This is a genomic window from Streptomyces sp. NPDC047515 (assembly GCF_040643055.1).
Classification (GTDB): domain Bacteria; phylum Actinomycetota; class Actinomycetes; order Streptomycetales; family Streptomycetaceae; genus Streptomyces.
In genome coordinates, this window is the sequence record NZ_JBEYTM010000012.1 from 55,847 (window position 1) to 166,188 (window position 110,342).

At 70.4% G+C, this 110,342-nt stretch carries 111 protein-coding genes and 6 pseudogenes; 53 read left to right on the forward strand and 64 right to left on the reverse strand.

Translation table 11 applies throughout. The features are described 5' to 3' along the window. Nucleotides 1-97: 97 nt before the first annotated feature. The 4 genes from ABZ826_RS12995 to ABZ826_RS13010 form a co-directional block, all read right to left on the reverse strand. Complete coding sequence (locus ABZ826_RS12995) at nucleotides 98-502, reverse strand: PPOX class F420-dependent oxidoreductase (RefSeq protein ID WP_361446428.1); 405 nt, start codon at nucleotides 500-502, stop codon at nucleotides 98-100. A 233-nt stretch (nucleotides 503-735) separates the two neighbouring features. Next, on the reverse strand, nucleotides 736-1,257 hold the full coding sequence (gene ispF, locus ABZ826_RS13000) for a 2-C-methyl-D-erythritol 2,4-cyclodiphosphate synthase (protein WP_361446430.1): 522 nt from the start codon (nucleotides 1,255-1,257) through the stop codon (nucleotides 736-738). Beyond that, complete coding sequence (gene ispD / locus ABZ826_RS13005) at nucleotides 1,247-1,993, reverse strand: 2-C-methyl-D-erythritol 4-phosphate cytidylyltransferase (RefSeq protein WP_361446432.1); 747 nt, start codon at nucleotides 1,991-1,993, stop codon at nucleotides 1,247-1,249. The genes ispF and ispD overlap by 11 nt, the downstream gene beginning before the upstream one ends. A 333-nt stretch (nucleotides 1,994-2,326) precedes the next feature. Next, nucleotides 2,327-2,809 (reverse strand): CarD family transcriptional regulator, encoded by a 483-nt coding sequence (locus tag ABZ826_RS13010; RefSeq protein ID WP_006380568.1) that lies wholly within the window; start codon nucleotides 2,807-2,809, stop codon nucleotides 2,327-2,329. 626 nt (nucleotides 2,810-3,435) lie between these two features. Between ABZ826_RS13010 and ABZ826_RS13015 the strand changes: the two genes are divergently transcribed. Beyond that, nucleotides 3,436-4,083: a DUF461 domain-containing protein gene (locus ABZ826_RS13015; RefSeq protein WP_361446434.1), complete on the forward strand. Its 648-nt coding sequence runs from the start codon at nucleotides 3,436-3,438 to the stop codon at nucleotides 4,081-4,083. An 84-nt stretch (nucleotides 4,084-4,167) separates the two neighbouring features. Here ABZ826_RS13015 and ABZ826_RS13020 read toward each other — a convergent pair whose 3' ends face one another. Both ABZ826_RS13020 and ABZ826_RS13025 read right to left on the reverse strand, forming a co-directional pair. After that, nucleotides 4,168-4,848, reverse strand: coding sequence for a response regulator transcription factor (locus tag ABZ826_RS13020; RefSeq protein ID WP_072487966.1), 681 nt, complete (start codon nucleotides 4,846-4,848; stop codon nucleotides 4,168-4,170). Further along, a complete protein-coding gene (locus ABZ826_RS13025) occupies nucleotides 4,845-6,119 on the reverse strand; it encodes an ATP-binding protein (RefSeq protein ID WP_361446437.1) in 1,275 nt (424 codons plus the stop codon). The genes ABZ826_RS13020 and ABZ826_RS13025 overlap by 4 nt, the downstream gene beginning before the upstream one ends. Nucleotides 6,120-6,317: 198 nt before the next feature. Here ABZ826_RS13025 and phoU point away from each other — a divergent pair, with 198 nt between their 5' ends. After that, nucleotides 6,318-6,995, forward strand: a complete 678-nt coding sequence (phoU, locus tag ABZ826_RS13030; RefSeq protein ID WP_361446439.1) for a phosphate signaling complex protein PhoU — start codon at nucleotides 6,318-6,320, stop codon at nucleotides 6,993-6,995. A gap of 265 nt (nucleotides 6,996-7,260) precedes the next feature. After that, nucleotides 7,261-7,410 carry a hypothetical protein gene (locus tag ABZ826_RS13035; protein WP_351075307.1) on the forward strand — a complete coding sequence of 50 codons (150 nt, stop codon included), beginning with the start codon at nucleotides 7,261-7,263 and terminating at the stop codon, nucleotides 7,408-7,410. A 107-nt stretch (nucleotides 7,411-7,517) separates the two neighbouring features. On the opposite strand, the gene ABZ826_RS13040 is transcribed toward ABZ826_RS13035, so the two are convergent. The 5 genes from ABZ826_RS13040 to ABZ826_RS13060 form a co-directional block, all read right to left on the reverse strand. Further along, on the reverse strand, nucleotides 7,518-9,035 hold the full coding sequence (locus ABZ826_RS13040; protein WP_361446441.1) for an APC family permease: 1,518 nt from the start codon (nucleotides 9,033-9,035) through the stop codon (nucleotides 7,518-7,520). Between the two features lie 287 nt (nucleotides 9,036-9,322). After that, nucleotides 9,323-10,672: an aspartate aminotransferase family protein gene (locus ABZ826_RS13045; RefSeq protein ID WP_361446443.1), complete on the reverse strand. Its 1,350-nt coding sequence runs from the start codon at nucleotides 10,670-10,672 to the stop codon at nucleotides 9,323-9,325. 14 nt (nucleotides 10,673-10,686) lie between these two features. Then, complete coding sequence (locus ABZ826_RS13050) at nucleotides 10,687-12,024, reverse strand: ArgE/DapE family deacylase (RefSeq protein WP_361446445.1); 1,338 nt, start codon at nucleotides 12,022-12,024, stop codon at nucleotides 10,687-10,689. Beyond that, nucleotides 12,021-13,493: an aldehyde dehydrogenase gene (locus ABZ826_RS13055; protein ID WP_361446447.1), complete on the reverse strand. Its 1,473-nt coding sequence runs from the start codon at nucleotides 13,491-13,493 to the stop codon at nucleotides 12,021-12,023. Before ABZ826_RS13055 ends, ABZ826_RS13050 begins: the two co-directional genes overlap by 4 nt. Continuing rightward, nucleotides 13,490-14,944, reverse strand: a complete 1,455-nt coding sequence (locus ABZ826_RS13060) for a cytosine permease (RefSeq protein WP_361446448.1) — start codon at nucleotides 14,942-14,944, stop codon at nucleotides 13,490-13,492. Before ABZ826_RS13060 ends, ABZ826_RS13055 begins: the two co-directional genes overlap by 4 nt. A 117-nt stretch (nucleotides 14,945-15,061) precedes the next feature. Between ABZ826_RS13060 and ABZ826_RS13065 the strand changes: the two genes are divergently transcribed. Continuing rightward, nucleotides 15,062-15,664, forward strand: coding sequence for a TetR family transcriptional regulator (locus tag ABZ826_RS13065; RefSeq protein WP_361446449.1), 603 nt, complete (start codon nucleotides 15,062-15,064; stop codon nucleotides 15,662-15,664). A gap of 96 nt (nucleotides 15,665-15,760) precedes the next feature. Here ABZ826_RS13065 and ABZ826_RS13070 read toward each other — a convergent pair whose 3' ends face one another. The 6 genes from ABZ826_RS13070 to ABZ826_RS13095 form a co-directional block, all read right to left on the reverse strand. Continuing rightward, nucleotides 15,761-16,909, reverse strand: coding sequence for a M20 family metallopeptidase (locus ABZ826_RS13070; RefSeq protein ID WP_361446451.1), 1,149 nt, complete (start codon nucleotides 16,907-16,909; stop codon nucleotides 15,761-15,763). Further along, nucleotides 16,906-17,583: a DUF1028 domain-containing protein gene (locus tag ABZ826_RS13075; protein ID WP_361446453.1), complete on the reverse strand. Its 678-nt coding sequence runs from the start codon at nucleotides 17,581-17,583 to the stop codon at nucleotides 16,906-16,908. Before ABZ826_RS13075 ends, ABZ826_RS13070 begins: the two co-directional genes overlap by 4 nt. Then, entirely contained in the window at nucleotides 17,580-18,038 is a 459-nt protein-coding gene (locus ABZ826_RS13080) for a RidA family protein (RefSeq protein ID WP_361446455.1), read from the reverse strand. The genes ABZ826_RS13075 and ABZ826_RS13080 overlap by 4 nt, the downstream gene beginning before the upstream one ends. Next, nucleotides 18,035-19,504, reverse strand: coding sequence for a 4-hydroxyphenylacetate 3-hydroxylase family protein (locus ABZ826_RS13085; RefSeq protein WP_361446457.1), 1,470 nt, complete (start codon nucleotides 19,502-19,504; stop codon nucleotides 18,035-18,037). The genes ABZ826_RS13080 and ABZ826_RS13085 overlap by 4 nt, the downstream gene beginning before the upstream one ends. A gap of 28 nt (nucleotides 19,505-19,532) precedes the next feature. Beyond that, nucleotides 19,533-20,108: a flavin reductase family protein gene (locus ABZ826_RS13090; RefSeq protein ID WP_361446459.1), complete on the reverse strand. Its 576-nt coding sequence runs from the start codon at nucleotides 20,106-20,108 to the stop codon at nucleotides 19,533-19,535. A 140-nt stretch (nucleotides 20,109-20,248) separates the two neighbouring features. Then, nucleotides 20,249-21,157 (reverse strand): LysR family transcriptional regulator, encoded by a 909-nt coding sequence (locus ABZ826_RS13095; RefSeq protein ID WP_361446461.1) that lies wholly within the window; start codon nucleotides 21,155-21,157, stop codon nucleotides 20,249-20,251. Between the two features lie 161 nt (nucleotides 21,158-21,318). Here ABZ826_RS13095 and ABZ826_RS13100 point away from each other — a divergent pair, with 161 nt between their 5' ends. Next, nucleotides 21,319-22,809, forward strand: coding sequence for a cytosine permease (locus ABZ826_RS13100; RefSeq protein ID WP_361446463.1), 1,491 nt, complete (start codon nucleotides 21,319-21,321; stop codon nucleotides 22,807-22,809). A 106-nt stretch (nucleotides 22,810-22,915) separates the two neighbouring features. Here ABZ826_RS13100 and ABZ826_RS13105 read toward each other — a convergent pair whose 3' ends face one another. Continuing rightward, on the reverse strand, nucleotides 22,916-24,235 hold the full coding sequence (locus ABZ826_RS13105; protein ID WP_361446465.1) for an MFS transporter: 1,320 nt from the start codon (nucleotides 24,233-24,235) through the stop codon (nucleotides 22,916-22,918). 230 nt (nucleotides 24,236-24,465) lie between these two features. Here ABZ826_RS13105 and ABZ826_RS13110 point away from each other — a divergent pair, with 230 nt between their 5' ends. The 4 genes and pseudogenes from ABZ826_RS13110 (at nucleotide 24,466) to ABZ826_RS13125 (ending at nucleotide 27,063) form a co-directional block, all read left to right on the forward strand. Then, nucleotides 24,466-25,227 carry a phosphoglyceromutase gene (locus ABZ826_RS13110; RefSeq protein ID WP_361446467.1) on the forward strand — a complete coding sequence of 254 codons (762 nt, stop codon included), beginning with the start codon at nucleotides 24,466-24,468 and terminating at the stop codon, nucleotides 25,225-25,227. Nucleotides 25,228-25,446: 219 nt separating this feature from the next. Then, a pseudogene (locus ABZ826_RS13115) lies at nucleotides 25,447-25,767 on the forward strand (helix-turn-helix domain-containing protein); the annotation flags it as partial. Between the two features lie 334 nt (nucleotides 25,768-26,101). After that, on the forward strand, nucleotides 26,102-26,530 hold the full coding sequence (locus ABZ826_RS13120) for a hypothetical protein (protein ID WP_361446469.1): 429 nt from the start codon (nucleotides 26,102-26,104) through the stop codon (nucleotides 26,528-26,530). A 143-nt stretch (nucleotides 26,531-26,673) separates the two neighbouring features. Next, nucleotides 26,674-27,063 carry a hypothetical protein gene (locus ABZ826_RS13125; protein ID WP_361446471.1) on the forward strand — a complete coding sequence of 130 codons (390 nt, stop codon included), beginning with the start codon at nucleotides 26,674-26,676 and terminating at the stop codon, nucleotides 27,061-27,063. A gap of 129 nt (nucleotides 27,064-27,192) precedes the next feature. Here ABZ826_RS13125 and ABZ826_RS13130 read toward each other — a convergent pair whose 3' ends face one another. Next, a complete protein-coding gene (locus tag ABZ826_RS13130; RefSeq protein WP_361446473.1) occupies nucleotides 27,193-27,864 on the reverse strand; it encodes a hypothetical protein in 672 nt (223 codons plus the stop codon). Nucleotides 27,865-27,997: 133 nt separating this feature from the next. Here ABZ826_RS13130 and ABZ826_RS13135 point away from each other — a divergent pair, with 133 nt between their 5' ends. Continuing rightward, on the forward strand, nucleotides 27,998-28,246 hold the full coding sequence (locus ABZ826_RS13135; RefSeq protein WP_361446475.1) for a hypothetical protein: 249 nt from the start codon (nucleotides 27,998-28,000) through the stop codon (nucleotides 28,244-28,246). Further along, the gene (locus ABZ826_RS13140) at nucleotides 28,243-28,485 is read left to right on the forward strand and encodes a hypothetical protein (protein ID WP_361446477.1); all 243 of its coding nucleotides are present in this window, start codon (nucleotides 28,243-28,245) and stop codon (nucleotides 28,483-28,485) included. Before ABZ826_RS13135 ends, ABZ826_RS13140 begins: the two co-directional genes overlap by 4 nt. Before the next feature lie 159 nt (nucleotides 28,486-28,644). Here ABZ826_RS13140 and ABZ826_RS13145 read toward each other — a convergent pair whose 3' ends face one another. Both ABZ826_RS13145 and ABZ826_RS13150 read right to left on the reverse strand, forming a co-directional pair. Then, nucleotides 28,645-28,992, reverse strand: a complete 348-nt coding sequence (locus tag ABZ826_RS13145; RefSeq protein ID WP_361446479.1) for a hypothetical protein — start codon at nucleotides 28,990-28,992, stop codon at nucleotides 28,645-28,647. Nucleotides 28,993-29,121: 129 nt separating this feature from the next. Further along, nucleotides 29,122-29,910, reverse strand: coding sequence for a hypothetical protein (locus ABZ826_RS13150; protein ID WP_361446481.1), 789 nt, complete (start codon nucleotides 29,908-29,910; stop codon nucleotides 29,122-29,124). Between the two features lie 185 nt (nucleotides 29,911-30,095). Here ABZ826_RS13150 and ABZ826_RS13155 point away from each other — a divergent pair, with 185 nt between their 5' ends. Then, nucleotides 30,096-31,106 carry an aminoglycoside phosphotransferase family protein gene (locus ABZ826_RS13155; protein WP_361446483.1) on the forward strand — a complete coding sequence of 337 codons (1,011 nt, stop codon included), beginning with the start codon at nucleotides 30,096-30,098 and terminating at the stop codon, nucleotides 31,104-31,106. A 27-nt stretch (nucleotides 31,107-31,133) separates the two neighbouring features. Here the strand turns inward: ABZ826_RS13155 and ABZ826_RS13160 are convergent, their stop codons facing one another. From ABZ826_RS13160 to mshA, 3 genes are all read right to left on the reverse strand, one after another. Then, nucleotides 31,134-32,879 carry a glycosyl hydrolase family 28-related protein gene (locus ABZ826_RS13160; protein ID WP_361446485.1) on the reverse strand — a complete coding sequence of 582 codons (1,746 nt, stop codon included), beginning with the start codon at nucleotides 32,877-32,879 and terminating at the stop codon, nucleotides 31,134-31,136. Between the two features lie 166 nt (nucleotides 32,880-33,045). Next, nucleotides 33,046-33,573: a YbjN domain-containing protein gene (locus tag ABZ826_RS13165; protein WP_361446487.1), complete on the reverse strand. Its 528-nt coding sequence runs from the start codon at nucleotides 33,571-33,573 to the stop codon at nucleotides 33,046-33,048. Continuing rightward, nucleotides 33,566-34,918: a D-inositol-3-phosphate glycosyltransferase gene (gene mshA / locus ABZ826_RS13170; RefSeq protein ID WP_361446489.1), complete on the reverse strand. Its 1,353-nt coding sequence runs from the start codon at nucleotides 34,916-34,918 to the stop codon at nucleotides 33,566-33,568. Before mshA ends, ABZ826_RS13165 begins: the two co-directional genes overlap by 8 nt. A gap of 193 nt (nucleotides 34,919-35,111) precedes the next feature. On the opposite strand from mshA, the gene ABZ826_RS13175 reads away from it, so the two are divergent. The 3 genes from ABZ826_RS13175 to ABZ826_RS13185 all read left to right on the forward strand — a co-directional run bounded on the left by ABZ826_RS13175 (nucleotide 35,112) and on the right by ABZ826_RS13185 (nucleotide 39,125). Beyond that, complete coding sequence (locus ABZ826_RS13175; protein ID WP_361446491.1) at nucleotides 35,112-35,903, forward strand: class I SAM-dependent methyltransferase; 792 nt, start codon at nucleotides 35,112-35,114, stop codon at nucleotides 35,901-35,903. 235 nt (nucleotides 35,904-36,138) lie between these two features. Next, nucleotides 36,139-37,215, forward strand: a complete 1,077-nt coding sequence (locus ABZ826_RS13180) for an NlpC/P60 family protein (protein ID WP_361446493.1) — start codon at nucleotides 36,139-36,141, stop codon at nucleotides 37,213-37,215. Between the two features lie 512 nt (nucleotides 37,216-37,727). Continuing rightward, entirely contained in the window at nucleotides 37,728-39,125 is a 1,398-nt protein-coding gene (locus ABZ826_RS13185) for a SpoIIE family protein phosphatase (RefSeq protein WP_361446495.1), read from the forward strand. Here the strand turns inward: ABZ826_RS13185 and ABZ826_RS13190 are convergent. The 4 genes from ABZ826_RS13190 to ABZ826_RS13205 form a co-directional block, all read right to left on the reverse strand. Next, nucleotides 39,107-39,439: a DUF2516 family protein gene (locus tag ABZ826_RS13190; RefSeq protein WP_361446497.1), complete on the reverse strand. Its 333-nt coding sequence runs from the start codon at nucleotides 39,437-39,439 to the stop codon at nucleotides 39,107-39,109. The genes ABZ826_RS13185 and ABZ826_RS13190 overlap by 19 nt on opposite strands. Before the next feature lie 122 nt (nucleotides 39,440-39,561). Continuing rightward, on the reverse strand, nucleotides 39,562-40,230 hold the full coding sequence (locus ABZ826_RS13195) for a hypothetical protein (RefSeq protein ID WP_361446499.1): 669 nt from the start codon (nucleotides 40,228-40,230) through the stop codon (nucleotides 39,562-39,564). A 27-nt stretch (nucleotides 40,231-40,257) separates the two neighbouring features. Then, nucleotides 40,258-40,761 (reverse strand): helix-turn-helix transcriptional regulator, encoded by a 504-nt coding sequence (locus tag ABZ826_RS13200; protein WP_361446501.1) that lies wholly within the window; start codon nucleotides 40,759-40,761, stop codon nucleotides 40,258-40,260. Between the two features lie 356 nt (nucleotides 40,762-41,117). Continuing rightward, nucleotides 41,118-42,236, reverse strand: a complete 1,119-nt coding sequence (locus ABZ826_RS13205) for an NAD(P)/FAD-dependent oxidoreductase (RefSeq protein WP_361446503.1) — start codon at nucleotides 42,234-42,236, stop codon at nucleotides 41,118-41,120. Between the two features lie 53 nt (nucleotides 42,237-42,289). Between ABZ826_RS13205 and ABZ826_RS13210 the strand changes: the two genes are divergently transcribed. The 4 genes and pseudogenes from ABZ826_RS13210 to ABZ826_RS13225 form a co-directional block, all read left to right on the forward strand. Continuing rightward, nucleotides 42,290-42,982, forward strand: coding sequence for a TetR/AcrR family transcriptional regulator C-terminal domain-containing protein (locus tag ABZ826_RS13210; protein ID WP_361446505.1), 693 nt, complete (start codon nucleotides 42,290-42,292; stop codon nucleotides 42,980-42,982). Nucleotides 42,983-43,061: 79 nt separating this feature from the next. Continuing rightward, the gene (locus ABZ826_RS13215; protein ID WP_361446507.1) at nucleotides 43,062-43,958 is read left to right on the forward strand and encodes a TnsA-like heteromeric transposase endonuclease subunit; all 897 of its coding nucleotides are present in this window, start codon (nucleotides 43,062-43,064) and stop codon (nucleotides 43,956-43,958) included. Between the two features lie 95 nt (nucleotides 43,959-44,053). Then, nucleotides 44,054-45,085, forward strand: coding sequence for a hypothetical protein (locus ABZ826_RS13220; protein ID WP_361446509.1), 1,032 nt, complete (start codon nucleotides 44,054-44,056; stop codon nucleotides 45,083-45,085). A gap of 300 nt (nucleotides 45,086-45,385) precedes the next feature. Continuing rightward, nucleotides 45,386-45,655 (forward strand): annotated as a pseudogene (locus ABZ826_RS13225) (Mu transposase C-terminal domain-containing protein); the annotation flags it as partial. 320 nt (nucleotides 45,656-45,975) lie between these two features. On the opposite strand, the pseudogene ABZ826_RS13230 reads toward ABZ826_RS13225, so the two are convergent. After that, nucleotides 45,976-46,455: pseudogene (locus tag ABZ826_RS13230) on the reverse strand (class I SAM-dependent methyltransferase); the annotation flags it as partial. Between the two features lie 107 nt (nucleotides 46,456-46,562). Between ABZ826_RS13230 and ABZ826_RS13235 the strand changes: the two are divergent. From ABZ826_RS13235 to ABZ826_RS13250, 4 genes are all read left to right on the forward strand, one after another. Further along, nucleotides 46,563-46,940 carry a hypothetical protein gene (locus ABZ826_RS13235; protein ID WP_361446511.1) on the forward strand — a complete coding sequence of 126 codons (378 nt, stop codon included), beginning with the start codon at nucleotides 46,563-46,565 and terminating at the stop codon, nucleotides 46,938-46,940. Nucleotides 46,941-47,137: 197 nt separating this feature from the next. Continuing rightward, nucleotides 47,138-47,653 carry a helix-turn-helix transcriptional regulator gene (locus ABZ826_RS13240; RefSeq protein WP_361446513.1) on the forward strand — a complete coding sequence of 172 codons (516 nt, stop codon included), beginning with the start codon at nucleotides 47,138-47,140 and terminating at the stop codon, nucleotides 47,651-47,653. A 10-nt stretch (nucleotides 47,654-47,663) separates the two neighbouring features. Then, nucleotides 47,664-48,080 carry a VOC family protein gene (locus ABZ826_RS13245; protein WP_361446515.1) on the forward strand — a complete coding sequence of 139 codons (417 nt, stop codon included), beginning with the start codon at nucleotides 47,664-47,666 and terminating at the stop codon, nucleotides 48,078-48,080. Between the two features lie 163 nt (nucleotides 48,081-48,243). Next, nucleotides 48,244-50,634: an excinuclease ABC subunit UvrA gene (locus tag ABZ826_RS13250; protein ID WP_361446517.1), complete on the forward strand. Its 2,391-nt coding sequence runs from the start codon at nucleotides 48,244-48,246 to the stop codon at nucleotides 50,632-50,634. On the opposite strand, the gene ABZ826_RS13255 is transcribed toward ABZ826_RS13250, so the two are convergent. Together ABZ826_RS13255 and ABZ826_RS13260 are read right to left on the reverse strand one after the other, a co-directional pair. Continuing rightward, on the reverse strand, nucleotides 50,597-51,487 hold the full coding sequence (locus tag ABZ826_RS13255) for an ankyrin repeat domain-containing protein (protein WP_361446519.1): 891 nt from the start codon (nucleotides 51,485-51,487) through the stop codon (nucleotides 50,597-50,599). The two genes, ABZ826_RS13250 and ABZ826_RS13255, sit on opposite strands and share 38 nt — an antisense overlap. Before the next feature lie 228 nt (nucleotides 51,488-51,715). Next, on the reverse strand, nucleotides 51,716-52,288 hold the full coding sequence (locus ABZ826_RS13260) for a class I SAM-dependent methyltransferase (protein ID WP_361446521.1): 573 nt from the start codon (nucleotides 52,286-52,288) through the stop codon (nucleotides 51,716-51,718). Between the two features lie 221 nt (nucleotides 52,289-52,509). On the opposite strand from ABZ826_RS13260, the gene ABZ826_RS13265 reads away from it, so the two are divergent. The 6 genes and pseudogenes from ABZ826_RS13265 to ABZ826_RS13290 all read left to right on the forward strand — a co-directional run. Further along, a complete protein-coding gene (locus ABZ826_RS13265; RefSeq protein WP_361446523.1) occupies nucleotides 52,510-53,214 on the forward strand; it encodes an alpha/beta hydrolase in 705 nt (234 codons plus the stop codon). A gap of 66 nt (nucleotides 53,215-53,280) precedes the next feature. Further along, the gene (locus ABZ826_RS13270) at nucleotides 53,281-54,195 is read left to right on the forward strand and encodes an oxidoreductase (protein WP_361446525.1); all 915 of its coding nucleotides are present in this window, start codon (nucleotides 53,281-53,283) and stop codon (nucleotides 54,193-54,195) included. A 142-nt stretch (nucleotides 54,196-54,337) separates the two neighbouring features. Further along, entirely contained in the window at nucleotides 54,338-54,826 is a 489-nt protein-coding gene (locus tag ABZ826_RS13275; RefSeq protein ID WP_361446527.1) for a MarR family transcriptional regulator, read from the forward strand. A 206-nt stretch (nucleotides 54,827-55,032) separates the two neighbouring features. Further along, a complete protein-coding gene (locus ABZ826_RS13280; protein WP_361446529.1) occupies nucleotides 55,033-56,505 on the forward strand; it encodes an MFS transporter in 1,473 nt (490 codons plus the stop codon). 108 nt (nucleotides 56,506-56,613) lie between these two features. Continuing rightward, nucleotides 56,614-56,727, forward strand: a pseudogene (locus ABZ826_RS13285) (PPOX class F420-dependent oxidoreductase); the annotation flags it as partial. Nucleotides 56,728-56,929: 202 nt separating this feature from the next. Then, a pseudogene (locus tag ABZ826_RS13290) lies at nucleotides 56,930-57,055 on the forward strand (DUF2199 domain-containing protein); the annotation flags it as partial. Between the two features lie 56 nt (nucleotides 57,056-57,111). Here the strand turns inward: ABZ826_RS13290 and ABZ826_RS13295 are convergent. The 4 genes from ABZ826_RS13295 to ABZ826_RS13310 all read right to left on the reverse strand — a co-directional run bounded on the left by ABZ826_RS13295 (nucleotide 57,112) and on the right by ABZ826_RS13310 (nucleotide 60,866). Beyond that, nucleotides 57,112-57,780: a TetR family transcriptional regulator gene (locus tag ABZ826_RS13295; RefSeq protein WP_361446531.1), complete on the reverse strand. Its 669-nt coding sequence runs from the start codon at nucleotides 57,778-57,780 to the stop codon at nucleotides 57,112-57,114. A 123-nt stretch (nucleotides 57,781-57,903) separates the two neighbouring features. Then, nucleotides 57,904-59,154, reverse strand: coding sequence for a GNAT family N-acetyltransferase (locus tag ABZ826_RS13300; protein ID WP_361446533.1), 1,251 nt, complete (start codon nucleotides 59,152-59,154; stop codon nucleotides 57,904-57,906). A gap of 64 nt (nucleotides 59,155-59,218) precedes the next feature. Continuing rightward, nucleotides 59,219-60,205, reverse strand: a complete 987-nt coding sequence (locus ABZ826_RS13305; protein WP_361446535.1) for an asparaginase — start codon at nucleotides 60,203-60,205, stop codon at nucleotides 59,219-59,221. A 46-nt stretch (nucleotides 60,206-60,251) separates the two neighbouring features. Further along, nucleotides 60,252-60,866 carry an ABC transporter substrate-binding protein gene (locus tag ABZ826_RS13310; RefSeq protein WP_361446537.1) on the reverse strand — a complete coding sequence of 205 codons (615 nt, stop codon included), beginning with the start codon at nucleotides 60,864-60,866 and terminating at the stop codon, nucleotides 60,252-60,254. 116 nt (nucleotides 60,867-60,982) lie between these two features. Here ABZ826_RS13310 and dtd point away from each other — a divergent pair, with 116 nt between their 5' ends. Next, the gene (dtd, locus tag ABZ826_RS13315; protein WP_361446539.1) at nucleotides 60,983-61,432 is read left to right on the forward strand and encodes a D-aminoacyl-tRNA deacylase; all 450 of its coding nucleotides are present in this window, start codon (nucleotides 60,983-60,985) and stop codon (nucleotides 61,430-61,432) included. A 97-nt stretch (nucleotides 61,433-61,529) separates the two neighbouring features. Here the strand turns inward: dtd and ABZ826_RS13320 are convergent, their stop codons facing one another. From ABZ826_RS13320 to ABZ826_RS13345, 6 genes are all read right to left on the reverse strand, one after another. Then, nucleotides 61,530-62,495, reverse strand: a complete 966-nt coding sequence (locus ABZ826_RS13320; RefSeq protein WP_361446541.1) for a folate-binding protein — start codon at nucleotides 62,493-62,495, stop codon at nucleotides 61,530-61,532. Nucleotides 62,496-62,516: 21 nt separating this feature from the next. Further along, nucleotides 62,517-62,987, reverse strand: a complete 471-nt coding sequence (locus tag ABZ826_RS13325; protein ID WP_361446543.1) for a Fur family transcriptional regulator — start codon at nucleotides 62,985-62,987, stop codon at nucleotides 62,517-62,519. 133 nt (nucleotides 62,988-63,120) lie between these two features. Continuing rightward, entirely contained in the window at nucleotides 63,121-63,693 is a 573-nt protein-coding gene (locus ABZ826_RS13330) for an FABP family protein (RefSeq protein WP_351075359.1), read from the reverse strand. Between the two features lie 321 nt (nucleotides 63,694-64,014). Then, nucleotides 64,015-64,896 carry a hypothetical protein gene (locus ABZ826_RS13335; protein ID WP_361446545.1) on the reverse strand — a complete coding sequence of 294 codons (882 nt, stop codon included), beginning with the start codon at nucleotides 64,894-64,896 and terminating at the stop codon, nucleotides 64,015-64,017. Beyond that, on the reverse strand, nucleotides 64,893-65,729 hold the full coding sequence (locus ABZ826_RS13340; protein ID WP_361446547.1) for a hypothetical protein: 837 nt from the start codon (nucleotides 65,727-65,729) through the stop codon (nucleotides 64,893-64,895). Before ABZ826_RS13340 ends, ABZ826_RS13335 begins: the two co-directional genes overlap by 4 nt. Continuing rightward, nucleotides 65,726-66,487, reverse strand: a complete 762-nt coding sequence (locus ABZ826_RS13345; protein WP_361446549.1) for a hypothetical protein — start codon at nucleotides 66,485-66,487, stop codon at nucleotides 65,726-65,728. Before ABZ826_RS13345 ends, ABZ826_RS13340 begins: the two co-directional genes overlap by 4 nt. Nucleotides 66,488-66,642: 155 nt before the next feature. Here ABZ826_RS13345 and ABZ826_RS13350 point away from each other — a divergent pair, with 155 nt between their 5' ends. Then, on the forward strand, nucleotides 66,643-67,005 hold the full coding sequence (locus ABZ826_RS13350; RefSeq protein WP_361446551.1) for a DsrE family protein: 363 nt from the start codon (nucleotides 66,643-66,645) through the stop codon (nucleotides 67,003-67,005). 34 nt (nucleotides 67,006-67,039) lie between these two features. Here ABZ826_RS13350 and ABZ826_RS13355 read toward each other — a convergent pair whose 3' ends face one another. From ABZ826_RS13355 to ABZ826_RS13390, 8 genes are all read right to left on the reverse strand, one after another. Beyond that, on the reverse strand, nucleotides 67,040-67,297 hold the full coding sequence (locus ABZ826_RS13355) for a DUF3099 domain-containing protein (protein ID WP_361446553.1): 258 nt from the start codon (nucleotides 67,295-67,297) through the stop codon (nucleotides 67,040-67,042). A gap of 152 nt (nucleotides 67,298-67,449) precedes the next feature. Next, complete coding sequence (locus ABZ826_RS13360) at nucleotides 67,450-67,737, reverse strand: DUF1416 domain-containing protein (RefSeq protein WP_361446555.1); 288 nt, start codon at nucleotides 67,735-67,737, stop codon at nucleotides 67,450-67,452. A 51-nt stretch (nucleotides 67,738-67,788) separates the two neighbouring features. Then, nucleotides 67,789-68,634, reverse strand: a complete 846-nt coding sequence (locus ABZ826_RS13365; protein WP_361446557.1) for a sulfurtransferase — start codon at nucleotides 68,632-68,634, stop codon at nucleotides 67,789-67,791. Between the two features lie 164 nt (nucleotides 68,635-68,798). After that, a complete protein-coding gene (locus tag ABZ826_RS13370; RefSeq protein ID WP_350983699.1) occupies nucleotides 68,799-68,906 on the reverse strand; it encodes a putative leader peptide in 108 nt (35 codons plus the stop codon). A gap of 252 nt (nucleotides 68,907-69,158) precedes the next feature. Beyond that, nucleotides 69,159-69,848 carry a DUF2993 domain-containing protein gene (locus tag ABZ826_RS13375; RefSeq protein ID WP_361446559.1) on the reverse strand — a complete coding sequence of 230 codons (690 nt, stop codon included), beginning with the start codon at nucleotides 69,846-69,848 and terminating at the stop codon, nucleotides 69,159-69,161. A 138-nt stretch (nucleotides 69,849-69,986) separates the two neighbouring features. Further along, on the reverse strand, nucleotides 69,987-71,513 hold the full coding sequence (locus tag ABZ826_RS13380; RefSeq protein ID WP_361446561.1) for a hypothetical protein: 1,527 nt from the start codon (nucleotides 71,511-71,513) through the stop codon (nucleotides 69,987-69,989). A 10-nt stretch (nucleotides 71,514-71,523) separates the two neighbouring features. After that, a complete protein-coding gene (locus ABZ826_RS13385; RefSeq protein ID WP_361446563.1) occupies nucleotides 71,524-71,778 on the reverse strand; it encodes a MoaD/ThiS family protein in 255 nt (84 codons plus the stop codon). 41 nt (nucleotides 71,779-71,819) lie between these two features. Further along, on the reverse strand, nucleotides 71,820-72,716 hold the full coding sequence (locus ABZ826_RS13390; RefSeq protein WP_361446565.1) for an alpha/beta hydrolase: 897 nt from the start codon (nucleotides 72,714-72,716) through the stop codon (nucleotides 71,820-71,822). A 314-nt stretch (nucleotides 72,717-73,030) separates the two neighbouring features. Here ABZ826_RS13390 and ABZ826_RS13395 point away from each other — a divergent pair, with 314 nt between their 5' ends. Next, nucleotides 73,031-73,834 carry a response regulator transcription factor gene (locus ABZ826_RS13395; protein WP_361446567.1) on the forward strand — a complete coding sequence of 268 codons (804 nt, stop codon included), beginning with the start codon at nucleotides 73,031-73,033 and terminating at the stop codon, nucleotides 73,832-73,834. A gap of 208 nt (nucleotides 73,835-74,042) precedes the next feature. Continuing rightward, on the forward strand, nucleotides 74,043-75,083 hold the full coding sequence (locus ABZ826_RS13400) for a LacI family DNA-binding transcriptional regulator (RefSeq protein ID WP_361446569.1): 1,041 nt from the start codon (nucleotides 74,043-74,045) through the stop codon (nucleotides 75,081-75,083). A gap of 78 nt (nucleotides 75,084-75,161) precedes the next feature. On the opposite strand, the gene ABZ826_RS13405 is transcribed toward ABZ826_RS13400, so the two are convergent. Further along, nucleotides 75,162-75,623: a hypothetical protein gene (locus ABZ826_RS13405; protein WP_361446571.1), complete on the reverse strand. Its 462-nt coding sequence runs from the start codon at nucleotides 75,621-75,623 to the stop codon at nucleotides 75,162-75,164. A 230-nt stretch (nucleotides 75,624-75,853) separates the two neighbouring features. On the opposite strand from ABZ826_RS13405, the gene ABZ826_RS13410 reads away from it, so the two are divergent. The 5 genes from ABZ826_RS13410 (at nucleotide 75,854) to ABZ826_RS13430 (ending at nucleotide 79,695) form a co-directional block, all read left to right on the forward strand. Then, entirely contained in the window at nucleotides 75,854-76,981 is a 1,128-nt protein-coding gene (locus tag ABZ826_RS13410; protein ID WP_361446573.1) for a trypsin-like peptidase domain-containing protein, read from the forward strand. A gap of 10 nt (nucleotides 76,982-76,991) precedes the next feature. Beyond that, complete coding sequence (locus ABZ826_RS13415) at nucleotides 76,992-77,168, forward strand: hypothetical protein (RefSeq protein WP_361446575.1); 177 nt, start codon at nucleotides 76,992-76,994, stop codon at nucleotides 77,166-77,168. Between the two features lie 42 nt (nucleotides 77,169-77,210). Further along, on the forward strand, nucleotides 77,211-77,942 hold the full coding sequence (locus ABZ826_RS13420; protein WP_361446577.1) for a response regulator transcription factor: 732 nt from the start codon (nucleotides 77,211-77,213) through the stop codon (nucleotides 77,940-77,942). Next, nucleotides 77,939-79,366 (forward strand): HAMP domain-containing sensor histidine kinase, encoded by a 1,428-nt coding sequence (locus tag ABZ826_RS13425; RefSeq protein ID WP_361446579.1) that lies wholly within the window; start codon nucleotides 77,939-77,941, stop codon nucleotides 79,364-79,366. The genes ABZ826_RS13420 and ABZ826_RS13425 overlap by 4 nt, the downstream gene beginning before the upstream one ends. 104 nt (nucleotides 79,367-79,470) lie before the next feature. Continuing rightward, nucleotides 79,471-79,695 (forward strand): hypothetical protein, encoded by a 225-nt coding sequence (locus ABZ826_RS13430; protein ID WP_361446581.1) that lies wholly within the window; start codon nucleotides 79,471-79,473, stop codon nucleotides 79,693-79,695. Between the two features lie 189 nt (nucleotides 79,696-79,884). Here the strand turns inward: ABZ826_RS13430 and ABZ826_RS13435 are convergent, their stop codons facing one another. Continuing rightward, nucleotides 79,885-80,781 carry a phosphatidylinositol-specific phospholipase C gene (locus ABZ826_RS13435; RefSeq protein ID WP_361446583.1) on the reverse strand — a complete coding sequence of 299 codons (897 nt, stop codon included), beginning with the start codon at nucleotides 80,779-80,781 and terminating at the stop codon, nucleotides 79,885-79,887. 279 nt (nucleotides 80,782-81,060) lie between these two features. Here ABZ826_RS13435 and ABZ826_RS13440 point away from each other — a divergent pair, with 279 nt between their 5' ends. After that, nucleotides 81,061-81,273, forward strand: a complete 213-nt coding sequence (locus ABZ826_RS13440; protein ID WP_361446585.1) for a hypothetical protein — start codon at nucleotides 81,061-81,063, stop codon at nucleotides 81,271-81,273. 148 nt (nucleotides 81,274-81,421) lie between these two features. Here ABZ826_RS13440 and ABZ826_RS13445 read toward each other — a convergent pair whose 3' ends face one another. Continuing rightward, nucleotides 81,422-83,257 (reverse strand): bifunctional metallophosphatase/5'-nucleotidase, encoded by a 1,836-nt coding sequence (locus tag ABZ826_RS13445; RefSeq protein ID WP_361446587.1) that lies wholly within the window; start codon nucleotides 83,255-83,257, stop codon nucleotides 81,422-81,424. A gap of 540 nt (nucleotides 83,258-83,797) precedes the next feature. On the opposite strand from ABZ826_RS13445, the gene mshD reads away from it, so the two are divergent. From mshD to pstB, 11 genes and pseudogenes are all read left to right on the forward strand, one after another. Then, entirely contained in the window at nucleotides 83,798-84,721 is a 924-nt protein-coding gene (gene mshD / locus ABZ826_RS13450; protein ID WP_361446589.1) for a mycothiol synthase, read from the forward strand. 112 nt (nucleotides 84,722-84,833) lie between these two features. After that, nucleotides 84,834-85,244 carry a GntR family transcriptional regulator gene (locus ABZ826_RS13455; protein ID WP_361446591.1) on the forward strand — a complete coding sequence of 137 codons (411 nt, stop codon included), beginning with the start codon at nucleotides 84,834-84,836 and terminating at the stop codon, nucleotides 85,242-85,244. A gap of 28 nt (nucleotides 85,245-85,272) precedes the next feature. Then, nucleotides 85,273-85,837: pseudogene (locus ABZ826_RS13460) on the forward strand (ATP-binding cassette domain-containing protein); the annotation flags it as partial. Between the two features lie 547 nt (nucleotides 85,838-86,384). Beyond that, a complete protein-coding gene (locus ABZ826_RS13465; protein ID WP_361446593.1) occupies nucleotides 86,385-86,594 on the forward strand; it encodes a hypothetical protein in 210 nt (69 codons plus the stop codon). 270 nt (nucleotides 86,595-86,864) lie between these two features. Continuing rightward, entirely contained in the window at nucleotides 86,865-89,120 is a 2,256-nt protein-coding gene (locus tag ABZ826_RS13470; protein WP_361446595.1) for an RNA degradosome polyphosphate kinase, read from the forward strand. Then, nucleotides 89,107-90,102, forward strand: coding sequence for a CHAD domain-containing protein (locus ABZ826_RS13475; RefSeq protein WP_361446597.1), 996 nt, complete (start codon nucleotides 89,107-89,109; stop codon nucleotides 90,100-90,102). The genes ABZ826_RS13470 and ABZ826_RS13475 overlap by 14 nt, the downstream gene beginning before the upstream one ends. Further along, on the forward strand, nucleotides 90,099-90,512 hold the full coding sequence (locus tag ABZ826_RS13480; protein ID WP_361446599.1) for an NUDIX hydrolase: 414 nt from the start codon (nucleotides 90,099-90,101) through the stop codon (nucleotides 90,510-90,512). The genes ABZ826_RS13475 and ABZ826_RS13480 overlap by 4 nt, the downstream gene beginning before the upstream one ends. 189 nt (nucleotides 90,513-90,701) lie before the next feature. Further along, nucleotides 90,702-91,832, forward strand: a complete 1,131-nt coding sequence (gene pstS / locus ABZ826_RS13485) for a phosphate ABC transporter substrate-binding protein PstS (protein WP_361446601.1) — start codon at nucleotides 90,702-90,704, stop codon at nucleotides 91,830-91,832. A 153-nt stretch (nucleotides 91,833-91,985) separates the two neighbouring features. Continuing rightward, nucleotides 91,986-92,984, forward strand: coding sequence for a phosphate ABC transporter permease subunit PstC (gene pstC, locus ABZ826_RS13490; protein WP_361446603.1), 999 nt, complete (start codon nucleotides 91,986-91,988; stop codon nucleotides 92,982-92,984). Further along, on the forward strand, nucleotides 92,981-94,066 hold the full coding sequence (gene pstA, locus ABZ826_RS13495) for a phosphate ABC transporter permease PstA (protein WP_361446605.1): 1,086 nt from the start codon (nucleotides 92,981-92,983) through the stop codon (nucleotides 94,064-94,066). Before pstC ends, pstA begins: the two co-directional genes overlap by 4 nt. Before the next feature lie 28 nt (nucleotides 94,067-94,094). Next, nucleotides 94,095-94,871, forward strand: coding sequence for a phosphate ABC transporter ATP-binding protein PstB (pstB, locus tag ABZ826_RS13500; protein ID WP_361446608.1), 777 nt, complete (start codon nucleotides 94,095-94,097; stop codon nucleotides 94,869-94,871). A gap of 280 nt (nucleotides 94,872-95,151) precedes the next feature. On the opposite strand, the gene ABZ826_RS13505 is transcribed toward pstB, so the two are convergent. Together ABZ826_RS13505 and ABZ826_RS13510 are read right to left on the reverse strand one after the other, a co-directional pair. Next, nucleotides 95,152-96,150: an inorganic phosphate transporter gene (locus ABZ826_RS13505; protein ID WP_361446610.1), complete on the reverse strand. Its 999-nt coding sequence runs from the start codon at nucleotides 96,148-96,150 to the stop codon at nucleotides 95,152-95,154. 5 nt (nucleotides 96,151-96,155) lie between these two features. Continuing rightward, a complete protein-coding gene (locus ABZ826_RS13510; RefSeq protein ID WP_114245730.1) occupies nucleotides 96,156-96,776 on the reverse strand; it encodes a DUF47 family protein in 621 nt (206 codons plus the stop codon). Between the two features lie 198 nt (nucleotides 96,777-96,974). Here ABZ826_RS13510 and ABZ826_RS13515 point away from each other — a divergent pair, with 198 nt between their 5' ends. After that, entirely contained in the window at nucleotides 96,975-97,343 is a 369-nt protein-coding gene (locus ABZ826_RS13515; RefSeq protein ID WP_361446613.1) for a metal-sensitive transcriptional regulator, read from the forward strand. Nucleotides 97,344-97,358: 15 nt separating this feature from the next. On the opposite strand, the gene ABZ826_RS13520 is transcribed toward ABZ826_RS13515, so the two are convergent. Beyond that, nucleotides 97,359-97,553, reverse strand: coding sequence for a hypothetical protein (locus ABZ826_RS13520; protein WP_361446615.1), 195 nt, complete (start codon nucleotides 97,551-97,553; stop codon nucleotides 97,359-97,361). A 99-nt stretch (nucleotides 97,554-97,652) separates the two neighbouring features. Continuing rightward, complete coding sequence (locus ABZ826_RS13525; protein WP_361446617.1) at nucleotides 97,653-98,618, reverse strand: hypothetical protein; 966 nt, start codon at nucleotides 98,616-98,618, stop codon at nucleotides 97,653-97,655. 131 nt (nucleotides 98,619-98,749) lie between these two features. On the opposite strand from ABZ826_RS13525, the gene ABZ826_RS13530 reads away from it, so the two are divergent. Both ABZ826_RS13530 and ABZ826_RS13535 read left to right on the forward strand, forming a co-directional pair. After that, nucleotides 98,750-98,938 (forward strand): hypothetical protein, encoded by a 189-nt coding sequence (locus ABZ826_RS13530; protein WP_361446619.1) that lies wholly within the window; start codon nucleotides 98,750-98,752, stop codon nucleotides 98,936-98,938. 151 nt (nucleotides 98,939-99,089) lie between these two features. Further along, nucleotides 99,090-100,721 (forward strand): FAD-binding oxidoreductase, encoded by a 1,632-nt coding sequence (locus ABZ826_RS13535; protein ID WP_361446622.1) that lies wholly within the window; start codon nucleotides 99,090-99,092, stop codon nucleotides 100,719-100,721. Between the two features lie 54 nt (nucleotides 100,722-100,775). Here ABZ826_RS13535 and ABZ826_RS13540 read toward each other — a convergent pair whose 3' ends face one another. The 8 genes from ABZ826_RS13540 to ABZ826_RS13575 all read right to left on the reverse strand — a co-directional run bounded on the left by ABZ826_RS13540 (nucleotide 100,776) and on the right by ABZ826_RS13575 (nucleotide 110,266). Further along, on the reverse strand, nucleotides 100,776-101,507 hold the full coding sequence (locus tag ABZ826_RS13540) for a phosphatase PAP2 family protein (RefSeq protein WP_361446624.1): 732 nt from the start codon (nucleotides 101,505-101,507) through the stop codon (nucleotides 100,776-100,778). Between the two features lie 329 nt (nucleotides 101,508-101,836). Then, the gene (locus tag ABZ826_RS13545; protein ID WP_361446681.1) at nucleotides 101,837-102,844 is read right to left on the reverse strand and encodes a bifunctional lytic transglycosylase/C40 family peptidase; all 1,008 of its coding nucleotides are present in this window, start codon (nucleotides 102,842-102,844) and stop codon (nucleotides 101,837-101,839) included. Between the two features lie 126 nt (nucleotides 102,845-102,970). After that, the gene (locus tag ABZ826_RS13550; RefSeq protein WP_361446626.1) at nucleotides 102,971-103,567 is read right to left on the reverse strand and encodes a hypothetical protein; all 597 of its coding nucleotides are present in this window, start codon (nucleotides 103,565-103,567) and stop codon (nucleotides 102,971-102,973) included. Further along, on the reverse strand, nucleotides 103,564-105,915 hold the full coding sequence (locus tag ABZ826_RS13555) for an alpha/beta hydrolase (protein WP_361446628.1): 2,352 nt from the start codon (nucleotides 105,913-105,915) through the stop codon (nucleotides 103,564-103,566). Before ABZ826_RS13555 ends, ABZ826_RS13550 begins: the two co-directional genes overlap by 4 nt. 843 nt (nucleotides 105,916-106,758) lie before the next feature. Next, on the reverse strand, nucleotides 106,759-108,510 hold the full coding sequence (locus tag ABZ826_RS13560; RefSeq protein WP_361446630.1) for an alpha/beta hydrolase: 1,752 nt from the start codon (nucleotides 108,508-108,510) through the stop codon (nucleotides 106,759-106,761). 116 nt (nucleotides 108,511-108,626) lie between these two features. Continuing rightward, a complete protein-coding gene (locus ABZ826_RS13565; protein WP_361446632.1) occupies nucleotides 108,627-109,019 on the reverse strand; it encodes a hypothetical protein in 393 nt (130 codons plus the stop codon). A 178-nt stretch (nucleotides 109,020-109,197) separates the two neighbouring features. Further along, entirely contained in the window at nucleotides 109,198-109,821 is a 624-nt protein-coding gene (locus ABZ826_RS13570) for a GNAT family protein (protein WP_361446634.1), read from the reverse strand. Between the two features lie 73 nt (nucleotides 109,822-109,894). Next, the gene (locus tag ABZ826_RS13575) at nucleotides 109,895-110,266 is read right to left on the reverse strand and encodes a DUF1801 domain-containing protein (protein WP_361446636.1); all 372 of its coding nucleotides are present in this window, start codon (nucleotides 110,264-110,266) and stop codon (nucleotides 109,895-109,897) included. Nucleotides 110,267-110,342 lie beyond the last annotated feature (76 nt).

Genomic DNA, 110,342 nt, shown 5'->3' on the forward strand with positions numbered 1-110,342 from the left:
GGGATCGCGGGGAAAAGTTTGTCGCGGCGGGGTGTCTCCCCGCGATGTGCCGCTCGCGGGCGTCGCCGACCGCTCGTGGTCGGCGCACCGGGAGGCCTCAGATCCGGCCGACGACCTTTCGCGGGGTGATCCGGACGACCACGCGCTCGGCGTCGTCGGCGGCCGAGGGGTTGAACTCCGCGTACTTCTTGCCGGTGTACTTCGCGGACAGCTCGTCGATGAGCTCCTGACCGCCCTCGGTGCTGAGTTCGGCGGTGCCGCGCACCTCGGCGTACGTGTACGGAGCGGCGAAGGGCTGCACGACGACGGAGACCCGCGGGTCCCGGCGCAGGTTCCGCTCCTTGCGGCGGCCGACGGTCGTCGAGAAGAGCAGGTCGTCGCCGTCGCGCTTCACCCAGACCGGGGAGACCTGAGGGCTGCCGTCGGGCTGGACGGTGGCGACGGTGACGAAGACGGGGGTGTCGAGAAGCGCCTTGAGTTCTGCGGAGAGTGCGGCGGTCATGGCGTACGTCCTCCCAGGGGGATCGGTGTGCTCCTACCCGTATCCCAACCCCGTTCCAGCGCTCCCGCTTCCCGTTCCCGCCCGCCGGAGGGGTGGTCGTACGCGAGGAAGGGGCCGTTGCCGAAGACCTCGCGCACGGAGCCGCGGGAGTCGGCCGTCCGGGTGACGGGAGCCCGGCGCGGCGCCAGCCGGGCGTGTCCGGCGAGGACGACGGGGCGGGGCCGCGCGGTGGATCAGCCCGTGCGGTGGACCAGCGCCGTCGCGATCCCGGCGAGGCCTTCGGCCCGACCGGTGAAGCCGAGCCCGTCGGACGTGGCGGCGGAGAGCGAGACGGGCGCCCCCACGGCCGCCGACAGCACCCGCTGCGCCTCGTCGCGCCGCTTGCCGATCTTCGGCCGTACGCCGACGACCTGTACGGCGACGTTGCCGATCTCGAAGCCCGCGGCCCGCACGATCCGCGCCGCCTCGGTCAGCAGGGTGACCCCGGCGGCGCCGGACCACTCGGGCCGCCCGGTGCCGAAGTGCTGCCCGAGGTCGCCGAGCCCGGCGGCCGAGAAGAGCGCGTTGCACGCGGCGTGCGCGACGACATCGGCGTCGGAGTGCCCGGCCAGACCGGGCCCCTCGCCCTCCCACAGCAGCCCCGCGCACCACAGTTCACGGCCCTCTTCGAAGGCGTGGATGTCGGTACCGATCCCGACCAGCGGGATCACCGGCCCGGTCCGTTCCCCGGAGGGCATCGTTTCTTCAGAAGCCATCGTTCGCCCTCCTGCGCGCCAGTACCGCCTCGGCCAGCACCAGGTCCAGCGGCCGGGTCACCTTGAACGCCTCCTCGTGCCCGGGGACGACCACGACGGGCGCCCCGAGCCGCTCCACCATGCCCGCATCGTCCGTGGCACCCTCGCCGCTGACGGCGACGGTCTCATGGGCGCGCACGAGCGTGCCGCGGTCGAAGCCCTGCGGGGTCTGCACGGCGCGCAGCCGGGCCCGCACGGGCGTGCCGAGCACCGGCTCCGGCTCCCCCGGCGCTCCGGGCTCGACCTCCTTGACGGTGTCGGCGAGCGGCAGCGCGGGGACGACGGCGGGCGCGCCGTCCCGTACCGCCTCGATCACCGCGTCCACCGTGTCGACCGGCACCAGCGGGCGGGCCGCGTCGTGGACGAGGACGACGGAGACGTCCTCGGGCAGGGCGTCCAGGCCCAGGCGCACCGACTCCTGGCGGGTGTCGCCGCCCGGCACGACGAGGTAGTCGGTGCGCTCGGGCAGGGCGTGCTCGTCGAGCAGGTTCTTGACCTCGGGGGCGCCGTCCGGCGGCGCGACGACGACGACCAGGGAGACGGAACGGGAGGCCGCCATGGCCCGTACCGCGTGGATGAGCATGGGCGTGCCACCCAGCGCGCGGAGCGCCTTGGGGGCCCCCGGGCCGAGCCGTACGCCGCGGCCGGCCGCGGGAATCACGGCGGCCGTGCGGTACGGACGCGACAGATCAGACATCGGTTGTACTCCGAAGCTTCGGCATGTTTGTTTCCACGGCCGACATGGGTATGGCCACAAGCGAGCCGGGCGCCACGCCCCGACTCGACCGGGCCCTTCCGTGACATCCGGTCGAGTCGGACCAGCCGCACCGGCCGTTCGGGATCGACTGCACAAGATCGCGAGCAACGTATCCGGGGGATTGGCGATGAAGCCAACGCATCGGTGAGTCGGGACGAAATCCGGACACACCATGGCTGAATCCAGACATGCCGCAGCGCCCGACGACATACCGTGAAATACGGCTGTCAGCGGGCACCGCGGCACATTTTTTCGAGGCCGGCGAGTGCCGGTTCAGGACGCGAGTACCTCGTCGAGCAGAGCCTCGGCCTTGTCTTCGTTCGTGTTCTCCGCGAGCGCGAGCTCACTCACCAGAATCTGGCGAGCCTTGGCGAGCATCCGCTTCTCACCTGCGGAGAGTCCACGCTCGCGCTCACGACGCCACAGGTCGCGAACCACTTCGGCGACCTTGATGACATCGCCGGATGCGAGCTTCTCCAGATTTGCCTTGTAGCGCCGGGACCAGTTCGTCGGCTCTTCGGCATACGGTGCGCGCAGCACCTCGAAAACCCGGTCCAGCCCCTCCTGCCCGACCACGTCGCGTACGCCCACGAACTCCGCATTGTCCGCCGGCACCCGAACCGTCAAGTCGCCCTGGGCGACCTTGAGCACCAAGTAGGTCTTGTCCACGCCTTTGATCTGGCGAGTTTCGATAGCCTCGATCAGCGCGGCCCCGTGATGGGGATAGACCACGGTGTCGCCAACCTTGAACGTCATGTGACAGGTACCCCTTCCGTGGCTATCAAGGGTAACACGAGAACAGCTTCTCCTGAATGGCGTTTTCGCAGGTCAGGGCATATCTCGGGGCTTGACAACAGCAACACGTACGTGCTGCGGAAGGTTCCCGGGAGACGGTATTCGCAGGTCGGAGCGGCTGTACGGGCGAGGTGAAACACGCACGTCACACACCCTGGAACCCCCCTCCGAAGTGGTCTAACGTCCCGGTTTGCCGGATTCTGGATGATGAACTTTACGTAGTCCGTTCGAGCATCGATCACCCGCACGGACGTAAGTGTGGTTGATCAATGGATATTGATCAGCGCCTCGCCGTGATCGGTTATGCGCAAGGAATGCGCCACGCTCCACGAATTGATCACGGGCGATATGTGAACGGTGCATGTCGACGGGTTTCGGCACGCGCTTCGTCCGCAAACCCCGGCCGGGTGCGGGACCGGCCAAGGGCACCCGCCCCGGTAACCGCCGGAGCACGAAGGGGCGCGTAGGGGCGGGTCGGGTGCGGGGCGGAAGGGACGGCTCGGTAGCCTAAGGCCGCTGACACATCCTTAGGGCGGCTTTACGTCGCTCGCCCCACCCCTCCGCAGATTCAAGGAGTTGCCGCCGCCGTGAGCCGCAGCCTTCGACACGGCGCTCTCGCCGCCACCGCCATCGTGTTCTCGATCGCCTCACTCGCCGCGTGCGGTGCGGGCAATGACGCAGCGTCGCTCAAGGTCAGGCCGGACTCTGCTGCCACCACCTCCGGTGACATCAGCATCCAGAACGCGAACGTCATCACCCAGCCCGAGCGCGGCGCCGAGGGCCCGGCCGTCGTCTCCGCGACGCTGTTCAACAACGGCACCAAGCAGCAGACCCTGGACGCCGTCACCCTGCCGGGCACGAGCGTCGCGGTGCAGCTGCACGCCGCCAAGGGTTCCGGACCCATCGTGGTCCCGGCCGGCGGCAAGGTAGTGCTCGGCGGCAAGGGCAACGCGTCCGCCGTGATCGAGAACAGCCACGAGGCCGCGCAGGCCGGCAACGTCCAGCCCGTCGTCTTCAAGTTCAGCTCGACCGGCGAGATCCCGCTCGGCGCGTTCGTCGTCCCGGCGACCAGCTACTTCACGGGCTTCGGTCCCAGCTCGCTGCCGGCGCTGCCGTCGAAGTCGCCCGCGACGCCGACCGGCTCCTCCTCCGCGCACCCGGGTGCGCCGGGCGCGTCCGACTCCACGGACGACACGGTCGCCCCGACCGACGCCGCGTCCGCCTCGGCGGGCTGACCGCGCCCCGGTACGCACACGCGTGAACGGCGGAGGGCGCCCTCCCTTTCGGGGGGCGCCCTCCGCCGTGGTGCACCGGCCGGTCTACGGCTCGAACTTGTAGCCCAGACCGCGCACCGTCACCAGGAAGCGCGGCGCTCCGGGGTCGGGCTCGATCTTGGCGCGCAGGCGCTTGACGTGGACGTCGAGGGTCTTGGTGTCGCCCACGTAGTCCGCGCCCCAGACCCGGTCGATCAGCTGCATGCGGGTCAGCACCCGGCCCGCGTTGCGCAGCAGCATCTCCAGCAGGTCGAACTCCTTGAGCGGGAGGTCGACCTTGCCGCCGGCGACCGTGACGACGTGGCGGTCCACGTCCATCCGGACCGGGCCCGCCTCCAGGGCGGCCGGTGTGACCTCCTCGGGCTCACCGCGGCGGCGCAGCACCGCGCGGATGCGGGCGACGAGCTCCCGCGAGGAGAACGGCTTGGTGACGTAGTCGTCGGCTCCTATTTCCAGGCCGACCACCTTGTCGATCTCGCTGTCCTTGGCCGTGACCATGATCACGGGGACGTTGGACCGGCTGCGCAGCTGACGGCAGACCTCCGTGCCGGGCAGGCCCGGCAGCATCAGGTCGAGCAGGACGAGGTCGGCGCCGTTGCGCTCGAACTCGTCAAGCCCGTCCGGGCCCGTGGCCGCGATGGCGACCTCGAAACCCTCCTTGCGGAGCATGTAGGACAGGGCGTCGCTGAAGGATTCCTCATCCTCGACGACGAGCACTCGGGTCACGGAAGGACCTCCGGGGCTGGGAATGGTTCACGGGTATCGGGGTGAGCGGGTCCGTAGGGACCCTCGTCGCCGTTGACGATGAGCGGTCCGCCGGATCGGCGGTCCCGTTCCCGTACGGAGCCCGCTTCGGGCAGCCGCAAGGTGAAGGTGGAGCCCTGGCCCTCCGAGCTCCAGACCGTGACCTCCCCGCCGTGCGAGGCGGCCACGTGCTTGACGATGGCGAGGCCGAGGCCGGTGCCACCGGTGGCCCGGGAGCGGGCCGGGTCGACGCGGTAGAAGCGTTCGAAGACCCGCTCGCGCTCCTTCTCCGAGATGCCGATGCCCTGGTCGGTCACGGCTATCTCGATCTGGTCCCCGCCGGGTACGGACAGCCGCCTGGCGGCGATGCCCACTCGGGTCCGGGCGGGGCTGTAGTTGACGGCGTTCTCGACGAGGTTGCCGAGTGCCGCGGCGAGCTGACCGCGGTTGCCCCAGATGCGGAGCTCCGCGGTGCCGCCCGCTGCCATGGTGATCTGTTTCGAGCCGGCCTGCTGGCGGCAGCGGTCGATGGCCTCGGCCACCAGCTCGTCGACCCGGACCGGCTCGGCGTCCTCCAGCGGGTCGTCGTTCTGCACCCGGGAGAGGTCGATGATCTCCTGCACGAGGTTGGTCAGCCGGGTCGCCTCGATCTGCATCCGCCCCGCGAACCGCTCCACCGCCTCCGGGTCGTCGGACGCGTCCATCACGGCCTCGGAGAGCAGTGAGAGCGCGCCGACCGGGGTCTTGAGCTCATGGCTGACGTTGGCGACGAAGTCGCGTCGTACCGCTTCTATGCGGCGGGCCTCGGTGAGGTCCTCGACCAGCAGGAGCACCAGCCGGGAGCCCAGCGGGGCGACCCGGGCGGAGACCGCGAGGGCCTCGCCGCGGCCGGTACCGCGCCGGGGCAGGTCCAGTTCGACCTGCCGTATCTCACCGTCGCGCCGGGTGTCCCTGGCCATGCTCAGCATCGCCTCGACGGCGAGCCGCCCGCCCCTGACCAGTCCCAGCGCATAGGCGGCGGAGCTGGCCTTGACCACGCTGTCGCTCTCGTCGAGGACGACCGCGGAGGAACTGAGCACGGACAGGACCGTGTCCACCCCGGGGGGCAGGGGCGCGTTGCTGTCGGGCCGCAGGGAGGTCCGCGTCGGCTTCTTCAGGTCGCGCTCGCTCCAGCGGAACGCCAGCATGGCGATCACGCCGGTACAAGCACCGCCGATCGCCGCAGCTGCGGCGACTGCCGCGTTCACGTCCATACGTCAAGGTTATGCGGGTACCGGAGGACTCTCCCAGCCATCCGAGTGCGTATCCGAACACTCGTCGCCCAGAGTTCACCGAGAGGCAAGGGTTGGTTCACTTGGTCGGCCGGAAGGCGACGCGTACGCCACCCAGGGTGGCAGCGTGGGGCTCACAGCCTGCCCCGGCATTGCACACAGGACTGGAGAGGGACTTCCATGCGTGACGCCTACCACGAGGAACTCGACTCGATCGGCGAGGGACTGGTCGAGATGGCCCGGCTCGTCGGGTCGGCGATCGGCCGGGCGACGACGTCCATGCTCGATGCCGATCTCAAGCTCGCGGAGAGCGTGATCGCCGCGGACCAGAAGGTCGACGACCTCCAGCACGACCTGGAGGCACGGGCCATCGCCCTGCTCGCCCGCCAGCAGCCCGTGGCGACGGATCTGCGGATCGTGGTCACCTCGCTGCGGATGAGCGCCGACCTGGAGCGCTCGGGCGACCTCGCCCAGCACGTCGCCAAGCTGGCCCGGCTGCGGTTCCCGGAATCGGCGGTGCCGCACGACCTGCACGCCACCATTCTGGAGATGGGCCAGCTGGCACAGCGCCTGATGGCCAAGGCCGCCGAGGTGATCATCACCAAGGACGTCGATCTGGCGCTCCAGCTGGAGCAGGACGACGACGAGATGGACCTGCTGCACCGCACGCTGTTCCAGCACCTGATGGACGACCGCTGGAAGCACGGCATCGAGACGGCTGTCGACGTGACGCTGCTCGGCCGCTACTACGAGCGCTTCGCCGACCACGCGGTGTCGGTCGCCAAGCGTGTGGTCTACCTGGTGACGGGCGAGCACGCCGACGAGATCCAGCAGCCGACGCCGGTGGAGGGCGCGTAGCCGGAAGGCCGGAGGCGACGGACCGGGGGCCAGGCGTCACGGGCCAGGGGTTCACGGGCCGGGGGTCACGGGCCAGGGGGCCTCGGGCACGTGAGGGCGTGCGCGGTCGCACAGGGTCGCACATGTATCTCTGCGCGTGTGCGCTGTTGATGCGCCCGCCCGGGTGGGCATGCAATGGGGTGGGGCGGCACGACTTGTCCGTACGCCCCGGTCGTGCGCGCGTCGCAGTGGCGTACGGCCCTGACGTACGTCCTGAGGAGGAACCATGGCCGATTCCCCCACGACCGATCCCCAGCAGGAGGCGCCCGCCGACGTGGTGCACCTGACCGTCCTCGGCGCCTGCGGCTGCGGCTCCGGCTGCGGGTGCGGGTGCCAGTCCGGGGCCCCGTGCCAGTGCGGTGGCTGCTGCGGCTGACCGGTCGGCCGGTACGGAGCCGGAAGGGCGCCCCGCGCGGGACGGACTGCTCTCCGTTTCGCGCGGGGCGCCCTCGTGTGCGGACGCGGTGCCGGGGGCGGCCCGTTTCAGACCGTGAGCGGTTTTGGGGCCCGGCGTCTGCGGGCCACCGCGTGACCCGCCGTACCGATCAGCAGCAGGGCCACCACCGTGCCCAGCGTGAAGCCCTCGAACGTGAGCCGGGAGACGCCCCAGAGGGCGTGGAAGTCGTAGCCGATGCCGAGCACCGACTCCAGCGTCCCGGGAAACAGCGCCGACCACGACCCCACCAGGATCCAGCCGTAGACGAGCGCCGCGCAGCACATGAACCCCGCGGTGCCGAACGGCACCCGGTACGGGCGGGCCACGTCGCCGTGCCGCACCCGCAGCGCCACCAGCGCCGGGATGATCGCCAGGTAGGACAGCAGCAGCGTGGTCACGGCGACCGTGAGGACGACGCCGAAGACCGCCGCCGCATCCCCGGCCGCCAGCCGCATCGCGGCGAGCATGAAGAGCGTCGCGATCACTCCGGAGAGCAGATTGGTGCGGACCGGGGTACCGAGCGTGGGGTGGAAGGCGCCCAGCGAACGGCTGAAGAAGCCGCCGTCGGCCGCGGCCATCGCCTGCATCCGGTCGCTGACGATCATCCAGGCGCTGCCCTGGGTGAGCAGGGCGAAGACGAACATCACGGCGACCGTGGTCAGGACCGCGCCGCTCGCCGGCCCGTACACCCCGAAGACCATCCTGGCGCCCTCCATGAAGCCGCCGATGCCGGTGACCTGCCCGGCGGGGACGACGGCCAGGATCGCGAAGACGGGGAGCAGGTAGCAGGCCGCGGCGATCAGCGCGGAGCGGCCGAGCGCCACGGGTACGTCGCGTTGCGGGTCATGCATCTCCTCCCCCGCCGCGTTGGGCGCCTCGAAGCCGACGTACGCGAAGAGCAGTACGGGGACGAGCGCCAGGAAACCCGCGGTGGTGGGCGAGAAGGAGGCGCTGTCCAGGCCACGGAAGCCGTGCCCGATGCCGTAGGCGACCGCGGTCGCCGTGAACAGGACGAGGGCGAGGACCTTCACCGCGGCCCCCGCCGTGGTGATCCACTTGCCGCGGCGCAGTGAGACGACGGCCGTCAGGATCGCGATCCAGATGAAGAGCAGCTTGAACGCGTAGTCGGCGAAGGTGCCCTGCCCGAGGTGGAAGACGAAGCCGTCCCAGGTCTCGGCGGCGAGGAAGACCAGGGAGCCGCCGAGCCAGATCGGGTTGGTGACCCAGTAGAAGAGCGTGGTGACGGCGGCGGGCAGCCGGCCGAAGGCCCGCTTCACCCACACGTACGGGCCGCCCTCCTGCGGAAACGCGGCACCGGTCTCGGCGAACAGCAGCGCGTACGGGATCAGGAAGAAGACGGCGATCGCGGCGGTCCAGGTGACCGCCTCGCCCCCGCCGGTGGCGATCTGCCCGACGGTGTCGAACGAGATGACGGCGGCCACGCCCATCGCCATGATGTCGAACCTGCGGAGGCTGCGGTGGAGATGGGGGGTGGAGGCGGAGACGGAAGTGGCGGTGGGGGCGGGGGCGGGGGACGCCGGGGCGGGTGGCGGGTTGTCGGGCACGGTCGGTCCTCGGGGGTGGGACGGGCAGGGACGTACGTACGCGTGCGGAGGCAAGTGGGGGCGCGGATGGGTGCGGGCGCCGTCACGGGTAGGGGACGCCCCTGCCCATGACGGCCCGTGACGGGGCGCCGGGCCGGGCCCCGCACCTCAGAGCCTGTCGGGCGTCGGCGAGGCCGAACGGGGCTCGGCCGGGATGGGGCCGGGGTCCTTCGTTCCGGATAGGGCCGGGTCGGTGCCGGGCCCCCAGGACACGGCCTGGAGCCTGGCACCGACCCGGACGAGAAACCCTAGGCCCTGATCTCGCCCGAGGGGGACGTCCGCTCCAGGACCGAGCGCAGTGCCGCCGCCACCTCCTTCGTCTCCTCCTCCGTGATGATCAGCGGCGGGGAGAGCACCAGACTGTGCGCGGAGTCGCGGACGATGACACCGCTCTCGCGACGGATCACGTCATGCGGCATCCGGGCCGGGTCCAGCGGCAGCGGGGTGCGGGAGTCCCGGTCGGTGACCAGCTCGACGGCGAGCATCATGCCGACGGAGCGGATCTCACCGACGATCGGCAGATCGCCCAGCTGGGCCTGCAGTTCGGCGTGGAGGTGGGCGCCCATGGTGACGGCGCGGCCGAGCAGCCCCTCGCGTTCGATGATGTCGAGGTTGGCCAGGGCGACCGCGGCGGCGACCGGGTGGCCGTTGTACGTGTAGCCCATCGGGAAGCCGTGGTCGAGGAGCAGGGCCTCGGCGACCTTGTCCGCGACCAGGAGCGCGCCGAGCGGGGTGTAGCCGGAGGTGATGCCCTTGGCGGTGGTGATGATGTCGGGGACGACACCGAAGTGCTTGGCGGCGAACCACTCGCCGACCCGTCCGTACGCGGTGACGACCTCGTCGAAGATCAGCAGGATACCGCGGCGGTCCAGGACCTCGCGGACGCGCGGCCAGTAGTCGGCCGGGGGCACGAGCATGCCGCCGACGCCCATGATGGGTTCGCCGATCATCGCCGCGATGTTCTCCGGGCCGATCTCGGCGATGCGCTCCTCCAGTTCGCGGATCAGGAAGTCCGTCGGGTCCTCGCCGCCGTACAGCTCGGTGCGGTACGGCCACGGCGGGGTGAGGTGGGAGACGTGCGGCATCATCGGGGCGAACCCCTCGTGGTAGACGGGGAATCCGGTGGCGGAGCCGCCGCCGTAGCCGATGCCGTGGTACGCCTTGTCGCGCGCCAGGATCCAGGTGCGGGACGACTCGCCGCGCCGGTGGTGGTAGTAGCGGGCCATCTTGATGGCCGCCTCGTTGCCCTCGGAGCCGCCCGAGGTGAAGTAGACGTGGTTCAGGCCCTCGGGGGCGAGGGACGCGAGCCGGGCGGCCAGCGCGATGGCCTTGTCGTTGGAGAACTCCCAGAAGCTGGTGAAGTACTCCAGCTGCTTCATCTGGTCGAAGGCGACCTGGGCGATCTCCTCGCGGCCGTGGCCGATCTGGGCCAGCCAGAGGCCGCCCGTGGCGTCGAGGTAGGAACGGCCCTCGGCGTCGGTGAGACGGCAGCCGGTGCCCTCGGTCATGATGACGCGCTCCTCGGCCGTGCCGGGGAGGTAGGGGTGGATGATGTGCGCCCGGTCGGTGGCGGCGAGTGCTGCGTGGCTGGTGGTCATCGTCGTACGTCCTCTCAGACGGCGGGTGCGGGTGCCGGGGTGGTCAGGGTCAGGGCCGCCAGGGCCAGTGCCTTGGCGGTGTCCACCAGGTCGGTGACCTCGATGTACTCGTCGATGGTGTGAAGGGTCGGCGAGCCGTCCGGGCGGGTGGCCGTGGGGCCGAGGCAGACGGCCGGGGTGTTGCCGAGCCGGGTCAGGGTCGCCGCGTCGGTCCAGGAGGGTTCGCCGAGCAGCCTCGGGGTGCGGCCCAGTGCGGTGGCCGACGCGGTGAGGGCGCCGACGAGCGGATGCGCGGAGTCGACCTCGGCGGGCGGGAGTTCGGTGTCCCAGACGAACCGGGGCGGGTGGGCGGTCAGCCAGCCGTCGGCGGCGCAGGCCTCCCGTACCGCCTGTTCGACGTCGTGGCGGACCCTGCTCGCCCAGCCTCCGGCGTCCGCCTGCACGGGCAGGTACGTGATGTCCAGGCCGACTTCGCAGGACGCCGGGTAGGTCACCCACCATTCGCCGCCGTGGATCGTGGTCGGTACGAGGGAGGGCGGGGGCAGCAGGGGGTGGACGTGCGCGGGGTCGTCCGCCCAGCGTTCGCGCAGGCGTTGCAGGGCCACGAGCACGGGAAGCGTCTTCTCGATGGCGTTGACCGCCCCGCCGGTCCGCCAGTCGCCCGGCGGGTACTCGGCGTGCCCGGGGCGGCCGGCGACGGTCAGCGTGCCGCCGAGGATGCCGCGCTGGGCGGTGACCACGTCGAGGTCGGTGGGTTCGGGGACGACCGCGGAGTCGGCCCGTACCCCGTACCCGACCGAGGCGAGGGTCCCCGCGCCGTTCCACTCCTCGTCGGTGGCGGTGTTGATCAGCAGGTCGCCGGGGAGCCGGATGCCGAGAGCGGCCAGCGTCTCCGCGGCGATCACGGCGGCGGCGATACCGCCCTTCATGTCGCAGGTGCCGCGCCCGTACAGCCGTCCGTCGCGCACCTCGGCCCGGAACGGGTCGCTGCTCCACTCCCGGCGGGGCTCCGCCGAGACCACGTCGATGTGGCCGTTGAGGAGCAGCGACCGGCCGCCCCCGGTGCCGGGGAAACGGGCGACGAGCTGCGGACGGCCGTCGAAGCCGAGGCCGGGCGGGGTCTGCGGGGACTCCGGCAGGTCGCCGGGTTTCGGGGTGAAGACGTCCACGGTGGCCCCGGCCGCGCGCAACCGGGCCGCCAGGTAATCCTGGAGGTCGGCCTCGTCGCGGGCGGGTTCGTGGGCGTCGCCGCGCACGGTGGTGTCGAAGCCCACCAGGTCGGCTGTGAGACGGATCAGGTCGTCGGTGCGCCGGTCGATCTCGGCCAGGACATCCGGAGTGGTGGTCGTCATGCGTACACGATCCAGGTCGTCTTGAGGCCGGTGTACTTGTCGAAGGAGTGCGGCGAGAGGTCCCGTCCGAAGCCGGACTGCTTGAACCCTCCGAACGGGGTCGCCGTGCTCAGTGCGTCGACGGTGTTGACGGAGACCGTCCCGGCGTGGAGCGCGTCCGCGACCCGGTGGGCACGGGCCAGATCGCGGGTCCAGACGGAGGCCGCGAGCCCGTACGGGGAGTCGTTGGCGATCCGTACCGCCTGCTCCTCGTCGGTGAACGGCAGCACGGTCAGCACCGGGCCGAAGAGTTCCTCGCGGGCGAGGGGGGCGTCGGGGGCGAGGCCGGTGACGACCGTCGGGTCCAGGTAGGCGCCCGGACGGTCGGGGCGGGTTCCGCCGCAGGCCAGGTCGCCGCCCGACTCCTTCACGGCGGTGAGGATGCGGGCCGCCTGCGCCTCGTCGACGAGCGGGCCGAGGACCGTGGCCGGGTCGAGCGGGTCGCCGGGCGCGTAGGCGGCGGCGTGCTCGACCACCCGCGCGGTGAACTCCTCGGCGATCGCCGCGTCCACCAGGAGCCGGGAGTTGGCGGAGCAGACCTGGCCGGCGTTGTAGAGGAAGCCCCAGGCCGCGCGTTCGGCGGCGGCGTCCAGGTCGGCGTCGGCGAAGACCAGGTTGGGGCTCTTGCCGCCCGCCTCCGGCCAGACCTGCTTCATGTTGGACTCGGCGGCGTACCGCAGGAAGTGCTTGCCGACGGCGGTGGAGCCGGTGAAGACGAGCGTGTCGACGTCCGGGTGCAGTCCGAGCGCCCGCCCGGCCCGCTCGCCGAGGCCCGGGACGACGTTCAGCACACCGTCGGGCAGACCGGCCTCCGCGGCGAGTTCCGCCAGCCGCAGCGCGGAGAGCGGGGACTGCTCGGCGGGTTTGAGGACGACGCTGTTGCCCGCGGCGAGGGCCGGGGCGAGCTTCCAGGCCGCGATGTCGAGGGGGAAGTTCCACGGCACGACCGCACCGACGACGCCGAGCGGCGTCCGGCGCACCAGGGCGAGGTTGCCGGGCGGGGTGGGTGCCACCTCGTCGTACAGCTTGTCGGCGGCCTCCGCGTACCAGGCGAAGCAGCCGGCCGCGCCGGGCACGTCGGTGCCGTACGACTCGGCGATCGGCTTGCCCATGTCGAGGGTGTCGAGCAGGGCCAGTTCGGGTCCGTGGGCCTCGATGAGTTCGCCGAGCCGCAACAGGACCCGCTTGCGCACGGCGGGGTCGGTGCGCGACCAGCGTCCGTCGTCGAAGGAGGTGCGGGCGGCGCGGACGGCGGCGTCGATCTCGGCCGGGCCGCACTCCGCGACATGGGCGGTGGTGGTGCCGGTGGCGGGGTCGACGGTGGCGAAGGCGGCCCGGTCGGCGGCGTCCACGAAACGGCCGTCGACGAAGGCACGGGTACGGGGGACGAGAGCGGCGGCGCGTCGCTGCCAGTCGGCATACGTGTTCATGCGGCGGGTACTCCGGGGGTGGTGGGTGCGGGCACGTCCGAGGGGGTGTTGCGTGCGGTGCGTGCGGTGAGGCGGGCGGCGAGCAGGTAGGCGGGGACGGTGACGACGAGGCCCGCGATCCAGCCGAGGTCGGTGTCGCCGAGGGCGTGGGCGAGCGGCCCGGTGTAGAGGGACTGGGCCATGAACGGGATCTCGGCGAGGATGCCGAGGGCGTACACGGCGAGGGCGGTGACGTTCCACCGGCCGTAGATCCCGCCGTCGCGGGCGAAGAACGACGCCACGTCGTAGTTGCCGTGCCGGACCAGGTAGAAGTCGACGAGGTTGATCGCCGTCCAGGGGATCAGCACGTACTGGAGCACGTAGATCAGGTTCAGGTAGCTGGTCATGAAGGAGTCGGCGAGGGCCAGCGCCAGCACGACGGAGAGCGCGGTGAGCGCGGCCCCGATGACCGCGCGGCCGGTGGCGCGCGGCAGCCAGCGGTGCGCGAAGGTCTGGACGGCGGTGACCGCGCAGAGCACCGCCCCGTACAGGTTCATGGAGTTGGTGAGCATCGTGACGATCGCGAAGCTCCACAGGGTGATCTGGGCGAGGGGAGTGCCCAGGAGGTCCTGCTGGGCGGCGATCGGGTCGGCGCCACCGGCCAGCCCGATGGCCGCGCCGACGGCCATCGGGAGCAGGCTGCCGAGGACACAGCCGGCGTATGTGCACCAGAGGGTGGAGCGGACCCCGGCGCGGTCGGCGGGCATGTAGCGGGAGTAGTCCGAGACGTAGGGGGCGTACGCGATCTGCCACAGCGCGCCGACGGAGACCATGCCGAGGAACCCGGCGAGACTGAACCCGCCCCGGTCGAGGAAGCCGTCCGGCAGTCCGCCGAACAGCAGCCAGGCCGCCCCGGCCAGCTGTACGGCGCCGAAGACCCAGCTGGTGACGGCGCCGATCCGGTGCATCAGGCGGTAGCCGACCACGGCGACGACGAGGCTGACGGCGGCGCCGAGCAGCACCCCGGCGCGTTCGCCGACGGGCGCGACCTGACCGAGCGACTGGGCGCCGACGACCAGGTTGGACGCGAAGAACCCCTGGTACATGACGATGACGACCAGGACGACGGCGAGTGCGCCGACGTAGCCGAACTGGCCGCGGCTCTGGATCATCTGCGGCACCCCGAGCTGCGGCCCCTGCGCCGAGTGCAGCGCCATCAGGAACCCGCCGCCGAGGTGCCCGACGAGCAGGGCGGCCAGGCTCCACCAGAAGGAGAGCCCGAAGGCGGTCGGCGCGAGGGCGCCGGTGACGACCGTGAGCGGGCCGAGGTTCGCGGAGAACCAGATGGTGAACAGGTCGCGGGTGCGGCCGTGCCGTTCGGTGACCGGGACGGCGTCGATGGTGCGCCGCTCCACCACGGGACGGGCCGGTCGATCGGGTCGGGCTGATTCTGTGCTGCTGTTTCCGGTCATCGGGAAACCCTTCGCCGTTCTTTGAAGCTGGATTCAAACAACGGGTTAAGGAGCCGTCAATACCTTGGGCGAGGCCAACTTGCTTTATTTGAACGAAGTAACAGAGAATTAACCGCCATGGGGAGACCGAAGAATCAGGCAGCACGACGGGAGGCCCTCATCGACGCGGCGGGGCGCGCCATCGCCGAGCGAGGGCTGGAAGGTCTGCGGATCAAGGACATCGCCGCCGAGGCCGGAATGTCGGCAGGCTCGGTCCTGTACTACTACCCGGAGATGGACGAGCTGGTGCTGGAGGTGCACCGGGGCGCGGTCGAGCGCTACGTGGCCGCGCGCCACGCGTGCACGGACCCGGTGACCGATTCCGTCGAACGGCTCCGCGCGCTGATCGGCAGCGGGCAGCCGGACGGGGCGGGCGACCCGCAGCACAGCCTGCTGTACGAGCTGCACCGCCGGGCGGAACGCAGCACGGGGCACGCGGCGCTGATGGCATCGCTGTTCGCCCGCGAGGTGGCGCTGTACACGACGGTGCTCGAAGTCGGCGCGGTGGCGGGCGCCTTCACACTCGCGGAGCCGGCGGCCGACGTGGCCCGGAATCTGGTGGCGCTGGAGGACGGGTACGGACTGCACATCGTCAGCCGCAACAGCCGGCTGACGCCGGACGAGGCGCGACGGCTGATCCTGGGGTACGCGCGGGCGGCGACGGGGTGCGCGCAGCTCTGAGCGCGCACCCCGTCACCGCCTTCCCGTCACCGCCCAGGTGTCACCGCCCAGGTGTCACCGCCCGGGTTTCGCGGTCCGTGTGTCACCGCCCGGATTTCACCGCCCCGCGACAAGCCGGGCCCGCTCCTCGTCGTCCGAGGCCACGGACACCGCCGTCAGCGCCATCGCCGTGGCCCCGTCGAGCACCGCGCGGTCCGCCTCGCCGCCCACGCAGTGCGCGGCGAACTCCTTCTGGTGGTTGACCGCGGGCAGCGAGCCGATGCCCAGGTAGGGGTGGATGGCGGGCACCACACGCGACACATTGCCCATGTCGGTCGAGGCCCGGTTCATCCGGGCGGCGGGGGTGCCCGACTCGAAGGTGCGCCCCAGCCCCTCGGCCGTACGCCGGTAATGCGCCAACAGCCCCACGTCGTTGCGGAATTCCGAGTACGGGCGGCTCTCCGGCTCGATCTCCAGCTCGCAGCCCGCCGCCAGCGCGCCCGCCTCGAAGCAGCGCTCGACGCGCGGCTGGAGCTCGGCGAGCTGTTCCAGGGTGTCGGCACGTACGTACCAACGCCCCTCCGTCAGCTCGGGGATGGCGTTCGGGGCCTCGCCGCCGCGCGTCATCATGCCGTGCACCCTGGTCCGGCCGGGGAGCTGCTGGCGCAGCAGTCCGACCGCGACCTGGGCGACCGTGAAGGCGTCGGCGGCGTTGCGGCCCTGCTCGGGATAGGCCGCCGCGTGGGCGGCCTTGCCGTGGTAGCGAACCTTCAGATGGGCAACGGCGAACGGGGCGGCCTCGGCGACGTCGACCGGCCCCGGGTGGACCATCATCGCCGCGTGCACCCCGTCGAAGGCGCCGCGCTCCAGCATCAGGATCTTGCCGCCGCCGCCCTCCTCCGCCGGGGTTCCGAAGACGGTGACCGTCAGGCCCAGGTCGTCGACGACCGGGGCCAGTCCGGCCGCCGCACCGACCGCCGCCGCCGCGATGATGTTGTGTCCGCAGGCGTGGCCGAGGCCGGGCAGCGCGTCGTACTCGGCGCAGATGCCCAGATGGAGCGGCCCGGACCCGAGGGTGGCGGTGAAGGCGGTGGGCAGCCCGGCCGTGCCGGAGCGCACCTCGAAGCCGAGGTCGTTCAGGGCGTACGAGACCCAGCGGGCCGCCTTCTCCTCCTCCCACGCCACCTCGGGGTGGGCGTGGATCCGGTGACTGAGGGCGAGGAGCTGGTCCTCGATCGCGGCGACGGCGGTGCGGACGGGGTTCATTCGTCCCCCGGGACGCCGTACGACGGTGCCTCGTCGGGGGCGAGTGCCCGGCTGACGTAGGCGGACGCCTGCGGCTCCCAGAGCTTCCACAGCGCGGCGAGTTCCGCGATCGGGTCGCCGTCCGTCCAGTCGACGCGGAGGTCGGTCACCGGCCAGGCGACCCGGTCGACGACGAGCAGGCCGGCCGAACGGACCGGGCCCTCCTCGCCACCCGCCGCCGCCCCGGCGCTCAGCGCGTCGACGAGGCGCCGCCCCAGCGGGGCGGCCGGGTCGGCGGCGAAGGCGTCGAGCACGGCCTGCGGGACACCGGGGCCGGACAGGAGGTTCCCGGCGGCGACGGCGTCCGGGCCGACGGCCTGCGCGTACTGTCCCAACGCCCGCGCCCCGGAGTGCGCGGCGGCCGGGCCGTCCGGCCCGATGGCGGTCAACTGCCGGTAATCAATGGTGCTTTCGGAGTCGACGACGCTCCGGATCGCCGCGGCCGGGGAGCTGCCCGCCGCCAGCAGGTCGAGCAGCCGGGTGCCGAGCCGCGGATCGGTGACGTTCTGCGAGCAGACCGCCCCGACGCCCGCCCGCACATGTGCGCATCGCGCGGCCACGGCGGGCGAGGAGGAGGTGACGGCGACGCCGAACTGTCCGGTACGGGTGCAGCGGGCGGCGATGGAGAAGGTCACGCGCCGGCCTCCTGCCGCCGGGCCGCCGCCTCGGCCCGCCGCTCGGCCGGGATCACCGCGGTGGCGTCGATCTCGACCAGCCACTCCGGGCGGGCCAGCGCCGAGACGACCAGCCCGGTGGAGACGTAGTGGACGCCCTTCAGCCACCGGCCCATGGTCCGGTAGACGGGCTCGCGGTAGCGGATGTCCGTCAGATAGACGGTGATCTTGACGATCTCGTCGAGCCGGCTGCCGCACTCCTCCAGCAGCATCGCGATGTTCGCCATGGCCTTCTCGGCCTGGGCCGCCACGTCGCCGACGCCGACGCTCTCGCGGGTGTCGAGGTCCTGGCCGATCTGGCCGCGCAGATAGACGGTGCCGTCGGCGACGACGGCCTGCGCGAGATCGTTGGAGAGGTCCTGCTCGGGGTACGTGTCGGCGGTGTTGAAGCAGCGGATGCGGTCGTGGACGGTCACTTTCCACGCCCCAGCGAACCGAGGACGTTGTCCGAGAGCCCGGCCGCGTCCTTGACCAGGTCGAGCGGGCCGTCCCAGTCGAAGTTGCGGTAGACGGCGCCCAGGTGCGCGAAGGGCGGGGACTGGGCGAAGAGCTGGAAGGTCAGCCGGTGGCCCGCGTAGTCGGAGTTCAGCAGGTCACGGGCGTACGCGAGGAGCTTGCGGCGGTCCTCGGCGACCCAGTGCTCGTTGATCGAGTAGAACTTGTCCAGCCACGGCTTGGTGTCCGGGTGGTCGAAGGACGCCTTGTCCGGGGTGATGCAGATCTGGCCGCCGCACAGCTCTCGGGCGATGTGCATCATCTCGTGCAGCTGCGAGCAGGCCAGTACGCGGCCGGTGTAGAGCAGCGACTGGTTCGGCATGAGCAGCCCGCCGGGGCTGGGCTCCGCCATCGCGATCGCCGCGCTGAGATGGGCGTTGATGCCTTCGCGGTAGCAGGCGAGGGTGGCCAGCTTCTCCTGGACGGCCTGCTGCTTCTCCAGACCGGTCTGCTTCACGTTCCACAGCGCGGCGCCGATCATCAGGTCCGCGAGCCGCAGATTGCGCTGGGTGAAGGCGAAGGCGCTGTAGCGGTGCAGGGTGGCGCGGATGAAGGTGGCCGCCTTGGTGTCCCGGTAGAACAGCACGTTCTCCCAGGGGATCTCGACATCGTCGAAGACGACCAGGGTGTCGACCTCGTCGAAGCGGTTGGAGACCGGGTAGTCCTCGATCGGCTTGGCGCCGGCGAAGCCCGTACGGCAGATGTACTTCAGGCCCGGCGCACCCATGTCGAGCATGAACCCGAGGGCGTAGTCGGAGAGTTCGGAGTCGCCCCAGTTGGCGATGGTCGGCTTGGTGAACGCCTGGTTGGAGTAGGCGGCGGCCGTCTCGTACTTGGCGCCGCGCACCACGATGCCGTTGTCCGTCTCCCGTACGACGTGCAGCAGCATGTCCGGGTCCTGGTCCTGGGGGCGCTTGGAGCGGTCGCCCTTCGGGTCGGTGTTGGCGGAGACGTGGAAGGGGTCGCCGAAGCAGGCCAGGTCGATGTGGCGCTTGACGTTCTCGGCGTAGGTGGGGTTGATCGCGTTCAGCACGTCCTGGCCGTCGATGAGCGACCAGACCTCGCCGATCGTCTCGTCGCCGACGCGGGTGACGACACCGCCGACGTCGCTGAGCACGGCGTCGGTGGCGGCGCGCTTGGCGTCCCAGTCCTCGCGGGTGCGCGGCGGCTTCTGCTGTACGGCGTTGACCTCACCGGTCTCCGGGTCGGTGTACGTCATGGTGTCCCGGGTCTCCGGGTCGTGGGCCATGTCGTAGATCCGGGCGCGGATGTCGACGAGCGGCTCGAAGGCGGGGTGCGCGGGGACGTCCGCCACCTTCTCGCCGTTGATCCAGACGTCTCGGCCGTCGCGGATCGACTCCCGGTACTGCTCTCCGGTGCGGATCATCTCCGTACTCCTTCTTCGGTGCGGGTGGTCACAGGGGGCGGTGCGCGCCGTAGGTGCGGGCGTGGTGGACGAGCGGCCGGTCCGACGTCGAGACGGTGCTGGCGGTGACGGCGCCGAAGAGGACCCGGTGAGTACCGGAGACCACGGCGTCGGTGAGGTGGCAGTCGAAGACGGCCGCGGCGTCGCGCAGCAGCGGCGAGCCGGTGTCGAGGGTCTGCCAGTCGGCGCAGTCGAAGTCGTACGGGGCGTGGCCCGTGCCGGGGGCGGGCCGCCCGGCGAAGACGTCGGAGACATGGGCCTGGCCGAGGCTGAGGATGCTGACGCCGAAGTGGCCGTTGCGGACGGCGGCCGCGGCGAGCGGGCTGCGCTCGTTGACGCAGACGAGGAGCGACGGCGGATCGGCGGTGACGGAGCACATGGCGCTCACGGTCTGCGCGAAGCGACCGGCCGGTCCTTCGGTCGTGACGACGGTGACACCGGTCGCGGCATTGCCCATCGCGGCGATGAAGTCGGCGCGGGCGGCGCGGGCGGTCGTGCGCTCCCGCCCCGCGAAGTCGGCGCGGGCGGTGGCCGGTTGGACCGGGTGGTGCGGAGCGATCGTCATGGGCTGCGGCCTCCCCTGGAGTGTGCGGTCCTAGTGGTGGACCACTATGGGAGAGCAGCGAACTATCCGTAAAGCTGATCTTTTTGCTCCATTGCATCGATTTTCCAGATGCAGCACTTTCGCGGCCCTGCCACCTGCGCTCAGGCCCGCAACGCCTCTCGGCAGACGGCGGCGAAGGCCTGCGCCCGCCCGGTCAGCCGGACACCGCGCAGCTTCGCGAGGACCAGCGGCAGCGCGGGCAGATGGTCGGCGAGCGGCAGGTCGACGACCCGGGCTCCGTCGTACGTACGGTCGTGCGCCGGGCGCTGGTTGAGCAGCGCCCAGCCGTGCCCGGCCGCGACCAGCGCGCGCACGGTCTCGTAGCTCTTGGTCCGGTGGCGCACCCGCGGCTCACCGCCCGCCTTGGCCACGACCGACTGGAAGTAGTCCCGGCTGACCGGCAGGTCGAGCAGGATCATCGGCTCCTCGGCCAGGTCCGCGAGGCGCGCGGAACCACTGTCGGCCAGCCGGTGCCCCTCCGGGACCAGGGCGTACGGCGGGGCCATCGCCAGCACCTCGCGCTCGATGTCGGCGTCCAGATCGAGGTCGTACAGCAGCGCCAGCTCGCACTCCCCGGTGCGCAGGCTCTCCTGCATCGCGGGGGTGTCGCCCTCGTGCACCTCGATCCGCACCGCGGGATGGCTCTCGGCGAACTGCCGCAGCAGACGCGGGAGATAGAACGGCGCCAGGGTCTGGAAACAGCCCACGGCCAGCTCGCCGAACAGGTCCGAGCCGAGGCTGCGGGCGGATTCGGCGAGCTCGTCGGCATGGGTCAGAAAGCCGCGCAGCTCGTGCAGGAACCGCTCCCCCGCCCCGGTCAGCGACAGCCCCTTGGCATGCCGGCGGATCAGCAGCTGCACCCCGAGCTCCCGCTCCAGATGGGTGACCGCCGTCGACACCGCCGACTGCGACACATTGATGCGCTGCGCGGCGGCGGTCATGGAGCCGAGCTCGGCGGCGGCGAGGAAGTACCGGAGCTGTACGAGGGTGAAGTTCGCGTCCTTGGCCATGACCGGATTCTGCGCCCTGCCGAACGGCATTGCATCAAGAAATCCGATGTAACCGCGTCGAAATCACTATTTGACCACTGGCTGAAACCGTTCGAGACTCACCGACCACCCGCACCTGTCCGCCATGGAGTCCTTCTCACCCCCGTCCCCAGGGAGTCCGCATGCCCGGTCCCGAAGAGCCCGCAGCCGCTTCCGCTGCCACCACCACCGCCACCGCGGCCGCCACCGCGGCCGCCGTGGAACAGCACACGATCGACCACGTCCCGGACAGCGAACGGCACGGCCGTGTCAAGGACTTGTTCACGATGTGGTTCGGCACGAACATCGCCCCGCTGCCGCTGGTGACCGGCGCCATGGGGGTGCAGGTCTTCCACCAGTCCTTCTGGTCGAGCGTGCTCGCGATCGTGGTCGGCCAGCTCGTCGGCGGCGTCTTCATGGCGCTGCACTCGGCGCAGGGCCCCCGGCTGGGCGTGCCGCAGATGATCCAGAGCCGGGCGCAGTTCGGCGCGATCGGCGCCCTGCTGATCGTGGTCGTCGCGGCGGCGATGTACATCGGCTTCTTCGCGTCGAACATCGTGCTCGCGGGGAAGTCGCTGCACGGCCTCGCGCCCGGCGTACCGGTCGACGCGGGCATCGTGCTGGGCGCGCTCGGCTCGGCGGTGATCTGCTGGATCGGCTACCGGCTGATCCACACCCTGAACAAGGTCGCGACCTGGGTGCTGGGCATCGGCATCGTCGCCGGCCTGGCGGTCGTGGTCGCGCGCGGACTGCCGGACGACTTCTTCACGCGCGGCGGCTTCACCTTCGCGGGCTGGCTGGCGACGGTCTCGCTGAGCGCCCTGTGGCAGCTGGCCTTCGCCCCGTACGTCTCCGACTACTCGCGCTACCTGCCGCGCATGGTCCGCACCTCGGCCACCTTCTGGGCCACCTACTGGGGCTCCTGTCTGGGCTCGACCCTGCCGTTCCTGGCGGGCACGGTGATCGGGCTGGCCGCCCCCGGCACGGACGACACGGTGGCGGGCTTCGACAGCGCGGCGGGCGGTTTCGGCCCGGTCATCCTGCTGCTCTTCCTCTTCAGCGTGATCAACCACAACGCGCTGAACCTGTACGGAGCGGTGCTCTCGCTCATCACGATCGGCCAGACCTTCCGCACCGCCTGGCAGCCTCGCCAGACGGCGCGCGGCGCGGTGTCGGCCGTGGTGCTGGTGGCCGCGCTGCTGATCGCGGTCGGCCTGGCCGGCGACTTCGTCTCGCACTTCGTGAACCTGGTACTGGTGCTGCTGATCGTTCTCGTCCCGTGGACGGCGATCAACCTGATCGACTTCTACCTGGTGCACCGAGGCCGCTACGCGCTCGAAGACCTCTTCCTCCCGGACGGCGGACGGTACGGCCGCTTCAACACGGTGGCGTTGGTCTCGTACGCGATCGGCATCGTCGTCCAGCTCCCGTTCGTCGCCACGTCGCTGTACACCGGCCCACTGGTCGAACCGCTGGGCGGCGCGGACCTGTCGTGGCTGGTCGGCCTGGTGGTGACGGCGCCGGTGTACTACTTCTGGGCGCGGAGCCGGGAAGAGGGCGGCGAGCGGCCCTCCGTACCGCGGCAGCAGGAGTCGCCGGTCGCGACAGCCGGCGCGGCGAGCACGGCCCCGTAACCGCGAGCGGCAGGACGGGCCGGGGCGGCCGCGCGACAACCGCGCGGCCGCCCCGGCCCGTCCCGTCCGTTTCGCTGAGCCCCGCCCCGGCCCGCCTCGTCCGGTCTCAGCCCGCCGGTTCGACGGAAGGCTCGGCCCCGGCCCCGGCAGGGACACCACTCCCCTCGCCCCCGCCACTCTCCGCCGCCCGGCCGCCGCTCCCGGAGGCCGCCCCGTCCCCCGGCAGATTCCGCATCAGCAGCCAGTACCCGAGCGCGGCCCCGGTCCCCAGGACGGCGCAGGTCCCCCACAGCCACTCCGCGCCGAAGCGGTCGATCACCACACCCGACATCAGTGGTGCGATCAACGCCGCCGCGGACCAGGACATCGTGTACATGCCTTGATAGCGGCCGCGGCCCTGGGTCGGCGAGAGCCGGACCACGAGACCGGTCTGGATCGGCGAGTTGACGATCTCGGCGACCGTCCAGACGCAGATGGTCAGCGCGTACACGGCGACCGACCCGGCGAACGCGGTGAGCCCGAATCCGTACCCCGCCAGCAGCGACGACACGATGAGCAGCCGGCGCGGATCGCGGTGCTGGATGAAGCGGGTGACCGGGATCTGGAGCACCACGATCAGCACGCCGTTGACGGCGACGGCGGTACCGAAGTCGGAGCTGGAGAACCCGTCCGCCCCCATGGCCACCGGCAGCCCCACGTACCCCTGCTGGAAGATCAGGGCGATGACGAAGGACAGCCCCACCACGCTCATGAACCGCCCGTCGCGCAGCACGGTGGAGAGCCGGACCTCGTCCGCACCGCCTGCCGCGCGCTCGGGCACCGCCGCCTTCTCGGGCCTCGACTCGGGCACCTTCATGAAGACGACGAGGGCGCAGGCCAGGGTCATCGCGGCCTCGCCGAGGAACCCGGCGAGATAGCTGTACTCGGCGACGAACCCGGCCCCCGCGGAGGAGACGGCGAAGCCGAGGTTGATCGCCCAGTAATTGAGCGAGAAGGCCCGCACCCGGTCCTCGGGCCGGACGATGTCGGCCATCATCGCCTGCACGGCGGGCCGCGAGGCGTTGCTGGCCATGCCGACGACGAAGGCGACGGCCGCGATGGCCACCGGATGGACCATGAACCCGAGGACGGCCACGGACGCGGCGGTGGAGCTCTGCGCGATGAGCATGGTGGGCCGACGGCCCAGCCGGTCGGTCATCACCCCCGCCCCGAGCGAGGAGACGACCCCGCCGAGCCCGTGCAGCGCGGCGACCAGGCCGGCGTACGAGGCGGAGTAGCCCCGGTCCAGAGTCAGGTAGAGCGCCATGAACGTGGCGACGAACCCGCCGAGGCGGTTGACCAGCGTGCTGGTCCACAGCCACCAGAACTCCCTGGGGAGACCGGACACGGACTCGTGTGCGGCCCGTCTGAGACCGGCGACAGACATTCGGGATCCCCCCAGGGAAGTACGGAACGAGCACCGCCGGTAAGAGGCCCGATGGCTATCCGAACATTACGAATCCCGAATCGCGGTCCGCCAGTCAATTGACGCCGCTCGTCAATCGTCCCGGCCCGAGGCAGGCCTGGACACCCCTCACCCGCCCCACCCGTCCGCCGCCTGTCCGCCTTGTGACCGGCCCGCGCAGCGCCCGTACGGCTTCGATTACGCTCGGGGCCATGGCCGACGCACCGTACAAGCTGATCCTCCTCCGCCACGGCGAGAGCGAATGGAACGCGAAGAACCTGTTCACCGGTTGGGTGGACGTCAACCTCACCGAGAAGGGCGAGAAGGAGGCAGTCCGCGGCGGTGAGCTGCTCAAGGACGCCGGTCTGCTCCCCGATGTCCTGCACACCTCCCTCCAGAAGCGCGCCATCCGCACCGCGCAGTTCGCGCTGGAAGCCGCGGACCGCCACTGGATCCCCGTCCACCGCTCCTGGCGGCTGAACGAGCGCCACTACGGCGCCCTGCAGGGCAAGGACAAGGCGCAGACGCTCGCCGAGTTCGGCGAGGAGCAGTTCATGCTGTGGCGCCGCTCGTACGACACCCCGCCGCCCGCCCTGGAGGACGGCACCGAGTTCTCGCAGAGCGACGACCCGCGCTACGCGACGATCCCGCCGGAGCTGCGCCCGCGCACCGAGTGCCTCAAGGACGTCGTGGTCCGCATGCTGCCGTACTGGTACGACGGCATCGTCCCGGACCTCCTGGCCGGCCGCACGGTCCTGGTCGCCGCCCACGGCAACAGCCTCCGCGCCCTGGTCAAGCACCTCGACGGCATCTCCGACGCCGACATCGCGGGCCTGAACATCCCCACCGGCATCCCGCTCGCCTACGAGCTGGACGCCGACTTCCGCCCGATCAAGCCGGGCGGCACCTACCTCGACCCGGACGCGGCGAAGGCCGCGATCGAGGCCGTGAAGAACCAGGGCAAGAAGAAGTAACCCTGCCTGGCCGAGGCTCCTACCTGCGGGTCGACCGTTGGTAGGGGCCTTCGTGCTGTGCTGGGGCCGTCTCCGGGCCGTGAGCTGCTCGACCGGGCCGTCAGGTGACAGGACCGGGGGAACGTGGTCGCGAGCCGGGCGCCCATTTTTTTGTGAGCTCCTCCAAGCGTCAGGCCCGGGTCCGCATGGCCGAGGTACTCGGCTCGCTTCCGGCGCGCGATGATGCTGCCGGCCTCGGCGGGCGGGAACAGCGTCCCGGTGATCGCCCGGCTCGTCCAGGCGGACGAGGACACCGTCCGCGACGTGATCCACAAGTTCAACGAGACCGGCCTGGCCTGCCTGGACCCTCAATGGGCGGGAGGCCGTCCCCGCCTGCTCAGTGATGACGACGAGGAGTTCGTCATCCGAACGGCTACCACCCGCCCTGCCAAGCTCGGCAAGCCCTTCACCCGCTGGTCGATCCGGAAACCTGCCGAGTATCTGCGACGCAATATCGCTCGTCCGATACGCATCGGACGTGAGGCTCTGCGGACACTGCTGCAATTCCTTGATCGCGTCGGGAACGGCCTCAAGGCCGCTGAAACCAAGGACGCACCCGTCCCACGATGGTCGTCTCCTGCGGGTCACGCATTGCGGAGACGATCCCGGCACTGATCTCGCCGTGAGACAGCCACCGAGTTCCTGTCGGTCCGTCAGTGAAACCGAGAATCACCCGTTGGTACTGGACCCGATCCGACCTGAACGGTTCGGGCCGTGTGACCTCGTTCCTGGGACGGGTGGGATCGGCGGCTCCACTCCCCAGCACGTCCATCACCGTCGCCTCTTGTGAAACACACCCTGCGACCGCCTCGTGCACCCCATTGCGGTGTGGCGAGTGAACCCAGCACACGGCCAGGGCGAAGCGTCCTTCGGCCCGCGTGACCTGCTGCAACGCCCGCTGAAGTCCTGCCAGATCGGCGTAGTCGCAAGCTACGGGTACGACAAGATCTGGTCGATCGCTCGATGCTGCAACGGCAGCGATCCCCGTCCGGTCCCGCGCTACGACAGCGACCCGTCGTCCCTGCTGGACGAGGTGATGCACAACACCCCTCAGCATGCCTGTCCCGCCGACGACCAAAGAAGGACGCTCGGAAACCTCCATCGGCGCTCGCAATCTCGTAGTCGGCAATCGAGGCAGTTCGCCATGGCAGACGATCACATTGCCCAGACATGCGTCACGCTGCACAGCGAACTGTCCCACGAACCCACCGCAACCGGTGATCGTTTGCGGTCACGGCACGAGCGTCTCTCCGGAGCTTCGTAGCGGCCGGTATGGCCGTCGCTGACCGTTCCCGGCGGGAGCTACGGATCAGAAGGTATGGCCCTCGGCATCGAGAACGTGCCAAGGGCGCCTCCGTCTTGGCGGAGAAGTTCGTATACAGCCCACGGCGGCGGAGCGTGATCAGCTTGAGGCGTGGAGACCAGGAGGGTGTCGGTCTGGTGGCGGAGTGGCGGATCCTGGAGCCTGCCCTGCGCTCCTTCTTCGTCCGGACCCAGTGGGACCGGACCCTCACGACCCGGATGCGCCTGGTCCCGGAGAAGCACGAGGTGCGTACTTTCGACGAGCAGTGGGAGGTCACATGGGTCGGGAACTCGCCCAGCCTGGCGGCATCGCGCGCGTACTCCCGCGGTCAGGTGACGGCGGTTTCACGGAAGTGGGAGGTCGGGCGGGGAGCCGACGGGCGCCCGCACGAAACAGAGGTGTTCCGCTTCGACCCCGCGGAGATGAAGATTCCCCTGCGGGACGCGGTCCTCGGCGCGGGATGGACGTGGCGCGGAGTGCTGTTCAACCCGTGACCGGCCCTGCGGGACAGGAGGCCTGACGGTCTGCCATCGCGCTTGAACGAATCCCCCGCCCCGCCGTCTGCCGCAGGCGAGGGGTGCGTCCCACGGACTACGACCACGATGGCCACGCCCCGCGCGCCCTCACGCCCCCGGCATCTCGAACAGCTCGCGCTTCCACCCCTCCCTCTTCTCCCGCTCCTCCCGCTCCTCCCCTTCCGCGCCCCACACCCGCCCGATACGCGCCGCCAGCGTGTCCCACGGGCGGCACGTCACCACGGGCAGCGCGTGCAGCGCGGCCTGTCGGCTCAGCCAGCGCGAGTACGCCGCGCTGACCCGTGCCCGGTGCCGTTGCACCCCGCTTCCGGGCTCCCGCGCCGCGTAATTGGCGGTGATCCGGTCCGGGTCCTCCTCGTGCAGGAACACCGCCCGCACGCGGCGACCGGCCCTCCTCCCCTCGCGGATCGCTTCCACGGCCGCCGCCGGGGTGAGGTAGTCACCCTCGACCAGGGCGGGCACGTCGACGGTCAGGCGGTTGCGTACGACGCCGAGCACTGCGGGCTCCAGGGCCCGAGCGGTGGCGATCTGGAGGTTCAACACGTGCTCGACGGTGAGCCGCTCGGTGTCGGGAATGTCGTCGAAGTGGTGGAGAGCGGGGTGGTGTTGAGCTGTCGTCATGGCCTCGACGGCGCCGACCACGTCGTCGAACTCCACCACGAACCCTTCCGCTTCATCCGCGAGTTGGGCAGCGAGCCGGCTCTTGCCGACGCCGGACGCTCCACCGATCAGCAATATGTCCCACGATGTACCTGTCACGAGGCGAACGTATCGCGCGGGTTCCGCGTCCGTCGCGGGCCCTGGCGCTAACGTGGCCCAAGTACCGGCCCGTACCCGGACGGAGCCGATCTGACGGGCCGTGCGGAGAGCAAGGAGAGCGGGGAGAGCAACCATGGGCGAGCCCCTGAAGACCTACGTCGGCGGCGCCGAAGTCGACGTGCCCAACAGCATTCCGGACATCCGGGCCACCCTGCCCGAAGAGAGACGCGAGGAGTTCGACCGCGCCATCAACGACGCCGGGGTGGGCGAGATCCAGGCCGTCATGCGGCACTGGATGCTGGAAGCCGTGCCCGATCCGGAGGCCGAGAAGATCCTGGACCGGCTGGCGCAGGACGAGGCCGAAAGGCGGACGGTCGCTTGAGCTTCCGTATCTCCTACGCCCCGCCCGCCGACGACACCCTGGCCAAGATGCGTGACGGCGAGGTCTTCCGGAACGAGATGGCACGCACCCTGGGCCTGGACCCGTACGGGCACGGGTCGTCGGCCGTCAAGAGCGAGCGCGACCGCCGCGAAGCGACGGTCGCCGGGGCCATCGTGCTCTATTACGTCTCCGGGTCCGTCCTGATCGTCACCGTCGTCCGGCTCGTACCGCTGCCCTGACGAGCACCGGAAGGACAACGACCGAGGACCCGATGAACGGCTCGCCGCCCGGATCCGCGCACGGCTCGCCCATGAACGGACCGCCGGGCGGGCCCGCGCGGCACTCGCCCGCCAACGGGCCGCCGCCCGCCCCTCGGGGCCCGGGGCGCTCGCCCGTTCTCACTCTCCGGGGTCGGCGGGGAGGTCGATGACCCTGCCGTTCTCGTCCACGCTGTGGGTTTCCCAGTACTTGTCCCACTTGTCGCCCACGTGCTCGGGAACCTCGCCCTTCGGGTAGCGGGCGTATCCCTTCGGCGGCGCCTCGCCCTTGGGCACGCACGCGCTCCCGGCGCTCCCGACCGCCAGGACCGGGTACTCACCGCCGCCACAGATGGCGTCCTGGAGCGAGCAGCCCGTGGTCAGCACGGCCAGGGTCACGGGGACCAGCGCCAGGCCCACCGCGATCCGGCCCGTTCGGCCTCCGCCGCGCGTACGTGCGGCGCGGTCACGTCGACCGGTCCTGCGCATGTTCGACTCCCTCGGGACTACTGGTACGACCAGCCTGCCCGGAGGCCGAGGCATCGCTCATGAGTACGAGTACTCACCGCGGCGGGGGTGCCGTACCCGTCCCGCGTGCGCGGCACCCCCGCCCGCGCCCTACGCCAGCTTCGCGGCCTGGGCCTCGACCACCGCGGTCGGCAGCTCGAAGTCTCCGCCCCCACCCATCGCGGCCAGGTTCATCGAGGAGAACGAGGCGAACGACGGACCCTGGCGCAGGGCCACGAGCTTCAGCTGGACCTTTTCCCCGTCCTGCTCCAGCTGGACCGTCCAGGCGGCCGCGTCCTCACCGCCCTTGACCTTCTCCTCGGTGATCTTGCTGACCTTCTGCTTCTCACCGGCCGCCGTGAAGTCGAACCCGCCCGCGCACTCGGTGGCGGCGGTGCGCAGCGCGGCGACCGACTCCTCCGCGCCCTTGCCGTCGTACGAACCGAGGGCGAGCTGCGTCGTCGTGATGTCGAACGCCGCCTTGAACGCGCCCTCGGCGTCCGTGCCCGGCTTGTCCATGCTGCCCTTCTTGGGCTCGCTGACCACCGTGCGCTTGGTGAACGCGCCGGGCTCACCCACCCGCGCACCCATCAGCGCGTCGGCCAGCGGAGCACAGACCTTCTTCTCGACCTTGATGTCGTCGACGGAGATCACGTCCTTGGCCGCGGCCTTGGAGATCTTGTGACCCTTGACGTCGCCCTGGGCCAGCGCGGCCTTCTCCAGCTCGGCGGCGGTCAGCGCCTTGGCGGCCGGCTTCGCGGCGGAGTCCTTGCCCTTGGCGTCCGCTCCCTTGTCACCGGACCCGGAACCGGAGTCCGACCCGCCGCAGGCGGTGGCGAGCAGGGCCAGGCACACCGTGCCGGCGGCAACGGCGGTACGGCGTATGACGGTGGGTCGCATGGTCCGGGGATCCGTCTCTCTGAGCTGATTCTTCGGGTTTTGCTCACTCTATGAGCGGGAGTTGGTTTGTTGATCAACCAAAGGGGGCACGGGATGCGATCGTGACGGCGCCGTGATCATCCCGTGAAGGCATCCACGCCGCCGCGATCTCAACTGGACCGCAACATAGAGGGGCAATCCCGCACATGCTGACCGATGACACAACCTCGGCCGTTCTGAGCTCCGTTGGCGTCACTGCTGACCGGATCGCCGTCCGGGTACCCCTCACCGGAGGCACGTTCAACACCGTCACTCGCGTGACCCTCGCCGACGGCGACGACTGGGTGGTGAAGATACCGCCGCCCGCGACGGCCGGAACCCTGATGAGTTACGAGCGCGATCTCCTGGTCAACGAGGTCGAGTTCTACACGCGGGCGGCCGGGTCCGCGGCGGTCCCCCGCGTCCTGCACTGCGAGCTCGACCCGGACGCCGCGACCGGCCCGTTCGTGATCATGTCGGCCTGTCCGGGCCGCCCCTGGAACGAGTTCACCCCCGGCTCGCTGCCCGCTGCGGAGGGGCGCCGGCTCCGCAACGGCCTGGGACGGATCGTCGCCCGGCTGCACTCCGTCACGGGGTCCGGCGGCTTCGGCTGTCCGGGACAGGCCGTGGGCCCGCTCGCCCCGACCTGGCGGCAGGCGTTCACCGCCATGACCGACGCCGTCCTCGCCGACGCGGACACCTACCGCGCCCGGCTGCCGCGCCCCGCGGCCGGCATCCGCGCGCTGCTCGCCGCCGCGTCGCCCGTACTCGACGACGTCACCCGGCCCGCCCTGGTCCACTTCGACCTGTGGCAGGGCAACCTTCTCGTCGACGGCGTACCCGGCGCGCGCACCATCGGCGGGATCATCGACGGGGAGCGGATGTTCTGGGGCGACCCGGTCGCCGACTTCGTATCGCTCGCGCTGTTCGGGAACGTGGAGGAGGACGCGGACTTCCTCGCCGGGTACGCGGAGGGCGACGGGCGCGGAATCGTGTTCGACGCGTCCGTGCGGCTGCGGCTGGCGCTCTACCGCTGCTACCTCTACCTGATCATGCTGGTGGAGACCGTCCCGCGCCGCGTTCCCCGGGAGCAGCTGGACCGGACGTGGACGGACGTCGGTCCGCAGCTCGTCTCGGCGCTGGAGGATGTGGAGGCGGCGCTGCGGACGGGGGACTGACCACCGGCCCGCAGCGCCCGCACCGGCTCAGAGGCGGACGGCGCGCTGGGCGTCGTGGAGGTTCGGCGGCCAGAGGGCTTCCGGTGTGCCGTACGCCTCCAGCCGGGTGTGCAGGTCTCCGGTGAAGTCCGGGACGTCGATCTGGTCGAACTCCGTCACCTCGCTGACGCCGACCGTCGCGCTGTACGGGGCGAGCCCGTCGATCCGCATCAGACCGGCCCGCCCGTTGGTGACCCGGATGTTCCAGTGCGTGAACCGGGCGCCGAAGAGCGGTCCCGCGCTCGCGTCGCCGCCGTGGCGCCCGTTGTTGTCGACGGTGATGTCGGTACGGACGTTGGCGAACGGCATGCCCCGGTGGGAGTCGAACGTCCCCATCTCCATCACCCCGCGCGACCAGACGTTGTAGCTGGACAGACCCTCGACGTTGATGCCGTGCAGCTGGGTTCCGGCGGGCGCCGGTACGGTGCGCTGCTCGATCGTGAAGTCCTCGATGAGGTTGTCGTGCGAACCCTCGCGGCAGTAGTACGGGTGGTGCGAGCCGCGCCCCGCGACCCGCGTGCGGCGCAGGGTGCAGGCGGACGCGCCAATCAGCCCGAAGCCGTTGTCGACATGGCGGACGGTGACGTCGTCGGCCCAGCAGTCGTACGCGCACTGGAACGCGACCCCGTTGTACCCCTTGTCGAGCAGATGCTGCGACTGCGGGGTCTCGACCGCTTCGAGCGTGAGCCCCTCGACACCGGAGCCGGTGAGCGGGGCGACGAGCGTGGTCAGGCGCGGATCCCACTCGGGGCGGAGGTCGAGCGGAAGCGGACGCTCCAGCGTGACCCGGTGTCCGCGCACGGAGGTGACGCGGACCGGCCACTCGTAGGGGACGTACGACGTCAGCTTGGTCTTGTCGTCCCAGTAGTACGCCTCGGGGCCGGGGCCGTCGCCCGCCATGTGCTCCAGGAGCGTGTGGTCGGCGTCGTCGGCGAGGCGGAGCAGGACGAGTCCGCCGCGCTTCAGCTTCGACGTGTCGTGGACGATGATCGAGCGGTCGCCCCGGCGGGCGGGGGCGACGGTGGTCAGGGTCCGCCACTCGTCGCGCCGGTTGCCGGTCCAGCCCTCGAAGGGCCAGGCCTTCGCCCTGATCGCTTCGGTGAGGGAGGCCCAACGTTCCTTCGGGCAGAGCCAGATGAGGCCGCCCGCCCAGGACCAACTGGACTTGTCGCCGCCGTAGCGGCTGCCGTACACACCGATCAGTTCGGTGAGGTTCTTGGTCGCGTACAGCTTGGTACGTCCGCTTCCCGCACCGCGCACCACCACATCGCTGTGGCCGATCCGGATGATGTCGTCGATGCGGTACGTGCCCGCGGGGATGAGCACCGTGCCACCGCCGCGCTGTCCGGCAGCGGCGATGGCACGGTTGATCGCGGGGGCGGCGTCGGCGGAGCTGTCCGGCTTCGCACCGTGGTCCAGGACATCGGCGACGAAGCCGCGGCCCTTGCGGCGGGGCAGGCCGGAGCCGCCGCGGTAGCCGGCCCGGCCGATGAACGGGACCTGGGGATGAGTGAAGGGGGCGGCGGCGAACTCCCGCCAGAGCGGGGTGGCGCGCAGGCCGGCCGCGGTGGTCCCCCGGCTCACGGCGGTCGCCCGCCCCGTACCGGACGCGGTGCCGCGAGTCGCGGCGGACGCCGTGCCGCCGCCGATGACGCCGGTGGCCGCCGCCGCCGCCGCGACGGCCACAGCGCTGCCGAGCAGTCCACGTCTGCTGATGTTCCCCGTGGTCGCCATGAACCCGAGCCGCCTTTCATACATGTGAACGACGTTCATATTTGCGTCAGCGGTGAGCATGTCACGACGCCCCGGCGCGGCGAAAGAGTCATGCATCGGGGAAATATTCAACGGAGAAGACACGCCGAGGACGCTCAGAAGAGAAGGCGCCCGAAGGTCCCGAAGGTCAGCGATCTGGGCGCTGGGTCAGATGCGTGAACGCGTCCAGATTCCGAGTGGACTCGCCGCGCGACACCCGCCACGCGTACTCCTTGCGGATCGCGCTCGCGAAGCCCAGCTCCAGCAGGGTGTTGAACGAGCCGTCGGCCGCCTCCAGGACCGTACCGAGCAGCCGGTCCAGCTCCTGCGGGGTGACCACGGAGAGCGGCAGCCTGCCGACCAGATAGACGTCGCCCAGCTGGTCGATCGCGTAACTCACGCCGAAGAGGCGGAGGTTGCGCTCCAGAAGCCAGCGATGGACCGCCGCGTCGTTCTCGTCCGGGTGGCGGACGACGAAGGCGTTGAGGGAGAGCGAGTGCTTGCCGACCCGCAGCGAGCAGGTGGTGGACAGCTTCCGTGTGCCGGGCAGCTTGACGACGTAGCTGCCGGACTCGGGGCTCTCCCATTCGAGCCCGGCGTCCTCCAGGGTCGCCTCGATGATCTGCGCGGCCTGCGCGACCTGCGTCGTCACCGCTCGATCGGGTACGTCAGCCATGGTGCGAGCGTACGCGACGGCGATGTTCCTGCATCGCTGCCGTGTACACGTCGGCAGTCGCGGACGCGGCGGTGTCCCAGCCGAAGCCCCGGGCGTGCGCGGCGGCGGCGGCCCCCATCCGGGCGACCAGTTCCGGCGCTTCGGCGAACCGGGCCAGCGCCCGCGCGTACGCCTGTGGGTCGTGCCCGGGTATCAGAAAGCCGCTGACCCCGTCCCGCACCGCCACCGGAAGGCCGCCCACGGCCGCCGCGACGACGGGGGTGCCCGCCGCCTGGGCCTCGATGGCGACCAGGCCGAAGGACTCGCTGTACGAGGGCATGACCAGCACGGACGCGGCCCGGAACCAGTCGGCGAGCCGGTCCTGCCCGACCGGCGGGTGGAACCGTACGACATCGGCGATGCCCAGCCGTGCCGCCAGCTTCTGCAGCCCCTCCGGCTTGGCGAGCCCGCTGCCGCTCGGCCCGCCGACGACCGGCACGACCATCCGAGTGCGCAGCGAGGGGTCATGGTCCAGCAGGGCGGCGACCGCGCGCAGCAGCACGTCCGGGGCCTTCAGTGGCTGGATGCGGCCCGCGAACAGCGGAATCAGCGCGTCCTGCGGCAGCCCGAGACGCGCTCGGGCCGCGGCGCGCCCGTCGGCGGGGCGGAAGCGATCGAGGTTGACCCCGGGGTGGACGACGGCGACGGACCCGGGATCGGCGTCGTAGAAGCGGACGAGCTCGTCCGCCTCCTCGGCGGTGTTCGCGATCAGCCGGTCCGCCGCGCTGACGATCTGGGTCTCGCCGATGACGCGGGCGGCGGGCTCGGGGGTGTCGCCCTCCGCGAGCGCCGCGTTCTTCACCTTCGCCATGGTGTGCATGGCGTGGACGAGCGGGACGCCCCAGCGCTGGGCGGCGAGCCAGCCGACGTGGCCGGAGAGCCAGTAGTGGGAGTGGACCAGGTCGTAGTAGCCGGGGCGCTGGCCGGCCCACGCCTGCATGACGCCGTGCGTGAAGGCGCACAGCTGGGCGGGCAGCTCCTCCTTGGCCAGGCCCTCGTACGGCCCGGCGTCGACGTGCCGGACCAGGACGCCGGGCGCCAGGTCGACCGCCGGGGGCAGCCCGCCGGTGGTGGACCTGGTGAAGATCTCGACCTCGATGTTGATCGCAGCGAGGCGCTTGGCCAGCTCCACGATGTAGACGTTCATGCCGCCCGCGTCGCCCGTGCCCGGCTGGTGCAACGGAGAGGTGTGCACGGAGAGCATCGCGATGCGACGGGGTCTGCGGTGGCCGCCGGGAAAGGCGGCGGGGAACCTGAGGCGCGGCGCGACACGGCTGCTGCCGAGCCGGGAGGCGTACTGACTCACGTCGTCCGGTCCTCCTCACTCAGGGCATGACAGCGAAGGGACTTGAGCCCCTTTCGAGGGCTGCAACAGCGGAACCTCTCCTTACATTTCCGCTTTACCAAATCATTACAGGGAGCGGGCCGCACGCCGGGCCGGGGCCCGTCCCGGCACCCGCGCCGTCCCGGCACCCCGCGGGATCGTTACGCTCGCTCGCATGCGCCCCATCGGCACCCCGACCCGCGGGACCACCAACCCGAACCGGCTCCGCCGCATGGACCGCTGGATCGCCGCCACCCACGGCCCGGCCCTGCGCCGCGCCGCCGCCCCCGTGGCCGTCGACCTCGGGTACGGCGCCGCCCCCTGGACCGCCGTCGAGCTGCTGCAACGCCTGCGCACCGCCGAGCCACGCACGACCGTGGTCGGCATCGAGATCGCCCCGGAGCGGGTCGCGGCGGCGAAACCGTACGAACGCGAGGGCCTCACCTTCCTGCACGGCGGCTTCGAGATCCCGCTCCCCGAGCGCCCCGACCTCATCAGGGCGGCGAATGTACTGCGCCAGTACGACGAGGGCGAGGTCGCCGCGGTCTGGGAGCGGCTGTGCGCGCGCCTCGCGCCGGGCGGGCTGCTGGTGGAGGGCACCTGCGACGAGATCGGGCGGCGGCACGTATGGGTGGCGCTCGGTCCGGAGGGCCCGCGCACGGTGACCTTCGCGACCCGGCTCGGCTCCCTGGACCGCCCCTCCGACCTCGCGGAACGCCTGCCCAAGGCGCTGATCCACCGCAACGTGCCGGGCGAACCGGTCCACGCGTTCCTCCGGGACTTCGACCGGGCCTGGGCCGCGGCCGCCCCGTACGCCTCGCTGGGTGCCCGGCAGCGCTGGATCACGGCGGTGCGGACATTGTCGGGCGACTGGCCGCTGACCGACGGGGTACGTCGGTGGCGCCAGGGTGAAGTCACGGTGAAGTGGGCCGCCCTCCGGCCCGACCGAGAACCCAACACGCGCTGAACAGACCCGGCGGACCCGCGAGCGGGAACGCGGGCGGGGCATCGTTCGTCCTGAGAGTGGGGGACGGTCCCCGGGACGCGGGGAGCGCTCCGGGGCGTGGGCCGATCCCCGTGACCGTCTGGAGAGCGACTGTGCGCCTCTGTTGCTTTTCGGTACGGCATGGCACGATCTCGTCGACGGCGAAAAGTTACTGACGGTAAATCAGATTCATCGGATTCATTCGGAGGGGGATCTCGTGAACCGACGTCACTGTGCTGCAGCCGCGATCACTCTGGTCTGCGCGCTGACCGCACTCACCGCACCGGTCCAGGCGTACGCCGCGCCGGCGCCTCCCTCCCCTTCCGCGACACAGCACCAGTCCGGGTCGAAGGCGCCGAAGAAGAGCCTCGAAGAGGTGCGCGAGGAGATCGACGCCCTCTACCGCAAGGCCGGGGCGGCCACGGACGCGTACAACCTCGCCGAGGAGAAGGCCAAGAAGCAGTCCGGCGAGATCGTCAAACTGGCTCGGGCCATCGTCCAGGGGCAGGCGAAGATCGCCGAGCTCAAGGCCCAGGCGGGCGCCCAGGCCCGTGAGCAGTACCGCACCGGCGGGCTCCCGCCCGGCGCGCAGTTCATGCTCAGCGACGACCCGCAGCTGTTCCTCGACGGGGTGAACCGCGTCAGGGAGGGCCAGCAGGCCGCCCAGGGCGTCCTCGGCGAACTGACCAGGACCCAGCAGGACTTGGAGACGTACACCCAGGACGCGAGCACCAACTGGGAGAAGCTCGAAGCCGGCCGCCTCAAACAGGCCGAGGCCAAGAAGAAGATCAACGCGCAGATCGCCGCGGCGAAGAAGCTGGAATCCCAGCTGAAGAAGGAGGAGCGGGCCCGCCTGCTGAAGCTGGAGCAGGAGGCCGAGTACAAGCTCCAGACGACCTGGCTCAGCTCCGGCGCCCTGAAGGACATCAACCGCGAGGCGAGCGCGAGCGGAAAGAAGGCGGTGGCCTTCGCGACCACGCAGATCGGCAAGCCGTACGTCTGGGGGGCCGAGGGCCCCGACTCGTACGACTGCTCGGGGCTGACGTCACAGGCCTGGGCGGCGGCGGGCCGCCCCATCCCGCGCACCTCGCAGGAGCAGTGGCGGCTGCTCCGGCACATCGCCATCAAGGACATGCGCCCCGGCGACCTGATCATTTACCACAGCGACGCCAGCCACGTGGGCATGTACATCGGCGACGGCGCCATCGTCCACGCCCCTCGCCCCGGCCGAAACGTCACGCTGGCGGGCGCGGGTTCGATGCAGATCCTCGGAGTGGTCCGCCCGGACAAGTAACGGCCACCGCCGGGCCCGCGGCCACCACCCGGACGAACAGCGGAAGCCACCAGACGCGCGGCCACCACCCGGACGAACAGCGGAGCGGCCAGACACGCCGCCACCGCCCGGACGCACAGCGGACAGCGGCCCGGACGAAGAGAGACAGCCGCCCGTACGAAAAGGCGACAGCCAACCGAACGGGCGGAGAACGACGCCCGAACGAAGAGGGGAACGCCGCCCGGCCCGGCGGAGAAACCCTCCGGACGGCGGAGCCGGCCTTCGCGGCAGTGACCCGCGCCACGCACCCTCCACCGCCCCGCGTGACCTTTGTCATGCCCCGGAATCCACCCCCGCCCCCGCTCATCTCGCCGGATCCGTGACCTGACGCGGCTTATGCCGGTGCATATGACAGCGGTCGCGTGCCGTACGCCATTCCGTTCCCCGGCCGCAGACCGCTATGGTCCCCGTCTGGCGGGTCGTCGATCGTCGCTCCGCCGCGCCCTCGGGGGGAGGGAAGGAAACTCGAACCGATGCCCGTACCCGTACCGCAGCAGCGCGCCGTTCCCACTACAGAGACCCCCCATGGCGCCGACCTCACCCTTCTGGTGATCGGGGACGACCCGGCGGGCGCCTTCACCGTCCCCGAGCTTCCGGCCGCGGCCGGTGCCCGGGTCCGTATCCGCACCGCCCGCAACCTGACCGAGGCGGGCAGGCTCCTCACGGACGACGTGGACTGCGTCCTGCTGGACCTGGCCCTGTCGACCGGCGGCGAGACGCGTTCCACCGCGGCCGAGGAGGCCGACCGGCTGGCCGCCCTCAAGCACGTCCTGCGGATCGCCCCGTGCCATGCCGTCCTCGCCCTCACGGCCGAGGACGACGTCGAGCTGGCCGCCGAGGCGGTACGGGTCGGGGCGCAGGACTACCTCTTCCGCGGCGAACTCGACGGGCGCCCCCTCAGCCGCGCCATCCGCTACGCCGTCGAACGCAAGCGCGCCGACGTGGCACAGCACCAGCTCACCGAGTCCCGGCTGCGCGCCCAGGAGAACGCCCGCCTCGAACGCGGCCTGCTGCCCACCCCGCTGCTCGAAGGCTCCGATCTGCGCTTCGCGGCCCGATACCGCCCCGGCCGCAGCCGCGCGCTGCTCGGCGGAGACTTCTACGACACGGTCCGCACACCCGACGGCACCGTCCACGCGATGATCGGCGACGTCTGCGGGCACGGCCCGGACGAGGCGGCGCTCGGCGTGGAACTGCGCATAGCGTGGCGGGCGTTGACCCTGGCCGGGCTCTGCGGCGACGAACTGCTCTCCACGCTCCAGCAGGTCCTGGAGCACGAGCGGGAGAGCGAGGAGATCTTCGCGACGCTGTGCACCGTCGACATCGCGCCCGACGGCAGGCACGCCGGCCTCTGCCTGGCGGGCCATCCGGCCCCGCTGCTCGCCCGGCACGGCCGGACCGCGCGCCTTCTTCCGTGCGAGGACGGCGGCCCTGCCCTGGGTCTGCTGCCCCGCGACGCCCTTCCCCAGACGCCTCGGGCCGGGGATACCGCATGGCCGCGCCGACAGGTGGAGCTGGGCGGTTCCTGGAGCCTGATGCTGTACACGGACGGGCTGATCGAGGGGCGTGTGGGGCCGGACAGCACTCAGCGGCTCGGTCAGGACGGAATGGTCGCGATGATCAACCAGCAGCTGGCGGAGGGGCTCGCCGGGGAGGATCTCCTGGAGGCCGCGGTCGCCCGGGTCCGGGAGCTGAACGGCGGCGAGCTGACCGACGACGTCGCGGTCCTGCTGCTCGACCGTGACCAGGAACTCATCCGGCACGGGGGCACGAACGGCGACCGGGGCGCGAGCATCCCGCGCCCGCGCCCCGAACCGTCCTCATCCGCGGCTCCCGCGTATGCCGCGAAGGCTCAACGCCCGCCGTTGTAGGGCCCGTACGGCCCGTCACTGCTGGAGCCACCGCGCCGGCCGCCGCCCGAGACCGCCTTCAGCGCGGGCCGTACGTCCACCAGGAAGACGATGGACGCGACCAGTCCCGCGATCTGCAGGAACAGCATCGGCACGAAGAGATTCACGGCAACGGTGATACCGAGGATGATCAGCCAGAAGGATTTCTTCTGCTTGTCCGCGGCCCGGTAGGCGTCCTCACGGGCCGTCGCGGCCAGGAACAGCGCGACCACGGCCAGGACGAGCATGACCATGTAAAGCAGCCAGACGAGTGTGCTGAATCCTGTGAGCAACATGGTGTGCACCGCCTAATAAATGGATGAGCGCCTCGCGGCCAAGGTACCGGGACAACGAGCCGGACACCTCGAAAGGTGCCCGGCTCGTTGTCCCGTACACACCCCGGCGGCGACGCCGGGGCCTACTTCGCGGTCGGCGGAGTGGTCTTCTTCGGGGCGGGCTTGCGCGCGGGCGCCTTCTTGGCGGACGCGGCCGGGGCCTTGCTCTCCGGCTTGACGGCCTTCGGCGCGGGCGAGGCCTTGGCCGGCCCCGGCTTGGCGGTCTGCCCCGGCCTGGTGGTCTGCGCCGGCCCGGCGGTCGGCTCCGTCTTCGTGGTGCCCGTGGGCCTGGACTCCTTGCGCGGCTCGACGACGACGGCGATCTCGACGATCTCGTCGGCCGTCTCGCCACGCCAGTTCCTCACGGTCTGCTCACCGCGCTCGGCGACCTTCTCGTACGTCTCCCGGGCCCGGACCGCATACTCCGCGGCCACGCCCAGACTCCGCAGCGCCAGGTCCTGGGCACTCTCGCCCAGCTTCCGCAGATCGCTGTCGAACGACCCGATCACCTCGGTGACCTTGGCCTGCACGGTGGCCTGCGCCTCCTTGGCCTGCGAGGTCATCTTCTCCTGCACGGCCTTGGGGTCGGCGTTGCGCACGGCCTCGATACGCTCCGGCGCCTCGGCGCGCAGCTGCTCGATCAGCGCCGGGACCTTGCGCGCCTGCTCGACGGCGAGGTCGGCCGTACCGGCGGCGAAGTAGAGGGGGGTCGGGTCGGTGAGGGTCTTGCGCAGGTCATCGGTGATGGCCATGACTGTGGTCCTCCCGGATCATCAGACTCAGTGTGAGGGTTTTGAAGGCTTTGAAGCCGGGTCGGCATCACTGCCGCCGGCCGTACGGTGGCCGTCGGCACCGGGGCGTCCGTCCGCACCAGCACCCGATCCGGACTCGCCGCCGGTCTCCGATCCGGCTTCGACGCCGGATTCCGGTCCGGGCTCGAACCCGTTCTCCTTGCGGAAGGACTCGTAGATCTGCAGCAGAACACTCTTCTGCCGCTCGTTTATGGACGGGTCGGCCAGAATCACCGCCCGCGTCTCCAGCTCCTCCCGCTCCCGCTCATCCAGAATTCCGGCCCGCACGTACAGGGTCTCGGCGGAGATCCGCAGCGCCTTGGCGACCTGCTGCAGCACCTCGGCACTCGGCTTGCGCAGCCCGCGCTCGATCTGGCTGAGGTAGGGATTGGACACCCCGGCGGCATCGGCGAGCTGCCGCAGCGACAGCTGCGCGTTGCGCCGCTGCTCGCGCAGGTACTCACCGAGATTGCCGACGTTGAGGGATGCCATACGTCGATGGTGCGCCACCCTTGCTAACTTTTGCAAGCACCCGCTTGCAAAAGTGCGCCACACCACTCGCACGGAGGGGGTCCGCGTACGCGCCCTTGTCCGTTCCCTGTCTATCTGCGGTTTCCCGCCGAGTCTGCAGAGTGAAGTGAACGGTCCCGGACGACCTGCGCAGCGAGTTGCTTCACCGTCCCGCGAGGAGGATCGGACCAGTGGCGGTAGCGGGTTGAGGGTTGCGCTCGGTGCAGGCGTCCGTGCGTTCGTCTAACGGTGGTTTTGCCGGAAGGGACCGCGGCGGTGCCGTACTGTCCCGTGAAGCCGTGGCGAGCTGTTGGTGCTGGTGCTCTCGCGCTCGGCAGTCAGGATGGCTGGACTTGGTCGAAGAGTGCGAGGGCTTCGGCGGGGTCCGGGCTCACGAGGCGTTCCAGACCGGCCGTCGTGATCTTCGCCCACCTGCCGGCCCGTGCCCACATCTGTTCCTCGAAGGCGCGGACGGTCTCGTCCAGATCTTCAGGGCCGGTGGCGATGGACTCGGCGAGTTCGGCGCCTTCCAGCATCGCGAGGTTCGCGCCCGCCCCCAATGGGGGCATCAGATGGGCGGCGTCGCCCAGTAGCGTCACCCCGAAGACGTGGGTCCAGGAGTGGGACACGGGCAGTACGTAAAGCGGGCGGTGGACGAAAGCAGTGCCGTGGCGGAGGAGGTCGAGGACGGGAGCGGCCCAGCCGTCGAACAGAGTCAGCAGGCTCGATCGCACGGCCTCGACGTCGGCCAGGTCCAGGTTCGTGTGCCAGTCCAGCGGCGCGCGGAACTGGGCGTACACCTTGACGTGGCCGCCGCTGTTGCGCTGGGCGACGAGAGCTCGGTTCACGCCGTACACAGCCACGGAACCGTCGCCGATCAGCCGGGCGAGGTCAGGGTGGCGGGTGTCGACGTCGTCGAGGGAGGTCTCGACATAGGTGACGCCGGTGTAGCGCGGTGTCGCCGACGAGACCGCCGGGCGGATCCGGGACCAGGCGCCGTCCGCGCCGACCACGAGGTCGAACGTCTCCTGCCGCCCGTCCGCGAAGTGGACCAGTACGCCATCCCGGGTCCCCGGCACCACCTGCGTCACGCCCCGACCCCACTGGACGTCGAGAGGGCCGAGCAGCAGGTCACGGAGTTGCCCGCGGTCGATCTCGGGATTGGCCCGGTCATCTGGACGGGGTTGCCAGTCGCGCAGGACGGCTCCGTCCGTGTCCAGGATGCGCATGGCCTGCCCCTCGGGACGGGACAGCGCCTGGAACTCCACCAGCAGCCCCGCCTTGTCCAGCGCGAGCTGGCCCAGCCCTTCGTGCAGGTCAAGGATGCCGCCCGGGGGGCGGGCGTCCCGGGCAGGATCGCGTTCGAGGACGGTGACCGGGTGACCATGACGGTGCAGGACGCGGGCGAAGGTAAGGCCGGCAGGACCGCTCCCGACCACTGCGATGCGATGTCTCATATCGATACACTGTATTGATCGTATACGGTGCAGCGCAACGGTACGGTGTGAGCATGACTGTCTGGGACCGGCCGGAACCGCCGACTCGCCCCGTGCCGCTCGACCGGGAGCGGATTGTCGCCGCCGCCATCGCACTGGCCGACGAGGGCGGGCTGGAGGCGGTGTCGGTGCGCAAGGTCGCGGCCCGCCTGGACGCCGGCCCGATGCGGCTGTACAGATACATCTCCACCAAGGAGGAGCTGTTCGACCTCATGGTGGACGAGGTCCAGGCCGAGATTCTCCCCGAGGAACAGCCCGGTGACTGGCGGGAGGCGCTGCGTATCCTCGCCCATCGCACCAGGCAGGCCGCTCTCCGTCACGAATGGCTGGCCGACCTGCTCGGCGGTCGCCCGACCCTGGGTCCGAACGGCCTCGCCGTGACCGAGGCCACGCTGGCCGCCTTCGACGGCCTCGCCGATGTCGACACCGTCATGCGCGCCGTGGAGACTGTCAGCGCCTACTTCATTGGCTCGATCAGGCGCGAGATCGCGAACCTGCGGGCCGAGCACGCCACGGGCCTGTCCAAGCACGACTGGCAGCGCGCCCACGGCCCGCATGTGACGAGAATACTGGCCACCGGCCGCTTCCCGGCGTTGGCCAAAGCCGTGTACGACGGCACGGACGTGGACGCCGAGACATCCTTCGCAACCGGCCTGGACTGGGTCCTCGACGCCGTGGCCACCAAACTCACCCGGCCGCCGGCGTGACGCTCAGCTCTTGCCGAATGTGAGCGAGGTCGGGGTCGGTGTCCACGGGCCGTGCGGGCCTGTGCCGCCACCATGAATCTTGCCGAAGGCCCCTCGCATCGCCTCAGCAGTTAAGAGTCACGGCCCGGCGACGGGGGATCGCGGCGGACTGTGCAATCACTGGGACGAGGGGTTTGGTCCCATTCAAGCTGCCCAGTCCCTGCAGGTCTGCAAAGTGGCATACATGGGGCTCGGTGTACTGGAGGGGACGAAGGCGTCACAAGTAAACGGCTTCGAGGTCGGCTGGCGGGACGACCATGGTGAACATCTGCTGCCGTTGGCGGATGCGGTCTCGGTGCCGTTCGAGGCCGGGCGGCCGGTCCACAGCTTCCCGTTCTATCGCGGGCAACGGCATTTCCCTGGGTTGTATTGGTCGTCGACGACCGGCGGGCACGTGGGCTTCGAGTCCTGGCTGGAGCGGGATCACGCGATGCTGCTCGACTTCACGCCGGAGGTGATGGGGCTGCTGTCGCAGCCGTTGTGGCTGTTCTGGGAGGACGATCGGGGCAAGCGAATCTCGCACGCTCCGGACTGCTTCGCTCGGTTCGAGGACGGGCGGGGGCTGGTGGTGGACTGCCGCCCGCTGGACCGGATCGACGCACGGTCGGCAGCCAAGTTCGCAGCAGCGCGGGCGGCTTGTGGGGCGGTGGGGTGGGGATACCGCGTCGTCGGCGAGGTCGATCCGGTGCGGATGGTGAACGTCCGCTGGCCGGCGGGATACCGGCATCCACGGCACGGGGCCGATGACGGGCTCGCAGCCCGGTCGCTGGCCCTGTTCTCGATGCCGTCGCGGCTGGTGGCACAGGCTGCGCTGCTCGGTGATCCGATCACGACGTTGCCGACGGTGTTCCACCTGCTCTGGCTGGGACGGCTGACAGCGGATCTGTCGCGCCCCCTGTCGGATGCCACGCTGGTGTCGCGGGCGGAGGCTCGGTGAGCGGACACCCAGGGACACGGGCAGTGTTGAGGGTTGGCGATCGGGTGCGCATGGATGACCGGCTGCACACGGTCGTGGGCCTGTCCGGGACGACAGTGCGGCTCCTCGACGAAACCGGGTCGGCGAGCCCGGTGTTGCTGTCGCATCTACTGGTCTCGGAAGGCTTTGAGCTCATCGGCCAGGGAACCGATCAGGGCCGCATGCCACCGTTCGCGCTGTTGGACATCGTGCCGGAACGGGAAGCCGAGAAAGCGGTGGCCTGGGAACAGCATGTGACCGAGGTGGAGTTCGGCAAGCCGCTGGATGCCGATCCCACATCCCTTCCTCGTCCGGAATACGACCCGGCCCGTCACACGGTGGAGGAACGGGTGGCCGCCAAGGCGGCGGAACTGCGGGCTATCGGCTGGCAGGCGAGTGTGGGGACCGTTCAGCGGATGCGCAGGCGTTACCGCGAGCAGGGTCTGTGGGGCCTGGTCGATCACCGTGCGACTCGTCTGTCCTCACCGACGGGACGGGCCGATGACCGGGTGGTGGCCGCCATCACGGAGATCCTGGCCGCGACGACGAACGAGTCCACTGGCACCCACGGCCGGCTGCGTCGGCGGGTGGAGGCGCTGCTGGCGGAGCGGCATGGGCCGGGCACAGTGGCAATGCCGTCGAAGTCGGCGTTCTACCGGCTCGTCGAGGCGATGAGCGAGGGTACGCACGCCTTCGGCGAGGCCACATCCCGCAGGTCAGCGGCTCGCCGCCCGCCAGGAGCGTTCACCCCTTCCCCGGCCTGCCGACCCGGCGAGATGGTGCGGATCGACACGACACCGCTGGACGTGCTGGTGGTCCTGGAGGACGGGGTGAGCGGACGCCCGGAGCTCACGATCGCCGTCGACGCGGCAACGAGGTCGATCTGCGCTGCGGTGCTGCGACCGGCAGGCACCAAAGCCGTGGACGCCGCGCTGCTGCTGGCCAAGATGCTGGTCCCGGAGCCGCTACGGCCCGGCTGGTCGGACGCGTTGGCGATGTCGACGACGCTGATCCCCCACCGAAGGCTGCTGGACATCGACGCACGCCTGGAGCAAGCAGCCGCCAAGCCGGTGATCGTGCCGGAGACGATCGGCATCGATCACGGCTAGGTGTTCGTCTCCGACACTTTTCTGACCGCCTGTCGGTCGCTGGGCATCTCCGTCCAGCCGTCCCGCCCGGCCACGCCGACTGATAAGGGAATCGTCGAGCGGACGTTTTCCTCGATCAACACGCTGTTCTGCCAGCACATCCCTGGTTACACCGGTTCGAACACGACCCGCCGTGGCGCCGGGGTCGAGGCCGTCTGGACGCTCGCGGAACTCGACGACCTGCTGCAGGAGCGGATCGTGGCCTGCTGGCAGCAGCGACCACACGAAGGACTGCGCAGTCCGTTCCTACCGGGCCGACCGATGTCTCCCAACGACGCATATGCCCTACTGGTCTCCCGCACCGGCTACCTGCCGATACCGCTGAGCGGCCCCGACCACTTGGAGCTGCTGCCGGCACTCTGGCGGTCGGTCAACGACTACGGCATCCGCATCGACCACCGCACCTACAACTGCCCCGGACTGAACCCGCTACGGCGCCGCTCCTCGGGAGTGACCGCCAAAGGCGGGCTCTGGGAAGTCCACTACGACCCCTACGACCTGTCCCAGGTCTGGGTACGTGACGCGCGCACCGGAGAGTGGATCACCGTTCCGTGGACACACCGGCACCTGGTCTCCGCGCCGTTCGCGGACTTCACCTGGCGCCGGGCCCGGGACCTGCTCGCGATGCGAGGCCGGGACGACACCGACCAGGCCGCCGTGGCCGCCGCAGTCGACCAACTGCTGAGTCGGGCGGAAAGCGGGCCGGACCGCCGGATCGCGGCCCGCACCCGCGCCGCCCTGGAACCCCCTCGGCCCGTCGCCGCGCTGCCGCAGGCACCTGCTCCGGAAGACGCCGAGGACGAGACCACCGGCCTTGAGCAGCCATCGAACGTCATCCCGTTCGGCGTCTTCTCCCTGCCCGGCCTGTCAGGAGCGTCGCGTACGTCCTCGACCACGTATCCCTGCGCGGTCAGCTCGGCCTCGACCTCCTGTTGCCCACGGAAACGCAACGTGGAATCCGACGTCAGCACCTGCCCGTCCGCGCCGAATACATACGTCCGGCGGAACGTCACCAGCGGCTCGTCACCTCGATCAACTGCACCCAGCTCTCGACGGCGCCGACGTCCGGGATCTCCGTCACCGTGTACGTAGCCTCACGGTTCCACTCTTCCCAGGCGCGTCTGGCCGGGTCCCGGGTCTCGAAGACCAGATGCCCGCCGGGTCGCAGTGCTTCGTAAGCACCTCACAGGGTCTTCCGCCACGTCTGTGGATCGGCGATGGCCTGGGCAACGTTCGCTGTCGTGGTCACCAGGTCAACCCGCAGCGGCGGGAGCCTCGTCGCATCACCGTAGATCCAGCGCACGCGCGCTGCCCGGCTTGGCGCGCGCCACTGGCGGGCACATGGGGTTCAAGTCATGGCTGGAGCGGGATCACGCGATGCATCCTCCGCATAATCCTTCTCTCAGAAGAGTCAGATTGATAAAACTGGGAGGGCCAATTGAGCTTGATCATTCGTGTCGCCATTCCCGGCGTCACCGTGGAGACCAGGACGGTCGGGGACGACTTGCACATCAACATCAGCCCGGAAGGGGACACAGGCAACGCTGGGACTCAGACGGCTCCCGGTGGGCTCAAGCCGATGATCGAGTCCGGCGACCTGAGAGTCGGCGAAGTTCTCTACTGGTCCCGCCCTCGTCTCGGGGTGCGACACGAGGCGACGGTGCTGCCCAACGGCTGGATGTCGTTCGAAGGCAAGCCCTACCGAACTCCCTCTGGAGCAGCGATGGCCGCAGCCGGGTCGCAGGCTGATGAGTGGACTGCGTGGAGGCGAGAGCGTGACGGCGTGATCACCGGCTCGCTTCGCCAAGCCCAGTAGGCGCAGCGGGTTGGGCTGGTGGGCGATCAGCGATCCAACGGACTCAAAGCTCGGGTTGAGTGAGACAGGCCGACCCGGCCTGTCTCACTCAACCCGAACCACCGCAGGTCACAGCCTCAAACTGACTCGCCTCCATTGAGACGCGTCACGCACCACGACGGAGTCGCACCGCGTGGCGTCCGTGCGATGCTGGACCGGTGACGCTATCGGACCTGGTTCGGCTCCGCCGGGCCCGCGACCTGATGGACCGCGAGTACGCGCAACCGCTCGATGTGCCCGCGCTGGCACGCGTGGCCCACATGTCGCCCGGCCACTTCTCCCGCAGCTTCCGCGCCGCCTTCGGGGAAACGCCGTACAGCTACCTGATGACACGCAGGATCGAGCGGGCCAAGGCCCTGCTGCGGCGCGGCGACCTGTCGGTGACGGAGGTCTGCTTCGCCGTCGGGTGCACGTCGCTGGGGTCGTTCAGCTCGCGGTTCACCGAACTGGTGGGCGAGAGCCCGAGCGCGTACCGGGCGCGCGCGCACGAGCAGGGCGCGGGCATCCCGGCCTGCGTCGCCAAGATCCTCACGCGCCCGGTCAGGAACACGGAACGCGACCGGTCGCAGAAGGCGGACCCGGCCGGAAACACAGAACCGGCCGTGGAGGCGGAACCGGTCGAGAGGGCGGAACCGGTCAGGAACGGAGAAGCGTCGCAGACGGCTCGCCCGTAGCGTGAGGTCCATGGAAATCAAGCTTTCGCAGTGCTTCATCGCCGTCGACGACCACGACAAAGCCCTCGCCTTCTACCGGGACGTGCTCGGATTCGAGGTGCGCAACGACGTCGGGTTCGAGGGGATGCGCTGGGTGACGGTCGGCTCGCCGTCGCAGCCCGACGTGGAGATCGTGCTGGAACCGCCGGCCGCCAACCCCAACGCCTCGCCGGCCGACAAGCAGGCCATGGAGGAACTGCTGGCCAAGGGCATGCTGCGCGGCGTGATCTTCTCGACCGACGACTGCGACGCCGCCTTCGAACGCATCCGGGCCTCGGGCGCCGAGGTGCTCCAGGAGCCGATCGACCAGCCGTACGGGGTGCGCGACTGCGCCTTCCGTGATCCCGCGGGCAACATGCTGCGCTTCGCCCAGCGCCGCAGCCGGTGAGCCCGGCACCGGCCGGACTCCGCAGACCGCACCGGCCGGCGCCGGTCCGCGGTCGGCAGCCGTGCCGGTGCGCACCGGACGTACTGCTCGAAGCCGGTCGGAACGAGCCGGGCGACACCGACGGAAACCGCGAAGGCGGCCCCGCGCAACAGATGGAGACACGATGAGCACCGCCACGCGTACGGACACGCAGTCGCCTGCGCCGAACGTTGCCGACAGCCACGAACTGATCCGCGTGCACGGAGCGCGCGTGAACAACCTCAAGGACGTCAGCGTCGAGATACCGAAGCGCAGGCTGACGGTGTTCACCGGTGTCTCCGGCTCGGGCAAGAGCTCTCTGGTGTTCAACACGATCGCCGCGGAGTCGCAGCGGCTGATCAACGAGACCTACAGCGCCTTCGTGCAGGGATTCATGCCGACGCCGGCGCGGCCCGAGGTCGACGTACTCGAAGGGCTGACGACGGCGATCATCGTCGACCAGCAGCGGATGGGCGCCGATCCGCGCTCCACGGTCGGCACCGCCACCGACGCCAACGCGATGCTGCGCATCCTCTTCAGCCGGCTCGGGAAGCCGCACATCGGCCCGCCCAGCGCGTACTCCTTCAACACCGCCTCGGTCCGGGCGAGCGGTGCGATCACCGTCGAGCGCGGCAACAAGAAGGCGGTGAAGGCGACCTTCAACCGCACCGGCGGCATGTGCACGCGCTGCGAGGGCCGCGGCACGGTCTCCGACATCGACCTCACCCAGCTCTACGACGACTCCAAGTCGCTCGCCGAGGGCGCGTTCACCATCCCCGGCTGGAAGTCGGACAGCTTCTGGACCGTGCGGGTCTACGCCGAATCGGGCTTCCTCGACCCGGACAAGCCGATCCGCGAGTTCACCGAGAAGGAGATGCGGGACTTCCTCCACCGGGAGCCGACCAAGGTGAAGGTCGAGGGTGTGAACCTCACCTACGAGGGTCTGATCCCCAAGATCCAGAAGTCGATGCTGTCCAAGGACAAGGAGGCGCTGCAGCCGCACATCCGCGCGTTCGTGGAGCGGGCGGTCACCTTCACCACCTGCCCCGAGTGCGACGGCACCCGACTCAGCGAGGGGGCCCGGTCGTCGAAGATCAAGCGGCTCAGCATCGCCGACGCCTGCGCGATGGAGATCCGCGACCTGGCCGCATGGGTGCGCGGCGTCGAGGAGCCGTCGGTGGCTCCGCTGCTCACCGCACTGCAGCAGACCCTCGACTCGTTCGTGGAGATCGGCCTCGGCTACCTCGCGCTCGACCGGCCGTCGGGCACGCTGTCGGGCGGCGAGGCGCAGCGCGTCAAGATGATCCGCCACCTCGGCTCCTCGCTCACCGATACGACGTATGTCTTCGACGAGCCCACCACGGGCCTGCACCCCCATGACATCAGCCGGATGAACGACCTGCTCCTGCGCCTGCGGGACAAGGGCAACACGGTGCTCGTCGTGGAGCACAAGCCGCAGACGATCGCGATCGCCGACCATGTCGTCGACCTCGGCCCCGGCGCCGGTTCGGCAGGCGGCACCGTCTGCTTCGAGGGCACGGTCGAGGGACTGCGGGCCGGCGGCACCGTCACCGGCCGCCACTTCGACGACCGGGCCGCGGTCAAGGAGACGGTGCGCAAGCCCTCCGGGGCGCTGGAGATCCGCGGCGCCACCTCCCACAACCTGCAGAACGTCGACGTCGACATCCCGCTCGGGGTGCTCTGCGTGGTCACCGGCGTCGCGGGCTCCGGCAAGAGCTCGCTCGTGCACGGGTCGATACCCGCCGGCGAGGGCGTGGTCTCGGTCGACCAGGGAGCCATCAAGGGATCGCGACGCAGCAACCCGGCGACGTACACCGGACTGCTCGACCCGATCCGCAAGGCGTTCGCGAAGGTCAACGGCGTGAAGCCGGCGCTGTTCAGCGCCAACTCCGAGGGCGCCTGCCCCACGTGCAACGGCGTCGGCGTCGTCTACACCGATCTGGCGATGATGGCGGGCGTCGCCATCCCCTGTGAGGAGTGCGAGGGGAAGCGGTTCCAGGCATCGGTCCTCGAATACCACCTCGGCGGCCGTGACATCAGCGAGGTGCTCGCGATGTCGGTGTCCGAGGCGGAGGAGTTCTTCGGCGAGGGCGAGGCACGCACGCCGGCCGCGCACAGGATCCTGCAGCGGCTCGCCGACGTCGGGCTCGGCTACCTCAGCCTCGGCCAGCCGCTGACCACGCTGTCCGGCGGCGAGCGGCAGCGGCTCAAGCTGGCCACGCACATGGCCGAGAAGGGCGGCGTCTACGTCCTCGACGAGCCGACCACCGGCCTCCACCTCGCCGACGTCGAGCAGCTCCTCGGCCTGCTCGACCGGCTCGTCGACTCCGGCAAGTCGGTCGTCGTCGTCGAGCACCACCCGGCGGTCATGGCGCATGCCGACTGGATCATCGACCTCGGCCCCGGCGCCGGCCACGACGGCGGCAAGATCGTCTTCGAGGGCAGCCCCGCCGACCTCGTCGCCGCCCGCTCCACGCTCACCGGCGAACACCTCGCGGCCTACGTCGGCAGCTGACCGAGGGCTCGCGGACACCGTGGGACGAGTTCTCCCGGCTGTTCCGGTGACGCCGCCGCGCGCTGAGCCGCCTCCCGAGGACCTCGGTGTCCGTCTCCTCGACCGCCCAGACGGCCAGGAGCTCGCCCTCCTCCTTCACGTAGTAGTCGGGGCCGTAGCAGAGAATCGCCCTGGTCCACAGGTAGCGGGCCAGAACCCGGCGGTGGACGGGGTCGGGGTGACGGCGCAGGGCCATCACGGCCGACCAGGTCTCGTTGCTTCGCCGCTGAGCGAGGACGTGGTGGACCGCCGACCAGTTCACGTGATCCTCGTCGGGCTGCTCGACACAGCGGGCAACCAGTTCGTCGACGGGTGCGAGTATGCGGAAGGCCCACTCCAGCAAGGTCAGGACGGCACCGTGGCCGGCCCGTACGACGAGTCCGCCGAGCGAGAGCTGATCGACGTGGTCGTACAGGTAGTCGTCGTTGACGCGCACCACCGCGGCGGGGCCCGGCGCGCGGGTCCTGCGCCGCAGTTCCTCGGCCGCGCCCGTCTCGTACCAGCCCCGCGCCGGGGCGAGCAGCCGTTCACGGGCGGCCTCCGAAAGCCGCATGCGGGGCTCGTTCCCCAGCACCGCCGAGACGACCGCCGGGGAGCCGCCGTCGACGGCGCGCCACAGTGGCGTGGTCCCGTCCGGCAGTTGCCGGACGGGGTCCGCACCGCCCTCCACCAGGGCCTCGGCGACCGGCCCGTCGTACGCGGCCACGGCCGCACACAGCACCGGCAGCCCGTGCGCGCCCACCGCGTCCGGATTCGCGCCCTCTCGCAGCAGGGACCGCACCGAGTCGGCCTCCCCCGCTCGCACCGCTGACACGAGCCGACCGTCGAGTCCACCCTCGTCCATGCTTCCGCCCCCACCCTGTTCCCCAGGACGGCGTCGGGCCCGTACCCGTCCGAGAAGGACGGCCGGTCCCGAGTCGCCGCCATTTCCTTGGCACTGCGCCTCGCCGACGCCTCGCTGGACGCCTGGCATCGCGGTCGGTCACCGGTGACGTGCTGATGCGGGCACCCGCGCCCGGCACGCTCCGGACGAGAGGCTCCATCAGAGGCGGCGTGCCGCAACAACCGCTGAACTGGCCGGTGTGGTGAGTACTTCAGTGGCGTCCAGGTCTGGATGAGTGAGGTAGAACATGCGGAGCTCGTCCACTTCGCCGCCGAAACGAGGCGGCCAGTCGGGCGAGGGGGTGAAGTCGTCCAGGACGAGAAGGCCACCGGGAGCAAGCTGCTCGACGACGCCCTGGGGGTCGTCGCGCTTGCCACCGCCGTCGCAGAAGAAGACGTCGAACGGGCCATGCCGCTCAAGCAGCCGCCAGTCCCCGGTGAGAACGCTGACACGCTCGTCGTCCGCGAAGACACCGGCCGCTCGACCGGCCAGCTCCTCGTCCCGCTCCACGGTGACCAGGCGCGCCCCGGCGCCGAGGCCACTGTGCAGCCAGGCGGTGCCCACGCCCGAGCCGGTGCCGCTCTCGGCAATGATTCCGTGCGGTTTCGCAGCGGCGGCCAGCCTGAGCAACCTCCCCACTTCAGGGATGCAGCTCTTCATGAATCCCGCCTCGGAGGCGACACGCTCCGCCGCCGCCACGCGAGGCGGAACCTCACGTTCTGCCATGATCACGCTCCCTTTCACCGTTTCACCGTTTCACCGTGAACATGACGCTATCCGCCGACAGAGGCGTCCGTGCGGAGTTCGCCCGTCCGGACCCGGCGGACCTTCCCGGTCGAAGCACCGACGAGCCCGCCCGAGGCGGTACGCGGCACGTCACCACCGGCCGCACGTCGGTCGGCGCTTGTTCGAAAACGGAGCGAGCGGTGGCGCCCCCGCGCTAGGTTGCCGCCATGGCTGAATTCGTACTGGTGGCGGGCGCATGGCTCGGATCGTGGGCGTGGGACGAGGTGGTGTCCGAGTTGCGCGCGGCCGGGCACGGCACGCATCCGGTGACGCTGTCCGGTCTCGCGGAGAGACGGGGTGTGCGGGCAGGGCAGCAGACCCACGTCCGGGACATCGTCGACGAGGTGGAACGCCACGATCTCCACGATGTCGTCCTGGTCGGCCACAGCTACTCGGGCATCCCGGTCGGTCAGGCCGCCGAACGGATCGGTGACCGGCTGGCCCGCGTGGTCTTCGTCGACTCCGAGATTCCGGTCGACGGCGAGTCGTTCGCCTCCGGCTGGTGGAACGGCCCGGCGGCGCTGGAGGCCACGATCGCGGGCAACGCCGGTTTCTGGGCGCCGCTCACGGCCGCCGACTGCGAGGGCCAGGGCCTCACCGACGAGCAGATCGCCCGCTTCGTGGGCGGCTCGACTCCGCACCCGGGCGCCACGCTGACCGAGCCCGCCGTACTGGCACGTCCGCTCGGCGAGCTTCCGGCGACGTACATCAAGTGCCTGCTCGACGGCGACGAACCGAAGGACGTCGTGGCCAAGCTGCTGGCCACCGAAGAGCACTGGGAGCTGGTGGAGATGGACACCGGCCACTGGCCGATGTTCTCCCAGCCGCACGAGCTGGCGCAGATCCTGCACCGGTCGGCCGCGAGGTCCTGAGCCCCGGCGCGCGAGCTCGAAAAATGAATGTGCGGATCCGGCCCTGAGACGGTCATGCTGCCCCGCATGACCTTCTCATCGAGCAACTCAGATCCGGATGCGGCCTCGCCCTCTTCCCCGGTCCCCGGCCCCGGCACCTTCGAACTGGGCGGCACCGTCACCGTCCCGCGCCTCGGTTTCGGGGCGATGCAGCTGCCGGGGCGGTGGAGCGGGCCCGCCGGCAACACGGCGAACGCCGTGGCCGTGGCCCGCCGAGCCGTCGAGCTCGGGGCGCGGCACATCGACACCGCCGCCTTCTACTTCTCCGACACCCACCGCGCCAACGATCTCCTGCGCGAAGCGCTGCATCCGTACCCGGCGGACGTCACCATCGCCACCAAGGTCGGCCCGCTGCGGGACGAGACGGGTGAGATGTACGCGGAGGCCCGCCCCGATCAGCTGCGCGCGGAGGTGGAACGGAATCTTGAGGACCTCGGGGTCGACACCCTCGACCTGGTGAACCTGCGGGTGGGGCGGCTGGGTTCGGGGATCGCCGAGTCGCTCGGCGAGCGGTTCGCCGTGCTGGCCGCGCTGCGCGAGGAAGGGCTGATCCGGCAGCTCGGCGTCAGCAATGTGACGGCCGGACAGCTCGCGGAGGCCCGCTCGATCGCGCCGGTCGTCGCCGTGCAGAACCGGTTCAGCGTGCTCGATCAGACGGACGCGGCGCTCGTCGACGAGTGTGCGGACGCCGGTATCGCGTACATGCCGTTCTTCGCGCTGGGCGGCGGGCACACCGAGCTCGCCGCCGAGAACCTCCGGAAGGTCGCGGAACGGCACGGTGCGACGGCGCACCAGGTCGCCATCGCGTGGGGGCTGGCCCGCTCGCCCTCGATCGTCCAGATCCCCGGTACCGCTTCGCTCGCCCACCTCGAAGAGAACATGGCCGCCGGCCGACTGACCCTCGACGAGGACGACATGGCGCTGCTCGGGCGTCGCGAGTAGCCGTACCGGGAGGGGCCGGGGGCCGAGCCCCCGGCCCGAGGCCGATATGCCGTGAACCCGAGGCCGGAACGGCGCGGGGACGGACACCAGAACGTCCAGTTGCGGACTATCCGCCACAGTCCGAATTGTTACGCTGGGGCGCATGACCGCCATGGCCCCCACCCGCACCGCACCGGACCTCTCCTACCTCCTGGACCACACGAGCCACGTCCTGCGGACACAGATGTCGGCGGCGCTCGCCGAGATCGGTCTCACAGCACGCATGCACTGCGTACTGGTGCACGCCCTGGAGGAGGAACGCACCCAGATCCAGCTCGCCGAGATCGGCGACATGGACAAGACCACGATGGTCGTGACCGTGGACGCCCTGGAGAGCGCGGGTCTCGCCGAACGCCGGCCGTCGAGCCGGGACCGGCGGGCCCGGATCATCGCCGTGACCGAGAAGGGCGCCCGGCTCGCCGAGCGGAGTCAGCAGATCGTCGACCGCGTACACGACGACGCACTGGAGAGCCTCCCCGCCGACGATCGGAAGGTCCTGCTGCGGGCCCTGGGCCAGTTGGCCGGTGCCCATCTGGCCACCCCGACGGAAGGCCCCGCGAGCGCCCGCCGGGCACGCCAGAGCAAGAAGTAACCCGCGACAACCGGCCCCGAACCGAACTCCGGACCCAAGCGACCCGCACCGAACCGCCCGGACCCGAGCAAGCGCACCGGAGCAGCCGGGCGCGAGCAACCGCACCGAAGGGGCCGGACGCGAGCAAGCAAGCCCGAAACAAATAATCTGCAACAAAACCATCTGCTACGGTCTCTCTTGTCGATCCCGTCCGACAGGAGAGCCCGATGTCTGCCCCCGCCGCCTCCGCCCCTCCTACGCCCGGTCCCGCTCCTCGTTCCGCACCCGCACCCGTCTCGCCGGCCTCGCGCCGGATCGCTCTGGGCGTCATCGCGACCGGTCTGCTGATGACCGTCCTCGACGGCTCGATCGTGACCGTGGCGATGCCCGCCATCCAGGACGACCTGGGCTTCTCGCCAGCCGGTCTCAGCTGGGTCGTCAACGCCTACCTGATCGCGTTCGGCAGCCTGCTGCTGCTCGCCGGACGGCTCGGCGATCTCATCGGCCGCAGGCACATGTTCGTGGCGGGCACCGCCGTCTTCACCGCGGCCTCGCTCCTCGCCGGGGTCGCCGCCTCCCCCGGTGTCCTGATCGCCGCCCGTTTCCTGCAGGGCGTCGGCAGTGCCATGGCCTCCGCCGTGGGTCTCGGCATTCTCGTCACCCTCTTCACCGAGCCCGGTGAACGCGCCAGGGCCATCGCCCTGTTCAGCTTCACCGGCGCGGCAGGGGCGTCGATCGGCCAGGTACTCGGCGGCGTACTCACCGACGGCCTCAGCTGGCACTGGATCTTCTTCATCAACCTGCCGATCGGGCTCGCGGCTCTCCTCGTCGCCGTACGCGTGCTGCCCGCCGACCGCGGCGAGGGCCGGGCCGCCGGAGCCGATGTCATCGGCGCGCTCCTCGTGACCGCCGGGCTGATGCTGGGCATCTACACCGTCGTCGAGGTCGAGAAGGACGGCTGGATGTCGGCGCCCACCCTGGGACTCGGCTCGCTCACCCTCGTACTGCTCACCGCGTTCGTCGTCCGCCAGGCCACCGCCCGCACCCCGCTCATGCCGTTGCGGATCCTGCGCTCGCGGAGCGTGTCGGGGGCCAATCTGGTCCAGGTCCTCATGGTGGCCGCGCTGTACTCGTTCCAGGTCCTGGTCGCCCTCTACCTCCAGAACGTCCTGGGGTACGGCGCCGCCGCGACCGGTCTCGCCATGCTCCCGGCGGCGGTCGTCATCGGGGCCGTGTCACTGGGCGTCTCGGCCCGGCTGAGCGCACGGTTCGGCGACCGGAACGTACTGCTGGCCGGGCTCGTCCTGCTGATCGGAGTCCTCGGCCTGCTCACCCGCGTCCCGGTGCACGCGCATTACGTCACCGATCTGCTTCCCGTGATGCTGCTCGCCGCCGGCTTCGGGCTGGCGCTTCCCGCACTGACCGCGCTCGGCATGTCGGGGGCGGGGGACGGCGATGCCGGGCTCGCCTCGGGGCTGTTCAACACCACGCAGCAGATCGGCATGGCCATCGGCGTCGCGGTGCTGTCCACGCTGGCGGCCACCCGTACCGACACGCTGCTCGCGGACGGTCTCGGCCGGGCCGAGGCGCTGACCGGGGGCTACCACCTGGCATTCACGGTCGGCACGGGGCTCCTGGTGGCCGCGTTCGGCCTCGCTTTCGTGGTGCTGCGGCGGCCTGGGCGTACGCCGACGGCCTGAGCCCCCCGCACACACGGACCAGCCACACGACCCGAGCCCCCGGGCCGTGCGCACGAACCACCACGCGCACGAACCGCCACATCCGTGAACCACCCGGGCTTCGAGGATCCGGCGGAGGAAGCGGCCTTCCTGAAGCAGGTCGTCGCGGACCGGCGCGTGGTGATCCGGCTCCGGGCCACCAGGCTGTACGGAACGGCGCTGGACATACCGTCCGAGAGCTGACCGCGTCGGCGCCTGCGGTCGCCTCCCGGATCCGCCGCGGGCCCGGTCCCGGATCCGCCGCGGGCACGGTCCCGGATCCGCCGCGGGCACGGCTGCGCGCCGCGGCCCGCGGGTGCACGCAACGGGAACAGACCTCGCAGACCCGCCACCGCCGGTACGACAGGCTCTAGGATCCCGCCCATGGCTAACGACCCCGCGCCGCCGCCCCCGCATCGAGCTGGAGCCCACCGACCATCCGCTCGCCGTGGAACAGCGCACCGGCATCACGCGTGACCGGGTGCGGGAGATCGCGGAAGCCGTGCTGCACGGCGAGGACGTCCACGCCTGAGCGCCACCGCCGGACACACCCGCGGCTGCGGACCGCACCTCGACCGCCACTCCTGCCTACCACGCGTCCCCGAGTCCCGACCGCAGCTGCACGAAGGCGAGTTCGGCGGCCTCGACCGCACTCCCGTACGTCTGGTCCGCGCTATCCCCCGCATCCATCCGCCGCCAGTTCTCCAGGGCCAGGATGCGCAGCACCGCGATGATCTGACCCGCGGCCAGCCTGTCCCGCACCCGGTCGCCCAGCGCACGCGCGAGCGCCGCCTCCGAGCGTCCCTGGTAGCCGTACAGGCGGGCCACCAGGGACGGCGTCCCGTACAGCAGCCGCTGGAACGCCAGCACCTGCGGAACGTCGCAGAGGCCGGTCACCGGGTCGCGCCGCTCCAGGCCGTCCAGGAAATGGCGGTGCAGGGCCTGAAGCGGGGACTCGTCCTCCCCGCGGGCGGCGACCACACGGGCCGCCTCGTCCTCGTGGTCGGCGAACCGGTGCAGGACCAGGTCCTCCTTGGCCGGGAAGTACCGGAAAAGCGTCGGCTTGGAGATGTCCGCGGCAGCCGCCACTTCCGCCACCGAGACCTTGTCGAAGCCCCGCTCCAGAAACATCGTGATCGCGGCTTCGGAGACCGCCTGGTACGTCAGCTGCTTCTTCCGCTCACGCAGGCTCATAGGCGCGTACGGCGCACGGCCCGCCTGAGCCGCCGATTCCGGTCCGGGCTTCTCTCCGCTCATGAACGAGAAGCGTACGCCTTGACCTCAACCGGACTTGACGTCCGAGAGCGGCCCCGCGCCCTCCCTCCTCGGTCCCGCGCCCGTGCCTCCGCCAGGGGATCGATCCTGTCCAGCACCCACGTCTCAGAAGACGTCCGGGCACCAGGGCCGCCGCGCCGTTCGGAACATTCCCTCCGCCCGTGCCACCGCACCCGGCGTGAGTTCATCGATGCGGCCCAGGGCCGCCAGTCGGAGCGGCGACTCGTCGCCCAGGTAGAGCGTCCCCAACTCCCGTATGTCCAGGGCGATATCGGCGCCGGCCGTGGTGGGGACGCAGGTCGCGCCGGACCCCGAGGCGTCCAGGCGGTAGCGGCCGGTGGTCAGGCCCGTGCCGTCGTGGATGTCCAGGGTCAGCGCGCCGGGTACCGCGTAGGTGCGGGCCTCCAGGGCGCGTACGACGTCCAGGACGCGTACCCACAGCCAGTCCGCCTGGGTCACGATGCGAGCAGCGCGCGGGTCCGGGAGGAGGAGGGGCAGCAGGTCGTCGGGGGCCCGGTGGCCGGTGCGGACCGTGGTGATCCAGTCGATCGAGCACACGAAGTGCCACAGCGCGCGCTCCGCGGCCGGGGTGACAGCGATCTGCCCGAGCACCGTGGCCCGGTTGAGCGGCTGCTTGGCGTCGCCCCAGTGGTCGTCGGCGCGGTAGACGATCAGGCCGTCGGCCTCGCCGTCCGCGTTGGTGTAGAGCGCGTAGAAGGGTTCCGTCCAGGTCCCGGGCCCGGTCAGGCCCTCGCCGGTGTTCACCTCCCACCAGCGGGTGTCGCGGTTGACCGCACCGTGCTGCCGGGCGCGCAGCCGGTCGTGGAGGGACGGGCCCAGCTTGCGCACGTCCGCGCCGGTCACCAGGTCGATCCGGCCGCCGTCCGACGCGGAGGGACCCGACCAGCGCGGATCGAGGCCCGCCCTCGGTACGTCGATCTCCCACTCGGTCGTCCACGTCGCCGGGCCGAAGCCGTAACGGCCGTAGATAGGGTATTCGGCGGCGATCAGGGTGGCGACCACGTCGCCGCGTTCCTTCGCCGCCGCCAGGTCCGCGGCCATCATCCGGCTGAGCAGCCCCCGGCGTCGGTGCGTGGGCGACACCGTCACGTTGGAGATCGCGTCGGCCGGCACCGCGGCACCGCCGACGACGGTGAGTTCCTGCGCGAACGAACGGAACGTGGCCACGCATCGCCCGCCGTCGAACGCGCCCTGCGTACGGGTCAGGTCGGTGTGCGGGAGGCGACCGGCGGCCTCCTGATCCGTCGCTATCGGCGGTCGGAGGAAGCCGGTGTGCTTCGCGCGCAGCCAGCCGGGAAACTCGGATTCGGTGATCGTACGGACCTCGGGACGCATGCGCCCCACGGTAGGCATCCGGTCCACGGCTTGTCGCCCGGATTTCCGCCGCCTCGGATTCCGGTCAGAACGCGGCCCTGACCTCGCCGACCTCGCCACCGCCGCCCAGCAGCGGCGCGTGCCCGATCCGGGAGACCACCGGGGCGTCGACGCCGAGCAGGCGCAGCGACCGGGCCAGCACCGGGCCCAGCGCCCGCGTCGCACCGTCGTCGATCTTGAAGGCCAGCGCCCGGCCGTCCGCCAGGGCCACCGCCTGTACCGCCTCCGCGCCCATCTTGGAGAGCGCGCCCGGCACCTCCCGCATCAGCCAGGTGTCGGGGCGGCGCGTTCCCGCCACGTACTCGGGGTGGGCCCGCATCGCGTCCCCGACCCGGCGCTCCGCCGTCCCGGGATCCGCCGTCACGAACGAGCGGAAGGCCCGCGCCAGTCCCACCAGGCTGATCGCCATCAGCGGCGCTCCGCACCCGTCCGTACCGACCGCCGTGACGGGCTCGCCGGCCGCCTCCTCCACCACCTGGTGCACCAGCCGCTGGAGCGGGTGCGACGGGTCGAGGTAGGACGCCCGGTCCCAGCCGTTCACCGCGCACGCGGCGAGCATGGCCGCGTGCTTGCCGGAGCAGTTCATGGTGATCCGCTCCCGGACGTGGCCCGCGGCGAGATACGTCTCCGCCTCCGCCGGGTCCAGCGGCAGATCGGGCGGGGTCTGCAGATCGCCGGGCGTCAGTCCGTGCTCGGCGAGCATCGCGCTCACGAGTTCGAGGTGGAAGCCCTCGCCCGAGTGGCTCGCGGCGGCCAGCGCCAGCCGCTCCCCGGACAGATCGAGCCCGGCCCGCAGCACGGCCGCGGCCTGCATCGGCTTGTTGGAGGAGCGCGGGAAGACCGGCGCCGTCGGGTCGCCGAGTGCCCTCTCCACACTGCCGTCGGCTGCCAGCACGACCAGGGAACCCCGGTGACGGCCCTCCACGAAGCCGGACCGTACGACCTCGGCCAGCACGGGGAGCAACTCGGGGGACAGGGCGGAGGGGGCGACAGCGGGGGCGCTGGAGGTCATGGTGGCCTTCCGGGAACGAGCGGAACCCGCTCCCGGAAGGGTCGCCTCAGGCGAGCAGGTCGTCTACTTGTGCTTCACCATCACGGTACCTGCGGGCGATCTCTGCACTGCAATCGTCCGCGGTGCGTTGCAGCTGGTGACGGCGCCGGGAGACCTGCTGCTCGTAGCGGACCAGGCGCCCCATCGCGGCGTGCAGCTCCTCGTCCGTACGGGCGTCGAGGTCGGAGAGTTCGACCTCGGCCAGCGTCTCGGCCGCCAGCCGGCGGTACTCGTCGCTGCGCGGCGTGGTGAGCGTGACGTGCCGGGCGGAGGAGCGGTGCTGGGACGGGGTGTCGGCGAGGATCTCCGAGAGCCGGTCCACCACCGGTGTCTCCGGATCCAGCCGCCGGGCCAGCTCGGCCCGCAGGATGTCGATCCGCCCCTGGACCAGCCGCCGCACATAGCTGAGGTCGGCCTCGTCGCGCTGCGAGTCGCGGCGCAGTGTGCGCAGCTCCGGCAGTCGCAGGCCGCCCAGCTCCGGCTGCGGTCCCGTGGACGGGCCGTCCACGGGACCGTGACCGGTTCGCTGGACAGGTGGGCGCATGGTGCTGGTACTGGTACTGGTGCCGGTACGCGCGACCGGCACGGCGCCGGGGGACTGCCCGGTTCCATGGGTACTCATGCTTGTGTCCATCCCCTCGACCGGTGCGTCGGCACACCGCCTTCCCAGCATGGTGCCACTCCAGTGGGCCTGTGTGGATGCTCTGTACCCGTTCAGCCCAAGATAGGTTGGTCTGTATGCGTGCAGTGGTACAGAGGGTGGACGGTGCGAGCGTCACGGTGACCGACGGTGCGGGCGCGTCGGGCGGACCCGAGGTGGTCGGCGAAATCATCGGCGAAGGACTGTGTGTGCTGGTGGGAGTCACCCACGGGGACACCGCGGAGAAGGCGGCCCAGCTCGCCCGCAAGCTCTGGTCGGTCCGCATCCTGGAGGGCGAGAAGTCCTGCTCCGATGTGAATGCACCACTTCTGGTGATTTCGCAGTTCACTCTCTACGGGGACGCCCGGAAGGGGCGCAGGCCCACCTGGAACGCCGCCGCGCCCGGCGAGGTCGCCGAACCGCTGGTCGACGAGGTGGTGGCGCAGCTGCGGGCGCTGGGAGCGCGGGTGGAGACGGGCCGGTTCGGAGCGGACATGCGGGTCTCGCTCACGAACCACGGCCCGTTCACCGTCATCGTCGAGGTCTGAGAGCCTGGTCCCGGTCCGGACGCAGACAGGTCGCGCAGCCGGCATGGACGACGCGGACGGTCGCGCGTAGGGGATCTGCGCCGAAGAGCGGGAGGGGCTACGGCTCCACGACCGTCTCCTGGGCGGCCGCCGTGTCGCCCGCGAGCAGTTCCGCGTCCACCGCGACGTTCCGCTTGACCAGCGCCAGCGCGATCGGGCCCAGTTCGTGGTGGCGGGCCGAGGTGGTGATGAAGCCCAGCTGCCTGCCCTCGGCGCCGTCCGCGGCGAGCCGCACCGGTGTGCCGTGTCCCGGCAGGACGACCTCGCTGCCGTCGAGGTGCAGAAAGACCAGCCGCCGCGGCGGCTTGCCCAGGTTCTGCACCCGGGCCACGGTCTCCTGGCCTCGGTAGCAGCCCTTCTGGAGGTGGACGGCGGTGCCGATCCAGCCCAGCTCGTGCGGGATGGTGCGGTGATCGGTCTCGAAGCCCAGGCGCGGGCGGTGCGCCTCGACGCGCAGCGCCTCGTACGCGAGGATGCCGGCCAGGGGGCCGTGTCCGGCCGCGTACTTCTCCAGGTCGGCGCGCGGCAGGAACAGATCCCGGCCGTACGCCGTCTCCCGTACCGTCACGCCGTCCGGAACCTCCGCGATGGAGCCGGCCGGCAGATACACCACGGCGAAGTCCTCCGTGCGGTCGGCGACTTCGACCCGGTAGAAGAACTTCATGGACTCCAGATAGGCGACGAGGTCGCCCTGTGTGCCCGGTTCGGCGTGCATCCACACGGTCTCGCCGTCGTCGACGAGGTAGAGGGCGTGCTCGATGTGCCCGTTCGCGCTGAGGATCAGGGCCTCGGTGGCCTGTCCCGGGGCGAGTTCGCTGACGTGCTGGGTGAGCAGGAGATGCAGCCAGGCCAGCCGGTCGCTGCCGGTGACGGTGACGACGGCACGGTGCGAAAGGTCGACGAGGCCGGATCCGTCGGCGAGGGCGCGCTGCTCGCGGAACAGGTCTCCGTAGTGTGCGGCGACGCCTTCGTCGCGGCCTTCGGCGGGTACGGCACCGGGCAGGGACAGCAGGGGGCTCTTCATGCGACCAGCGTACGACGCGATTTACGGCTCGGGATGCCCCGCTTCGGCCGTCCGGGCCGGGCCAGCGGACGCGGCCTTCGCCGTGCAGTCGGCGCAGCGGCCGAAGATCGCGAAGTGCTTCATGTCCGTCTCGAACCCGAAGTCGGCCCGGAGCTTCGCGGTGAACTCGGCGACGACCTCGACATCGGCCTCGATGACGTTCGTGCAGTCCCGGCAGACCAGATGGATGTGGTGGTGGCGGTCGGCCAGGTGGTACGTCGGCGCCCCGTGCCCCAGATGAGCGTGGCTGACCAGCTCCAGCTCCTCCAGGAGTTCGAGCGTCCGGTAGACGGTGGAGATGTTCACGCCGGACGCGGTCCTGCGTACCTCGGCGAGGATGTCGTCGGGCGTCGCGTGTTCCAGCGTGTCGACGGCTTCCAGGACAAGCTGCCGCTGCGGCGTCAGCCGATAGCCGCGCTGTCGGAGGTCGGTCTTCCAGTCGGTGCTCACCACACGCTCAGTGTAGGTCGGGGTGAGCACCTGCCCGCAGCTGTGTGCAAAAGGAATCCGTGGACCGCACGCCGCGAATCACGGGGACGCGGGCCTGTGGGACGAACGGCCGGAAGGCCCCCGGCCGGGGCGCGGACTACTTGAAGAAGGCGATGCCGTCGTCCGGGAGGTCGCCGAGGCTCTTCGCCATCGCCTCGACCTCTTCCGGGGTGACGACCTTCTTCAGGTGCGCCGACATGTACGGGCGCAGCTCCACCTCGGGGGTGGCCTTCTCGCCGACCCACATCAGATCGCTCTTCACATAGCCGTAGAGACGCTTGCCACCGCTGTACGGGCCGGAGGCCGCGGTCCGCGCCACCGCGTCGGTGACCAGGTCGATCTGCGGCTTCTGGTCGGCCAGCTCGCCGTACCAGATCTCGATGACGCCCTGGTCGCGGACCATGACGACCTCGACCTTGCGGTCCTTGTCGATGCGCCAGTAGCCGGACTCGGACTCCAGCGGCTTGACCTTCTTGCCCTCGGAGTCGAGCACCCAGGTGTGCGAGACGTACTCCAGGAAGTCCCGGCCGTCGTGGCTGAAGGAGACTTCCTGGCCGAAGTTGCACTGCTCGGCGCCGGGGAAGTCGGAGACACCCGCGCCCGCCCAGTTGCCGAGGAGGAAGGCCAGCGGGACGAGGTCCGGGTGGAGGTCGGACGGGATCTCGATCATGAGCGGCTCAGACGATCTGTGAGGTGGGGGCGACTACGGACGTGACGCAACGGAGTGTCGGTGTCACGTTGTCCTGACGGGGATACCCGTGCGGACAAGAGGCGAGGGCGGGGAGGTTCAGCGCTGACCCTGGTACAGCTTCTTCACGGTCACACCGGCGAAGGCGAGAACGCCGAGGCAGACCAGGACCAGCAGGGCGGAGAAGAATGCCTCAAGCACGGGAGCTCCTTGGAACGAGCGGTAGGGCAGCGGTATGGGGCCGGGCCCCAGCCTAATGGGTTGGGGTCCGGCCCGCTGGTTCGGGGTTTGCCGTGGGGCAGGTCAGCCCAGCAGCTGGTTCTGCAGGATCAGCGTCTGGTGGAACGGAACGCGATCCGTGCCCTCCTTGCCCTCCCGGGACTGGACGACGAGGGCGAACGTGTCGCCGGCGACCAGGTACCCCTGGCGGACCTGCGCCGCGCCGTACGGCTTCGCCTCGTCGTACGCGTACGACGCGGTGCGCTCCACCTTGCCCGCGCCGTTCCAGCCTTCGTCGAGGACCATCCCGGACGTCTCGGACGTCCCGACGAGAGGCACCCCGGAGGGGGTGTCCCGGACGATCGCGTCCCTGAAGTACTGCGCGAAGGCCGTCGAATTGAACTGCACGAGATAAATCCGGGACGACGTGCCGTCGGGCATCGTCCAGCCGCGGGCGGCCACGTGCCGCGGAGCAGAGTCCTTCAGTATGTGTGTGATGTCGGAGCGCTTGCCCTTCACATACTCGGAGAGGTACTGCTCCGTACTCACCCAGCCGCCGTCGAGCTTCTTGTCCACGGTCGCTCCGGCCGGGGCAGGCAGCAGAAGACGCCGCAGGTCGGCGTGGTGGATCTCGGCGACATTGCCGCCGCTGAAGGGGCGGGGCGAACCGGCCGGGAGCGCGGGCAGGCTCAGCTCGGGATAGTCCCAGCGGCCGTCGCTCTCGGTGGCCAGACCGGGTACGTCGGTGCGCTCCATCGAGGTGATACCGAAGGCCGTACCGGCGCCGAGACCGCCGAGAACCAGGGCCGCGACAGTCCACCGGGCGACGGCCCGCAGGACGCGCCTGGGCTGTTCGGGCGGCAGCGGCGGGAACAGAGGCGGCTCGGGCGCCTGCGGTACGGGAGCCGCCTCGGCGGGCGCTTCCCCGGTGGGCGCGGCAGGCGTTTGCGCCGTCTGCTCGGTCATACGTACTCCCCCGGGGACGCGATGTGGTTGAGCTGGTCCTTCAGCAGTTCGGCGACGGCCGCCCGGTCGAAGGGCACAGTGCCGGACGCCGAGACGCCGATGCTCAGCTCGCCGTCGTACGCCATGCACTCCATGGACACCATGAAGTCCTCGTCGGCTTCGCCGTCCTTGCGCAGGAGGAAGCACTTGGCGTTCCTCGTGTGTCCCTGGATCTTCGGCCCCTGGCGGAAGATGCCGATGGTCTCGAAGAGATCCGACCTGACGTTGTAGAGGTTCTGGACCGCCTTCTTGTCCTTCATCCGCATGATCTGTGTTTCCACCAGCAGGTCGTTGCCGTCCGATACATAGGAACGGACGGCGGTGCCCTCGATACGGAGCTTGTCGACCCGCTTCTCGTAGTCCCGGCGCTCCTTGCCCGCGAGACCGCGGGCGCTCTCCTTCACCGCAGCTGCCGCCTTCCTGCCGCTCTGCTCGCCGTCGTTGCCCATCTCGCCGATGTCGGGGCCGAGCCGGTAGCCGCTCGGGACCGGCAGCAGCAACTTGCTGAGCTCGGTGGAGGCCCTGCCCCGGGCCACGTCACCGGCCGGGTCCTTGCCCGGCTTGTGCTCGGGCTCCTGCCAGAGGACGGTCCTGACGCTGCGGTCGGCGCTGTCCACCGTGCTGCTGGTGTACGCGACCGCACCTGCGACCGCGGCGATCACCAGCACGACGGGGAGCGCTGTGCGGATCAGCCGGCGTGAGCGGCCGGGGGCGGCCGGGGGAAGCGGGGCCGCGGGCCCGGGAGCGTCGGCGCTCTCGTCGGGCGTCGTCACCTGCGTGGTCACGTCGTTCACAGCCGCTCCAGCTGTCGCTCGGCCAGCGTCCGGATGTCTTTCTTGCTGATCGGTACGGTGTCGTAGATGTTGATGTCGGCCATGATGTCGCCGCGGTACACGGTGGCCCTGGCCCGGTAGGACGGCAGATAGCCCGGCTTCCGCTCGACCTCGTAGAGGTAGTAGCGGCCGTTGCCGCTTCCCTTGAGCGGATCGCCGTCGTTGCCCGCACCGAACTCGGTGCCGGGCATGTACGAACGCTGTCCCTCGGCCAAGTCCTGGGCTTCCTGCTCGACGCCCGAGCGGAACTGCACGAGATAGGTCTCGGCGGTGCGGTACTGCCCGCGCTTCCAGGCGGCACCCGCGATCCGGCGCATGTCGGACTCCAGGAAGTACTCGTACTGGGCGCCCTTGTCCCTGAAGGTGCGGGCGTACTCGTCCACGCCCAGCCAGCCGTCGCGGAAGCCCGGCGCCGCCTTGTCCTCGCTCCAGCCCGCGGGCCTGTCGGCGAGCAGCTTGCGCAGGTCGCCGTCCGTCCTGACCTGACGGTCCTGGGACGCGGGCAGCGGGTCGGGGGCCTTGTCCGCGGGCAGCGCCTTCGCCGGGTACGCCAGACCGGGCTGCGACAGGGCGGGCAGCGGTGTCGGGGCGCGACCGGCCTGCACGTCGTAGCCCACGGCGGTGCCCCCGGCGATACCGAGCACCGCGGCAGCGGCGATCAGCAGGGTCGTGCGCCCACGCGGGCGCTTCGCGACGGGCGCCGGCACGGGTATGGGCACGGGTACGGGCTCGGCCTGCCCGTCAGGAATGGTGTCTTTCGGTTCCAAAAAGGGGTCCCCCCACGAGACCTGAGGCGCGGATTCCGTTATCCGCGCACCCACCTGACTGCCACCGAGGGGATGAGGTTGCCCGCCCGACGATTACAGTTCGGCATATGCCGAAGAAGCTCGTGATCAAGGTGACCGCCGGTGCCGACGCAGCCGAGCGCTGCTCCCAGGCGTTCACGGTGGCCGCGGTCGCCGTCGCCAGTGGTGTGGAGGTCTCGCTCTGGCTGACCGGGGAGTCCTCGTGGTTCTCCCTGCCGGGGCGCGCCGCCGAGTTCGAACTGCCGCACGCCGCGCCGCTGCCGGATCTGATCGAGTCGATCCAGACGGGCGGGCGGATCACCCTCTGCACGCAGTGCGCGGCGCGGCGCGACATCACCGAGCAGGACGTCCTGGAGGGCGTACGGATCGCGGGGGCCCAGGTCTTCGTCAGCGAGATCATGGCCGACGGCGTCCAGGCCCTCGTCTACTGACGCGCCCACGGCCTGCGGCGCCGTCCGCGGCCGTTCAGTGCCGCTTCTTGCCGTCGAGCTCGTCCCACCACTCGTCGGACTTCGGGTCGCCGGACGGATCGTCCCACCAGCGGTCCTCCGGGCCCCGCCGGTTGGCGACCATCGCCGCGACGGGCGGGATGACCATGGCGACGACACACATCGCTATGGCGGCGGGCATCGACCACAGCCGGACAAAGGACCAGGCCGATACGAAGAGGACGATGCAGCCGCCCATCATCAGGAAGTAGCCACGCCGGCGTCGGGCGTACATACCTCAAGCGTAGGTCCGTTCGCCGCTCACGCGAACGGCACGAAGGGCCGTACCCCGCATCAGAAGGCGTCCAACCCCTGGGGTACGGCCCTTCGGCCGGTAAGGCGACGCGGGAGCACCGCCCTGGTCGGACGGACGGCATCCCGCGTCGGTCAGACGGCGATGGCGACCTCGGAGAGGCCACCGGTCTGCGCCACGACCGTGCGGTCGGCGCTGCCCCCCGGGACGAGGGCGCGCACCGTCCACGTGCCCTCGGCCGCGTAGAAGCGGAACTGTCCGGTCGCCGAGGTCGGGACCTCCGCGGTGAACTCGCCGGTCGAGTCCAGCAGGCGCACGTAGCCGGTGACGGGCTCGCCGTCGCGGGTCACGCTGCCCTGGATGGTGGTCTCACCGGGCTTGATGCTCGAAGCGTCGGGGCCGCCGGCCTTTGCTCCACACATGGTGTTCTGTCCTTCTGGGTCGGGGGTCGTGCTGGTCCGGGTCGTGCGGAGTTACTTGTTGGCACCGAGCTCGATCGGCACACCCACGAGGGAGCCGTACTCGGTCCACGAGCCGTCGTAGTTCTTGACGTTCTCCTGGCCGAGCAGCTCGTGCAGCACGAACCAGGTGAGCGCGGAGCGCTCCCCGATACGGCAGTACGCGATGGTGTCCTTCGCCAGGTCGACCTGCTCGGCCTCGTAGAGCGCCGTGAGCTCGTCGTCCGACTTGAAGGTGCCGTCGTCGTTGGCGTTCTTCGACCACGGGATGTTGCGGGCGCTCGGCACGTGGCCGGGGCGCTGGGACTGCTCCTGCGGGAGGTGCGCCGGGGCGAGCAGCTTGCCGCTGAACTCGTCGGGCGAACGCACGTCGACCAGGTTCTGGTTGCCGATGGCCTTCACGACCTCGTCGCGGTAGGCGCGGATCGACTCGTCCTGCGGCTGGGCCTTGTACGCCGTGGCCGGGCGGGACGGGATCTGGTCGCCGTCGACCAGGTCGCGGGAGTCGAGCTCCCACTTCTTGCGGCCGCCGTCGAGGAGGCGGACGTCCTGGTGACCGTAGAGCTTGAAGTACCAGAACGCGTAGGACGCGAACCAGTTGTTGTTGCCGCCGTACAGGACGACCGTGGTGTCGTTGCCGATGCCCTTCTCGGACAGCAGCTTCTCGAAGCCCGCCTGGTCGATGAAGTCACGGCGGACCGGGTCCTGGAGGTCCTTGGTCCAGTCGATCCGGATCGCGTTCCTGATGTGGTTCTTCTCGTACGCCGAGGTGTCCTCGTCGACCTCGACGAGAGCGACCTTCGGGTCGTCGATGTGGGCCTCGACCCAGTCGGCGTCTACCAGGACGTCACTGCGGCTCATTCTGTTCTCCTCCGGGGCGGTCTGCGGCGAGATGGTGCGAGACGGTGCGTGATGCGGATGTGCGGCGGACAGGGTGCGGCGCACGTGCACAGGCGATGGGGATGGGGATGGGGCCCTGACATCGACCGAAGGGCCGGGGAACGCGGGGTGCCGAAGGCTCCCGCTCAGACAGTGCGACAGAGCATGGCGGCGACGCGACACAGGTCCACTGCCCGCCGCTTCGTGAGATCCGCCCGGCCCCGCTGTGGGAGACCGCCGATTGAGCACTGCATGGCACCGATCGTAGGGAGGTACGGGCGGGCATGTCACCGCCGTACCGTATCGCGAGACACGATCGTCCGTAATGCGAGACACGAACGTGAGCGCGGCGTCCGGGGCACCCTGCCCGTGCCCTCGGCACGCGTCGGTCATCTGCGGATCGGACGCGACCGTCTCACTATGTGATGCGCCGGGGCGCTGAAGCCCTGTCCCGCCCCGGCCGTCGCTGTCCGGCGGTGCTCATCGGCGGGGCCCGTGCGCCGGACTCATCCGGCGAGCCGGACGTCCGTGCCCGTCACCGAGATCTCCAGGCCGTCGGCGGTCGGCTGGATCCTCCGCAGCTTCAGGCCGCTGGGCAGAGCGCCGACCTCCCGCTCGAAGTCGGTCTTCTGGCGCACCAGACCCTCCAGCCCGGGAATGCCCTCGCCCGGCACCTTGTCCGCGTGCACCTTGATGGTGTGGCCGCCGATCAGGGTGACCGTGGAGAGCACACTGCGCGACAGCGGGCGGCCGAGGATGTCGACCGTGCCGGTCACCTTCACCTTGCCGTTGCCGCCGTACTCGACGACGACGCCGTCGCCGGCGGCCTTGGTCAGGTCCTCGTACGAGATGACGGCGGTGCCGGTGGCGCGGGCGGCGGTGGCGCTGGAGTAGCCGTCGGCGAGCTTCACCTCGTGCAGCGCGGCGTTCATCCTGCTGATCCGGATCCTGCGGCCGTCGGCGTCGGCCTCGATGCCGGAGATCTGGACGTCGACCTCGTCGAGCTGTGCTCCGGCGACCTGCGTCAGAAACGGAAATCCCTTGATGGAGACATCCGTCGAGCCGATCGTGGCGCCGGTGACCTGGACCCGTCCCTCGGCCTCCGACTCGGCGAAGTACACCGCCGCCCGGTCGACGGCGACGAAGATCCCGCCCAGAACCACCGCTATGACCAGCAGTATCCGCAGTGCACGCATGCCCGCTCTTCCCCTCACCCTGCATCCGGCCGGACCCCTGGCGGCCCGTGCGTCCGCTACGGATGCACAGCACGCCCGGGGTGATCGACGAGCAGGCACCCCCCTCCGGTTCCCGAGGGGGGTGCCTACCGGTCGGCGCTACGAGATCGCGCGGCCGATCAGATAGACGGCGGGGGCCGCGGCGGTGAGCGGCAGCGCCACACCGGCCGTCATGTGGACGAACCGGGACGGGTAGTCGTAGCTCGCCACCCGCAGCCCGATCAGCGCGCAACCACCCGCCGCGAGGCCGAGCAGCGCGCCCTTCGTGCCGAGATCGGTGAACGTCCCCGCCACGGCACCGGCGCCCGCGGCGGCGAGCAGCGCCACCACGACCGAGGCCGGTCCGGGCAGCGGCAGGGCGCGGACGAGCACGGCGACCGCGACGGCCACCCCGCCCAGCGTCACCGCGTCCGGGACCGCCGCGAGATGTCCGGCGGCCAGGACCGAGAGGGCGGCCGACGCGACGGTGGCCATCAGCCCCTGCATCCGTTCGTCGGGGCTCGCGTGGCTGCGCAGCTGGAGGACCACGGTGAGCAGCACCCAGACGCCGAGGGTGCCGAGGATGGCGGCCGGTCCGTTCTCCCGGCCCGCGGCGAGCAGCGCGATGTCGGCGACGAGGCCGCCGGCGAACGCGAGCGCGATGCCCTGCCGGGCCGGCCACATGCCGTTGAGCCGGAACCAGCCGGCCGCGGTCACGGCCTGGAGCAGCACCAGCGGCACGACCAGGGCGTACGACCCGATCGCGGCACCGAGGGCGAGCAGCAGCCCGAGTCCCGCGGTGATCGCGGCGGGCTGCATGCCCGGCGCGATGATCGGTGAGCGGCCCTCGGCGCGGGCGCGCTGGGCGTCGGTGATGCGGCTGTTGCCCAGAGTGGTGGGCGCGCTGTAACCGGCGGCGTCGAGCGCGGAGGCGGTGGCGGCCGGGGGCGCGTCCGCCGGGACGGCCGCCCGGACCGGCTCGGCGGCCCCGGTCGCGAGCGGGACCGCCGGAGGCAGCGGGTAGGAGCCGGAGGCGCCGTGCGGCTGCGCGTGCTGCGGGCGCGGCGGACCGTCGGTCCCGGCACCGGGCGGCACGGGCTGCTGCACGGGCTGAGCGGGCTGGATGGTCGGCTGGTACTGGGTGTCCCAGGTCTGCCCCTCCCAGGTCTGCGTGACCCCGGGGTCGTGCGTGCCGTGTGCCGCGGGCGCGACGGGTTCCCCCGTCTGCCCCTCGGGCCACGCGGGCCCGGGGTTCATCCCGGGGGCTCCGGGCGTCCGGTGCGGGTCGTGAGCACCGTGCGCCTGCTGCGGGGCTCCGTACGGGGCGTGGGCCTGCTGCCCGTACGACTGCGCGCCGTACGTCTCACCCTCGTACGGCTGTCGTCCGTGGGTCGGGTCGCCGTACGCCTGCGCGCCGTGAGTCGGGTCGCCGTACGCCTGCTGCCCGTAGGTCTGCTGCCCGTACGACTGCGAGGGCTGCTGCTGCCCGTAGGTCTGTGCGGGCTGCTGCTGTCCGTACGGCTGCGCGGGCTGCGGATCCTGGCCGTCCGGCCGGTCGTACCCGGGCCTGTACCCCTGGCCCGGGTCCTGTCCGTACGGATGCTGATGATCGTTTCCGTACGGATACTGATGATCATTGCTGCTCATGTTCTGCGGTTCACCCTCCTGCGAACGGCGGGAGCACCTCGACCGTGCCGCCCTCGGCAAGGCGTACGGTCTCATGACCTCGGGTCCCGACGGGGGCACCGTCGATGAGGAACGAGCACCTTTGCAGCACTCGGGTGAGCTCACCGGGGTGCCGCTCGCGCACCGCGTCGAGCGCCTCGGCAAGGGTCGCGGCTGTGTACGGCTCCTCCGCTGTCCCGGCGGCGGCCTTGGCGGCGGCCCAGTAGCGGATCGTTCCCGCGGGCATGGCGGCACTCCTCTCGTCTCGCATCAGCTGTCCATCATGAATCACGGTGCCGCCGCCCAGTCACCGATGCGGGTGAGCAGGCTCTCGTCCGCCGCGTTCTCGGCATGGCCCATGCCGCGTTCCAGCCACAGCTCGGCGCCCTCGCCCGCCGCCTCGGCCAGCATCCGCGGGTGGTCCAGCGGGAAGTACGGGTCCTGGTCGCCGTGCACGATCAGCAGCGGGGCCGGGGCGATCAGCCCGGCCGCCTCGACCGGCGGGAGCGGTACCGGATCCCAGTCGTCGCGGTCGATCCGGGTGCGGAACCCGTAGCGGCCGACCAGCCGGCCGACGGGCCGGGTGACCATCCAGTGCAGCCGACGCATCGGGGCCGTGCCCCGGTAGTACCAGCGGGCGGGGGCGCTCACGGCCACCACCGCGTCCGCGTGCGCCTGGGTGTGTGCTCCGACGCGCCCCTCGCGCCCCACAACGCCACGGGCGTCCGCGTCCTCCGCCGCTCGTCCCGCGTACAGCGCCCCGTGCCGCAGCACCACGGAGCCGCCCATCGAGAACCCGACGGTCACGACCCGCCGGTGTCCGAGCTCCCGCGCCCACCGCACCGCCGCCGCCAGATCCAGCACCTCGCGGTCGCCCACCGTCGACCGGCCGCCGGAGCCGCCGTGGCCGCGGAAGGAGAACGTGACCACGGCCGCACGCCGGGCGAACACCCCGGCGGCCCGTCGTACGGCGGGCCGGTCCACCGAACCGGTGAACCCGTGCGCGACCACGATCGCAGTACCGTCGAAGGATGTTCCCGCAGCGGCCCCGGCACCCGCCGTACACGGCTCGTACACCGCCTCGATACGGGTCCCGTCATCGGTCCGCAATGCCGTGCGCAGAGGACCGGGCGTGATCAAGGGAACAGAGGAACTCCGAAATCGCCCCTCGGGCACAGAACTCATGTGGGCTATTCTGCTGGGAAGAGGATCCGGGCAAAGCAGCCCCCGGATCCTTTTGTGCTTTCCAGGCGTTGTTACGGAGAAGTTTCCACAAGCTCAGCGGTCCCAGGGCGCGGGGCCACGGCCGTAGAAACCGTATGACAGCCGTCGTACGGCAACCCGTGCGAAAGCCAGCACGAAACGTACGAAGAAGTGCCGCATACTCCCCCGGGCCCGAGCCCGGGAGTGCCCCTCTCGCAGGGAACGAGGAGGACCGACGTAATGGGCGAGCGAACCGTGCACGATCACCGACCGACGACCCAGGCAGGTGGGCGGCGATGAGTTCACTGCTGCTCCTGACGAATGCCCTTCAACCGTCGACGGAGGTGCTTCCCGCCCTCGGTCTCCTGCTGCACAGCGTGCGGGTGGCGCCTGCCGAAGGCCCCGCTCTCGTCGACACCCCCGGTGCCGATGTCATCCTGATCGACGGCCGCCGCGATCTGCCGCAGGTGCGGTCGCTGTGCCAGCTGCTGCGGTCCACCGGACCGGGCTGTCCGCTGCTCCTCGTCGTGACGGAGGGCGGTCTCGCGGCCGTCACCGCCGACTGGAGCATCGACGACGTACTGCTGGACACGGCGGGACCGGCCGAGGTCGAGGCCCGGCTCCGGCTGGCCACCGGCCGGCAGCAGATCGGCTCCGACGACTCCCCGATGGAGATCCGCAACGGCGATCTGTCGGTCAACGAGGCGACGTACAGCGCGAAGCTGAAGGGCCGGGTCCTCGACCTGACCTTCAAGGAATTCGAACTGCTCAAATATCTGGCGCAGCACCCGGGCCGGGTCTTCACCCGCGCCCAGTTGCTCCAGGAGGTCTGGGGCTACGACTACTTCGGCGGTACGCGGACGGTCGACGTCCATGTGCGGCGGCTGCGCGCCAAGCTCGGCCCCGAGCACGAGTCGCTGATCGGCACGGTCCGCAACGTCGGTTACCGCTTCGTCGCACCGGAGAAGGTGGAGCGCACCGCCGAGGAGGCCAAGTCCCAGGCCGCGGCGGAAGCGGCCGCCCGACCCGTGACCCGCCCGGAGCGGCCGGGGACGGCCGGGGCCGCGGGGGAAGTCCCGGTCCGGCCCGCGAGCAGGTAGCGGGTGACCGGCGGACCGGGCCGGAGCACGGGGCGGGGTCCGGTGCGTGCCTCCGCCGCGCCGCGGATCGGGGCAAGGCGCGGGACACATGCCTTCAGCGCGATGGCGAGTGCCTGATCGACAACGCCGCCAACACGCGTACCCGACCCCGCGAACCCTGCCGGATCCACCTGTCACCCGCTTGGTCCATCCGCGTAGACTGCCGCGCGTGGCCAAGGTGACGCGGGACGATGTGGCGAGACTGGCGGGTACGTCGACCGCGGTCGTCAGCTACGTCATCAACAACGGACCCAGGCCGGTCGCCCCGGCCACGCGCGAGCGGGTACTCGCCGCGATCAAGGAGCTGGGGTACCGGCCGGACCGGGTTGCCCAGGCGATGGCCTCGCGGCGGACCGACCTCATAGGGATGATCGTGCCGGACGCCCGGCAGCCGTTCTTCGCGGAGATGGCGCACGCGGTCGAACAGGCCGCCGCCGAGCGCGGGAAAATGGTGCTCGTCGGCAACTCCGACTACCGCGACGAGCGCGAGGTCCACTATCTGCGGGCCTTCCTCGGCATGCGGGTCTCCGGGCTGATCCTGGTCAGCCAGGGCCCCAGCGAGCGGGCGGCGGCCGAGATCGAGGCGTGGGACGCGCGGGTCGTGCTGCTGCACGAGCGGCCCGAGGCGATCGACGACGTCGCGGTCGTCACGGACGACATCGGCGGCGCCCAGCTCGCCACCCGTCATCTGCTGGAGCACGGCAACGCGTACGTGGCGTGCCTCGGCGGCGTGGAGTCGACCCCGGCGGTCGGTGACCCGGTCGCCGACCACGTCGAGGGCTGGCGCCGCGCGATGCACGAGTCGGGGCGCTCGACGGAGGGCCGACTCTTCCAGGCCCCGTACAACCGTTACGACGCCTATCAGGTGGCGCTGAAGCTGCTCGCGGGTCCGGACAGGCCGCCGGCGATCTTCTGCTCGACGGACGACCAGGCCATCGGGGTGCTGCGGGCCGCGCGCGAGCTGCGCATCGACGTGCCCGGGGATCTCGCGGTGGCCGGCTTCGACGACGTGAAGGAAGCCGGGCTGACCGATCCGCCGCTGACGACGGTCTTCTCGGACCGCCCGGCAATGGCACGGGCGGCCGTGGACCTGGTGCTCGACGACTCGTTGCGGGTGTCGGGGTCGCGTCGGGAGCGGCTGAAGCAGTTCCCGTCGGCGTTGGTGGTGCGGCGGTCGTGCGGCTGCGGGGAGCCTGCGGCCGGTCAGTGACGATGCCAGTGGTGCGGGGCACGGACGGGGCCGTGCCCAAGTGGCCATGGCTCCCACCGGCAATGGCCGCGTCCGGCTTCACCGACCGTCGCTGGTTCCCATATGGAACCTCGTCAGCGCGAACACGATGATGAGGTCGAGCGTCATCATGGGAATGGCCCACGCCGGGTAGTACGGAACGAACATGAACTGGGTGATCAGGCTGATCCCTGCCATTGCCGCGCCGGCCCCGCGGCCCCAGCTCTTGTTTGTCAGGACTCCCAGGCCGGCGATGACGAGCGCCACCCCGACCACGAGATGAATCACGCCCCAAGCGGTCAGGCCGAACCCGTAGGCGTAATGGGACGAGGACGAGAACAGCGTGTCCTGTGCAATGCCGGAGGCGCCCATGAGAATGCTGAGCGGCCCGCTGAGCATCAGCGCGGCCCCGGCGAACATGGACGCGCCGCTGACCGTTTCGCTGCCGGTCCCTCTGTGCCCCGGCCGTGCCTTGTCCGACATCGCTGTCATGGCCGTCGCCTTCCTGTACAGCGCGGTCACCGACGCACAAGGCCCGTGCGAGGCCGGCCACGCTCCCCTGACAGGATCACCGCAATCCCTCGGCGCCGCGACTGCAACCCGCCGTGGGGAGACAGCGCACGCCCACCGCACTGCTCGGCACCTCCCCAGCACGGGCAGCGGCCGTAACTTATGTCGGGCATACGAGGTTCTGCCGGGCTTCTCAGGGCGTGCTCAGGCTTCTCTCATCTTCGCCGGACACGCTTTTGGTCATGACAGAGAGCCAGCGCCCGAGCGGCAAGTACCCGATGTACCCCTCGTACGGCAACGGTGACGCGTCCTACCCGCCGCCGCCGCCGTCCTACCAGCCCGCGCAGCCGGTCGCGACGGCCCCCGGCACCACGGTGTGGCCCGGCCGGGGCGGCGCCGACGGGCACGGCGGCGGGGACGGCGGATACGGTTCCGCCTTCCCGCAGCCCGCGCCCGAGCCGGCCGCGCCCCGGCGGCGGGCCAAGCGGCCGGTCGCGCTCCTGGCGGCCGTGGCGATCGCGGCGGCGGTCGTCGGCGGCGGCACCGCCACCGTCATCAGTCAGCTCACCGGCAACGACGCGAACAGCGCGGGCGGCGGTGTCGTCCCCGGCACCACCGTCTCGCAGAGCAGCAAGGGCACCGTCGCCGGTGTCGCCCAGGCCGTCTCGCCGATGATCGTCGAGATCAACGCGACCTCGACCGCGGGCGAGTCCACCGGCTCCGGCGTCGTCATCACGTCCGACGGCGAGGTCGTCACCAACAACCACGTCATCTCCGGCGCCTCGTCGATCAAGGTGACGCTCAGCACGGGCAAGACGTACCGCGCGAAGGTCGTCGGCACCGACTCCGCCAAGGACCTCGCACTCATCAAGCTCCAGGGCGCGAGCGGGCTGAAGACGGCCACACTGGGCGACTCCTCTGCCATCGCGGTCGGCGACCAGGTCGTGGCGATCGGCTCACCGGAGGGCCTCACCGGCACCGTCACCAGCGGCATCGTCTCCGCCCTGAACCGCGATGTCACGGTCGCCAAGGAGGACGGCAGCGGCCAGGGCCAGGGACAGGGCGGACTGCCCGGTGGCGGACAGTGGCCGTTCGAGTTCGGCGGTCAGCAGTTCAACGGCGACACCGGCAACTCCACCACCACGTACAAGGCCATCCAGACCGACGCCTCGCTCAACCCCGGTAACTCCGGTGGCGCGCTCATCAATATGAACGGCGAGATCATCGGCATCAACTCCGCGATGTACTCGGCGAGTTCGTCCGAAGGATCCAGCAGCGCCGGCGCGGGCAGCGTGGGTCTCGGCTTCGCCATCCCGGTGAACACACTCAAGGCCGACCTCAGCACCCTGCGGGCCGGCAACAGCTCCTGAGGAGACATCCATGCACCACCCCACGGACACCCCCGGCGGCCCGGCCGACCTGGCCCTGCCTCTCGCACTCGTCACGGAACTGGCCGTCCGCCGGGCCTCCGAGCCGCCCCGGGTCCCGGAGATCCGCACCACCGCGGGCCGCAAGCGCCGGGCCGCGCGACGACGTGCCGCGGCCGTGCGAGGCTGAGAGCAGCCCGACCGGCACGGAACGAGAAGAGGACAACGAGCGATGAGCCCCGCCGAAGACGATCCGCAGCGCATCCTGATCGTCGACGACGAGCCCGCCGTACGTGAGGCGCTGCAGCGCAGTCTCGCGTTCGAGGGGTACGGCACCGAGGTCGCCGTCGACGGTCTCGACGCCCTCACCAGGGCCGAGTCGTACGCCCCCGACCTCATCGTCCTCGACATCCAGATGCCGCGGATGGACGGCCTCACGGCGGCCCGGCGGCTCCGCTCCACCGGCACCACCACACCCATCCTGATGCTCACCGCCCGCGACACCGTCGGCGACCGGGTCACCGGTCTCGACGCGGGCGCCGACGACTACCTGGTCAAGCCCTTCGAGCTGGACGAGCTCTTCGCCCGCATCCGGGCCCTGCTGCGCCGCAGCTCGTACGCGGCCGCGGCGGGCGGCGACGTCCCCGACGACAATGTGCTGGCCTTCGCCGATCTGCGGATGAACCTCGCCACCCGCGAGGTCACCCGGGGCACGCGCCAGGTCGAGCTGACCCGTACCGAGTTCACCCTGCTGGAGATGTTCCTGGCCCACCCGCGGCAGGTGCTGACCCGCGAGCAGATCCTCAAGGCGGTGTGGGGCTTCGACTTCGAACCGAGCTCCAACTCCCTGGACGTGTACGTGATGTACCTGCGCCGCAAGACGGAGGCGGGCGGCGAACCGCGGCTCGTGCACACGGTGCGGGGGGTCGGTTACGCGCTCCGCTCCGGCGGCGGTGACGGATGACCGGAACCCTGCACCGGCTGCGCGCCCTGCCCCTGCGGACCCGGCTCGCGCTGCTGGTGGCGACGGCGGTGGCGGTCGCGGTGGCGGCGGTCGCGGCGGCCTGCTGGTTCGTGACGCGGGCGCAGCTGGACAACCAGCTGGACTCCTCGCTGCGCAATGTCTCGGTCAGCGACATCTATGTGCAGAAGCTGCTCACCTCCTGCGCGCACCCCGGACAGGCGACAGCACCGCAGCTCGAAGGCGCGTACACCGTTCAGCTCGTCACCGTCTCCGGGAGCACCTGCACCTCCGCCGGGGCGTCACCGATCGGAGTGACCGCCGCCGACATCGCCGTGGCCGCCGGGCTGCGCGACAACGCCCTGCACACCGCCAGGGCCAAGAACGGCACGAGGATGCGCGTGAACACCTACGCGTACGAGCCCCGCAATCCGATCCCGGGGGTGCTGCCGGGAAGCTTCGCGGTCTCCGTCGCCCGCCCGATGAGCGAGGTCGACGCCCCGCTGTCCACCCTCGCCTGGGTCCTCCTGATCGTCTCCGGCGTCGGTGTCATCGGCGCCGGCGCGGCCGGTCTCTGGGTCGCCCGCACCGGTCTGCGTCCCGTCGACGAACTCACCGAGGCGGTCGAGCATGTCGCGCGGACCGAGGACCTCACCGTCCGCATCCCGGTCGAGGGCGAGGACGAGATCGCCCGGCTGTCCAGCTCCTTCAACTCGATGACCGCTTCCCTCGCCAGCTCCCGCGACCGCCAGGCCCAGCTGATCGCGGACGCCGGCCACGAACTGCGGACGCCGCTCACGTCCCTCCGTACCAACATCGAACTCCTCGCCCGCAGCGACGACACCGGCCGGGCCATCCCGCCGGACGACCGCAGGGCCCTGATGACGTCGGTGAAGGCCCAGATGACCGAGCTGGCCTCGCTCATCGGCGACCTCCAGGAACTGGCCCGCCCCGACGCGGCGCACCCCGGCCCGCTCCAGGTCGTCGCGCTGCACGACATCGCGGACACGGCCCTGGAACGCGCCCGTCTGCGCGGTCCGGAGCTGATCATCCGGGCGGACCTGACGCCCTGGTACGTACGGGCCGAGCCGGCCTCGCTGGAGCGGGCGGTGGTCAACGTCCTGGACAACGCGGTCAAGTTCAGCCCGCCCCACGGCTCGATCGACGTCACCCTGCGAGACGGCGAACTGGCGGTCCGGGACCACGGTCCCGGCATTCCCGCCGACGAGCTCTCGCACGTCTTCGAACGCTTCTGGCGCTCGCCGTCCGCCCGCCAGCTCCCCGGTTCGGGCCTCGGCCTGTCGATCGTCGCCCGCACGGTCCAGCAGGCGGGCGGCGAAGTCGGCCTGCGCCCGGCAGCGGACGGCGACGGCACGGTGGCGGCGATCCGCCTGCCGGGGGCACCGCAGCCGCCGCCGGGGCTGTGAGGCGCGGACGATTCGGGTGTCCGCACAGGCGTCGCGCCCGGTCGGCCGGGCACGCACGGCGACTGTTCACCCTCGCTGTGCTGGGCGCCGCCCTGTTCGCGGCGATGGCATGGGCAAGCCGTCGCGGCCGCCGCTGGGCGCGCGGGGCCGGGACCGCGGCCGTCGTGCTGGGCACCGCCCTGGCCGTGTACAACTTCGGCCAGCCGCACCCGCTGGTGATGACGGTGGCCGGCGTCCTGCCGTGCGCGGCGGGCCTGGCAGCCGTCGCCCTGCTGTGGACGCGGGAGTCCTCGTCCTACTTCGCGTCGGCCCGCACGGCGTCCGCCTGAACCGCACCCGCCCACGACACGGCACCGCGCCGCGCCGTCAGGGGGTCCGCACGCATCCCGTTCCCACGTGCCCCGTGCGCATGGGCCCCGTCCCCACGCGGCCCGTGCGCACGCGCCCCCGGCCCGTCCGTGCGCGTCCCGCCCTCATGCGTCCCGTACGCCGCAGCGCCCGGACCACCGGCGATCCGATCAACGATCCAGCGGGTTGTGCCTGATCAGCGATTCGACCAGCCCCGACCGGGTGGCGGGGAAGTCCAGCGGGACGATGCCGAGCCCGGTCCAGCCGGTCGCCCCGGAGCCGTCGAGGAACGACTGCACCTGTGGATTGAGCCGGTCCGCGTTCCAGCGCGGCGGCATCAGCGCGGCGGTGCTGACGTAGTTCATGTACAGCTTCCCCGGCTGCTGCGCGGCCTTGCGGAACTGGGCCTCGATCTTGGGGTACTTGGCGAACGGCTCCGCCATGTAGTCGTCCTGGATGTCGAAGAGCGCGGAGTCGCCGTAACGGACGCCGGGCAGCCCGCCGTTGTCGGCGAGCAGGACGACCTTGCCGCGTGCCGCGCCCAGCACGGGCAGCGCCGCGTCGATGTGGAACAGCGGCCGCCAGCCCCTGACGTCGAGGTAGTCGTCGAAGACCGCCCGGAACGCCGCGTCGCTCTCCTCCGAGTACTCCTGCTTGACCCGCATCAGCACGGTCTCGGTGGGGTGCGCCGCCAGGAAGTCCCAGCAGGCGCCCAGCACATCGCCGAACATCAGGTTCTGGTACGAGGCCCCGTGGTGGATCGCGAAGGAGCCGCCGGTGACCCGGCACCGTACGTCGAGGAAGCGGATCCCGCTGTCCAACTGCTCGGCGATCGTGGTGTTCTGGCACTCCGTCCAGGGCCCGCCGTAACGAGCGCCGGAGTCGTGCGAGCCTGGGATCGTGAGGCGTTGCAGCGCGGTGGCGTCGGATAGGGCGCTCATCCAGTCCTGCGTGGTGCGGACTTGGCGGGTCGCGGCACCCGCGGGGCCCGCGCCGACGAGGACCGTGGTGGTGGCGGCGAGGGCGCCGGCCAGGAAGTTCCTGCGTGTACCGGTGTACGGGCTCATGCGGGGGTGCCTCCGTCTGCCGTGGGGGTCGACCCAGGGATTATGACCGGCACACGTCACGACGGGAACGGGGCCGACAGCCAGCCGACTGCCCCGGCTCGCCCACCGACTCACGGTCTGATCGCACCGCCGCAGATACCGACAGGGGGACGTCCATGGACAACCCGGCCCGCAGCAGGCCCTCCGCCGCAGGGAACGCGGGAGGTACCCCGCATCCCGAGGTGCTGGTAGGCAACCGGTGCATCACCCGCCTTCGGACACACCGGTTCCGTGCGCGCGATGGCGGTGACCGAACTCCATGGACGACCCCATGCCATCACCGGCAGCTCGGACCGGACGGTGAGGATCTGGGACCTCACCACGCACAGCCAGGCCACGGAGTCCCGATCCGTCCGGACCGCATGGCAGGTGGTCGCCAACGACGGCGTGGAGAACACCCCGCTCCTGGTCCGCTTCCCCCACGCAGTCGTGGAGCGGCTGGCGTTCACCTGAGGGATGACTGTGCTGGGTGGCTGCTTCCCGTGCCGGAAGGCGGTCTGGTTCGCGCTCTCCCGAGCTGGGTCGGCACCCTGAACGGGCCGCGGAAGAGGAAGGGCGGTGGGCCCGCCGGCCCACCGCCCCGCTCACCCGCGTACGGGAGTTACTGGATGACCGTGATCCGGTCCGTCGCCGGCGGGGCCAGCGGCGCGGCGGCCGTCGAGTGGGCCGCCAGGTAGGCGTTGAAGACGTCCAGGTCGGAGGGGCCGACCAGCTTGTTGGTGCCCTGGCCGAGTGCCGCGAAGCCGTCGCCGCCGCCCGCCAGGAACTCGTTCATGGCGACGCGGTAGGTCTTCGCCGGGTCGATCGCCGCACCGTTCAGCTTGACGGTGTCGGTGACCACGCGGGCCGCGCCGGTCTTCGTCATGTCGAGGGTGTAGGTGAGGCCCTTGGAGATCTGGAGGATCTTCGGGCTGGCCTCGTTGGAACCGCTGACCTGCTGCTGGAGTGCGGTGACCAGCTGGGCGCCGGTCAGGTCGACGACGTTCATCATGTTGGTGAACGGCTGCACGGTGAAGGACTCGCCGTACGTCACCACCCCGTCGCCCTCACTGCCGGTCGCCTTGTAGACCAGGTCCGCGCGGATACCGCCCGGGTTCATGAAGGCGACGACCGCCCCGCCCTTGTCCGCCGGGGCCAGGCCCTCCAGCTGGGCGTCCGCGATCAGGTCGCCGAGCGGCTTCTCGGGGGCCGTGGAGCCGCGGCCGTTGATGTCGGCGGTGATGTAGCCCTGCGGCTTGTTCGCGATGGGCGCCGCGAGGACGTTCCAGCGGGCGATCAGGGCCGTCATGTCGGAGGCCTTGGGCTGGTCCCGGCTGACGATGTGGTTCACCGACTTCGGGTTCGAGGCACTGGCCGACTTCACCGACGTACGGACGATGTCCTTGGTACGGAGGTCGTACGTGAGGGTCGTGTCGGTGTAGAGCTTGCCGAACGACGCCGCCGAGGTGACCATGCGCGGGTTGCCCGCCGGGTCCGGGACATTGCACACGTACGCCTGGTGGGTGTGGCCCGTGACCAGCGCGTCGACCTTCGGCGTGATGCCCTTGGCGATGTCGACGATCGGCCCGGAGATGCCGTCACCGGCGCCGGAGCTGTCGCAGTCGTAGTTGTACGAGGTGGAGGCCGGCTCCCCGCCCTCGTGGATCAGCGCGACGATGGACTTGACGCCCTGCCGGTCCAGCTCCTTGGCGTACTTGTTGATCGTCTCGACCTCGTCGTGGAACTTCAGGCCCTTGACACCGTTGGCCGTGACGATGTTCGGCGTGCCCTCCAGGGTCACGCCGATGAAGCCGATCTTGATGCCGTTCTTCTTCCACACCGTGTACGGCTTGAGGATCGGCTTGCCGGTCTTCTCGTTCGTCACATTGGCGGCGAGGTACGGGAAGTCGGCGCCCTTGAACTTCTTGCCCTTCTCGTAGCACCCCTCGACCGGGTGGCAGCCACCGTTCTGGAGGCGGGCCAGCTCAACGGCGCCCTCGTCGAACTCGTGGTTGCCGACGGCCGTCACATCGAGGTTGATCTTGTTGAGTGCCTCGATGGTCGGCTCGTCGTGGAACAGGCCGGACAGCAGCGGGCTCGCGCCCACCATGTCGCCACCGGCCGCGGTGATGGAGTACGGGTGACCCTTGCGCGCGGTACGGAGCGAGGACGCGAGGTACTCGACACCTCCGGCCGGAATCGCCTTGGTCGTACCGTCGGCCTGCGTCTCGGTGACCGTGCCCGCCGAGCCGGCCGGCGGCTCCAGGTTCCCGTGCAGGTCGTTGAAGGACAGCAGCTGTACGTCGACGGTACTGGCCGGCTTGTTGTGGCCGTGCCCCTGGCCGTGGTCCTGGGCGTCGGCCGGCATCGCGGCGACGAGCGCGCCGACGGTGGCGAGCCCAGCCGCGGCGGCGAGCACCCGCCGGGACGCGCGGTTCTTCTGCGGTGTCGCTGACATCGGTCCCCTTGTGAGTTCAGCGGGAGGTGTGAGGGTGATGACGAGTCTGGAGACTTCGTGCCGCAGCCTAGGGTCAACGCGCGTAGCGCGACAGGTGTGCGGGATTACGAACTGGTTGCCATGCGGTCGGAATCGGGGTCAACTTCCCCTTATCGCCCACATGGCGCACATATGCGGGCAGAATCGTCCCGCCGCGCCCCTCCGCATCCCGCCACGTCGCGCCGTATCACGCCACGTCGCGCCGCGTCGCGCTTCACCCTCCGTATCTCGCCGCGTCCCTCCCTATCCCGTCGTGGTGGCCGGCCACCACCGGAGTGCGCCGATCCGCCACCGGGCTCAGCGTGTCGGCACCGCTCGCCCCGCCCTCAGCACATGGGCACGGTGGTCGACTCGCCTCGTCCGGCCACCTCGCCGGCGCCGTTCGCGGCAGCACGCGGGAGCTTCCGCGCGGCGCCCGGCCCCTGTCGTCCAGGGCCGGTCCGCCAGTCGGCGCCCCCGCAAGCCGCCCGACGCCCGCCCCGCCCCCGTACGCTCGTACATATGACGACTGACGTACCTCTCCCCGCCCCCGGACGTGAGATCCAGACGCTCGACGCGCTCTCCCCCGAACAGGCCGACGCCGTGTCCGGTCTGCTCGCCGAGGCAGCCCGGTCCGACGGCAGGCAGGCCGTGTCCGAGCAGGGGCGGCTGCAGCTGCGGGGCGGGCGGCGCGAGGGTGTGCGGCATCTGCTGCTGACCAGCGGGACGGTCCTGGTCGGGTATGCGCAGCTGGAGGACACCGACCCCGTCGAGGCGCCCGCCGCCGAACTGGTCGTGCATCCGGCGTACCGCGGGCAGGGGCACGGGCGGGCGCTGGGCGCGGCACTGCTCGCCGTGACCGGGAAGCGGCTGCGGGTGTGGGCGCACGGCGGGAAGTCCGCGGCCCGGCATCTCGCACAGGTCCTCGGCCTCTCCCTCTTCCGCGAACTGCGCCAGCTGCGTCGCCCGTTGAGCCCGCTGGACATCGCCGAGCCGGTGCTGCCGCCCGGCGTCACCATCCGCACCTTCGTGCCCGGCGAGGACGACGGCGCCTGGCTCGCGGTGAACCGCGCCGCGTTCGCCCACCACCCCGAGCAGGGCTCACTGACCCAGCGCGACCTGGACGACCGCAAGGCGGAGCCCTGGTTCGACCCGAAGGGGTTCTTCCTGGCCGAGCGCGACGGCGAGCTGATCGGCTTCCACTGGACGAAGGTGCATGCCGAGGAGCACCTCGGCGAGGTGTACGTCGTCGGCATCCGGCCCGACGCGCAGGGCGGCGGGCTCGGCAAGGCGCTCACCGCGATCGGGCTGCGCCATCTGGCCGCCGAGGGGCTGCCGACCGCGATGCTCTACGTCGACGCGGACAACAAGGCGGCCCTGGCCGTCTACGAGCGGATGGGCTTCGCGACGCACGAGGTGGACCTGATGTACCGCACGGAGTCCTGAGAGCCTGTCGGGCGGCCTCTGAGCCGCGGCACGGAGGAAGGGGCGGCCCCGCTTGACGCCGCCCCTTCCTTACGCCACCCCTTTCACTACTTCATTAGTGAAAGGGGTGAACATGGCAGAGTCCGCAGCGGTCGAGTACCGCATCGACCGGCGCAGCGGCATCGCCACGTACCTCCAGATCGTCCAGCAGACCAAGCAGGCCCTGCGCCTCGGTCTGCTGGAGCCCGGCGACCGGCTGCCCACCGCGCGGGAGGTCGTCGAGGCCACCGCCATCAATCCGAGCACCGTGCTCAAGGCGTACCGGGAGCTGGAGCGCGAGGGCCTCGTAGAGGGCCGGCGCGGGCTCGGCACCTTCGTCACCCGGGCCCTCGGCCGCGTGGCGGCCGCCGTCGACGCGCCGCTGCGCGCCGAACTCGCCGACTGGGTCCGCCGGGCCCGCACGGCCGGGCTGGAGAAGGACGACGCGAGCGCGCTCTTCACCGCCGTACTGGACAAGACTTTCGAGGGGGATCAGGCCGGATGACAGGCGCTGCGATCGAGGCCACCGGCCTCGGCATCGTCATCTCTCCGGCGGCCAGCGCACCCGGCTCGCCCTGGCCCTCGCGCTCGGCAAGCGGCCCGAACTGCTCCTGCTGGACGAGCCGATGGCCGACCTCGCCCCTCCCCCAAGCTCTTAAAGAGCAGGGGGTACCCCCTGCCCGCCACCAGCTGATGGGTGCCCTGATGGTCGAGGCCGCCGAGCACTCCACCACCATCGTGATGTCCTCGCACATCCTCACCGAGCTGGAGGGCGCCTGCGACTACCTCCTGCTCGTCGACGGCGGCCGCGTCCGCCTCGGCGGCGAGACGGACGATCTGCTCGCCGCGCACGCCCTGCTCACCGGCCCGGTACGGGAGACCGCACCGCACACCGTCGTCGAGTCCCGCACCGCGGGGCGTGTGCAGACCACCCTCGTACGGACGGAGGGCCCGGTGGACACCGGCGTCTGGGAGACCGCGGAACCCTCGCTGGAGGAACTGCTGCTCGCGCATCTGCGATCGCCCCAGGCACCCGCGCTGCTGACGCCGAGCGCGACGCGGGGCGTGACCGAGAACCGTGGGGCGGTGGCGGCATGATGAGCACCCTCCGCCTGTCCGGCCCGGCCCGGGTCACCGTACGTCTGCACCGCTGGGACCTGTGGACCTCCGGCGCGATCGTTCTCGCCGGGGTCGTCACGGTGATCGTCGCCGGGCTGTGGGCGGCCTCCGCCGCCGACACCTTCGCGGGCACCGGCTGCTCGATCAGCGACACGAGCCGCAGCTGCGACAGCACCGTCCGCCACTTCCTCGACGTCGAAAGCCACTTCAACCGCCTGCTCGTGGACGTCGGCCTGCTGATGATGGTCCTGCCCGTGTTCGTGGGCGTGTTCGTCGCCGGCCCCGTGATCGCCCGCGAGCTGGAGAGCGGCACGTACCGACTGGCCTGGAGCCAGGCGATCTCCCCGGCCCGCTGGCTGGCGGCCCGGCTCGCGGTGCCCGCCGCCCTCGCCACGGCCGGGTTCGGCGCGCTCTCGGCCGTCTTTGCCTGGGCCCGGAGCCGAACCGAGCGGACGCACTACCCGCTGGAGCGGTACGAACGCGCCGTATACGGCGCCATGGGCACGGCGCCCGTCGGATACGCCCTGTGCATGCTGGCGCTCGGCGCGCTCGCCGGAAGGCGTCCGATCCCGACCGCTGCCTGGCCGACAAGGACATCACCCTGCGCTACCTCGTCGACTACCACCCCGCCTCGCACTTCTGGCCGCTCCAGCTCGTCGAGACGGGCATCCTGCTCGCCCTCGCCGCCCTCGCGGTCGCGCTCGCCTTCCGGGTGCTGCGCCGCCGTCACGCCTGAGCCGAACGTCGTTCCGGGCCCCGCACATGGGCCCGGAACGGTCCCTGCGGGGCATCCGCGCACCCGCACACCGCTTCCTGCACGTCATGTCGCCGTTACCAGCCATTCAGAAGGACTTGCGACCCTCTCAGGATGCAGCCAGCTGTGCCGACCCCCCACCACGGGAGAAATCCCGGTGGAGACCGCGCGAACCACACGAACCGTGCGTTTAACGCGATCTCCGCACCCTCCGGCGCGCCCTCGGAGCCCCTGACGCGGAAGAATGGGGACATGAGCCAGCAGCCCAGCTCCGAGGTCCCGGTCCAGACCGCCGCGCAGCCGTCGGTGGGCACGCTCGCCGCGCACCGGCCGCACGCCGTCGCCGCCGCGGCGTCCAACGGCGCCGCGCTGTCGATCCGGGCCCACCTCGATCCCGACATCGATGCCGACGTCGACACGTACGAACCCGACGTCGACGGCGACGAGCTGCCGCCCGGCCGCTTCCTGGACCGGGAACGCAGTTGGCTCGCATTCAACGAACGAGTGCTCGAACTGGCCGAGGATCCGGCGACCCCCCTCCTCGAACGGGCTAATTTCCTCGCCATCTTCGCCTCCAACCTGGACGAGTTCTTCATGGTCCGGGTGGCCGGACTGAAGCGCCGTATCGCCACCGGGGTCGCCACCCGCTCCGCCTCCGGCCTCCAGCCCCGCGAAGTCCTCGACCTGATCTGGACCCGCTCGCGCGAGCTCATGGCCCGGCATGCCGCCTGCTACCAGCAGGACGTCGCCCCCGCCCTGTCCGACGAGGGCATCCAGCTGATCCGCTGGCCCGAACTGACCGAGAAGGAGCAGGCCCGCCTGTTCACCTTCTTCCGGCAGCGCGTCTTCCCCGTGCTGACCCCCCTCGCCGTCGACCCGGCGCACCCCTTCCCGTACATCTCGGGCCTCTCGCTCAACCTCGCCGTCGTCGTACGCAACCCGGTCAGCGGCCACCGCCACTTCGCCCGGGTCAAGGTGCCGCCGCTGCTGACCCGCTTCCTGGAGGCGTCGCCACAGCGGCACGTGCCCATAGAGGACGTCATCGCCGCCCACCTCGAAGAGCTCTTCCCGGGCATGGAGGTCCTCGCCCACCACACGTTCCGGGTCACCAGGAACGAGGACCTGGAGGTCGAGGAGGACGACGCCGAGAACCTCCTCCAGGCCCTGGAGAAGGAGCTCATGCGGCGCCGCTTCGGCCCGCCGGTCCGCCTGGAGGTCGAGGAGTCGATCGATCCGTACGTGCTGGACCTGCTGGTACGCGAACTCAAGGTGTCCGACGCCGAGGTCTACCCGCTGCCCGGACCGCTCGACCTCACCGGGCTCTTCGGCATAGCGTCCCTGGACCGGCCCGAGCTGAAGTACCCCAAGTTCATCGCGGGCACCCACCGCGATCTCGCCGAGGTCGAATCCGCTGCCGCGCCCGACATCTTCGCCGCGCTGCGCGAACGCGACGTACTCCTGCACCACCCGTACGACTCGTTCTCCACCTCCGTGCAGGCGTTCCTGGAGCAGGCCGCCGCCGACCCCGACGTGCTCGCCATCAAGCAGACCCTGTACCGGACTTCGGGCGAATCCCCGATAGTGGAAGCGCTGGTCGACGCCGCCGAATCCGGCAAGCAGGTCCTCGTACTCGTCGAGATCAAGGCCCGCTTCGACGAGCAGGCCAACATCAAGTGGGCGCGCAAGCTGGAGGAGTCCGGCTGCCATGTGGTCTACGGCCTCGTCGGCCTCAAGACCCACTGCAAGCTCTCGCTCGTCGTCCGCCAGGAGGGCGACACGCTGCGCCGCTACTCCCACGTCGGCACCGGCAACTACCACCCCAAGACGGCCCGGCTGTACGAGGACCTCGGCCTGCTGACCGCCGACCCGCAGGTCGGCGCGGACCTCTCCGACCTCTTCAACCGGCTCTCCGGCTACTCCCGCCGCGAGACCTACCGCCGCCTCCTGGTCGCCCCGAAGTCCCTGCGCGACGGGCTGATCGCCCGGATCGACAAGGAGATCACGCACCAGCGGGCCGGGCGGGCCGCCTACGTCCGTATCAAGGTCAACTCGATGGTCGACGAGGCGATCATCGACGCCTGCTACCGGGCCGCGATGGCGGGCGTGCCGGTGGACATCTGGGTGCGCGGCATCTGCGCGATCCGCCCCGGCGTCGCCGGTCTCTCCGAGAACATCCGGGTCCGCTCGATACTGGGCCGCTTCCTCGAACACTCCCGGGTCTTCTCCTTCGGCAACGGCGGCGAACCCGAAGTGTGGCTCGGCAGCGCCGACATGATGCACCGCAACCTCGACCGCCGGATCGAAGCACTGGTCCGGGTCGCCGACCCCGCCCATCGCGCCGCCCTCGGCCGGCTCCTGGAGACCGGCATGGCCGACACCACCTCCTCCTGGCACCTCGGTTCCGACGGCAACTGGACCCGGCACGCCACGGACGCGGACGGCCAGCCGCTGCGGCACGTACAGGAAATGCTCATTGACGCCCGGAGGCGCCGGCGTGCGACGCCATGACCACCAGACGACGCAGGCGGACCTTACGGCAGGGGCGGTGCTCGCGCCCTACCTGCAGGGACAGGCCGCCGAATTCCTGCGCAGCCTGCGCCTGCACCGCGAGAACAGCGCCCCCACGGACGCCGGGAGCCACGCCGCCGAGGAGGCCGCCGGCGCGCTGCGCCGCTCGTCCCGGCGGATCGGCGGCACACTGCACACCTTCCGGGCAGCACTGGACACGGCCTGGGCCGAGCAGCTCCGCACCGAACTGGCCTGGCTCTCGGGCACCCTGGCCCGGGAACACGCCTACGCGACTCGGCTGAACCGGCTCCTCGAAGCGCTGCACGCCCTGTCCGGCACCTCGCTGCCCGCCGCCCGTGCGACAACCGACTCCGGCTCCGACAGCAAGGAGCGCGCCGCTCTCGGTGTCGGCGCGGCCCGCGCCGGCGCGCTGCTGGAACGGCAGCTGACCCTCGCCCGGACCCGCGCCCACTCCGCGGCTCTCCAGGCGCTCGGCTCCTCCCGCTTCCACGCGGTGGCCGACGCGGTCGCGCTGCTCGCCTCCGAGGTCCCGCTCGCCACGACGGCCACCGCGCCGGCCGAGGAGATGCTGCACGGGCCCGCCGACCGGGCCGAACAACAGCTGCTCGGCGCGGTGGCCGCCCTCCCTTCGGACGGGGCGGTCGAGCCGTACAACGAGGCGCAGGACGCGCCCTGGCACCGGACCCGGCTGCTGCTGCGGCTGCACCGGTACGCCCGCGAGGTGATGCGGGGCGCGCCCGATCCGGCCCTGGCCGCGCCGGGGCACGCGCTGGACCTGCACCGGGACGCGGCGGAGGCGGCGGCCGCGGCGGCGTCGGCGGCGCGCACCCCCCGGATCGCGCCCGCCACCGCGTACGCCCTGGGGGTGCTCCACGCCGACCAGCGGCACGAGGTGGAAGCGGCGCGCAGTGTGTTCCGGGAGAACTGGCCGTATGCCACCGCGGCGGTGATCGCACCGTGAGCAATACGACCGTACTGGCCGCGGGATGCGTGCTGTGGCGCCGGTCGGAGCGCTCCGGCGAGCTGGAGATCTGTCTGGTCCACCGGCCCAGATACGACGACTGGTCGCATCCCAAGGGCAAGCTGAAGCGCGGCGAGTCCGCGCTGGACGGCGCCCTGCGTGAGGTCTTGGAGGAGACCGGTCACCACTGCGCACCGGGCGCACCGCTCCCCACGGTCCGATACCTCGCGAACGGGCGTCCCAAGGAGGTCGCCTACTGGGCGGCCGAGGCGACCGGTGGCTCCTTCATACCCAACGCCGAGGTCGACCGGGTGAGCTGGCTCTCCCCGGCGGCGGCCCGGACCCGCCTCACCCGGTCCCACGACCGGGACGTGCTGGACGCCCTGCTCGCCGACCTGCCGGGCGCCTGACCGGGCTCCAGAACCGCACCGTCCGACACGGTTCACCTCCCGTTCACTCTTCCCCGTAAACCGCTTCACCTGTTCTGCCTAACTTCGGCTGTGCACGGTGCGCGGCACAACGCCGCACCACCCACCACGTCGCACGCCGTCGTAGAACGAACATGACCTCGGCGGCTCCTGGAAGGAAAAACCCGAAAAGTGAAGCTTCAGCGCAAGAACCGGCTTCGTGCCACCGCGCTCGGTGCCCTCGCCGTCTCCAGCGCCCTGGTCCTCACGGCGTGCGGTTCGGACAACAACAGCGGCACGGGCGGCAGCGGCGAGAAGACGAGCGCCGCGTCGAACGTCAAGTGTGACGACGCCAAGGGCCAGCTCCTCGCCTCCGGCTCCAGCGCGCAGAAGAACGCCATGGACCTCTGGGCCAAGAACTACATGGCCGGCTGCAAGGGCGTGGAGGTCAACTACAAGTCGTCGTCCTCCGGTGAGGGCATCATCGACTTCAACCAGGCCACGGTCAGCTTCGCAGGCTCCGACTCGGCGCTGAAGCCCGAAGAGGTCGCCGACTCGAAGAAGGTCTGCAAGACCGGCCAGGGCATCAACCTCCCGATGGTCGGCGGCCCGATCGCGATCGGCTTCCACCTCGAGGGTGTCGACAGCCTGACGCTGGACGCCCCCACCCTTGCCAAGATCTTCGACAGCAAGATCAAGAAGTGGAACGACCCGGCGATCGCCAAGCTCAACAAGGGCGCGAAGCTTCCGGACAAGGCGATCCAGGCCTTCCACCGCTCCGACGACTCCGGCACCACGCAGAATCTCAGCAAGTACCTCGCCGCCACCGCGCCGAGCGACTGGAAGTACGAGCCCGAGAAGAAGTGGCCGGCCCCCGGTGGCCAGTCCGCGTCCCAGTCCTCCGGTGTCGCCGCCCAGGTGAAGCAGGTCGACGGCTCGATCGGTTACTTCGAGCTCTCGTACGCCTCGTCGCAGTCCATCTCCACGGTCGACATCAACACCGGTGGCTCCACCCCGGTCAAGGCCACCCCGGAGAACGCCTCCAAGGCCATCGCCGCCGCCAAGATCAAGGGCACCGGCAAGGACCTGGCGCTCGACCTCGACTACACGACCAAGGCCGAGGGTGCGTACCCGATCGTCCTGGTGACGTACGAGGTCGTCTGTGACAAGGGCAACAAGGCCGAGACGCTCCCCACGGTCAAGTCCTTCCTGAACTACACCGCGGGTGACGAGGGCCAGAAGCTCCTCACCGAGGCCGGTTACGCGCCGATCCCGACCGAGATCAACGCCAAGGTCCGCGAGACCATCGCGTCCCTCTCGTAGTCGGAAGCAACACCCGTAACACCAGCTGAAATCCAGCAACGCCCGGCAGGCCGGCCCGGTGCACCCCTCCGGACCGGCCCGTCGGCACCACCCCCATCCGGTGCACCGCCGCCAGGGGAGCCACACCGCTCCCCCACACAGACCGGAAAGACCATGGCTTCCACCACACCGATAGACACGCCACCGGCGCACCCGGTGCAACGCAAGCGCGCCAGGCCCAAGGCCCCCGGACGCGCGGGCGACACAATCTTCCTGGGCCTCTCACGGGGTTCAGGCATTCTGCTGCTCGTGATCATGGCGTCGATCGCCGTGTTCCTCACGTACCGCGCGACGCTCGCCGTCTCCAAGGACCAGGGCAACTTCTTCACCACGCTGGACTGGAACCCGGTCGGCGACAAGCCGGTCTTCGGTATCGCGGCCCTGCTCTTCGGCACGATCGTCAGCTCGATCATCGCGATGGCCATCGCGGTTCCGATCGCTGTCGGTATCGCCCTCTTCATCTCGCACTACGCGCCGCGCAAGCTGGCCGCGCCCCTCGCGTACGTCGTCGATCTGCTCGCGGCAGTGCCGAGCATCGTGTACGGCATCTGGGGGGCACTCTTCCTGGTCCCGTACCTGGAGGGGCTGAACCTCTGGCTCGACCAGTTCTTCGGCTGGACGTACGTCCTGGAGAAGACCGAGGTCGGCGTCGCCCGCTCGCTCTTCACCGTCGGCATCTTGCTCGCGATCATGATTCTGCCGATCGTGACGAGCGTCAGCCGCGAGGTCTTCCTCCAGGTCCCGAAGATGAACGAGGAAGCCGCCCTCGCTCTCGGCGCCACCCGCTGGGAAGTCATCCGCCTGTCGGTGCTGCCCTTCGGCCGCTCCGGCGTGATCTCCGCGTCGATGCTGGGCCTGGGCCGCGCACTCGGCGAGACGATGGCCGTCGCCACGGTCCTGTCGCCGAGCTTCGTCATCTCGGCGCATGTGCTCAACTCCGGCGGCGGAACGTTCGCCCAGAACATCGCCGCGAAGTTCGGCGAGGCCGATCAGCTCGGGCGTGACGCCCTGATCGCCTCCGGCCTCGTCCTCTTCATCCTCACCCTGCTGGTCAACGGCGCGGCCCGGCTCATCATCGCCCGCCGCAAGGAGTACTCGGGGGCCAACGCATGAGCCAGGCAGCCAACACCGGCATACAGGAACGCCCCACCCCCACGGCGGCCGCTTCCGGGAGCAGCCTCAGCAGCCGGGCGCTCCCCCGCTGGGCCCCGGCCGCCTTCGCGGCCGCCGCGCTCGTGCTCGGCGTCGGCATCGGCGCGGCGGCGGGCTGGCAGAGCCGCGTCCAGTGGGGCCTGTTCTCCGCAGTGCTCTTCGTCGTCATCTCGTACGTCACGACGACGGTCGTCGAGAACCAGCGCCAGGCCAAGGACCGGCTCGCCACCAGCATCGTCTGGGTGTGCTTCCTCCTCGCCGTCGTGCCGCTGGCCTCGCTGGTCTGGACCACGGTCAGCAACGGCGCCAAGGTCCTGGACGTCTACTTCCTCACCCACTCCATGTCCGGTGTGCTCGGCATGGAGCCGGGTGGCGGTGTCTACCACGCGCTGATCGGCACCCTGGAGCAGGTCGGCCTCGCCACCTTGATCTCCGCCCCGATCGGCCTGCTCGCCGCCGTCTACCTGGTGGAGTACGGGAAGGGTGCGCTCGCCAAGAGTGTGACGTTCTTCGTCGACGTGATGACCGGTATCCCGTCCATCGTCGCCGGCCTCTTCATCCTGTCGATCATGCTCATGGCGAAGCTCCAGCCGTCCGGCCTGATGGGTTCGCTGGCGCTCACGATCCTGATGATCCCGGTCGTGGTCCGCTCCACCGAGGAGATGCTCAAGCTCGTCCCGAACGAGCTCCGCGAGGCATCGCTCGCCCTCGGCATCCCGAAGTGGCGCACCATCCTGAAGGTGGTTCTGCCCACCGCGATCGGCGGTATCACCACAGGTGTGATGCTCGCCATCGCCCGGATCGCCGGCGAGACCGCGCCGATCATGCTGCTGGTCTTCGGCAGCCAGCTGATCAACTCCAACCCCTTCCAAGGCGCACAGTCCTCGCTCCCCTACTACATCTGGGAGCAGTTCAAGATCGGCAGCGAGGCGTCGTACGACCGTGCCTGGGCCGCCGCTCTGGTCCTGATCGCCTTCGTCATGATCCTCAATCTGGTGGCCCGCGGCATCGCCCGCTGGAAGGCCCCGAAGACCGGCCGCTGACCGCGGCACGAAAGAAGCAGTGATTCAGATGGCCAAGCGCATCGACGTCAGCGGCCTGTCCGCCTACTACGGCTCCCACCTCGCCATCGAGGACATCTCGATGACCGTGGAGCCCCGCTCCGTGACCGCCTTCATCGGCCCGTCCGGCTGCGGCAAGTCCACCTTCCTGCGCACCCTGAACCGCATGCACGAGGTCACCCCCGGCGGCCGCGTCGAGGGCAAGGTGCTGCTGGACGACGAGAACCTGTACGGGGCGAACGTCGACCCGGTCACCGTGCGCCGCACGGTCGGCATGGTCTTCCAGCGTCCGAACCCGTTCCCGACCATGTCGATCTTCGACAACGTCGCCGCGGGCCTCAAGCTGAACGGCTCGTACAAGAAGAACCAGCTGTCGGACGTCGTCGAGAAGTCCCTGCGCGGCGCCAACCTGTGGAACGAGGTCAAGGACCGGCTGAACAAGCCCGGCTCCGGTCTCTCCGGCGGTCAGCAGCAGCGTCTGTGCATCGCCCGCGCGATCGCGGTCGAGCCGGACGTGCTGCTGATGGACGAGCCGTGCTCCGCCCTGGACCCGATCTCCACGCTCGCCATCGAGGACCTGATCGGCGAGCTGAAGGAGCGCTTCACGATCGTCATCGTGACGCACAACATGCAGCAGGCGGCCCGCGTCTCGGACCGCACGGCGTTCTTCAACCTCGCGGCGGTCGGCAAGCCCGGCAAGCTCGTGGAGATCGACGAGACGGAACGCATCTTCTCCAACCCGTCCGTCCAGGCGACCGAGGACTACATCTCGGGCCGATTCGGATAACCCGGTCACCCGGCGACGGGGCCGACGTGGGCCGGCGGCGTGGGCGGTTGCGCCCGGTGGCGGGTTTCCACCGGCGAACCACCGCACCCTCCGGGCGACCGGCCTCGCCCCCAGAACTGCCTTGAGGTGCTGCATGGCGGTGCCACCGCAAGGCGAAGGGGCCGCCCCCGCTCCCCGCAGAGGGAGTAGGGGCGGCCCTCTTTCCGTATCACCGGATCAGGCCCGTCCGAAACCGACGGGCAGCGCGGCCACCGGATACCCCGGCCACCCCGCCGCCCCGTCAGCCGAAGAGCAGCACCACGACCCCGTAACTGGCGGCGGCGACCAGCGCGGCGGCCGGCATCGTGATGAACCACCCCAGGATGATGTTCTTGGCGACCCCCCAGCGCACCGCGTTCACCCGCTTCGTGGCGCCCACACCCATGATCGCCGAGGTGATCACATGCGTCGTGGAGATCGGCGCGTGGAACAGGAACGCCGAACCGAACATGATCGACGCACCCGTCGTCTCCGCGGCGAATCCCTGCGGCGGGTCCAGTTCGATGATCTTCCGGCCGAGCGTCCGCATGATGCGCCAGCCGCCCGCGTAGGTTCCCAGCGAGAGCATCAGCGCGCAGACGAGCTTCACCCAGACCGGAATCGGGTCGCTCGGGCTCTCGACATCGGCGATGACCAGGGCCATCACCACGATGCCCATCGTCTTCTGCGCGTCCTGCAGACCATGGCCGAGCGCCATGCCCGCGGCCGAGACCGTCTGTGCTATCCGGAAGCCGCGCTTGGCCTTGTGCGGGTTGGTCTTCCGGAACATCCACATGATCGCGACCATCACCAGATAGCCGACGATCAGGCCGATGACCGGCGAGACGAACATCGGGATGATGACCTTGTCGAGCACCCCGTCCCAGTGCACCATCGTCCCGCCGGCGAGCGCCGCACCGACCATGCCGCCGAACAACGCGTGCGAGGACGAGGAGGGCAGTCCGAAATACCAGGTGATGAGGTTCCAGATGATCGCGCCGACGAGCGCGGCGAAGAGGATACCCATCCCCTTGTCGCCCTCGGGGGTCGCGATCAGCCCCTCACTGACGGTCTTGGCGACACCGCTGCCGAGGAACGCACCGGCGAGGTTCATCACCGCGGCCATCGCCAGCGCCGCGCGCGGTGTGAGCGCTCGGGTGGAGACGGACGTGGCGATGGCATTCGCCGAGTCGTGGAAACCGTTCGTATAGGTAAATCCGAGCGCGACACCGATGGTCACGATCAGCGCAAAGGTGTCCACGTGGTTCAGGACTCCTTGACCGCGATGGTCTCCACCGTGTTGGCGACGTGTTCGAACGCGTCGGCCGCCTCTTCCAGTACGTCCACGATCTGCTTGAGCTTCAGCACCTCCATGGCGTCGTACTTGCCATTGAAGAGATGGGCGAGCAGTTTGCGGTGGATCTGGTCGGCCTGGTTCTCCAGACGGTTGACCTCGATCCAGTACTCGGTGAGATTGTCCATGGTGCGCAGACCCGGCATCGCCTCGGCGGTCAGCTCGGCCGCCCGTGCCAGCACCTCGATCTGCTGCGCGACGCCCTTGGGGAGTTCCTCGACCTGGTACAGCACGACCAGGTCGACGGCCTCTTCCATGAAGTCCATGATGTCGTCGAGCGACGAAGCGAGGTTGTAAATGTCCTCACGGTCGAACGGCGTAATGAAAGAGGAGTTCAGCTGGTGGAAGATCGCGTGGGTGGCATCGTCCCCCGCGTGCTCCGCTGCCCGCATGCGCTCCGCGATCTCGACCCGGGAGGCAGAGTCCGCCCCGAGCAGTTCCATCAGGAGTTTCGAGCCCGTGACGATGTTGTCCGCGGATGCGGAGAACATGTCATAGAAGCTCGTCTCCCTGGGGGTCAGACGAAAGCGCACGTGGGGTCCTCGGGGCTTTGGATTCGGTCAGGCTGATGCTAGGCGCATCATCCGGCCACGGCTAACCGGCATTCTTCAGTGTCGCGCATCGGGCCCGGTGATCAGCACGGGCCCCCGGTCACGGTTCGGCAGAATTCGTTAGAATATACCCACCAGGGGTATATGAACGGCAGAGTAAAGGGAAAACGGGAGGCAGTAATGACCACCACCGAGGCCGCCGGGACCACCGACGCCGCGGCGACGGATCCGGTCACGGAAACGGTTGTCACCGATCACGACCGAGGCATACACGGCTATCACCACCAGAAGGCCGAGCACCTCAAGCGGCTGCGCCGGATCGAGGGCCAGATCCGCGGTCTGCAGCGCATGGTCGACGAGGACGTCTACTGCATCGACATACTCACCCAGGTCTCGGCGTCCACGAAGGCTCTCCAGTCCTTCGCGCTCCAGCTGCTGGAGGAGCATCTGCGGCACTGCGTCGCCGACGCGGCGGTCAAGGGAGGCGAGGAGGTCGACGCCAAGGTCGAGGAGGCCACGAAGGCCATCGCCCGCCTGCTCCGCACCTGATGCGGGGCCCCGCGCTCACCCCCGGCGGTCGGCCTGCCGGGGGACGCTGTTGCGCTCGGTGATCACCCGGACGTTCAGCACCTCGTCGATGCGGTCCGCGCTGAGCCGTTCCCCGATCGCGGCCGAGGCGGCGATCATCAGCTCGCCGCAGAGATCGATCTCGGCGAGGGCCACAATGTCGGATACGGTCCGCGTGCCGAGCGTCACCACGTCACTCACCTCTCACTGCCGTCGCCGACTTCCTAGCGTAGGGAGCGGACCACGCGCCGCGCATGGCACGGACGGGCCATTTCCCGCCCGCCGGCATGCCTACGCCCCCGACCCCGTCCGTCCGTCGCCCGGCTGTCGCTGTTCGATCTTCCCGGTGTAGATGTCGCCATCGTCCGGCAGCCGTACGGAGACCGGCACCCCGAATCCGGACAGCAGCGTCGTCGACACCACCTCCACCACCGGCCCCTCGTTGGCGAAACTGAACCGGTGGCGCACCTTGCGCAGCCGCCCCTGTTCGTCCAGATACGCATCGAACGGCACCGTCCGCGTGCGGAACCCCTTCGCCGCCGCGGCCAGTGTCGCGCGCGATTCCGGCGAGGCCTCGCGCGCCGCCCGGCCGATGTCCGAGGTCCCCCGGTAGTGCCGCACGCTCACCCCGGCGAGCACGGTCCTTCCCACGTACTCCACCTCCCGCGCCCCACGCAGCAGTTCGGCGGCGGCCATCGGATCGGTCACGCCGCCGGTGACGAGATTGCCGTCCGCCAGAGTCGTCGTGTCGACCCTGACCCACTTGTCCGCGGGCACTCCGGCGCCGCGGTTCATCATGTAGAGCGCGCCGGGGGCCAGCAGTTCGACGATGGGACGGTGCTCGTCCTCGCCGGCCGCGTCCTTGGGCAGCACGACCGTCAGCCGGCCCGTCCGGTTGCGGAAGTCGTACGTCCCCCGGCCCCTGATCGTCACCCGTGTCCCGCCCGCCGCGGTCTCCATGGAGGTACGCACCTCGGCGCTTCCCGCGACGGACGGGGCCCCGGCCCGGGGAGCGGCCCTTCCGGTCACCGCCCCCGTTCCCGTCCCGGCCGATGTCACCGTCGACGTCCCGGCGAGCACCGCGGCCGCGCCGCGGACCGCGTCGAGGGAGTCGGCACCGCCCCGTTCATCGGCCATGGCACGGTCACCGCCGCCACCCCGGCCACCGCATCCGGCGGTCGCCGCCATCACGCCCATCAAGGCAAGGGCGCAGACAGCGCGCGCCCCGCCTCCGGACCTGTGCTGCTGCACCACCATCGCCTGCCAACCCCCAACGACGTACCGCTTGCCCGAGCCCCACCCGTTCCGCATAACGACGGCCCGTGTCCACCGTCACGCCGCTCCCCCACGACACACCGCCGGGTGGCCGTGCCCAGTACCGTGGACGGGTGTATGACCAACGCACCGACGAGGTCCCGGCGGCTCCCCCCACCCCCGCGCCCGACGAGCACGAGCCCACGACCGTGGAACGCGGCTCGTTCTGCACCGCCCGCTGCGGCTGCGGCTGGTCCGGGCCGGCCCGCCGCTCCCGGGACCGGGCCCGCACGGACGCCGCGGAACACCGCGCGGCACCCTGACCCCCCTCCCTGACCCCGCCCTCTGCCCTCTCCCCCCTCCGTCCTTTTCCTCGCTCCGTCCTCTCGCCCTGTTCCTCTCCTTGGCACCTCGCCCTTCTTCCCCGGCCTCTCCCCCACCGACCGGCCGTGAGCGCCATGACCCGGAGGTCCGATGAACCTGTCGCCCCTGACCGACCGCCGCACCCTGCTCGCCGCGGGCGCCGCAGCAGCACTCACCGGCCTCACCGCCACCGCGTGCGACCACACGTCCAACACCGGCGGCGACTCCGCAGGGGGGGCGCGCACCACGGGCGGCACGGGCGGAACCACACCCGCCTCACCGGCCTCATCGATCCCGTCGAAGCCCTCTTCCTCCTCCTCCGGCCCGGCGAACTGGTCCGCCCTGGCCAAGAGCCTCGACGGCACCCTCATACGCCCCCAGGACGCGGCCTACGCGACGGCGCGTCAGCTCTACAACACCCGCTTCGACGGCCTGAAGCCGGCCGCCGTCGCCTATGTCCGGCACGAGGCGGACATCCGCGAGTGCCTGGCCTTCGCCCGCCGCACCGCCACCCCCGTGTCCATCCGCAGCGGCGGCCATTCCTACGCCGGCTGGTCGAGCGGCAACGGCCGTCTCGTCCTTGACGTCTCGTCACTGTCCCGCGTCGAGCGGAACGGGACGATCGGCGCGGGCGCCAAACTCATCGACGTCTACCAGGGCCTCGCCCGCCACGGCCTGACGATCCCCGGCGGCTCCTGCCCCACCGTCGGCATCTCCGGCCTCACCCTCGGCGGCGGCCACGGCGTCGCGTCCCGCGCGTATGGCCTGACCTGCGACAGCCTCACCGCGGCGACCGTCGTCACGGCCGACGGCAAGACCCTCACCGTGGACGCCAAGCACCATCCGGACCTCTTCTGGGCGCTGCGCGGCGCGGGCAACGGCAACTTCGGCGTGGTCACCGAGCTGAGGTTCCGTACCCGCCCGGTCCCGCAGACCGTCACCGCGTACATGTCCTGGCCCTGGTCGCGCGCCCGGTCCGTCATCACGGCCTGGCAGGAGTGGGGACCGTCCCAGCCCGACGAGATCTGGTCCTCCGCTCATCTCGCCGCGGGGCCGGGCGGCGGCAATCCGAACGTTTCGGTGGCCGCGTTCAGCCTCGGTACGTACCGCGACCTGCAGAACGCCGTCGACCGCCTCGCCGACCGGATCGGCGCCCCGGCCTCCTCCGTCTCGCTGCGCCGCCGCAGTTACCAGGAGGCCATGCTGGTGTACGCGGGCTGCTCGGGCATCACCGACGCCCAGTGCCATCTGCCCGGCACGACGCCCGGCCGCACCACGCAGGGCACGCTCCAGCGCGAGACGTACGCCGCCGCTTCCGACTTCTACGACCGGTCCCTGTCCGCGGCGGGCGTGAGCGCCCTGCTCGACCGGGCCGAGGCGTTCACCCGGATTCCCGTGACCCAGGGCGGGGGCGGCGGCTCCATCGCGCTCACCGCGCTCGGCGGGGCGATCAACCGGGTCTCCCCGCAGGCCACGGCCTTCGTCCACCGCCGCTCCCGCGTACTCGCCCAGTACATCGCCTCCTGGCGCCCCGGCACCGCGGGCGGCGCCCAGCAGGACTGGCTGAAAAACACCCACGCGGCCATGCGCCGGTACGCGTCCGGAGCGGCGTACCAGAACTACAGCGACCCGACGCTGACCGACTGGCGCCGGGCCTACTACGGTCCGGCGGCCGACCGCCTCGCCGAGCTGAAGAAGCAGTACGACCCCGGGCGCATCTTCGCCTTCCTGCAGGCTCTCTGACCTGCGGTCACGGGCGGCGGGCCCCCGATACGGGCCTGCCGCACCGCCGGAGTGCTACGCGGCCAGGTCCTTCTCACCGTCGCCGCAGCCCGTACCCGGCCGCGGCTCGGGGATCCCGAACGCCCCGGCCCGCCCGTCGGTCGCGGCCGATGCCCGCAGACTCCGCGATCTGACGAGTCCGCCGAGCCGGCCCGACCGGGAGACCGCCGCCGCCAACGGGGTCAGCAGCAGCATCGCGAGCGGGGCGAGCAGCAGGGCGACCGCCGTACCGAGCGCGAATCCGCCGATGACGTCGGTCGGGTAGTGGACGCCCATGTAGATCCGGCAGAAGCCTTCCAGCAGGGCGAGGCCGATCGCGGCGATGCCGAACTTCCGGTTGACCACGAAGAGCCCGACGGCCAGGGCCATCGCCATCGTGGCGTGGTCGCTCACGAAGGAGAAGTCGTTCTTCCCGTCCACCAGCACATCCAGTCCCGGGTGCTCTCGGAACGGGCGCTGGCGCTCCACGAAGCCGCGGATCGGAATGTTGATGAGCAGCGCGATCCCGGCGGCGAGCGGCGCCCAGACGATCCCGGCGACCGCCGTCACCGAATCATCGGCCGTGCCGCGCCGGCGCACGCTCCACCAGCACCACAGGACCACCAGGACCATGCCGAGCATGATCCCGTACTCGCCGACGAACTCCATGACCCGGTCGAACCAGGTGGGAGCGGACTTCGCGAGCCCGTTGATGTCGTAGAGCAGGCTGACGTCGGGGTTCGACCCATCCACTGCGAGTCCAGCCATCTGCTGCGGCCCCTTGCCTTGTCTGCTGCCGCGGGGCACACTCCTGTGCACCGCTTTGACGAACCCCCGTGTCGGTTCGATCACTGCGTGGATCACTGCCTGTGGACCGGCACGGCGTGGCCGCTCCACCCGTGAGCGTTTCCCTGGTCGGCGCCGCATGGTCAGTACACCGCCGCCCCGGTCCGTCCGGTCCCCCCAGGGAACGACGTGCCCCGTGCGTGCGTTCCACTCTCCACCGAATGATCACCATGACGTTATCGAAGAGTGACTCATCGTCGCAGCTCAGGGCCCAGGCTTCACGGAGAGTTCCGGCCACCGCCGTACGCGCGTCATGCCCCCGGGCGGTCGGCCGGAAGGGCGGTCGGAAGGGCCGCGGCCCCGTCCTTGGTGACGCGCGTCGCACCGAAGTAGTCGGGCGTGTCGATCTTGTCGAACCGGATCACGGCCCCGGTGTAGGGCGCGTTGATCATGTATCCGCCCCCGACGTACAGCCCCACGTGGTGAATGGCCCGCGAGTTGGTCAGATCGTCCGAGAAGAACACCAGGTCACCGGGGAGCAGCTCGTCACGCGAAGGATGCGGACCGGCGTTGTACTGGTCGTTCGCCACTCGGGGCAGCTCGATGTCCACGGTGCGGTACGCGGCCTGGGTCAGCCCCGAACAGTCGAACCGCCCGCCTTGCTCCGGCGTGCCGTTGCCGCCCCACAGGTACTTCGTGCCGAGCTTCTTCTGCGCGAAGTAGATGGCCCCGGCCGCCTGCTGTGAGGGCTGCACCCGTCCGACGGGCCGGGCGAAGCTCTTCTCCAGGGACCGGATGATGGTGACGTAGTTCTGCGTCTCGGAGATGTTCGGAACGCCGCCCGAGCGGATCACCCGGTACGCGCCGGCGTTGTACGCGGCCAGCATGTTGTCGGTCTGATCGCCCGGCACCTTCTTCACGTACCCGGCCAGTTCGCAGTCGTACGAGGCGGCGGACGGAATCGCGTCGGCCGGATCCCAGATGTCCCGCTTACCGTCCCCGTTGCCGTCGATCCCGTGTCCCGCCCAGGTGCTCGGGATGAACTGGGCGATGCCCTGAGCGGCGGCGGGACTCTCGGCCCGCGGGTTCCACCCGCTCTCCTGGTACAACTGCGCGGCCAGGAGGGCGGGGTTGATGGCGGGGCAGAGATTGCCCCACTTCTGTACCAGCGCCTGGTACTTCGCGGGCACGGCCCCCTTCGCCAGCCCGACGGCTCCGCTGCTGCCGGAGCTGACGAGTCCAGCAGCAGCGGAGTACGTACCGACGACGAGCAGCGCCACGAAGCTCATGGCCATGCCGACACCGATGCCACCGACCACCCAGAATTTCCGCACCCCTCAACCATCCCCCATCGGGGCCGGGTTCATGGGCGTTTTCGCGGGTGTGTACGAATCAACCGGGTCACCGAAGTCAACGAGCGGACGCTCCGGCGCACTGAGGTTCCATCAGGACGCTTCGGCCGACCAGTAGTCGGAGCGCACATTGGGACGCGGGAGGGGATAGACCCCTTCGTACGCCGGTCCGTTGGGCTTGGAGGCGGACTCGGCCACCTTCGACTCCTTCACGCAGGGGCTGTCGGCCTCGAAGAACGCCTGTCCCCTGCCGCGGAAGCTCACGCTGATGCCGAATCCGGCCTTCGTCTGCGCGTAGATCGCCGGGAACTCCTCGTCGTTGTTCTTGGCCTTGATCCGGTAGTCGCTCTTGCGCCAGAACTTCTCGACCTGGTCCAGGAAGCTCTGCCGGCGCTCGGCCGAGACGATGGTCATCACGGTGCGCCTGCGCGTCACATCGCAACTGCCGGTCGTCGTCGGTCCGTGCGCCCACTGCACCTCGGGGTCGATCGCCTTCAGTACGGCGTCGAGCATGCTGTCCGACCGTTCGGCGGCCTCCTGCATGTTCAACTTGCTCCCCTTGGTGCTCTCGGTGCTCTTCGTGGTCCCGGCGCTCCCGCTGCCGCTCGATTGTCCGCTGTCGTTGCCGCAGCCCGACAGTGCGAAGCCGAAAGCCAGGGCCACCGCGACGGTCTGGAACCTTCGCTTCATCGCTGTTCCTCCATCTTGAGCCTGTCGGAGTGTCCCGACACGATCAGAGCGATGCTGTCCGCCGACATAGCGTCTCGTACCGGATCGAAGTAGTTGGAGTGGGCGTCGAAACTCACCCCGCTGGTACTGATCAGGGGCTGGCCGGGGGCCACCGGGAATCGCTGGGCGCCGAAGGCCTTGCTCGCCGGGTCCTTGCCGAACCAGAGGTCGTCGTCGCCCGGGTCGGCCAGGTCTCCGGCCAGGTACGCGCCGGCCGGGCCGCCCAGGATCATCCCCACCGCGCCCACGACGACCTGCGTCTTGGACGGGAGCTTGGTCACCGGGTCGTTGGCCGCGGCGCCGACGAAGACGTGTCCGCTGCCGACGCCGAGATCCACGGCGCGGTCCACGCCCACCCCCGGACTGCCGACCAGGATGATGTCGTCCACCCCCGGTATGCCGCCTTCGCGCTGCGTCGCGGCGCCCACGGCCCGGGAACCGTAGGAGTGCCCGATGGCCGTGATGTGCGGATCCTTGTTCTGGTTGGTGGCCACGATGCCGCCCATGAAGTCGTTGTAGGCCGCACCGCCCTTCTCCGCCCGTCCGGTGCCCGCGACCGCCAGGCTGTGCAGCCCGTCCGGTGTCTGCGGGGCGTCGTACCCGAGCCAGACGATCGCCGCGGTGGACGGGTCGTACCCCTGGGCACCGATCGCCGTGTCACGGGCCCGCTTGAGTCCGCTCTTCGCGAACTCCTCGTCGAGGGAAGTGTTCAGCCCCGGCACGTAGGCCGACACGTTCTTCGAAGTGTCGGGGTTGCCGTAGGAGACGATGGCCCTCCCGTTGCCCTCGTCACTGATGCCGATGAGGTACATCGGCGGCTTGCTCCCCTCCTGGAGCTGCCGGTCGATCTCCAGCAACCCCGCCAGCTGCTTCTTCGACTTGGAGTCGGTCTTCCCCTCCAGCTTCGAGATCAGGTCCGGAAGGTTCTTCCGGTTGGCCGCGTCCCTGTCCGCCACCGGGATGCCGTCCAGATAGCCGATCTTGTCCGGTGAGAGTTCGAGGTACTGGTCGCGCTGTTGCTGCGTCAGCCCATCCCACCACGACTTGCGCTGGGCCGCGGTGGCGTCGGTCGGGATGCGGGCGTTGAGGTAGTCACGCTCCGCGTCCCGCACCGCCCCCTCGACGCGCGAACCCGAACCGGGCAGCCCGGCGACCGCCCCGCCACCCCCACCGGATGCCTTGGTCATGTCCCAGACGGCGGGGATGTACTTGCCCTTGTTCCACTTGTCGCTCGCGCCCCGGGCGGACTGGGCGTACTGGTCGGCGATGCCCTTGATGGTGTCGCCGGGGTGGATGACCGTGTCGACGGCGCCGGTGACATCGCCCCAGAGGCCGTCCTTGCCGATGACACCGGTGACGAAGTTGCCGTCGGAGGGGCGGGACGTGTTCGGCTTCGGGCTTTGTCTACCCGCGTCGACCTGCGAAGAAGAATCGCCGTTGGTTGAGTTGGAAGAGCCGGAGGAACCGGAGGAGCCGCTTGCGCCGCCGGAGCCGTCCGTGCCGCCGGCGCCGGATCCGGAGCCGCCGGACGCGGTGTTGCCGCCGGACGCGGTGTTGCCGCCGGACGCGGTGGACTCACCGGACGCGGTGTTTCCTCCCGACGCGGTGTTTCCTCCCGACGTCGTCGACCCGCTGGAGCCCGTGCCGCCGGTCACGGTCGAGCCCTCGGAGCCCGTGCCGCCGGCGGAATCGGATCCACCGGCCGAAGCGCCGCCACCCTTGCCCGAGCCCTTGCCGGCCACCACCTCGACCTGGGGTGCCGGGCAGGCGCTGCCGGTCAGTTGGCAGATGGCGTTCCGGAGCTCACCGGTCAGCTGTCCACCGATCCCGGTCGCCACCAGCCCGCCGATGAGGGCCACGACCACGAGGATCATGCCCAGGTACTCCATCGCGGTCTGACCGGCGTCCCGACGCCACTTGATCATCCGCGCAAAGCTGAACGAGCGGTGTTCGGCGCGCTGTTCGGTGCTGAGGCCGAACCATTCACGCGAGCCGGGCCGCAGCAGCAGAACGACGACCACAACCGGCATCACCAGTTGCGCCACGCCCTGCCCGCCGGTGCTCCCGCCCAGTGTTGCCAGGGCGCCGAGGGTGAGCCAGGCGTGTACGGCGAGGAGCCCGCGCCAGATCCAGACGCCGCCGGTGCGCATGTACAGCGACAGCACGAACCCGGTGACGCCGGGCATCGCCGCGTACAGCAGCATGCCCAACAGCCGCCCGTCCACGGCATCGACGGACGAGGCCACGACCAACTCGTCGATCACACCAACGACGGTGACGACGAAGAGCAGTCGGACGAGAATCAGCACCGCCTGCAGAGGGCGCGACAACGACTGCCTGCCTGGACGGGCCTCGGCGGCACTCGTGTCGGCACCACCCGGAACCGCTAATTCTCGTATGCCAGACACGGCGAATCTCCCAGCTTTGTGAGTGGGCGCAGCGACAGTTCCCCCGGTCTCTGTATGCGACCACACCAACACTGGGCGCGGCATGGGCCCCAGGGCCCAATGAGGGACTCAAAGTCCCAGGTGATCGGCCTATCCTTTTCCGCCACCGACCGTCTGGTTATGGGTCATTGGTGACGGAGACGTGACATCAGGACGCCCCGGCGGACCAGAAGTCCGAGCGGACGTTGGGGCCCGGCACCGGCTCTCCCGCGCGCTCATCCTCGCCAGGTGCCGGGGTGGGTGGTGCGACCGTTGACTCGTCGACGCACGGCGTGGCCACTTCGAAGAACGCCTGACCGTCCCCTCCAATGAGAAGTCGAATTCGAAATCCATCCGGCGTCTCAAAGTAAGTTGCAGGACTCGACGAGTTTGCATTCACTCCAAGTTGACGGTATCCGGAATCCTTCCAGCCCCGCTCCACAATCCCGAAGAAGCTTCCTCTTCGCGTCGCAGAAATCACAGTCAGGACTGCGCGCCGTCGAGATACATCACAACTCCCTTCTGTGGACTCTCCATGAACCCAACGAACTGGCGGCTCAATCCTCGCAAACGTATCATCGAGGATCTCATCCGCTCTTTTTGCTGCTTCTTGCATGTTCATATTCTCACCATCACCTCCGCCATTACCTGAACCTGCCGAGCCATTCACAACTCCGCATCCCGACAGGAGGAGCAGCGCCGCCACCAAAGAAGCAGAGTGCAATCTCACCTGGGACGCCCCCGTTGAATCTGTTCCGACTTCCCTGAAACGATCCTCGCAATATTGTCTGCCGACATCTGATCTTTGGACGGGTTGAAGTAATTCGAATGTGCTTCCACTGGTTCATGCCCTCGCTCGAATGGGCGCGGGCCATCGCTCACGGCGAACCTGTTTGCTCCGAAGTCCCGGTGGGCCGGGTCGGTTCCAAACCAGGCCTCGCTTTCATCCGACTGCGCATCTTGTGCCGTGTAGCCGGCAAATCCGCCGACGATGCCCCCCGCTGCGCCACCAATGACAGCGCCTACCGGACCCGTGCTCGCACCAAGGACAAAACCTGTCGACGCCCCGCCTGCGACACCAGCCCCAATGCCGCCCGCTTCCCTACCGTTAGGTAGTTTGGTAACAGGATCATTCTCGGCCGCTCCCACGAAAACGTGGTTCTTTCCAACGCCAAGCTCGTCAGCGGATCGCGCCCCAGTTCCTGGACTGCCAACCAGAATGATGTCATCAGCACCTGGGATACCAGCTCGCTCTTGAGCAGCAAGACCGACCGTCAGGGATCCATACGAGTGACCAATCGCTGTGATATGAGGATCGTCGTTTTGATTGGTTACAGAAATGCCGGCCATAAATTTGTTATATGCAAGAGCGCCAATCCTCGCATTCCCTTCACCCATCACGTCCAAGCTTCCCAGAGGATCAGTGACTGAGGCTTGCGGCGCATCGTATCCGAGCCAAACGATCGAAGCGCTGGGAGTGCCCGGGTTCATTTCTTTCGCTCCAATAGCTGTATCTCTGGCCCGCTTCAAATCACCCTTCGCGAACTCCTCATCCAAGGAGGTATTCAGCCCCGGCACATACGCCGACACATTCTTGGCCGCATCCGGATTCCCGAACGAGACGATCGCCCGCCCGTTCCCCTCGTCCCCGATGCCGAGCAGAAACATCGGCGGCTGCCGCCCCTCCCGCAACTGCCGGTCAATCTCCCGCAGCCCCGCGAGCTGCGTCTCCGACTTCGCGTCGTCCCGCCCCTCCAGCTTCCCCATCAGCAGCTGCAGGTTGTCCCGGTTCGCCGCGTCCCGCACCAAGGCCGGAATGCCGTCCAAGTTGCCGATCTGGTCCGGGTACACCGCCAGGTACTCCTCGCGCTGTTCGTCCGTCAGGGCGGCCCACCATGCCTTCCGCTCGGCCGGTGACGCGTCGCGGGGGATGCCGTCTTTCAGGTAGCCGCGCGCCGCGTCCCGTACCGTGGCCGCGTCGCCCGCCGCGTCGGTCCACGTGATGTCGGGGACCTTCAGCCCCTCCTCGGCCTTCAGCCGGCGCAGGATGCGGGCGTACCGCCAGTCGATCTCGGCCGCCGTCCGCACGGCCTTCGCCACCCGGTCCGCGATGTCCTGCGCCTTTGCCGCGTTCGGGTTGGGCGCCACCAGGCCCGAGGGGGGCAGGAGGCCCGGCACCGCGTCGCCCGAAGCCTTGCCACCCGGTAACGGCCTGCCGTCGATCAGGCCCTCTCCCGCCGCCGGGTACGTCACCGAACCGTCCGCGTGGACGGTGAGCTTCAGTGACTCGGCGTCGTCCAGGGCGTCGCGCAACACCCGCTGCTGGGCACGCAGTTCGTGAGCCATGCTGTTCAGCGTCGTACGGAGCAGCCCGCACTCCGTGTAGACGTACTGCAGGTTGCTGCTCAGCTGCCGCAGCCGTCCGACCGCCGCGCTCGCCGCCTCGCCGTGCTGTGTACCGCGCAACCCGGTCAGCATCTGCGTATCGATCCGGTCCCGGCCCGCGTCGGCACGGTTGCTCGCCCTGCCCCACCCGTCGGCCGCGCCCTCCAGTTCGCCGCACCTCAGGTCCCGTAACTGTGCCCAGGTGAGAGTCAACGCGGTCCACCCGCCACCGGCGCGAACGACGCCTTCACGGTTTCGTTCGTCTCTCCCTGGGCCCTGGCGACAGCCCGCAGCTTCCCGGCCAGGGCCCCGCACTCACCCCGCGCGGCCTCGAACCGTCGCTCCCACGACTCCCGCACGGCGCCCAGTTCCGCCAGCGAGGTCAGCCCCGCGGTCCCCGCGAGCAGTCCCTCGTGCGCGGTCTCCAGTTCCGTCTTCACCGGGCCGAGGTGCGTGCACATCACTTCCGCACCACCGGCCGCTCGCTGCCAGGGCCCATCGCTGTGCTTCAGTACGTCCCCGTCGCCACCGCTCTTCAGCCCCGCCAGATCGCTCAGCCGCTGACGGCCCCCCGGCTGTTCCACCACTGCCACTCCGGTCACCCCGCTCCGTCCTTGATCGTGGAGCGGCACTGTGCCAAATCCCGTGCGGGCGACACGCCGCGCCCACTCGCGCTTCAAGGCGTCGTGCCCCCGCAGGGCCCGGCACATCACGACCCACGGTTCACCCGAACGGGCTTATCCCGAAGCGCCGGCCGACGACTCGGTCCGTACCCGCCGGTCAGGTCGTCGCGCGGCCGGCCGGCACCGGATCGGTTGCCAGACGGGCGTGCAGATGTTCGTCGTGGTACGCCCCGTCGCCGTAGCGGTAGGACTGGCGCAGCGTTCCCTCAAGAAGGAATCCGCAGCGGTGGGCCACCCGGCAGGAGGCCTCGTTGCCGACGGCGTGGGCGATCTCGATCCGGCGGGCGTCGGCGGTGCTGAAGGCCCAGTCGGTCACCGCCGATGTCGCTCTGGTGGCCACGTTCCGTCCACGGGCGTCCGGGAGCGTCCAGTAGCCGATCATCGCGAGGCCGTCCGCGCGGTCGTCCCAGCGCAGTCCGACGGCACCCAGGACCGCGCCGTCGGCCGCACCCAGTACGGCGAAGGTAGCGGCATTGCCGCGGTCCCAACTGCCCTCGCGCAGCTCCAGCCACGCCATGGCCTCGGTGCGATCGGCTGCCGGGAAGGGGTTCCAGCGGGCGATCAGCGGGTCCGCGGCGGCGGCGACCAGTCCGTCCAGCATCGCCTCCAGATCGGCGCCCTCGCGACTCCAGGGACGCAGCAGTACGTCCCCCAGGTCGAGTGTGGCGCGGACGAAGGCCCGCCGATCAGCAGCCGACGGTATGGACGTGGAGGCATTCATACCCCCCTTCCTACGTGCCGCTCCCGCCCCACCACCAGCGAATTTCCGCCGGTCACGGGCGGATCGGCTCCGCTCAGCAGACCGCGCCCGGCCCCGTCGCCGTGGCCGTCGCCCGGAGCAGGTCCCGCACCAGGTCGTAGTCAATGGCCTCCGCCTTGCGGAAGCGCAGACAGCCCTTCCCCATGTTCTGTCCGGCCAGCCGCTCCATGAACGTCTCGCGCACGTCACCGCGCAGCAGGTAGAAGGAGATGTGCTGCTTCTGGGCGGCGAACGCGATCTCGACGGCGCCGTCCCGCTCGTACGCGGGCATTCCGTACGCCATGACCTCGTCGAAACCGGCGAGCTCCGTCCGGCACAGCCGCCGCAGCCTCTCCAGGGCGTTCCTGCGCTCCTCGGACACCTCGGCCAGATACCCGGCCACGTCCTTCGCCTCGCTCCGCACCATGCAACGAGGCTGTGCCCGCCCCCGCATGTCTGTCGCCCGGTCCGGCCCCCGGCCTGGGGCCTTTCGTTCGGATCAG

Bases quoted from the DNA above. Each gene is read 5' to 3' on its own strand.
- ABZ826_RS12995 (WP_361446428.1), bottom strand. From the start codon at position 502: ATGACCGCCGCACTCTCCGCAGAACTCAAGGCGCTTCTCGACACCCCC.
- ispF (WP_361446430.1), bottom strand. From the start codon at position 1,257: ATGGCTTCTGAAGAAACGATGCCCTCCGGGGAACGGACCGGGCCGGTG.
- ispD (WP_361446432.1), bottom strand. From the start codon at position 1,993: ATGTCTGATCTGTCGCGTCCGTACCGCACGGCCGCCGTGATTCCCGCG.
- ABZ826_RS13010 (WP_006380568.1), bottom strand. From the start codon at position 2,809: ATGACGTTCAAGGTTGGCGACACCGTGGTCTATCCCCATCACGGGGCC.
- ABZ826_RS13025 (WP_361446437.1), bottom strand. From the start codon at position 6,119: ATGGACGTGAACGCGGCAGTCGCCGCAGCTGCGGCGATCGGCGGTGCT.
- phoU (WP_361446439.1), top strand. From the start codon at position 6,318: ATGCGTGACGCCTACCACGAGGAACTCGACTCGATCGGCGAGGGACTG.
- ABZ826_RS13035 (WP_351075307.1), top strand. From the start codon at position 7,261: ATGGCCGATTCCCCCACGACCGATCCCCAGCAGGAGGCGCCCGCCGAC.
- ABZ826_RS13045 (WP_361446443.1), bottom strand. From the start codon at position 10,672: ATGACCACCAGCCACGCAGCACTCGCCGCCACCGACCGGGCGCACATC.
- ABZ826_RS13050 (WP_361446445.1), bottom strand. From the start codon at position 12,024: ATGACGACCACCACTCCGGATGTCCTGGCCGAGATCGACCGGCGCACC.
- ABZ826_RS13055 (WP_361446447.1), bottom strand. From the start codon at position 13,493: ATGAACACGTATGCCGACTGGCAGCGACGCGCCGCCGCTCTCGTCCCC.
- ABZ826_RS13060 (WP_361446448.1), bottom strand. From the start codon at position 14,944: ATGACCGGAAACAGCAGCACAGAATCAGCCCGACCCGATCGACCGGCC.
- ABZ826_RS13065 (WP_361446449.1), top strand. From the start codon at position 15,062: ATGGGGAGACCGAAGAATCAGGCAGCACGACGGGAGGCCCTCATCGAC.
- ABZ826_RS13070 (WP_361446451.1), bottom strand. From the start codon at position 16,909: ATGAACCCCGTCCGCACCGCCGTCGCCGCGATCGAGGACCAGCTCCTC.
- ABZ826_RS13085 (WP_361446457.1), bottom strand. From the start codon at position 19,504: ATGATCCGCACCGGAGAGCAGTACCGGGAGTCGATCCGCGACGGCCGA.
- ABZ826_RS13090 (WP_361446459.1), bottom strand. From the start codon at position 20,108: ATGACGATCGCTCCGCACCACCCGGTCCAACCGGCCACCGCCCGCGCC.
- ABZ826_RS13095 (WP_361446461.1), bottom strand. From the start codon at position 21,157: ATGGCCAAGGACGCGAACTTCACCCTCGTACAGCTCCGGTACTTCCTC.
- ABZ826_RS13100 (WP_361446463.1), top strand. From the start codon at position 21,319: ATGCCCGGTCCCGAAGAGCCCGCAGCCGCTTCCGCTGCCACCACCACC.
- ABZ826_RS13105 (WP_361446465.1), bottom strand. From the start codon at position 24,235: ATGTCTGTCGCCGGTCTCAGACGGGCCGCACACGAGTCCGTGTCCGGT.
- ABZ826_RS13110 (WP_361446467.1), top strand. From the start codon at position 24,466: ATGGCCGACGCACCGTACAAGCTGATCCTCCTCCGCCACGGCGAGAGC.
- ABZ826_RS13135 (WP_361446475.1), top strand. From the start codon at position 27,998: ATGGGCGAGCCCCTGAAGACCTACGTCGGCGGCGCCGAAGTCGACGTG.
- ABZ826_RS13145 (WP_361446479.1), bottom strand. From the start codon at position 28,992: ATGCGCAGGACCGGTCGACGTGACCGCGCCGCACGTACGCGCGGCGGA.
- ABZ826_RS13150 (WP_361446481.1), bottom strand. From the start codon at position 29,910: ATGCGACCCACCGTCATACGCCGTACCGCCGTTGCCGCCGGCACGGTG.
- ABZ826_RS13155 (WP_361446483.1), top strand. From the start codon at position 30,096: ATGCTGACCGATGACACAACCTCGGCCGTTCTGAGCTCCGTTGGCGTC.
- ABZ826_RS13160 (WP_361446485.1), bottom strand. From the start codon at position 32,879: ATGGCGACCACGGGGAACATCAGCAGACGTGGACTGCTCGGCAGCGCT.
- ABZ826_RS13165 (WP_361446487.1), bottom strand. From the start codon at position 33,573: ATGGCTGACGTACCCGATCGAGCGGTGACGACGCAGGTCGCGCAGGCC.
- ABZ826_RS13175 (WP_361446491.1), top strand. From the start codon at position 35,112: ATGCGCCCCATCGGCACCCCGACCCGCGGGACCACCAACCCGAACCGG.
- ABZ826_RS13185 (WP_361446495.1), top strand. From the start codon at position 37,728: ATGCCCGTACCCGTACCGCAGCAGCGCGCCGTTCCCACTACAGAGACC.
- ABZ826_RS13190 (WP_361446497.1), bottom strand. From the start codon at position 39,439: ATGTTGCTCACAGGATTCAGCACACTCGTCTGGCTGCTTTACATGGTC.
- ABZ826_RS13195 (WP_361446499.1), bottom strand. From the start codon at position 40,230: ATGGCCATCACCGATGACCTGCGCAAGACCCTCACCGACCCGACCCCC.
- ABZ826_RS13200 (WP_361446501.1), bottom strand. From the start codon at position 40,761: ATGGCATCCCTCAACGTCGGCAATCTCGGTGAGTACCTGCGCGAGCAG.
- ABZ826_RS13205 (WP_361446503.1), bottom strand. From the start codon at position 42,236: ATGAGACATCGCATCGCAGTGGTCGGGAGCGGTCCTGCCGGCCTTACC.
- ABZ826_RS13210 (WP_361446505.1), top strand. From the start codon at position 42,290: ATGACTGTCTGGGACCGGCCGGAACCGCCGACTCGCCCCGTGCCGCTC.
- ABZ826_RS13245 (WP_361446515.1), top strand. From the start codon at position 47,664: ATGGAAATCAAGCTTTCGCAGTGCTTCATCGCCGTCGACGACCACGAC.
- ABZ826_RS13250 (WP_361446517.1), top strand. From the start codon at position 48,244: ATGAGCACCGCCACGCGTACGGACACGCAGTCGCCTGCGCCGAACGTT.
- ABZ826_RS13265 (WP_361446523.1), top strand. From the start codon at position 52,510: ATGGCTGAATTCGTACTGGTGGCGGGCGCATGGCTCGGATCGTGGGCG.
- ABZ826_RS13270 (WP_361446525.1), top strand. From the start codon at position 53,281: ATGACCTTCTCATCGAGCAACTCAGATCCGGATGCGGCCTCGCCCTCT.
- ABZ826_RS13275 (WP_361446527.1), top strand. From the start codon at position 54,338: ATGACCGCCATGGCCCCCACCCGCACCGCACCGGACCTCTCCTACCTC.
- ABZ826_RS13280 (WP_361446529.1), top strand. From the start codon at position 55,033: ATGTCTGCCCCCGCCGCCTCCGCCCCTCCTACGCCCGGTCCCGCTCCT.
- ABZ826_RS13295 (WP_361446531.1), bottom strand. From the start codon at position 57,780: ATGAGCGGAGAGAAGCCCGGACCGGAATCGGCGGCTCAGGCGGGCCGT.
- ABZ826_RS13300 (WP_361446533.1), bottom strand. From the start codon at position 59,154: ATGCGTCCCGAGGTCCGTACGATCACCGAATCCGAGTTTCCCGGCTGG.
- ABZ826_RS13305 (WP_361446535.1), bottom strand. From the start codon at position 60,205: ATGACCTCCAGCGCCCCCGCTGTCGCCCCCTCCGCCCTGTCCCCCGAG.
- ABZ826_RS13310 (WP_361446537.1), bottom strand. From the start codon at position 60,866: ATGAGTACCCATGGAACCGGGCAGTCCCCCGGCGCCGTGCCGGTCGCG.
- dtd (WP_361446539.1), top strand. From the start codon at position 60,983: ATGCGTGCAGTGGTACAGAGGGTGGACGGTGCGAGCGTCACGGTGACC.
- ABZ826_RS13320 (WP_361446541.1), bottom strand. From the start codon at position 62,495: ATGAAGAGCCCCCTGCTGTCCCTGCCCGGTGCCGTACCCGCCGAAGGC.
- ABZ826_RS13330 (WP_351075359.1), bottom strand. From the start codon at position 63,693: ATGATCGAGATCCCGTCCGACCTCCACCCGGACCTCGTCCCGCTGGCC.
- ABZ826_RS13335 (WP_361446545.1), bottom strand. From the start codon at position 64,896: ATGACCGAGCAGACGGCGCAAACGCCTGCCGCGCCCACCGGGGAAGCG.
- ABZ826_RS13350 (WP_361446551.1), top strand. From the start codon at position 66,643: ATGCCGAAGAAGCTCGTGATCAAGGTGACCGCCGGTGCCGACGCAGCC.
- ABZ826_RS13355 (WP_361446553.1), bottom strand. From the start codon at position 67,297: ATGTACGCCCGACGCCGGCGTGGCTACTTCCTGATGATGGGCGGCTGC.
- ABZ826_RS13360 (WP_361446555.1), bottom strand. From the start codon at position 67,737: ATGTGTGGAGCAAAGGCCGGCGGCCCCGACGCTTCGAGCATCAAGCCC.
- ABZ826_RS13365 (WP_361446557.1), bottom strand. From the start codon at position 68,634: ATGAGCCGCAGTGACGTCCTGGTAGACGCCGACTGGGTCGAGGCCCAC.
- ABZ826_RS13370 (WP_350983699.1), bottom strand. From the start codon at position 68,906: ATGCAGTGCTCAATCGGCGGTCTCCCACAGCGGGGCCGGGCGGATCTC.
- ABZ826_RS13375 (WP_361446559.1), bottom strand. From the start codon at position 69,848: ATGCGTGCACTGCGGATACTGCTGGTCATAGCGGTGGTTCTGGGCGGG.
- ABZ826_RS13380 (WP_361446561.1), bottom strand. From the start codon at position 71,513: ATGAGCAGCAATGATCATCAGTATCCGTACGGAAACGATCATCAGCAT.
- ABZ826_RS13385 (WP_361446563.1), bottom strand. From the start codon at position 71,778: ATGCCCGCGGGAACGATCCGCTACTGGGCCGCCGCCAAGGCCGCCGCC.
- ABZ826_RS13390 (WP_361446565.1), bottom strand. From the start codon at position 72,716: ATGAGTTCTGTGCCCGAGGGGCGATTTCGGAGTTCCTCTGTTCCCTTG.
- ABZ826_RS13395 (WP_361446567.1), top strand. From the start codon at position 73,031: ATGAGTTCACTGCTGCTCCTGACGAATGCCCTTCAACCGTCGACGGAG.
- ABZ826_RS13410 (WP_361446573.1), top strand. From the start codon at position 75,854: ATGACAGAGAGCCAGCGCCCGAGCGGCAAGTACCCGATGTACCCCTCG.
- ABZ826_RS13415 (WP_361446575.1), top strand. From the start codon at position 76,992: ATGCACCACCCCACGGACACCCCCGGCGGCCCGGCCGACCTGGCCCTG.
- ABZ826_RS13420 (WP_361446577.1), top strand. From the start codon at position 77,211: ATGAGCCCCGCCGAAGACGATCCGCAGCGCATCCTGATCGTCGACGAC.
- ABZ826_RS13425 (WP_361446579.1), top strand. From the start codon at position 77,939: ATGACCGGAACCCTGCACCGGCTGCGCGCCCTGCCCCTGCGGACCCGG.
- ABZ826_RS13430 (WP_361446581.1), top strand. From the start codon at position 79,471: ATGGCATGGGCAAGCCGTCGCGGCCGCCGCTGGGCGCGCGGGGCCGGG.
- ABZ826_RS13435 (WP_361446583.1), bottom strand. From the start codon at position 80,781: ATGAGCCCGTACACCGGTACACGCAGGAACTTCCTGGCCGGCGCCCTC.
- ABZ826_RS13440 (WP_361446585.1), top strand. From the start codon at position 81,061: ATGGCGGTGACCGAACTCCATGGACGACCCCATGCCATCACCGGCAGC.
- ABZ826_RS13445 (WP_361446587.1), bottom strand. From the start codon at position 83,257: ATGTCAGCGACACCGCAGAAGAACCGCGCGTCCCGGCGGGTGCTCGCC.
- mshD (WP_361446589.1), top strand. From the start codon at position 83,798: ATGACGACTGACGTACCTCTCCCCGCCCCCGGACGTGAGATCCAGACG.
- ABZ826_RS13455 (WP_361446591.1), top strand. From the start codon at position 84,834: ATGGCAGAGTCCGCAGCGGTCGAGTACCGCATCGACCGGCGCAGCGGC.
- ABZ826_RS13470 (WP_361446595.1), top strand. From the start codon at position 86,865: ATGAGCCAGCAGCCCAGCTCCGAGGTCCCGGTCCAGACCGCCGCGCAG.
- pstC (WP_361446603.1), top strand. From the start codon at position 91,986: ATGGCTTCCACCACACCGATAGACACGCCACCGGCGCACCCGGTGCAA.
- pstA (WP_361446605.1), top strand. From the start codon at position 92,981: ATGAGCCAGGCAGCCAACACCGGCATACAGGAACGCCCCACCCCCACG.
- pstB (WP_361446608.1), top strand. From the start codon at position 94,095: ATGGCCAAGCGCATCGACGTCAGCGGCCTGTCCGCCTACTACGGCTCC.
- ABZ826_RS13515 (WP_361446613.1), top strand. From the start codon at position 96,975: ATGACCACCACCGAGGCCGCCGGGACCACCGACGCCGCGGCGACGGAT.
- ABZ826_RS13525 (WP_361446617.1), bottom strand. From the start codon at position 98,618: ATGGTGGTGCAGCAGCACAGGTCCGGAGGCGGGGCGCGCGCTGTCTGC.
- ABZ826_RS13535 (WP_361446622.1), top strand. From the start codon at position 99,090: ATGAACCTGTCGCCCCTGACCGACCGCCGCACCCTGCTCGCCGCGGGC.
- ABZ826_RS13540 (WP_361446624.1), bottom strand. From the start codon at position 101,507: ATGGCTGGACTCGCAGTGGATGGGTCGAACCCCGACGTCAGCCTGCTC.
- ABZ826_RS13550 (WP_361446626.1), bottom strand. From the start codon at position 103,567: ATGAAGCGAAGGTTCCAGACCGTCGCGGTGGCCCTGGCTTTCGGCTTC.
- ABZ826_RS13560 (WP_361446630.1), bottom strand. From the start codon at position 108,510: ATGCTGACCGGGTTGCGCGGTACACAGCACGGCGAGGCGGCGAGCGCG.
- ABZ826_RS13570 (WP_361446634.1), bottom strand. From the start codon at position 109,821: ATGAATGCCTCCACGTCCATACCGTCGGCTGCTGATCGGCGGGCCTTC.
- ABZ826_RS13575 (WP_361446636.1), bottom strand. From the start codon at position 110,266: ATGGTGCGGAGCGAGGCGAAGGACGTGGCCGGGTATCTGGCCGAGGTG.